The organism is Legionella pneumophila subsp. pneumophila str. Philadelphia 1, from assembly GCF_000008485.1.
In the GTDB taxonomy this organism is placed as follows: Bacteria; Pseudomonadota; Gammaproteobacteria; order Legionellales; family Legionellaceae; genus Legionella; species Legionella pneumophila.
In genome coordinates, this window is sequence record NC_002942.5 from 230,686 (window position 1) to 346,028 (window position 115,343).

Below are 115,343 nucleotides of genomic sequence, written 5' to 3' on the forward strand. Positions count from 1 at the left end.
ATGCAGGCCCCCAGCGGGTATCAACTCATTGAAGGGAAATATGTTGTCGATAGCTGGTGGGCGGTTGTTTTTAATCCTACCTTCATTCCCAGATTTATTCATATGCTGTTAGCTTCTTATGTAACGACTTGTTTTGTCATTATGGCGGTATCCGGATTTTACTTTTTAAGGAAACAATCTACTGCAATTGCTAAAAAAAGTTTATCTTTCAGTTTATGGGCATCGTTGATTTTAGTTCCTTTGCAAATAGGAGTGGGTGATGTCGTGGGTATTAATGTGCATCATTACCAACCACTAAAAACAGCTGCTATGGAAGGCATATGGGAGACTCAAAAAGGAGCGCCGCTTTTGTTGTTTGCTATCCCGTCACAGACACAGCAAAAAAATTTTTATGAAGTGGGAATACCAAAACTGGCAAGCTTGATCAATACGCATGAGTGGAACGGTGAAATGATCGGTTTGAGTTCTGTTGGCAATGAAGAGCAGCCGCGCATGGCTCCTGTGTTTTTTTCCTTTCGTATTATGGTGGGTATTGGGCTCATTATGTTATTTACGGCTATCGCTGGTTTTATCTTGCGCTTAAGAGGGACTCTTTTTGAAAATTCATGGTTTCATCGGTGGTGTATTGTAATGGCTCCACTCGGTTTTATTGCCAGTATCGCTGGATGGTTAACCGCTGAACTTGGGCGACAACCCTGGGTTGTCCATGGTCTTTTAAAGACGAGAGACTCTGTTTCTGCAATAGGGGTTGAAGAAGTTATTATTTCTTTTGTCTTGCTCATTGTTGCCTATGGAGTGGTCTTTGGATTTTATCTCTATTATCTGCTGAGGCTCATCTCTCATGGGCCTGGAATTCTTGAAGAGGATGAAGCGGAACATCATGCTTTTCAATATATGACCGATTTCCCCAAGGAGAAAAAATAATGTTACCGTTTATTTTCGCTACACTTCTTGGGTTTATCGTTTTGATGTATGTCATTTTAGATGGTTTTGATTTGGGAATTGGTATTTTATTTCCTTTCACCTCAAGTGAGAGCGAACGCGATAAAATGATGAACTCGATTGCACCTGTTTGGGATGGCAATGAAACCTGGCTGGTTTTTGGAGGAGCCATGCTTTATGGTGCATTTCCACAAGTTTACGGTTTGCTTTTGCCCATCCTTTACATGCCTATCATGCTTATGCTGATTGCATTGATATTTCGTGGCGTGAGTTTTGAGTTTCGCTTTAAGGCCAAGAGGTCAAAAACTTTGTGGAATTGGTCATTTTCAATCAGTTCGGTTGCGGCCACTTTTTTGCAAGGAGTTATTCTTGGCGCCTTTGTACAGGGGTTTTCTATTAATGAATCTTCCATGACTATCAATGATCCGGACTGGCTTACTCCTTTTAGCCTTTGTACCGGTATCGCTTTGGTGTGTGGGTATGCGCTTTTGGGATCTACCTGGATGATTATCAAAAGCACGGGAAGACTGCAGCGTAAAATGGTTCATTATGCCAGAGGCTTGTTAGTCTTGGTCAGCTTTTTTCTGCTTTTCGTTAGTATTTGGACGCCTTTGCATAGTGAGGAAGTGTTTCATCGTTGGTATAGTTTTCCAAATGTGCTACTACTGAGCCCCTTGCCCTTGATAGCCTTAATGGCTATTTACCTCGTATGGCAGAACTTAAATTCCGGCAGTGAATACAAACCGTTTATTTACAGTATCATTATATTTTTATGCTCCTATATAGGAATTGCAATCAGCGTCTACCCTTACCTGATTCCTCATCAAGTGACTCTCTGGGAGGCGGCAGCACCTGATTCGACACTTGTTTTTATCTTGATAGGTGTCGCTATTATGCTGCCAATCCTTCTTGCCTATACCCTTTATGCTTATTACCTTTTTCGGGGTAAATCATCAGAAAATTATCACTAGTTATTTTCTGGGCGTCGAATTATTTTTAAGCCATTTAGGGAAAAACATCGGGGTCACTTTTTGATACTCGATGTAAAGATTGCCTCTGGATTCAATCGAACCTTGTTCAGTCATGGGAGCTGTGATTTTTGTCATGATTAAATAAAGGGTCAATGGAGAAATAATGGCTATCCATCCATAAGGAGCGGAAAGGGCAAATAAGGTAAAGGAGCACCATACCAGCCATTCATAAAAATAATTTGGATGCCTGCAATAACGCCAAAGTTTTTGATTGCAGACTTTTCCAGGATAGTTTTTCTTAAAATCTTGCAATTGGTTGTCGGCAACTGTTTCCAAAATTAAGGCCGTTAGAAATATAATCAATGCGAGCCCATCCAATAGATTTAATGCTGTTTGAGTTTCTGAGGAAGAAAAATACCATGGAATGGAAACAAGGCAAATCAATACGCCTTGCAACTGAAAATTTAAAAAAAATCCCAAAGGTTTGGCAAGTTTCCAATCGTTGCTTAAAGCAAGATAGCGCTTGTCTATTTTTTTAAGGCGTATTCGTGTCCACCATAAATACCCTCCAAGCCTGATTCCCCAGGTAAGCAATGCCAAGACGAGCAGTAAAGAGCGCAATGAAAATTCTTGATTATTTAAATAAATAAGTCCGGCGAGTGTTAAACCAGAAGCCCATCCCACATCAACCACGGAAGGATTATTGGTGTAACGGTACCATAGCCAAATCAAGCACATATGTAAAAAGATGATGGCGATCACAAGTAAAATTATCATCTTATTCATTTCCTATGCCGGTAATTAAATAGGTATAAACTCAAAGGCAAGAATAGAGACCAGGTTAACCCTAAAGTAAGGTAAAATACAACTTCACTGCCGATAAGGGTTGCGGCTCCAAATTGTACTCCTAGCCAATAGGCAAAGATAATGGAGGGAAACATGACTAACCCCCAAAGGAAATAGTAAGTTAACCAGGAACCATACAAAACAACGAGATTAAATCCGAAACTTAGCCAGAGAGCGACCATCCAAAGCGGAGGAAAATGAGAACCAAAGAAATTGGCCTTAAAATAGATCATACCGCTATAAAGCCAGATGGCATCAGTGATCGCGCCTAACAAGGCTAGTCCCATGGAAAAATAGAGGGCACCACGCCAGGGGAGTTGATTAAGTATCTGTACAATAATCTGTAGGCCCATGATTAATACGGTAATGATTAATCCCAGCAAAGGATAGCCATAAGAGGCTAAGTAGATACAAAATATCCAGCACAGATAGTACGACAGATAATGAACTATATGCACAGGATTAATAATCATTACACTCTCTCAGGCGGCCTGCGATAGCAATGCATCCTTGACCGGCATGTAAACCAATGGCAAGGGATACAGACTCTATATACGTGGGTGGTTTATTGAATGCTTGGGTTGTCATCTCAGCGAGATGCAAAGCCAGGTTTTTGTCACCCGCATGAATAATGCAGTAATCCTCTAAAATGAGCTGAGCCTCGTCTTTCTTTTCCTGAAGGAAGTTAATTAATTTATTACGTGCTCTTGAGGCTGAAAAACACTTGCCTACCATAATGCCTTGGCCTGCTGAATCAATGGAGACTATGGGTTTTATATTAACCCACTGGGCGATTCGCCCGGATATTTTATTAACCCGACCAGAACGAATCATCGATTCGAATTGGTTCACCATAACAAAAATATAGGTGTTTTTTATCGCTTTGCCGAGTAATTTGGTTATGGTATCGATGTCATTCCCTGAGGCAATTAGTTGACCCGCATAATGCAAAAGCAATCCATGCGCCCCAGAATTCGTTTTGGTATCCAGTACGGTGATATTGGCGTATTTTTTGGTTGCAGTAAGGAAGGCGTCATAAGTGCCACTCATTTTGCTGGATATCGATAGAACAAGAACATGATCATAGTGTGAGGCAATTTTTGCCAGTTTTTCCTCTATAAGATTTGGATTCATACAAGAGGTTTTAGGATAAGTTCTGAACGAGTTAAGTTGTGTATAAAAATAATTGGCCTCGAAGCAATGTTTATCCAGTAAATGGTGCTCGTCGACATGAATATTTAAAGGAATTTGATGGATTTGATATTCATCGATTAAATCCTGAGGCAAATCGGCGCTTGAATCGGTGACCAACCCTATCTTATATTTTTTCCCAAACTGCAGTTCATGTTGCCTTTGCATGTCATCTACTTTAGGGTATTGAATAGTGTAATCCTTATATAAACTCGTGAAAATTTCACGAGGATTATTGGTATGAACATGAAATCTGGTGATGCGATCATTGCCCGTAACAGAGGCGCACTCTCCTTGTTCTTTTAAAAAATGTAATAATTTACTTTTATCAATGGAGGCGGATTTGAGTACTGCTTCTGTACAGTATCGATATTCTGTCGTGGTACATGTCAACTGGGGGTGCTCTGTGATAGATAACGGTGAGTGGGTATTTGCTGTATCTGTCGTGTGTGATTGCTGTAAAAACTGTGTAAACCCTTCTACGAAATAATAAAACCCTAGGGCACCAGCATCCACAACATTGGCTTTTTGCAAAATATTTAAAGAATTTTTAGTTTGTTCTACTTCCATGAAGAGTAAAGGTAGCAATTCCAACATGGCCTGAGCTAGCAAGGAATCGGGTTGTTTTATCTCACACACTGTAGCCCACTTTTGAATGAGTGTTATCATAGTGCCCTGTACGGGATTAGTTACGACTGCGGCAATTTCTTTACCAACTTGAACCATGATTTTGGAAAAGTCATTAAAATAGAGCTCTTCTTTGAGGGGTAAATGCTTGGCTAATAAGTTAAAGAATTGAGAAAAAATAATCCCGGAATTTCCACGTGCACCGATAATGCTCGCGTCAGCAATAGACTCTAGAGTGCCTCTTAGGTCAGCTTTTACTGATGAAAAATAGATGATTGCCATGCATGTGGAGGATAAATTATCCCCCGTGTCTCCATCGGCTACCGGAAAAACATTAATGGCGTTGAGTATTTGTTTATGGCGAATCAGCCTATGACAGCCGGCTATTATTGCAGCATGAAATGTTATACCAATTAACTTATCTAATGGCATGGGATGTCCGTATAATGAATATTGAAGTTTCCAAGCTAATCCATCATAGTAGGTATTTTTATACTAATGCAAGAAGAATGATATGGCTCGCTACCTGGTAATTGCTGCAAGCAGTGCTATCGGACAATCCGTGACAACCCTTTTAAAAAATCGTGGTGATACCGTTTTTACCACAGCACGAGATAATCATAAGATAAGCCCTGATTTTCAACTGGATGCCACTCATTTTGATGCGGTTTTAGATGTTTTTCGCCAAACAGGACCCCTTGATGGCGTAGTCAATTGTGCGGGTTCACTACTTCTGAAAAATGCTCACAGCACCAGTTTTGATGAATTTCAAGTCGTAATCAATGCGTCACTCACTACTTCTTTTGCTACCATTCGAGCTGCTGGCTTAACTATGAATCAAGGAGGCTCTGTTGTACTGATATCATCAGCCGCCGCTTTGGTAGGTTTGGCCAATCATGAAGCCATTGCGGCGGCCAAAGCAGGTATCATTGGTTTGGCTCAATCTGCTGCAGCCACTTATGCTTCAAACAATTTAAGAGTGAATGTCGTGGCTCCTGGAATGGTCAATAGCCCGCTGACCTCATCGTTATTAAGCAACCAGTTAGTTTTGAATGCATCAAAGGGAATGCATGCTTTAGGGCGAATTGGTGTTCCGGAAGATATCGCCCACGCAATTGTGTTTTTGCTTAATCCGGACAACAGCTGGATCACAGGGCAAGTGATTGCTGTTGATGGCGGGTTAAGCCGAGTTCGGCCCAAGATGAAAATTTAATGAAACTATAATTCTTATGACGACACTGTGTTTTATATTAGGCGATCAACTCAATGAAACAATCGCCTCACTTGCGGCAATTAATAAACAGAAGGACATTGTATTTTTATGTGAAGTGGCAGAAGAAACTTCTTATGTGCCTCACCACCCGAAAAAAATCGCGTTCTTATTTTCGTCAATGCGTCATTTTGCGCAACAATTGAAAAAGAAAGGTTATCGAGTCCGCTATACGACATTCGATGATCCTCGCAATCAAGGCAGTTTTGCCAAAGAATTGCTTCGTGCCATTGAAGAGGAGCAGGTGTCAGCAATAAGCCTTACTGAACCTGGAGAGTGGCGTGTTCTGAAAATATTTCATGGTTTAAAAAGCCAATTGACCATTCCTGTCACTCTACATGAAGACAATCGGTTTTTATGCAAAATTAATGAGTTCAGAAATTGGGCTAAGGAAAAAAAACAGTTACGGATGGAGTTTTTTTACCGGATGATGCGCCAAAAATATCACCTTCTGGTCGATAATAATGGGAAACCGGTTGGCGGCACATGGAATTATGATGCTCAAAATCGTAAAAATGCCAATCACATCAGTTCATTCCCCAAGCGTTTAGAGCATACCAGGGATGTGATAACTGATGAGGTTTTGGGCTTGGTTTCAGCGCGTTTTGCCAAGCACTTTGGTCAGTGCTATCCCTTTAATTTGGCAGTGACCCGCGAGCAAGCATTAGAAGAAGCCAATTATTTTATGGAACATTTTCTTTGCAATTTCGGTGCGTATCAGGATGCCATGCTCAAAGATGAAATCAGCTTATATCATTCAAAACTGTCGGTTTACCTAAATGCCGGGCTTTTGTTGCCTCTGGAATTGTGTCAAATGGCAGAGCAAGCCTATTTCTCAAAGCAAATGCCTCTCAACTCGGTAGAAGGGTTCATACGCCAAATTTTAGGATGGCGAGAATATGTGAGGGGTATTTATTGGCTTTTTATGCCGGATTACGGCGAGATGAACTATTTTAATGCATGCAGGCCGTTGCCTTCCTTTTTTTGGGGAGAGGAAACGGGAATGTTTTGTATTAAGGAAGTGGTACGTCAGACCTCGACTGAAGCCTATTCCCACCATATTCAGCGGTTGATGATAACAGGTAATTTTGCCTTGCTTGCCGGCCTGGATCCCAAACAAGTCTGTGAGTGGTATCTTGCTGTTTATGCTGATGCGTATGAATGGGTGGAGTTACCCAATACATTGGGTATGGCTCTTTATGCGGATGGCGGGCTGATGGCCAGTAAACCGTATGCCGCCAGTGGGAAATACATTCACCGCATGAGTAATTTTTGCCAATCCTGCTATTATAATCCCAATGATCTTTTGGGTGAAAAGGCATGTCCTTTTAATGCGCTCTATTGGAATTTTCTTCACCAAAATCAAGAAAAATTAAAAGATAACCCTCGCCTTCGTTATGCCTATATGAATTGGCAAAAAATGGATTTTGATAAACAAAAGAAGACTATCCATAAAGCACAGCGAATATTGGCAGACTTGGATTCTGCCAATCTCTGATGTCTTATTTGATATAACTTGCCACATAGATTGTTGCTACCGAACACCAAGAGCACAGTACTATACCCCATAGCCAATCAAGGAATGCCATACCGACAGGAAAATCCTTAAAAATAGCGAGGCAGGTAAAATCATAAATTCCATAAATAATAGCACCAAGAAGCGCACCATATAATGCGGCATAAGGTAGCGATGTTTTAGCCAGCGGTATAACAAAGACAATAATACTCAAGGCAAAAAGCAGATAAACTAATAAAGCAGACCACCATATTGGCTTTAATTGCCCCTCTGAAAGACGCAGCCACTGTTGGTATTGGTCAAAATAAAGATTTCTGGCGATGAACCCAAGCCATATCATATCTGTCACAATAAAGATAAAAAAGGCAATCGCAAAAACCTTAAGCGTCCATCCATTCATTTTATTCCCTTAATTATGATTTTTATCCTTCTGGTTTTGTATTTTACATTCAATCGGATTCAGGTAATAGAGCTTCATTTCCAAAATCTATCATTTAACAAAAAGTTAATTTTATGGCTAATCGAGATAAATGCTTCTTACTATAAAAGGATATCGGTAATTACCATACTTGAATATGGTGTTTGATATTTGTGCAATCATTCTCTTAATGAGCCCCATCTTGGGAGCAGCTATTTGGCATGCGAGAGCATGTTTGGGAGTTATTATTTTGCTTTGTACTTTGCTCTTAATTTTTTCTTAATGATCGTTTTTTATAATGCAAAGGTTATTTTTATTCAAGTTTGTAAATATGTGAGGTTCCTTATGAAATTGCTTCGGTTTCATGAATTAAAATCATTGCCAAGCATGGACGAGAAAGCATTAGAATTGTTGATAAAGGTTTTAGGCAACAAAGGCATTAGAAAACTAATAAAATCTGCCGACGGCAAGCCTATTTCACGTGAAATAATGATTCATGAGTTTGGAATAGATTGTCAAATTCTATTTATTACCACCGAGGCGTCTCTTAAGCCAATCATCGTTCCCACTGAAAACAAGATTTCAGGAGGTGGCAAATCTTATTGTGAGCAATTTAAAGTTTATGCTTTGGATGATGGAAAAACTTATTTCCTAAAATCCGTTAAGATCAATGCTGAGAGTTTGACAGAGTTTACCAATGAGACAGACACCTTAAGCAAATTGGGTCGCTTGGTAGGCACTTTTTTTAATGAACAAACTCAGGTGCATTATATTCTCACAACTTTTATAAAAGGGATTGATTTATCCCGGTATAAAAACGCGCTTCCTCTTAATATTAATCTAAAACATTTTTGGGAAGTTCTCGGTATTATGATTTCTGTATGCCATCAGGTGAAACAATTCCATGAATTAGGCTTAATTCACCGCGATCTTAAACCTGGAAATATTATGCTGGATGCGGATATGCAGTGTCATTTAGTTGATTTCGGCAGCAGTTCTTCTGATAAAGAACCTAAACCGGTATCATGGGGAACCGCAAGCTATTTAGCACCAGAACTTAATGCACAAGAGGATTTTATTGCTTTCTCTCAGGCTAGCGATCTTTTTGCTTTGGCTTATTCTCTAGATGAACTTTTTAATCCATTCAGGCAGGTTAAATTTGCGAAAGTGGATATAGGAATTAAAAATAAGCATCTTGTGCTTTTGCACGCTGAAATCGAGGCATGTATTACTGGGCTCATGTCAAATGAAACATCAGTACGAACACTTTATTTTTCTCGCATCCTGCAATTACAAAGAGTCCCTGAGAGTTTCAAATCGAGACCAGAAGCATTTACCTATATGATTATGCTGCTCACTCAATGGAAAAGCTGTTATGAAGCACCGGAAATGAACAAAGAGTTAGATGAAATCATTGCAGAAATAAAAGTGGCTTATGAAAACCATGAACAAGATGTCGTAAAGATTATAACATTGCTTGAGCAGTTATCTAAAGCGGACGGGCTGCTTAATTCTCATAAAGCCTTGCTCTCTGTTTTGATTAAATCGCTTGCTAATGTCCAGCAACAAGAGCTCGGACAAGACGACATCTTGCCGCGTCGTTTTGAATCAGACGTTGTGAGCCGCCTGATAAAAACTCCAACAGCTAAAATGATGGCAGCGATTAAACAAGTTTCAGATGCTATCGTAAAAATCCTGGAACAATATGAACATTCCCCTGCCGAATCTTTTGAGCATGCGGTTTTACAAGATTTTCTCGAACAAATGGTTCAATCGGATATTCTTTTTGGTGCCCCCAAAGAGAAAATTGAGATTTCCGATATTATAAAAATACTCAAGGCAAACAGGCCGGAAGATTTCGTACAAATTCAGCATATTTCTTTTAAATTTGCCCAAGTTGCTTTACGCGATCTTGCCTTGCATGACCTGCCAAAACATGAGCCAAAAGGCGCTTTTTTAGAAATATTGAAAAAATATCAAGCAAAATATGCGCCTGAAGAGACATCACTTTTTGAGCTCTATCATCACATGGCAGGTGTTAGAGATCACAACCCATCGAAAGTAAAAAAAGGGGAGGGATACCGCTTTAGAGCTTTCATTTGTGATGAGCTTTTTTATGGAGATGAAATTTTTACTACGGGGGATAATCGTGGCCGCGAAGGCAAGCCTAACCAAAGATTACAAACTAATCAAGTTGGTTTAATGAAGTTCGAACATTCAGCCCACACCAAAGGACTACTGACGTTAAATGGTCAATCCTGGTATGCTGATTGTAAGACCCAGCTACCAAACTACGATTCAATTCATTATCTCTCAGCCCTGAAAACGGACTGTCCTTATATTACGGGGCCTTCCGGGATGACTTCATTATTTATGAATATGATGTTTCTTCTGCTCAATCCTAAGGATCAAGATGTCATCCTCTCTTACAGCCTTGGGGTAATGACTTATGTAGTTGGTGCTGGCTACCACAGCATTAAAGAAATTCTTATTCCGATGGTCAAGTGCGTAGGTATTGTGCCTGATTATCCACAGCATAAAGGAACAGAGTGTCTTACAGCCCCGCCTTTATATAACCATTACTTTAAGGCAATAGAGGAGTTTGATAAAGAGTTTGCTGAGGTTCATGAAAAAATTTGGCAGGAATACCTTGCATATTTCCGTATGACTTATATGCCCGTTTGTATGCGTAGTCATTGCCTGCCACATCAAGTCCCCTCAATGGAGGATATAAGCTCAGAAGTAAAAGAAATGCTTGAAATTGTGTCTAAGTCTGTGAAAAATTGCTTAGAAGAACATAAAGTTAAGCGTACTGGCGATATGGGGTTGTTTCTTTCAACACCATGTGGGCAAACAAAGGCGCTTGAGGTCTTAAGTCATGTCTGTCAACAACAGGTAGGGCTAACCGCAATTTTCAGGCAGATCCAGGCGTATTTTAAAGGAACTTTTGAGACAGAAGAAGGAATAATTATAAATAGAGAAATGCAACTTAAATTTATTGCTCATTTCTTTGATGTATTGAAGGAAAGCCCAACACTGCTTTCACAATTCAATTTGACCTTAAGGATAGAAAATACGATTGGTGTGCATCAGTGCGAATTGGGAAGCTCTAAGCAAAAAGAGCTCTTCCTGGAGATTAAGAAGACGTCCATCGCAGCAAATGAAGAGCAGATGGTTGCAAATCATGAACCCAGGAAAGAAAACCGCAACGTCATCATTTTGCCATATTAACCTCAAGGAAGGCGTTCTATGTTAAGTAAAGAAAAAATTAACCCTTTTCTAAAAAATACAAAACGCCAAGGCAGCGATAACCTTGCTGCCATGGCTGATCCGACATCATTAAAAAACACGGGTGACTACCGATGTTTTAATTCAAAACCAGAGGCTTACACTTATTTTATTTTTTTATTAAATCAATGGCAGACCAATTACATTGACGACAAAAGAGAAGCGATAGCTAAAGCCATTGATTCAATAAAAATGGCTTATGAAAATCATGAGCAAGATACTTTGGTCGTTCACAAAATGTTACATGGCTTGAGTCACTTGCTTGAGCAGGAGCATGCCGATGAGTTAAATGCGTTATGCTTGGTGCCTATCAAAGACAGTCAATCTAATGAAAACAATATTCTGCCCCGGAGATTTGAATCAGAGCTGGCTTGCCGCTTGATAGAATCACCAACGAAAAGCATGATGCAAGCAATTGATCTGGTATCTCAAGCTATAATCAATTTAATCGAAGAGTATAGTAAATTAGACTCGAAATCTTCCGAACGAACTGCGCTGAATTTTTTTCTGCAAGAGTTAGAGGGTTCTGATATAGAGTTTGGGGCTTTTAAAAAAAGGCCATCTCTGGAAGAAGTTATTGCTATTTTAAAGGAAAATAATCCGAAGAATTTTATTCAAATTCAATTTATATCTTTTATGTTTGCTCGCAGTGTAATCGGACCATTTCCATTACGAAATTTGCCACCATTTAAGCCAACTGGCCTTTTTGCCCAAGTTCTGGATAAATATTTACAGGCTCACTCCGATTTGACAGAAGAAGAGGAAGGCTTTTCCTATCAGCTTATGGCAGCTAAAAATGAGGCGGAAGAATTTAGAACCTTCATCACTAAAAAATTATTTTACCAGGATGAACTTTATACCCAAGGAGAAAACAGAGGGCGTCAAGGGCCTCGTAAAACCTACTTAAAAACCAACCAGTTAGGATTGATGAAGCTGGATCATTCAGCGCATAGCGTGGGGTTAACCGTTATTCCTGAACAAATTTGGTGTGCGGATGCTCAAGCACAAGAAGCCAATCAGAATTCGATATATTACAAGACTGCACTTACAAATGATTGTCCTTATGTTACTGGCCCTTCTGGCATGACTTCTATCTATATGAACATGATGCTGCTGCTTTTAAATCCTCAAAATATCGAATTAATACAAGCTTACAGCCTTGGAATTATGGCATATATCGTCGGTGCGGGTTTTCACAGTGTCAACGAAATTCTTATTCCCCTGGTGAAATGCATTAATCTTCTGCCTAATTATCCAAGCTACGAGGGGCTTGAATATTTAACTCATCCTCCTCTTTATCATGAATACTTTAAGCAAATTGCACAATTTGATTCTGATTTTATTCAGTTAAGAGATCAAGTATGGGCATACTATCTAAATTATTTTAAATCGTGCTATATGCCCTTATGTATGAGAGATTTCTGCGAGGCTGAACAGCTTGCAAATTGCCCTGACCCTGCTCCAGAAGTAAAAATATTATGCGGTATTGTGCTTAAATCAATTAAGGACTGCATTAATTTTCATAATCTTAATAGGCATCTGGACAGCAGGTTTTTAGGTACGACTACTGCGGACATTGATGCTCTTAATCAATTGAAGGAGGCTTGCGCGAGTCAATCTTCAATTAGCGGTATTATGCGATTATTGCAAAAATATTTTTCAGGGGAAAATATTGCTCGCTCAACAGCGATGCATAAATTTGAAACTCGTTCTTATATCCGTTTTTTCCTTGATGCTTTAAAAGATAACCCGCAAATCATATCTCATATCAATGAGAAAATGAAATTGGATCCTCCATTAGTAATTAGTACAAAGGCTGAAATTTTTTCAGATGATTTTCGAATAGAGTGCTTTAATTTGCATCGAATTCTAAAAAGAGAATACCAGGTGAAAGAAGATTGTAAAAACACTAGCCAGTTAAAGTTGTAAAGGAAAGTGGTTTAAATATCCCTTAAACTTCATTATAATGAAAAATATATATCCAGGTAGGGTAATTTGTGATATGAAAAATGCAGCAATTATCAAAAATCGAATTTTCTTAAACCTAGATAAACCTGTTAAGCGCTTTTTGGCGAGTGATAAAGCAGATACTCCCATGACAGCGGAATTTTATGCCGAAAAAGATTACGAACAGCTCTTTTTAGATTTTTTATCCCAAGCTACTGGTAGTTATGATGAGCAAATCAGCTTGCTAATTGCTGAATTGGATTCAGGAGCAGATCGTGTTGCGCAAAAATTAATGTTAGCCCTTTACTCGCCATGGCAAAAGAATCTATTGCCGAAGGCAATTAAGACCATTGCGAACAAATCTGAGGAATATCCCTTGATGAGTGATTTGCTAATTAAATTTTGCCAGCAACATGTCGGCTCTGTTGATGCTGTTGATGATTTTGGCGAGACAGCCCTAGCCAAAATCTTAAAAAAAGATCAGCAAAGGAAGTCCCCTCTTTTATTTTTAGTCAAGCACGGCGCAAAACATTGCCAACTCACTTCTGCGTTACAAGATTCTCTTATTGTTAATAATTCGGATATTTACAATGTCGCGGAAGATAATACTATGGATTGGATTTCCAACTGCCCTCAACCCTAATTCTTCAGAGGGCAATATTCTGTTGGCTCAAAGATGATTGCTTAAGGACTTACGAAAAACCCAATCTCTATGTTAAAAATGTTTTTAATTCGGTCATTTAGTATATCTAAACTCCCTCATTAAAAACATTTTTTGCCTTGACCTTGGAGTTTTTCGTAAGTCCTGTACTTATCTCGCAAAGTAAGATTTAGCACGATTTCGCTATAGCCAAGTTTGTATTTGGCTTAAGGGAAAACTTGGGAACAGTTAATTGAGAAGCCATATCACGCCATTGAGATAGGCGGCAAAAAGCAACCAAATGAGATAGGGTAGCAACAATATAGCAAGGCTTTTTTTCTTATTTGTTTGGCTAAACATCAGAAGCCCAGTGAGCCCCGCCATTACAAGAATCCATAAAAAACTAAGACCAGTCCAATGCAGCACAAAAAAAAGCGGGGTCCATGCCCAATTCATCAGCATCTGTACTGAATATAAATAAAACACAGATCTCATCTCAGACTCATTTCGAGAGCACCATAAAACCCAACCCACTATTGCAAGAAGGGCATATAAAATCGACCAAACAATTGAAAATACTGGTCCAGGAGGAGTTAAACCGGATTTATTGAGCCCCTCATACCAAGAGGGAATATTCGCTTGCGTCAGCATTCCTAAAAAAAAACCAATTGCTTCAAAGGTAATGATCCAGGCAATCAGCTCTGTCCAACTTTTTTTATTCAATGGGGTCTCTCCAAATTTTAGTTAATCTCTTGTCAATCCATTCCTTTTTTTATTTGCTGATAGTAACTCAATGCCTTAGTTCTCGCTTCTTGGTGATCAATGATGGGTTTGGGATATTTTTTCCCTAAAAAAATGGAACTGGCGTCAGCATCTGTCCAGGGTTGATGAATTGACTGACTATTTAATTGGGCAAGTTCGGGGATCCATTGGCGTATGTAAACGCCATCCGGGTCAAATTTTTGGCTTTGTAAAATAGGATTGAAAATACGGAAATAAGGTGCTGCATCCGCACCGCATCCTGCTACCCATTGCCAGCTCGCGCTGTTATTCGCCAGATCCGCATCGACTAGGGTGTCTAAAAACCACTGTGCGCCCGAACGCCAATCAATCAGTAAATCTTTGGTAAGAAATGATGCGACAATCATGCGAACGCGGTTGTGCATGTATCCTGTGGCCCATAATTCTCTCATTCCAGCATCAATGATAGGATACCCAGTCATTCCCTTTTGCCAGCAAGTTAATAATTGCTCATCATTTTGCCAGGGGAATGCATCAAACTCCTTTCTAAAATTTTCGCAGTCCAGCTTGGGGAAGTGGTAGAGCAGATAGACAGAAAACTCTCTCCACCCCAGCTCTGATAAAAAATGCTCTACGGAGGCCAGATCACAGGTATGTTCCAGTTTAGCCAACTCGAGTGCTCTTAAAATCACCCAAGGACTGATTTCCCCAAAGTGCAAATGAGGTGACAATCGAGATGTCGCATTTTTAGCTGGAAAATCGCGATCCCTTTTATATCCGCTAAGGTGATGAACAATAAACTCATCCAGTTTTTTTTGTGCGCCCTCTTCTCCAGGAATCCAATATTCAGAAAATCGTGCTGCCCAATTAATTGCTGGCAATAACTTCCATTTGCCAATGTCATCACTTGCAATTTCGATTCCCCTTGGGCGTTTAGTGAGAATAAAAGGCGAGGGGATATTAAGAATTTGTCGACATTGTTTCCAGTAAGGAGTAAAAACCTTAAAAAAATCCCCATTTTTATTTTTAATTGTCCACGGTTCATGAAGTAAATTTCCATTGAAACTCTGCACTTTAATTTCTCTTTCAACCAAAGCAAGCTTAATTTTTTTATCGCGTGCAATGACCTGTGGTTCATAGCAGCGATTCCAATAGACTGATTCCACACCATACTGTGCGACTAATTCCAAAATAATCTCTTGCGGAGATCCTTTGCGGAGAACGAGGCTTAAACCCTGTTGATTTAACGATTTGCCCAAAGCAATGAGACTATAATGGAGCCACCAAGCTTGAGCTTGCCCTAAAACACTGCATTTATCATCATAAATATAAAGTGGAATTACAATTTCATGATGGGAGCATGCTTCGATGAACGCGGGATTATCGGTCAATCTTAAATCTTGACGGAACCACACAAGAGCAATAGTCATTATTTTCTTCTATTGATGGAAAAACCATAAAATAACATGCTTATGATTTTTTCTTAACTAGAGGAGTTCCTTTTAATTTCTACTAAACGCACTTTTATTTCAAAAGATAACTGATAAGTGGGAGAAGTAGTATATTGAATAGACCTACTAAAATCATAGCCAAACTGGCAATGGCGCCTTCCGTATTCCCTATTTTATGGGCCTGAGCGGTTCCTGCCGCATGGGCTCCTACTCCTAAAAGGGCACCTCTGGCAAGAGCTGAGTTAAAAGGCAAGCGCGACAGGATGAATTCACCGAGTATAGCTCCCAATATCCCTGTGACAATAACAAAAATCGCAGTCAAATCAGGTGCTGCACCAATTCCCCTTGAGATTTCTATAGCAAACGGTGTGCTGATAGAGCGAGGGAGAAGACTTAAGCGTAAATTATCATCAAGGCCAAGAAGGATTGCCAATCCCCAACTGGATGCTATGGCAGTGAAACTTCCCACAATCACGCCAATTAAAAGCACTGGCCAATGCTGGCGAATGAGGGCACGTTTTTCATAAATGGGAATGGCAAAGGCCACGGTTGCAGGACCAATTAACAAGACTAGCCATTTTGTTCCTCGGAAATAGTCCTGGTAGTTTACATGCAGTAAAAGCACTACGCTGGCAACCAGTATCGGTGTTAAAGCAAGTGGCATTAGCCACCAAAAGGGCCATCTTCTATATAGTTTTTGCGTAATAAAATACATACCTATTGTGATAAGTGACCAGAAAAATGCCTGGATCATGGATTCAGAGAGAATGCTGCTTGGCATGATGCGTCCTCCAACGGTAGCAATAATCTACAACAAGGGCAGTGACTAGCATCACCGTGATTGTGCTGAGCAGAATAATGAAGAGAATTTTAAGGCCTAAAAGACCGATAAATTCCCGGTGCTCCAGTATTGCAAGGACGCCAGGGATAAAAAAAAGTAACATATTGGCAAGGAGTAATTCAGCTCCCCGCCTTATACGATTTAATTTTAAGCAATTCGTCGCCAAAAGCAGTAAAACAATTCCCAAGCCAAGGATTCCTCCGGACAAAGGAAGCTTGACCAGTTTGAGCAATAACTCACTAGCTAACCAAAATAAGCCAACCAATACTATCTGAAAAAATGAATTTTGCTGAATTTTATTTGCCATATATGTGCTCATGGTGGATATTATTTTTTCATTTAAGTTTACACTTTTAATTAAGATGAATAAAATGAATTTATAGACTAATAACCTTTCCAATATGGAATAATTATGGAATTTAAACTGCTTCAGACTTTCATAGAGGTTGTACGGCAGGGTAGTTTTTCCAAAGCGGCTGAAAATCTCTTTACGACCCAGTCTACAGTCAGTAAAGCCATAAAACAGCTTGAAGAGGAGTTAGGTATCACTCTGATTGAGCGGTTTAAAAAGCGTAATGTACCAACAACCGCAGGTGAAATTGTTTATCAACGAGGAACAAAATTATTGGCTGATCGAGATGATCTTCTTAAAGAATTGGATGAAATCCGAGGTTTGAAACAAGGTCGACTACGTTTGGGTATTTCTCCGGTGGGTAGCAGTACTTTATTTGCCCCTCTTTTTGTTCTATACAGACAACGTTATCCAGGCATTGAAGTAGAGCTTGTTGAACATGGCAGCGATAAACTTGCAGAGTGTTTACGTGCAGGAGAGATCGATTTTGCTGGGACCCTATTACCCATTTCCGAAGAATTTGATTGCCAATTAGTACGCTCTGAACCATTGGTCGCGCTCCTGGCATCTGGACATCCATTAGCAACTAAACATTGCATTTCTCTACCAGAACTTAAAGAAATACCTTTCATCCTTTTTGGCAGTGGTTTCGCGTTACATCGAATTATATTGGACGCGTGCCGTCACGCTGGTTTCGAACCTAAGGTGGTGGCTCAAAGCAGTCAGATTGATTTTATGCTGGAGCTTGTTGCAGCAGGCCTTGGGGTTACTTTTTTGCCACGGATGATTGCCACTCAAAGGCATACGACACAAATTCGCTCTCTTTTACTTAATGGAAGTGAGTTCCAATGGAATATGGCGATGACCTGGCGTAGAAATTCTTATCTCTCTGAGGCGGCCCAAGCTTGGTTGGCTCTGGTGCGTGAAGTGCATGTTGATAATTAGTTTTAGATTGGGGGCTGCAAGAGCTCTATTTTCATATCAATCATAAGGCAGATATATTGAAAATCATTGCTGGTGTAGCCATACTTCATATCTAAACAATATGAATTAGCAAAACCGTGATGAACAACCAGCAAAAAATTAAATGCCCCATTTGTGACAAACAAAATACCTGGCGCCCTGATAACCTGTTCAGGCCTTTTTGCTCTGAACGATGCAAGTTAATAGATCTGGGAGAATGGGCCAGCGAAAGCCGAAAAATTCCCGGAAGCTCCATTGATCCTGAGTCTATAGTGACAACCAATAATAAGCAGGATAATGTGGATGAGCAGTAGGCAACAGAATCCAACGCTCAGCTTTCCAAATTGCGAACAATATTATGCGCTGACTCCTATTGCTCGCTTTCTAACTATCTGCTACTCATGAAATGTCAAGAAGTAAGTCTTTGCTTTTTGCATAACGTTCCAAATGAGTATCGATAAGGGTAACATGACCTACCTTGCGATCTGGCCGGGGGGCTTTTCCATAAGCGTGATAATGAACACCCGGGATCGATAAACAGGGCTCCAATGGCAGCAGATTGCCAATGCAATTTAATAAAAAACAAGAGCCGCTTACTTCAGTGCTTCCCAAGGGCAAATCAAAAAGAGCGCGCAGATGATTTTCGAATTGGCTAGTATGTGCTCCCTCGATAGTCCAGTGGCCAGAATTATGAACGCGTGGTGCTATCTCATTCGCAATCAATTGGTTGCCTTGATAAAAAAACTCAATGGTAAGTACACCAACATAATTCAGGGCTTCTAAAATTTTGAATGCATGAGTTTGCGCCTCCTGTTGTAAGGTGTCCTGATGAACAGGGGCTTCTGAGAAATGTAAAATGCCCTTCCTGTGATGATTTTTAATCAATGGGTAGAAACTTGTTTCACCACTCTTATTGCGAACAGCAATTAGCGAAAATTCACTTTCAAAGGAAATTAACTCTTCGAGAATGAGAGGCTGACTGCCTAACAGGCCCCAACTTTTTGAAATATCTGATTGGGCTCGCAAAACAAATTGGCCCTTGCCATCATAGCCAAACCTTCTTGTTTTTAACACGGCAGGCATTCCTATGTCCGTAATAGCCTGCATCAATTCACCTTCAGATTCAACTGGTAAAAATTCTGGAGTAGGAATATTCAGAGACCTGAAAAAATTTTTTTCATATAATCTGTCTTGCGTAATTTTCAAAGCTTGGGTTGATGGATAAAAAGGCTTTATTTGGGCAATTAATTCGGCACAAGAAAATGGTATATTTTCGGTTTCTATTGTGACGCAATCCACTTCTGACAAAAATTGTTTTAAAGCCAATTCATCATTAAAATCAGAGACTATCAGCCTGGTGAGTTGGCCAGCACAAGCATCAGGGCTGGGATCCAGGCAGACAGTGTTAATCCCTAAGGGATATGCTGCTAATGCCAACATTCTTGCAAGTTGGCCACCACCTAGAATACCAAGTTTCATGACTTTTCCTCTTTAGGGTTTGGATTGTCGAGCACTTTTTGTGTTTGTTGTTCTCTATAGTGTTTTAAGGCAGCTCGAATATCAGGATATTTATTAGCAAGAATTGCGGCTGCAAACAGTGCGGAGTTGATGGCACCTGCTTTACCTATCGATAAAGTGCCTACAGGTATCCCCGCAGGCATTTGCACAATGGATAGCAAGGAATCGACGCCGTTTAAAGTTTGTGACATGACTGGGACACCTAAAACAGGCAAAGATGTTTTGGCTGCTACCATGCCAGGGAGATGAGCCGCTCCTCCTGCACCAGCAATAATCACTTCCAAACCTCTTGCCTCAGCCTGTTCGGCATACCGGAAAAGTTTGTCCGGTGTCCTATGAGCGGAGACAATTTCTGCCTCATAGCCAATGTTTAGCGCATCCAGTGTGTGGGCGGCATGGATTAATGTTTGCCAATCACTTTGAGAACCCATAATTAGACCTATTAAAATGGGTTTCATAATGTGCCTCTCTTGTTTGAATGTTTATAACATACCATGGACTTGATTCTCGCAAACGGTTAAGGATTACAATAAGGACAATACCTTTGCTCAGCAAATTCTAGTCCATCGTCTCGCGCTTGATAAGTCTTAAATTCACATTTTAGACAATTTAAAACTTTTCGCAGGTAAAGTTCTGTTGGTGTTCCACAAGAAATGCAGGCTAAATGACCTTCAGCCGAGATTTTTCCAAACCCTGGAGTGTGGCATTGAGGGCAATGTTGCTGAATGCGGTGAACCAGTTTCACCGCAAGTTTGTTAATTACATTCATCCGAAGTGGATTCATCATCGCTCTCATATCGGTTTCAAGGCGGATAGTTGTACTGTATGTGAACGCTTTTTGAATCGTTGTTTTGAGTTGCTCAGGCTCACAGATTCCTTTTTGAATATAATTTTCTTCGCTATTTAAGGCGCGAACAATAATGCCGTGGCTTGGAAATTTTGCTTTGTTGAGAAACGCTTCATAGTCATCTGTGGCACTGATATCAATATGACTATAATTTGTCTCTGTAGATACTTCGTGCTCCGCGATAATTAAATCATTATCCAAGTCAACAAAGGCCATCAATTCGGTGTCTGCGGGACAAAAATAAAGCTGGGGATGGGGGCCGAAGCTTCCTTCACTGGATATAACATAACGGTATCCAAATTGCTTGGCCGCTGCTTTAGCTTTCAGAATTAATGTTTCATAGGCTGAGGCTTTTCTTGGTATTTCACCGGTGAAGGTGCCGAACTGATCAGTATCATAATCAGCAGGGACATGGATAAAACAGCCTAATTTCTCCTCAAAAGGAGGCTGAATCGCTTTTTCCTTTTGGTGTTTTGAGGCCAGTAAAACACGCTGATTTTGATAGTGCATAGGGGTCACCTCCAAAGTTAAATACTAAGAGAAATAATCGACTCTAGCAACAGAAACATCCGACACAAAGAGGACTCCTGAATTCTTTTGGAATAGAGTCTTCATGCCAAGTGCAATTTTGGCAATAGCTTCCTCAGGCGCCACTGCAATAAACATGACGAAAGAGGCCTTGTCGTTAAACAAAATTTTACCTTCATGAAACCCATGATGTCCTTTTCCAGAGACGTTTCGCAATAAGGTAAAACCAGAAATATTTGCCTTCTCCATCATGGTAGCGACCATATTTTCATTGTCACCAGATACGATCACTTCGATCTTTTTCATCGGATGCAAAGAGATGTTCATCTCTTTTTTTTCTGATACTTTGATTATATTCATCAGGAAACTCCTTTCACTTAATTACAGACCATGTATTGGTTTTCTCTAACTTGTAAAACAAGTGACTCCGTGGATCAATCGCTACCAAATGAACCCATTCATTAAAAAACAAGGTTTTTAAGACATCGTGTTTTTCAACTAGTTCACTGATGATTTCGCGAGGAGCATAGACTACAGTTAACAGGCGCTGTGGCTCATGAAAGGATTTCTCATCATGGCTCATGACAGATTGCAGTGGCAATCCATGCATTAAATCACTGGCATTGCCTTGCATGACTCCAATTTTTCCTGCGACATTATGAGTGATTTTACTGCCACTTCCATATGCCACGTTGTCGATTGTTGAAAACAGGTATTGAGTATTAATCCATTGGGCAACCACCATAGGCGCAGTCAAAATGGTTTCAAGCAGGGTACCGTCTTCGTCCTTGCTCCAGTCATAAGAATGCAAGAAACAACGCCCTTCCAGATCAATGTTTTTGGTCAGTTGGCGAGGTGCTACGATGAAAGCGGCATTGCGAGCAAGTCCCCATTCTGGCCTTGTTTCAGACCAATCTGCGCTTCTCCGTACAATGTCTTTCTCCGCACAATCTATGGAATTCAAATAGTTAATTCGTTCTAAATTATTATTGTGCTTAGCCATGTTTAAGTCAGCTCTAAGCTGGTCGAGGATATCTTGGTCAATGAATTGACTGACATTTGAATGATAAATTTCAACCTCATCCGTCGTCGTGTCATGTTGCGCGCCACAGAACACAGTGTCTTGAGGAATATTGATTCCATTTTCTGCCAGAGCCCTTCTCACTGTTATTTTATTGAGGATAGACGCCAGTAATTGTGCATTTTTTCCACCTTGATTACCTCCACAAGCGCCGCAATCCAGGGCTGAAGCATAAGGATTATTTTGAGTAGAGCTGCCATGACCACAGAAAATAACAAGTTTGGCAAAGTTATCAGTCAGTCCCATGAGTCTCAATGCCATTTCGGCATAGGCAATTTGTTCTTGAAGTGAGATCCCTACCTCTTTCTCTAATAAATCCAATTCAAAAACAGGCTGTGTTTGAATCGAGGGGCATATCATTTCGTTTAGGTCTTGGGTAAGGCGTCTAGCGAAAATTGGGCTACATGATTTGAGGAACATTGTAATCCCACACCAGATTCCTAATGATTCTACTAAGGCAAATGGGGTTGAAAAATTGTACTTTAATTGCTGATAGACCCGGTTCAAAATTTTTTTAAACTCTTTACCTTTCTCATGATGCTCTAGGCAATGTTCATTTGCAGCAATTGCTTTTTCATGGATATTAAATCGTGGCTTTAATAGTACTGGGCAGGAGTCTTTTATTGTTTCACCGTCATAATCTTTGATACTCACAGGTAAACCAAAGAATCCTGCAAATCCCAAAGTCTCGTAGTGTCCTAGTTTTTCTATACATCGCCGAAATGGTTCTGAGCGGACATCAATGCAAAAAACCATTTGGGCTTTAGCTCTGTTTCCTTTTATCTGAACTTTGTTTAACTCAGGCAAAAGCTTTTTTAAAAGCAATTGCCTGTAATCATCTTCTTTGTGTTTTATATTTTGAATAAGTTGTTTAGTATCCGCACTATCTTTTTCCTTTTTTTTTTCTTCCAGATTTGCTTCTGGCCATAATATGCAGGTGATTATCAGCCTCACTGCAAGAAAATCGACTAGGCTTACAGGATTTTCTTCCTTGCCATTACGATTTTTCCATTCACTTATCCACTTAATGTATCCAGCCCATCCAGGTAAGTGAGACAGAGTGGATTGGAGAAATTCCTCTTGTCTTTGGTTTAATACGCCAAGTTTATCGAGGCAAAGTCGAATAGCTTGTTCAGGCATTTCTGGCAGATTTGATAACCAGTTCTTTGTTGATTTATTGTTTTGATGCAGTGTGCTGTCAAAAGGGGCTAGCTTTAAAAAACCAAAATATAAGCCTTTATCACGATGAGGCATTTCAATCGTGCCTTGTCCAATGTCAAGAAAGCTCCCACACCATTTGATCATGTGCCAATTGACTCTTTCTAGTTTTTCATTGAATGGAGTGCCTTTTTTAGCCGTCTGGTTTTGTATCACAGCCTCTTCAAAGGACATCGATTCAAAACCATGCAAGGAATTGCAAGCAATAAATTTTTCCAGAGGCCATACAGGTGTAATTTGTTTTGTAACATTATTTACCATGGCCTGGATAATCATGACATCATTATCGACTGGGTAGTTGCATTGGGTCATTTGATTTTCATTGCTTGTGTTAGTTTTGATTAGTGTGATGTGGCTACTCATGTTGACTCCTTTTCTTAATAGTAATAAGTGTGGCGATTTGCCGTAATAGTTTTGGGGTGAGGCGTACTTGCGTTAAACATGTACATGTAAAACCAATCCCAAAGTCTGGTCTCTCTGATTTTTTTGAATAACCCCATGCTGAATAAAAGCCAAAGGGAAAAGAAGATAATCAGAGTTAAGACTTGTAAGCTGCTTAATTGGTATTGAGGAAATCCTGTTAGATTAGGTAAGAGTGACTCGATGAGATGAATACTTCCCCCATAAAAAATTCCAATTGAGAAAACTAAAGCCAAGGCTAAAATTACTTTTTTGAAATGCTTCTCATATGCAATCAAGCCCAGGGTGAGTTGTGTTCCTGTGATGAATGCAAAACCTAAAAGAAAGGTGGAGGCATGCAGAGATAAGATGGGTTTCCCTGTGATAAGGGCAAAGCCATACATTCCACTAAGTCCTCCAAAAAATGCAGTCAATAAGTTTGTCAATTTTTCAGGACGTGATTTATTTTGATATTTCTTTTGTTGGACGGCAGAGCCTGAATTGAGAAAAAGATAGGATTTAAACAAGCCGTGCCAGCATAGATGGGCGATAGCGGCAGGGAAAAGTCCTAAGCCACATTGCATCATCATAAAACCCATTTGTGCCATGGTGGAACTGGCAAGCATACTTTTGATATTCCACTGCAACAGTTTCCAGAGGGTGCCTAATAAAGCAGTCAGTGCGCCGAAAATGAATAAAATGGTCAATAAATTTTCTTGCGTTACGAACAGCGGAGCAAATTTAACAATCAGAAAGCCCCCTCCATTAACTAATCCAGCATGCATTAGAGCGGATACCGGTGTTGGAGAGTTTAATGAGCTCATTAGCCAGCGATGAAAAGGCCATATGGCTGATTGTGCCATCGCTGCTAAGATAATAAACCCAAGTGCCACGGCAATAGCAAGGGATGACTTATTGCTCACTTCGCTGGTTATTGTTTCAATTGACAGAGTATTGTTTAACGTAAAAAGAATCCAAAATGCCGTGATAAGCAACAAGCTTCCTGGTAATAGTGTTTTTAAAGTCAGTATCCCTGAGTTGTAGGCTGCTTTCCATTGTGACTTATGAATCATGAGGTTTATCAAGAGCAAGTTACTAGCTGACCAGGCAAGCCAGAACAATAAAAGATTGTCTGCTAAAGCCATCACAACAGTTGTTAAAGTTATGGCTGAAAGTTTGAAAAAATAACGTCGGTAGCACTTGTCACCATGCATATATCGTAGGGAAAAACGGTGGATAATAAAGCTGATGAATAATATTAATGTGCTTAGCAAGAGGCTTAGTGTGCTGGCATGAAATAAAAAATAACTGTTTTGGTTTACAGTATTTGCAGAAACAATTAGTGCCAAGAGACTCAATCCAAAACCAAAACCTATAACTGTGGTACCGTAATAAGTTGCTTGAATATTTCTTGTTTTTCCTAACAAGATATAGAATAGCATCGCTATCAAGGGCGATAGCATGAGTGAAATCGATAACCCATTTAAAAATTTATCCACATTAATTCTCCATTAGAAATTCTGTTATTATTGTGGAAATATATTAGATATGTTAATATAAGTAAAATTAAAAATAATTATTTAAACTATTAGAAAAACTTATGTCAATTGATACAATCACACTACAATGCTTTCTCGCCGTGGCTGAAACGCAAAGTTTTACCAAGGCGGCACAACGGGTTGGACGCACCCAATCGGCTATCAGTCAGCAAATAGCTAAATTGGAAAACCTGATTGAAAAACCTCTAATTAATCGTGGCCGGGAACTTTCTCTGACTACGGATGGTGAAATATTTTTAGGGTATGCCAAACGAATTTATGAGTTGCATCGAGAATCTTTGGATCGTTTTAAAGCGCCTGAGTTACAAGGTGAAATCCGCTTCGGATTACCAGAGGATTTTGCCAGTATTATTTTATCCGATGTTCTCGTTGAATTTTCAAGATTGCATCCACGAGTCTTATTGAATGTTGAATGTGATCTGACTCTGAATCTGATCGAGCGTTTTAATGAAGGTAAATTTGACTTAATTCTCATTAAAACGACTCAGCAACAGGTTGGTTCTGAGTCTATCTATGTTTGTACAGAACCCGTTGAGTGGATAGGGAAAAAAGAATTATTACCTCTTTTAGACAAACCGGGGCCAATTCCCTTAGTGCTTTCACCAACACCCTGCGTTTATCGAGGCAATGTGATTGATACACTGGATAAAAACCATATTGATTGGCGCCTTGTTTACAGTAGCGCAAGTTATGCGGGAAAAATGGCAGCTGTGCGCGCTGGGTTAGGGATTACTGCTATTCAGCGCAGCATGATCCCAAACTATCTGGAACGGCTCGATTACGATTTTCTCCCTATATTGAATGATGTCCATGTTTCTTTATTAAAAAAGAGTGGAAGCAATAAAGCGATTGAATCGCTGGAATTTTTTATATTGCAAAAATTAAAATATTAATAGCATTAACAAGAATCAAGGGTAAAAGGGATGTTTAGGGAATGAATGCAAAACCAATTAATTCAATTATTGATGTATTAGATCGCCAAACAATCTCATCCATCGCGATGATTAGTGTAATTATCAGCTTACTGTCATTGAGTATCCCCATTGCTGCCCAAACACTCGTGAATTTAATTGCTTTTGGCAAGCTATTGCAACCGGTGATTACGTTAAGTTTGATGGTATTGATTTTAATGATGGCTCTAGGCGCTCTCCACATATGGCAAATTGTCATTATTGAAGTAATTCAGCAAAAACTGATGGTTAAAGTTAGTTTAAGTCTGACACGACATTTCACCCACATGTCCCTTGATAATTTTTCGACACATCATGGACCGGAGTTGGTCAATCGCTTTTTTGAAATAGTCACTATCAAAAAATCACTCGCGAGTTTATTGTTGTATGGTATTAATTTGGGGTTACAACTTTTTTTTGGACTATTGCTGATTCTAATTTATCATCCTCTTTTCCTTTTGTTTGATATTTTTATCATTCTTGGCATTCTGCTGATCATTTTTATCCCCTACAAAAAAGCATTAGACAGCGCCAAAAAAGAATGTTCTGAAAAACACGTTGTAGGTGCATGGTTAGAAGAAATTTTGATTAACCGGTATCTGTTCCGTTTTAGTTTATATCATCGCTATGTGACACAACAAACGGATAAAAAATTGGTTGCTTTCTTAAAAGCAAGAAATACCCATTTTAAGCAGCTTATCAAACATCAAATTGGTTTTTACACGCTGTCTGCTTTGGCGAGTAGTCTTTTATTAGGATTGGGGGGCTATCTTGTTATTAATAATCAGTTAAGTCTTGGACAATTGGTTGCCGCAGAAATCGTTTTAGGTGCTCTGATTTACTCGTTTAGACGTTTTGGTGCCCTTTTAGAAAATTATTATGATCTGGTCGCCTCAGAAAATAAAATCGATGCAGTACTTAACCTGTCACTTGAACAGGTGAAAGAAGATGAGCACGGCGAGTTATTGACCCCAATTAATAGCATCCAGTTAGAGATGGATAGCAAGAATAAAGCATTGATAGCAGTTGATAAGCCTTTATTGGTGTTTTCGGAAAAATCTGATTTATGCCAATTGTTTGTTGAGCAACTATTTGGATTCCAAGATCCTGCCTCGCTTCATGTTCTTATTAATGAGATTCCTTGTGCGAGAAAAAACCTTATTTCTCTTCGTCGTTTTAGTTTGTTGATTGCAGAGCCCCAGTGGTTTACCGGAAGCATTTATGACAACTTAGTACTCAATCATCGCAACGTGCCTAATAAAATCATTATTGAACAATTAAAGAATGTTGGACTTGCTGATAAAATCATACAACTACCTGAAGGTCTACGCACTATTCTCTATGAATGGCAGGATGTGTTTACCTTAGTTGAGCTCACCAAATTGATGTTAGTCAGGGCTCTTCTATTACAACCTGAATTAATCGTTATTGATCGCGCTTTTGACATCCTCAATCATCAAGAAGTGAATGAGATGATGGAATTGGTATTGTCTTTAAAAAATACGCTGTTAGCGATCGTGAGCCAACGCTCCGATTTTAACTATTTAAATAATCGCCTGGTGATTTCCTCATGAAATTGCATGCTTATTCTATGATTAGTAAACTTCCCAAGCCTCAAAAAATAGCGAAAATAATTTTCATTGTTTTTATTGCCATTATTCTTTTCTTAAGTTTTACTCCGTGGCAACAGTTTGCATTAGGCAACGGAAAAGTCATCGCCTTTTCACCAACAGAGAGGCAACATACGGTTAATTCACCTGTTAGCGGGCGAATAAAGAAATGGTATGTCGACGAAGGCATGCGTGTGAAACCAGGGGATCCAATAGTCGATATTACCGATAATGATCCGGAGCTTTTGTCACGTCTTGAAGTCGAGAAAAAGGCGATTTTACTTCGTATAGAAGCAGCCAAACAAGCTATTGCTGCAGGTAAAGCCAATGTTGACAGACAAAAGAAATTGTACGAACAGGGAATTAACTCGAGAAGGCAATATGAATTGGCACAAATTGAATATGCAAAATACCAAAATGACCTTGCGCAGGCGAATATTGACAAAGTGAATGTCGATGTCCGAATTGCTCGTCAAAAAACACAAATCATTAAGGCCCATGTCGCAGGTATCATCTTTAGACGTTTGACAGGTCAGGAAAGTGTCGTTGTCAACGCAGGCGATGTATTGGCTCAAATTCTGCCTGAAACAGAGTCTCGCGCTGTTGAATTATGGGTTGACGGCAATGATATACCTTTCGTACGCCTTAATCAAAAAGCCCGTTTGCAATTTGAAGGATGGCCTGCTATTCAATTTCGCGGATGGCCAGAAATTGCAGTCGGAACATTTGGAGGTACAGTCTCCTTTATTGATCCTACAGATAATGGGTTTGGTTTATTCCGCGTAGTGATTGTTCCTAATGAGCCATGGCCTAGTGTGCGTTTTTTACGGCAAGGAGTGCGGGTGCATGGGTGGGTCCAATTGGGTCAAGTTCCTTTATGGTATGAGCTTTGGCGTCAGTATAATGGTTTCCCACCGGAAAGTGATCGCGAGAATAAAGCATCATGAGTTGTTTTCCTTCAGGCAAAAACAAATTGGTTGTCTTATGTTTGCTCTTGATGTTGTCATTCAAGTGTTTTCCAATACCAGGCAAACCTTTGCTGCTTGATGCCGTACTTAAAAGTGTTGATCGAAGTTACCCTCAGATAGTCATAGCGCGTCTTGAAATCAGAAAAGCGGAAGGTGATTATGTTAATGCATTAGGAAAATTTGACCCCTCTTTCGATGTGAATCCCCGCTTCCAGCCGGTCGGGGGGTATATTAATAATTACGCAGATAATCTTTTTAATGTGCCAACCCTCTATAATGGACTTAAATTGTTTGGAGGCTATCGTATTGGTAGAGGTGATTGGCCCATTTACTATCAAAATTACCTGACTAACTCTGGTGGTGAGTATCGTGCGGGCCTTTCTTTACCTTTGTTGAGAGACAGGCGAATTGATAAAGAGCGTACCGAGCTTTTTACAAGAGAAGAAACAATTCGCATGAAACAGCAGGATGCTGCTGCTACAAAAATTAAAATTTATCAGGAAACTATTAAAGCCTATTGGCAATGGGTTGAGGCGGGTTTTCAATTAAGAACTTTCAGGCATTTGCTAAATTTAGCGAAAGAGCGGCAAAATGCGATTATTCAACAAGCTCAACAAGGTGATTTGCCTAGACTTGCCATTGCAGAAAATTTACAACTTATCGTTCAACGTGAACAACTGGTCAATCAAGGAGAAATGTTATTGGCACAGGCTGGCATCAATCTTTCACTTTACTATCGTGACGCAAAGGGCAAACCGCAAAAACCGGATGAAAGTCAATTACCGGCAACATTTCCTGCCCAACCAATTCGAGTATCCAATAGTATTGCACAGTTACAACGGCATCCAGTGTTGCGTAAATTGGAGAATTATTCAAAAATTGTTAAATTAAAACAAAATTTAGCAAGAAATGAGCTTCTTCCTAATCTTGATGCGACAGCTTATACCTTTAAACAATATGGAACAGGCGGTTATCCTTTATTGATCCCTCAGGCTGCTATGATAGGCGTGAATTTTAAATTTCCTATTTTTCAACGTGAAGCAAGAGGAAAGCTTATCAGCACCACGAGCGAATTACAGCAAGTACAAACGGAAATGAAGTTTACCTACGAACAGTTAAATAACGAGCTGTCCAATCTCTTGGTTGCAATAAGAATATATCAGCAGCAAGTGGTTTTGCTTAATAAAGAGTTAAATCTTGCACGGCAAGTAGAGAAGGGGGAAACCAAGAGATTTTATGAAGGTGATAGCACGCTTTTTTTAGTGAATCAACGTGAACAAACAACAGCGCAAGTCAAGTTAAATTGGATTAATGCAGAAATCAATTTACAAGAGGCTACGGCTTTAGCGAGATTTTTTTCTTCCACGCAATAATAACGGATATCAATTGGAGACCCAATTGATAAATAGCTTGCTTACCCACAGGCGAGGCAAAAGATAATTATTGTATACTTGCACTCCCCCTTGGCATATGTTACATAATGTTTACTTAATGTTCATATTTTATAATGCTTGACTGAAACATTAAATCATTAATCCTAAAAGGGAGTATACAGATGTCATATTCAATAGATAATCCTGGTGGCGGGGATTGTGGATTTTATGCTCTTGCTATTGGTTTAATAAGCATCATACAAAATGAATACAAACTTCACGGAAAAAGTAAAACTTATGATCGATGGAAACAAGTCGAAAATATTTATGGCGTACGACTGCAAGACATCCTTAACATCGATTTAACAAAACTGCATTATTCACCCTACACTTATAAAAGTGAATTATTATTTCTATTGCAGATGTCTTTACGAAATATTGCCGTGATTGTGAATAAAGAAGATTTGGTCAAGAGAATAATCGAAGAAGGGCGAAGTAAAGATCAAACCAAAATCGAAGGATCAAATGCTTATTGCAAATTCATGGAATTGGTTCAACTTTATTTGTATCGAAGGGGTTCTCTGGAAAGAATAAGTCAATTCAATGAACTAGCCCTCTCCCCGGAAATCGTTCAAACAGCGCGAGATATCGCTAGAATGCTGAGACCAATCCTCAGGAATCAACCTTTTCATCAGGCACAGAAAATAGAAAATGCGTTTGTTAAGGAAGTCTTGCTAAACGATGTTCTATCAGGCAATACAATCAATTCAAATTCAATTATTTTAAAGAGCCTTGAAAAAATTAAAGAGCAGGGAAGATGGGCAACGCATGATGATTTGAAAGAAATTGCCGAGCTACTTAAAATAAACCTCAACGTTGTTGGACAACCGAATGGCAAACCTATTCCGGAATATCCTACGGTCACTCTAAAGAACCTGAGTAATACACATTGGATAACACAAGTAGAATCTCTCCAGGGACCCAGACAATACAGCACACCCAGTAAGCGAGCTTTTGGTTATGAAACTCTATCTGACAGAGCCGTTCCTTTAAAAGAAGAGCAAACTCTTGACAGGGCCTTCAGAACCGAAACTCAATCCGAGAGAACAAGACGTTACAACCAACACTTTGAAACACTGTTTGATACTTTATCACCTTACGGTTTCTTTCCGCATGTTCAAAGTAAAAGAAATGTTCACGTTTTTGGTAAAGCGCAAACGGGTTTGGAGTCTGATGAGGCTTTGGCAGCTCAATTACAAGAAGCGGAACTTAGACGAATCTTATACTGATGCGATCGCTTTATCGTAAAAAATGTTGGGAACTCAATATGCATCAGGGTACCTTGGCAGGAAGCAGGCAAGTTACCCTTGATGCATTTTACCCATAAGAAGTCATGACAGTGAACTACAAAACAGACAAGGATAATCAGGAAGCGTTTTTACTTTGTCGCTTTGCTACCTCAAGAATTGTATACTGGCAATTCTGTAACATTACCAATCATGTCATTGTCATGACGGGGTGTCGCTAAAACTTGAGACATGTAAAGTATTAAAATACTATAAGGCAAGAAGCAGATTAAATCGAAAGGGAATTTCAGTAAACCAATGCCGCCAAAAGATCCTAAATAAGAAATAATAGAAAATGATCCCATGTACATGATAAACCACACCAGAGGCGAGCCATTTCTCAAAGAAATATAGCGATGGTAAAAAAAGTAAATACCAAGCCCCATAAGCAATGCTAAGTTTAGCTTCCAAATAATAGAAAAACCACACCAGTACAACATGAGATTACATATATAAAAGGCGATATGTGACAAGAAAATACTATTTGCGAGCTTGAAGGGTCTATTCATATGGGGGTGCATTTTACGCATGGCCAAGAGACAAATCGGGCCAATTCCGTAGGATAAAATACTTGCTGATGAAAGGAATGCCACTAGTTTTTGCCATCCCGGAAAGGGTAAGAATGCAAAAGAACCAACCAAAAGATTTGCATAAAGTGTTACGTAAGGTATGTTATGGCGGTTGACCTTTAAGAAAAACTTGGGCAAATGTTGGTTTAATGCCATGCCATACAAAATACGAGATGTAGCTGCGGTATAAACTAAAGTCGTGCCAAAAGGAGAAAAAGCGGCGTCAAACAATAACAGAGTAGCAACAATGCCAAGTCCTAACAAAAGAGTTAATCCAACCAATGGACCTTCATCACCGGGGTAACTCAATGCGTGCCAACCTTGAGCCAAATACTTTTGTGGTACCGCCGCTATAAAACTGAACTGCAACATAAAATAAAGAATAAAGCCAACCAATACCGCGCCAAGTATGGCAATAGGAATATTTCGTTGTGGATTTTTAACTTCTCCTGCCAGGATTAAACCATTTTGAAACCCTGTAAAAGCAAAAGCTACCCCGCCTGCAGAAAGAGCGGTAAATATCTCTACCCAGTGTTCTTTGCTTGACAGATTAATATTAACATTAGCAAGAGAGGGTGATTGCTTTAACAGTGAGATAATAGCGATACTCGGCAAAACAAATTTAATGACGCTGGCATACTTGTTACACTCGGCTAAAAACTTAATCCCATAAGAATTCAAAATAACTACGAAAAACATAATCCCAACTGCAGCAAGATAACCATAATTGGACAGTGTGAGTGATTCGCTATGATTGTCGATTAATATTGGAAAAAAATGACTTGAATATTGCAAAATTGCTTGTATCTCAATAGGTGTCATAACAACATAAGATAACCAGGATGTCCATGCGAATAAAAAACCCACTTCTCGACCGTGTGTGTAAGTAGGATAATTAGACATACCCCCGGAAACTGGAAACATCGTTCCCAGTTCACAAAGCGGTAGGGCAATAAACAACATAAATATTGCTGCAATAACCCAGCTTATCAGAGAATTACTGCCTGCCATTTGGGCACTAATAAATGGGCTGAACAGCCAACCTGAACCAATCATTCCACCAGCTGATGCAACTAATATATTCAGGGTTGAAATATCCCGTTTTAACATCTGTTACTGTTCCATTTGTTTATCAAAACAACACTATCTGTTCGATATTGTTCAAATTTCTATAAAAGTGGGTAATGATTATATATAAAGAAATAAATCATTGTAAATCTTAATATCTAGACCACAATAACATTCTGACGATGAGCCTTAACGAGGGGCGTTTGCTATAGGATTCGTCATTGGATTTAAGAAATCCATCAATAGTTTTAGAATTAATCCAAGTGCAACCAGACTGACGCTGATAGCCGCAAGTGAGTAAGTGGGCAGCTTCAGGTGATGAGTGTGCATATCACATAAATCATCGTAGATATTGCTCATGGTTTCATAGATGCCTTTGCATTGCTCAAGAAGCTCTTGATACTCATCACCAGTTAGAACAATGTTATCGATTTGTTTCATCATATCCTGATAAAGAGCGAGCGGTGAATGTTTTCCCGAGGATAAAAAGGAGATGGCAGCAGAAAAATCATATTGATCGGCTGTTATTTGGTAGGTGGTCAAGCGATTGCTTGGTTCAATGTATTTCGAGCGGATAATATTCCCGCCATGCATAAACCCGGCAATATGTAATAAAAAATGAGCGAGAAGTATTTTGGGTGTAAATTTTTCTATGTTTTCAAGGTAATTTTCGGTTGTTTTTGTCATCTCATCCTTATGAATTTCATCAGGATTAATGTTTAGTTGTCGTAAATCATTTTCTATAGCGGTAGTACGCCATAATTGCTCAAGATAAGATAAAGCAAAAAATGCGCTGATTTCTGACTGTTCTGTTTTTGACAAATTTTGTAATTTTGTTTCTATGGCTTTAATGATCAAAAAATGCTGGATCAAGCGTGAAGCATATAAGTCTTTAGAGATCTCTGCATTTTTAAACAGATAGTCTGTCTTAAAGCGGTGATGCTCTGCTTTTTCATGTTCTTCTGTAAGTTGGCCGGGTTTTCCATTTTTATAGGTTGCACTGATTAGGGCTTTGCTAAACATTCGAGATAATTCCTTTATAGAGCATGGATACGAGTAATTATGCCTGATGGCTGCGCATTATATATTATCGTAGGCCGGGTTGCTATTAAAAATACCGGATGCTATGCAGTATAGTATCTATTGTTTTGCTCTCAAAACTCATATAAAACATGAAACACTCTATCGGACATAAGAAACACCACAACATTTAGGTCAGGAGTCGCAATCAAAATCAGGGTGATATTTCCGAGAATAAAATTACCTTATTCCTGCCTTTGTTTTTGGCTTGGTATAAAGCCTTATCAGCTGCTTCAATCACTTCAGCAGGTGATTTGGCATCGTCAGGATAGACGGATATTCCGATTGAGGCCGTTATCTGCCCAACAGGTTGTGCTCCGTATTTAACCTGTAAATTGGAAATGGCCGAACGCAAATTTTCGGCTTTCATTTTAGCGGCTTGAGCATTAATATCATAGAGCAGCAGGACAAATTCTTCTCCCCCATATCGGGCTGCAATATCACCGAGGCGAATATCATTGTTTAAAATTTGCCCCAGCTCTTTTAATACAAGATCTCCTGCGTCATGACCAAAGGTATCGTTGATCTTTTTAAAATGATCCAAATCCAGCATTAAAATGGCAAATGAGGCTTTTGTTCGTTCAGCCTGATGTAATTGTTTAAATAGAAAATCTTCCAGATAACGGCGATTGTATAATCCAGTGAGTGGATCACGGATAGATTGATAGCGTAAATTTTCTCTAAGGCGGACATTTGCCAAAGCCAAGGCGGTAAGCTCTGCGAATGCGGTTATTAGTAATTGCTGGTTTTCATCAAACTTTAGGCCAACTTCAAGGTATAACAAGCCGTAAATGTCATTTTGGGCCATTAGGGGTACACAAAGCAGAGACAACTCGGGTTGCTCGTCAAACATCATATGACTACACATCAATTCGATACGAGATGAACCTGCATAATGAATTCGACCAAGCCGGATAGCCCAACATTGCTCTGGGGTAAAAGTCAGATCGTGCGGGTGAGGATTACCCCAACTGGCTGCTTTTTCCAAATAATTTTTGGAAGGATGCATGATAAACAGGTAGCCGCTTGAAAATTGCAGTAGTCGTTGGGAGTATTTCGCCATTACCTCACTTAGCTCTTCCTGGGAGCCGCAAGCCAGCATGATGTCACTCATCTCAACCAGCAGAGTAATTTGTTCATTTTTCTCTTGCAGTTCTTTCATTCCATTAGCCAGTTTTTCATACGACTCTTGTAGTTCAGTATGTTCTTGCACCCGTTTGGTAATGTTGCGAACGCTGTGTACCACACCTTTAATTTCATTGTCGCCGTTTTGGATGAGTTTGGAGGTCATTTCATAAATAGTCTTTTCCTGTTCTGTATTCACTTCGATATTTTTGGTTTCTTCATCTCTTTGTAGAGATTCTTTCCAGGATTGCACTAATTTTTTTTTGTTTTCAGGAGCATTATTGAAAGCTTCTTCCAGAGACATATTGATGCTTATGGATTTATCAAAAAGACGTTTAAACTCACGCTGATAAGCTTCATTAAAAGTAATAAATCGCTGGTCTTTGCCAAAAGCTGCTATCATATCACTGGCACTTTCTATAATTTTCTTCAGCCGTATTTGCGTATTTTGATTCTGTAGTTCAGTTTTTCTGCGTGTTGACAATTCAATATTTGCCAGAATAAAAGCGAGCGTTAAAAACAGGATGCTTGCAATACCTCCGGATATTAAAATAAAACTACTGGTAACTGCCCAGCGAACCACACCAGTATTCCTTTCTGATAGCAACACCAATTCAACGGATTTGATTTCTTGTCCAAGACTTTTAACTTGATGTGACATGTCTTGACTTTGGTTAAGTAAATCATAACCTTCTTGTGTATCGAGTTTGCCGCTTCCCTTTAACTGTACAAGTTGGTTTAACAAATTTAATCTTTGTTTAACCAAATCAATAAAACGATGGATTCGTTTGTTTTGTTCGGGGTTGTCCCTGGTTAATTGCTCAAGTTTGTCTAAATTCAGTTGTAATGTTGATTTCATATCATCTATATCAGCCATAAGCTGAGAGCTTGAACCTCGAATCAAGTAAAATCTCTGGCGAGATTCAATTTCTACTATATCATAAAGGCATGTATCTATGGTTTGGATGACTTCATGAGTATGAGAAACCCAGTTACTGGCGAAGATTAAATTTTTGACCTGGTTATAAGAAATAATATTGATGATTAAAAGCAGAGAAAGGGCAATAATAAAGATGATATTAAGTAGAGTTCTGCTTAATCGCAAATTACTTAAAATGGAGCGGTTTCCAGTGGCGGTTTGATGCCAAGTTTTATTCATGGCATTGAATCATCCTAATTTTATGGCTTGATGCTTTGCATGGCCTTGATAAGAGTATAGTCCAAAAAACAGTTATTAACGAAATGATGGCTATCGTAACAACTGCCTTGAAGTAGAAAATCAAGGCAATTTCCAGTACTGCTTGATCAACAGATGCCGCACCCCAATTTTTGTTGAGTGGCATCAGGCCTATACGAAGAATGTTCTTTAGGTGCAAACAAATTTATTACTTTGGGATTGACTGGTTTAGACTCTGTCACAACTGCTAAATTTTCTTGAGGCTGGGAACGATGCCCTAAAGCATGCAAGACCTTTGAGGTTGTATTTGCAGCGGGCTCGATCTCTACAGCATTATTGGCATTGGATGATGTTGAGGACACAATATCTTGTTGCTTGAAAAGATATAAGTTCGTCAAAACAATAGTGGATTCAAGCACCATCAATGCGACACCCAGCACAGGATTTAGTGCAAAACCTAATGCCACAAACAACCCCGCCGCCACAAGCGTAATTATTGAGTTATAGCTTAGGCTCACGAACAGGTTTTGGAAAATATTTTGTTTGGTTTTTTGGGCTACATCAAATGCTGTTGCTATAGGAAATAATAAGCCTTGTTGTACGACTATGCCGGCATGTTGTTCGGTTATGGAGTCACCGATACTTGATTTAACAGCAATGCCTATATCGGAATAGGCAATTGCCGTAGCGTCATTAGCGGCATCACCAACCATAGCTACTTTAAAGCCTTTTTGCTTTAATTGTTGAATATAACTGGTTTTGGATACTTCCCCCTTTTTCGTGACAGCCCCCACAGTGTTCGCACAGATATTATCCTTGGGAATGCCTAATAATGCCGCATATTTTTCTGCAGTAGCTTGATCTGCCCCGGTGCAAATATGTACGGATTTTCCAAGACGTTTCAATTGTTTCACTGTAGCAATGGCATCCTCTCGCAATGGATCAATTAAGGCAATTTGACCTATCACCGTTGTCCCACGCACAATATAAACAGAACCTTTTTCAGGATTATCATAGGGTTTGTCGATAGAGGTAATTCCATTGGCGGCAAGCATGTCTTTATTCCCTATAATAAAGACCTCACCATTAATAATACCTTTCATGCCGGAATGATGACTCTTATCAATTGACGTTATTTCTAATGGTTCGGTTGAAGCCGTATCTTGCTGTTCCATGTAAGATTTAATAATTTTCGCTACTGGATGATCCGACTGGCTTTCCAGTAATGCAATAGGGCGCAAATACTTTTTATCAGTAATATGCAATGATTTCACCACCATTTTGCCCTGAGTCAGAGTGCCATTCAAATCAAAAACAACGGTATCGATGTCGGCTGCTGCTTGCAAGGCTTTACCGTTGTTAAAGTGGATGCCGTTTTCAGAGGCTTTTTTCATACCGATTTTAACTGCCATTGGGGTAATTAAACTCAAAGCGCACGGGCAGGCACTTACCAGAACAGACACGACGCATTGAATAGCCAGTGCTGGATTAAACAACGAACCGATCACAATCCCCGATAGGAGCGCTACCGCAATCAAACCAGGAATAAAATATTTCAATACCTTGTCTGCAAACATTTCGATAGGCGCTTTCTCATCATTCGCTTTATTAATGTTTTCGGCAATCAATGACAAATAAGAATTTTGATAAGTTTTGGTAACCTGCATTTCCAGAGAAGGAATATGATCTGCCAATTGCATGCCAGCTTTTACAACATCCCCAGGGTGAAATTCTTTGAGTTTGGGCGAGCCATCAATTCTTGTGGTATAAAGGAGCGCTTTTTGCGTTAAGACACCATCAACAGGAATGACCTGTCCTTTTTTAACGATAATCATGTCGTTAGGAATTAATGTCTTGACTGAAATCTCTTTATCCGGATTACCTTTTAACAGGACTAATGGTGGTACACAATCCCGGACATCCAATTTTTTATTGATTTTACCGACCAGAGTATGTTCAATTCCTTCACCTAAATGCCAAAAGCCTAAAACCAGAGGGGCTGCCTCAAACATCATGGGTAGGCCAGGGACAAAAACGCTCGCAATAGAAACAGCAAGAATAGTTAGAGTGCTAATTGAGTATAAAGTAGTGGTGTCCCATTTTTTTTCTTTCAATGCTTGCCAGGCTGATTGATAAACTGTGTGGCCCAAATACAAAGTCATCAAAGAGGTAAGTCCTGTAATGACATAGTAAGCAACCAAGGGAATATTAAAAGTCCCAATAGAAAGAACAAGTAATCCAATTCCCCAAATCAAACCTAATGCTGCTTTGATCCAATGATTTTCATGATGATGTCCATGGTGGTGCCCATGCCCATGAGAATGGTCATGTTTTGCTTTTTTTTGGTGCTTTTTAACGGGATGAAGATGTGTGTTCTTAGACTTATGAGTAGGATGGTGATGCTCTATTTTTTCAATATCCTGGAGCACTTCCACTTCCATCATGTCTATTACAGAAAGGCCCTGCTCCTTTAAAATCTGGGTCACTTTGGTTTTTATGACATGATTCTCTTTGGATGCGCTCAATAAGCTGATGCTTTTATTTGAACTAGTCAAATCGACAGCTACTCTTATTAACTCCAACTCTTTAGTTTTAGCTAAAATCTGCTCAATTGCTTCTCTGGATTCTTCCGGGTTGAGAAGTTGGGCATCTTTTGCAAGGTAGAATCGATAATTACTATACAGCATGGCTTTCCTCTATTTAAAGGGGTTCTGGTTGCTATAGAGAAAGGTTAATTTTCTGCAAATGCCTATTTTGAAACTGGGTCTGCACAATAGAGCCAGCGGTTTGTCCCTAATAAGATTTCTTCCTAAGCCAGGCGTTACAAGCACATACTGCCTTTCTCAAAAAATGTTATATTGTAACATTTAATTGTTAGATAACAAGAAAAATTAAATAATTTTTAGACAGTAAATGATTTCTATGAAATAATGATTGGCTGTTGTTTGATCATTTTTCCTTGCAACAGGGATTATGATAAAATAGTGCGCACTAACTATTCGCTTGTAAGAAGATTAATGAAACATAATTTGTTGGATAAGGCTTATAAACATTGTGTAAACCATGGCTATCGATTTACCGAGCCAAGGGAGCGTGTCCTCAAAATATTAGTCGATGAGAGAAAGCCACTCGGGGCTTATGACATACTGCAAAGATTATCTATGGAAGTGGATAACCCCAAGCCACCAACGGTCTACCGAGCTATTCAATTTTGGCATCAAGAGGGATTTATTCATTGCATTGACAGTCTGAAATCCTATGTCGCCTGTTTGCATGGGCATCATGTGGGACAAGCCCAATTTCTTATATGCAATCAGTGTGATTTTGTCAAAGAATTGGAATGTGTAGTTGATTTTACTGCGGTAACAGAAGCGGCGAATTCCATTCAATTTTCAATTATTAATTGTACTGTAGAAATCAAAGGCTTGTGTTCTGATTGCAATCTGACTAACCTGAAAAATTAATTCCCGGCAATAATTTTCCTATGAGTTGTAAAATAAAAATTTTTAAATAATGAGACTGATTTTAAGCTTTACATTTTTAGATAATGCAAAAGCCAATGTCTGGCTTTCGAAATGTTTTATTGATGATATAGGGTAATAAATGTTGGGCCTTGGAATGCAAAGCTACTCTTGAGAACAGTCTCTACTTCTTCTTTTGATTTAATGGTCTTCACCTGTGCCCCGAAAGATAAGGCAATTTGTTGAACATCAATTGGTGGATGATTCAAATCCAGGCGAAAAAAATCTTCTTCTGTGAAAGATCTATTTTGAGACATATCTGTTTTTAATACTCTGTATTCTCGATTAACAAAACAAATGAAAATGACAGGAATCTTATATTTGGCAGCTGACCATATTGAATGAATCGCATACATGCTGCCCCCATCTCCTACAAAACAAATTGAATGGTGTCTGGTCGCTAGAGAAATACCTATTGCTAATGGCATAGCCCAGCCAAGCCCACCCCCTCTTGGTGAAAAATTCACATTTAAAAAACCTAGTGTTGTTGCAATGTCCTGCACAATAGCATCTTCTGATGATCCTTCTGTTATTAAATGAACAGAGCGATTTACTTGATTCAGGAGGGTAACAATCAACGAATGCAGAGGATGTTGCTTATATTTTTTTTCCAAATTTTTAATGTTGGTGGCTGGTTTAAGCGGCACATTTAGCCCATTAATTTTTAAATGCTTGCTAATAGCAGTTAAGGTCGCCTCAAGATTGCCAAGAATTGCCAGATCGCAAGGATAGTCAAAGGCCAGATGCTCCGATGCGGCACTGATTTGTATGAATCGTATACCCTGTGGAATAGAAGATTGACCAGTATACAAATATCCTTTCACTTTTTCGCCTAAAAGTACCACAGTTTCATATTGCAGCAGCAGGTTGTGCACTTCTCCAGATTTATCTGACAATCTACCTTTGTAATTTACACTTAAGGGATTAATTACTTCACGCACATGATAGGGGGCAGCATAAATATCGGCATTTAGCCGATCGGCAATGGTATGTAAAAGGCGAATACTATTCGATGCACCTACCTCATAATCCGCTATAAATGCCAATTTTCCTTTGGGGGTATTTGTTAAAACCTCACAAATTTGCTCTATTTCAGCGTTGATGCAAGCATGTAAAAATTTTGTCTTCTTTATCGTGGTTTCTTGAGTTTCTTCTTGCCAAATGTCCATAGGGATTGATAGAAAAACCGGACCTGGCCCAGGCAAAATTGCCTGAGCATAACCACGCTGTAAAGCAACGGCCAGATCGCTGGCGGAATTCACCTCATAGGCATATTTTACTGCAGTGTGAGCTAAAGAGGTCAAGTCTCCGGACATGACTGGGCTATGAATTAAATAAGGACGTGCATGTTGGCCAGCAATTATTAGCAGGGGAATTCCTGAAGTGAATGCATTGTACATATTACAGACAGCATTCGCTAAGCCAACATAATTATGTAAATTAATAAGAGCTGGTTTCCTGGTGATCATGGCATAGCCTGCGGCTATACCTACGGTACTGGATTCTTGTAGTGTGAGAAAATAGGTGGCATTATCACACTGCTCAATCGCTTCCAGAAATTTCAATTCTGTAGTGCCGGGGTTGCCAAAAATATAATTAATTTCAAAGGTCGTTATAAATTCTTTGAGAACATCACTTCCTGTTTTTTTCACAGATAAGCATCCTTAGAAATAGTAACGCTTTCCATATTTATATTCCTAGCACAAGAGAGCTATTTGTTCAATTTCGCTCACTCATAAAAAATAGGGCAAAAATACGGTTTTTAGGAGCTAATGCTGTGGTAAATGTAGTGATGGGGTATTGCGAGCAAAAATAAATTAGATGGCAGCGATTAGATATATCCTTGCATTTTAAATCTGGCAAGAGGTGATAATTATAATCTTATTTTCCGTAATCTTCTAAAATATCCCACGGGGTAGCCCTTAATGGGCTACCGTGGAAGATAAAGAATTACAATCTTAAGAGAGTTCCTTGTTTTTCCTCAACAGTTTTTATCATTTCAGTTCGGGGCGCTTGCTTGCCAAACTCGTTTAATAGCTCATCAATAGACTGTAATCGTTGCTCGATTTTACTCATAAATGTTGTACTGTGGTTTAGATGAGTTAACAGTTTATGCAATTTCTGAGCGCTCTCTTTAGATATCCCTATGGCTTCTTCCAATTCTGACGGGTTTTTCTCAGCCAGGTTACTGATGAGTTCCTGCAAATCATACTCGTCATTATTTAAATCTTCCTTGAATTTAGCCAATTCTTTCTCTTTATTGGCAAGAGTTACCCGCTCATCTGTAGTTAAACCAACCCAATCAGTCAACCATTGTACTTTCCATCGTCCATTAGTGATTTCTTGCGCCCTTACATTTCTTGTTTTAGCCATTTGAGCTTGATGAGCTTCACATAATTCACGTAAATGGATAATTAATGCTTCACTCCTGAATTGCAACTGCACCATTGCGGGATAGGCTTTTCGCTTCTCGACAAGCAATTGGTTTAATTTTTCGAGTTCTTCTTTTTGTTTCTGTACAGCATCAGAACTTTCCAATTTATTAATCAGTGCGTCTAGTTGCTTCAAATTTTGTTGTGCTTCTTTTTCCTGGGCATCAAAAGTTTTTACTTCCATTTGATTCAGTGAAACCCTGATATTAGTTCCCATCGCCTTCACTAAAAATTGATTAATTTTTTGTAGTTCTTCCTTTAATTTATCAATATCAGACATATCAATCGGATCTTTTGACTCACCGTGTTCTTTTATCTTTTCCTGACGCAATTGTTCAATATCAGCTGACATAGCGTAGAAATTCGAAACCATCCTTTTCACGTCGGCCAGGTTTTTCGGTTTTTCTTTAACCAGTGCTGAAATTTCTTTGGTTAATTCAACCAAATAGGCGTCATATAATTTAGTATGGATTTTTTGTAGTTGCGCCTCTAATTGTGCGATATCTGAAAAATCGACTTTTTCAGAGCCAGTGTGCATGCGAATTTTTTCATTACGCAATAATTTTAATTCTTCTTGCAGGTGATTAAAACGAGAGACCACTTTTTTAACCTTGGCAAGATCAGCGAGTTCTGCTTTTTCAAGATCGGCGATCTGTTGAGGTATGCCTGCTATCAGTTTTTCATAACGCACTTTCACTTTTTCTTGATCGCTTACCAATTTAGCAGTTATAGCGCGTTGAAGTGGCTCCAGAGTTTCAGTCAAATCTTGCTTGGCACGCTGGATTTGTCCTCTCAAACCACCACTAATTGACAGCATGGTTTGCATTTCTTTTTCAGAAGGGATGTTTCTAAGTGCTTGTAATGCACCTGCAATATTTTGTTTCTCCAAAGCATTTTGGCATTGAGCCAAGGCAGGGAGAATTTGACCTTCGAGGACGGCTTTCTTTTCAACCATTTGCTTAATGGCATCCATCTGTATTTTCATTTGCCTTGCTTCAACTGAATTAAAGGCAGACCATTGGCCGTCTGAAGGGAATGCTGATAATACTTTGCCTAGAATGGTTACATTATTGTCCAAGAGGCCATTGAGGCTTTGTTCCAACACAGGCGCCACCTTTTCATTCAGAAACGTTTTATATCCTGATTCAGTGGAGAATTTGGCTTGTCTTGCTACTCTCGATTGTAAATTGAATACCCTTTCCAGGTCAGGCTCTTCCCTTGCTTGCTCAACTAATCTTTGAATTTCTTCTAATTTTGGCGTTTGCATTTTCAAAAGAGGACCAACCGCATAACCACTTTCATGCCTTGGCGTGAAATCGGGGCTTTTTACCGCAACTAAAGTAAAAATATGTCGGTCTTTGCCTTTACCTGTTTTTCCATCAAAGCTTACTTTGATTGGAACCAAGGCAACATCTTCTGGCAAATAAATGGAATATTCACTTTCTGACCCTGATACATGGGTTCCAACTTGTTTGGGGTGTAATAAACCATCAGGATCAAGTATTTCAAAGATGGTATTGGAGCCAAAGATTGTCCTGGGAACTTCAATGTTAGTGGAAGTACTGGCACAAGTTCTAGCAGAAACCTGGCTAAAGTCATTTAATTTGATTTGTTTAAAGGCTTCTGTCGATAGATCAGTAAAGAGATGTTCTGTCGTATTGGCAATTATGGTTTCAGCCTGGTTAATTAATTTATTTTTAAACTCTTCTGACAGATCCAATCCACGGAATAGCGTTTTGGGGGCCGGGGAACGTGATGTATCCATCAATGATTTGTTAGTCAATGGTGTCATTAAAGCGGTAATCAACACTTCTTTGAATGTTGAATCTTTATCCCGGTTTTGTGCAATCGCATTGACTCGAGTATGGTACCAGGCATCATTTTGCATGAGGAAAATTAAATCATGTTTTATCTGGGTAACCCCACCACCCGATCTGATTGTTTTTTCCCATGTTTCTCCCAGTTTCACCGGTTTTGCTTTGGCATCGGTTGAGTGAAATTCTGTGTTTCTCTCATGTTGCATTAAGGTATCGATATTTCTAATGTCTGTGTCGTTTAATAGCGACCCTACAATAGCCATGTCACATTTCGCCAACAAATCACGAAAGAATTTTTCTTCCAGTTTTTGACCGTTAAGGAAGACATGATCGTCATGGATACAATCAGGATTGGCCATGATTTGCTGAACAATACGTGCAGCAGCAATTTCATCCATATTGGGTTGTCTTCGCGCTTTCTCAGAACTCGATTGAAATGCTCTCTTTATCGGAGTGATTTTGGTTTGATGATGTGCCGTTTGTAATTGTCCCAAACAAAAGTCGACATCGTTTTCACACCGTGCTCTGTTTATTGAGTTCAAGCGCTGTAAATATTGATATTCTTTCAGTCCAGGCAGTCCCCCATCGAGTTTTTTACCAGCGCCAGGGAATCGCTTTTGGACCTCATCAAGTTTTAAATATTCATCAACGCGCATGTAACGTTGGTTTTCCTCGAGTTTCTTTTTTTGTGAGAAAAATTTTAATTCACCTGATTCTTCCTCGTCTTCGTCATCAGATTCTTCTCGTATTGGATTGCCATCTTGTCCAATCACATAGCGTCCTAAACCATCGACCACTAGATGAGGTTCTTTGTTTTCGCTATCAAAGCCCGCAACTGCTTCATAGGTGGCATGGAAAAATTGTCTCTGTGTCGCAAAAACAGCTTCCGTAGCTGTTGAACCTATCCAGGGTTGAAGTTGTGAAAAATAGTATTCCAGGTAAGATTCAGGGGGTTGTTTTACTCTGACCAAATCAACCATATGGCCCTGATTGACCAGGACATGCGCCGGTGAATCTGCCCATTTATGATCTTTATCTTCAATCACATCAGCATAGAATTTGACATCTTTTTCATCTTTGAATACATCAGGAATTAAAGTGGATTTATTCTCTTCGACATACTTCAAAAAAGCATCTCGGCTTTGTTCGTGGTATTTTTCATAATTCTTGGAGGATTCTTCATCGTCTCTTCCAGTGACAAAGAAGGCCTGGGCGATCATGATTTTTCTCAATTCTTCAGGCGTGACATCCGCCAGAGTACGACCATCAGCAAATGTTTTTAATGATTCACCCCTTAATTTTGCTTTTCGCGCTTCCTCAACAATGATTTCCGCATAGGCCATGGTGCGCAATGTGTGGGCAAGACCATGGTGTTGTCTGTACACCATTTGCCCACCAAAATTGACAGGTGTCGCTTCTACTGTACCGGTATAAGGTTTTCCCAAGTAATTATCATACGCGTATCTGGCTGCATTTCTCACGGTTTCATCAGTATATAAGGAAAAACCATTCCACGTGGGAACGGATACTTCTTGAGGAGCAGTAGGATTTATCGAAATTTCTTTAGGTGATGTTCCAGTTAAAACAGGCTGAAACTCATCAATACGTACATTCTTTTCAGTAGCACGTCTTAAGGCTGTGGCATCAGGTTGTATATCACCATCTGGAAATTCATTGCCAACGGCACGTAACCATTGTGTAATTTTTTCGCTTCCATCTTGTGTTAGTTCATCTCGCATTTCCTGGGTAATGGTTTGACCCAGATTTCTTAAAGAAGGGGGAATAGGTTGGGTTAATGCCGCATGAGCTCTTAAACCAACTGAGGCAACCCAATAGCCGCATAATCCCATATTTAATCCAGCATTATTAGGAATAACAGAAAGCGTAGCGCCAGGTAGTTTTTTAGCTAAAATATTTTGGTAATATTTTCCCGAGCTTTCTCCCAGCGGGTCAAAGAGAAAATATTGATTGCCTTGACCTTTAATTAACATAATCCAATGTCCCGAGTCTTGCCTTGGGCTGACCCCGGTCAATACTGGCATAAAGCCTTGCCTGTCAAGAGCACCTTTATCAATTGTAGGCTCTCCGTTGTAGATAGTACCGCTGGTAATATTTGGATGTCCCATGCGCTCAAAAATAGCATGCATCCCTTCTTGGGTTAATTCTATCCCTTCAACGTACTTAGGCATTACACAACTCCTGGATAAATACTTTAAAATTAATATTTGTGACTTAAAAATCAGCACAGTGGGTAAATATTATAGCTGTCAAACTTTAAGAGAATATTAAGAGATAAAAAAAACATCCTGCTTAAGATCTGATCCCAATGTCCTTTGGTTTTTATCATGGATGTAAAAGACAAAAATTATTTGACAGGACTTACGAAAAACCCCGAGGCCAAGGCAAAAAATGTTTTTAGTGAGGGAGTTTAGATAAATTAAATGACCGAATTAAAAACATTTTTTAACATAGAAATTGGGGTTTTTTGTAAGTCCTGTTTGAATTAGTTTTGGCAAAACGGTGTTTTGTCGGATTGAAAAAATATGAGAGCCAGATCAATGTAGTGTGCTGAATATTTTGGAAAGATAAAGACATAGGATACGGTTTATCAGTTGGCATCAGGCAATTCAAATAATTCCCCTGAACCAAACTGCTCTTTGGGAGCGTCTTTAAATTTAGGCAGTTGATCATCGCAATCCATAATACGACTGGCATACCATATGTGCCTTACTGGTTTAAATGAATCTGGGATGCTCGTATCAAAGCTAAAGTTATTTACATTAATCCCAATACTATCCTGTTGCGCGGGATCAAGTGCAATACCATAAACAAGGCTGTGACAATATGAGCAAAGAAATAACTTTGCCTTTTCTTTAATGATTTCTTCAAAATCATTATCCTCAGACAAGATCCTGAAGTCTCTAGTCAAATAAGCTGCAGTGAGGGAGTAACCTGATTTATCCTGTTTCTTTTGAGACAAAGAAGCAATTTCTCGACATTTATTGCAATGACAATATTGAGTAAAGACAGGCTCACCTGTACACATAAATTGAATTTTTCCACAAGCGCATTGCCCGTAATAAGTTGCCATTATTCTAAATGCCTTCTTCAATTGGTGGTAATCGAAAGTATATTTTAAAGAAAATCCACAAACTGAGGTTATTTTATACTTTGTAGCTATTAATTAAAACGTAAAATTCCATGATGAGCTATTAATTGGTTCTGAGGGCGGCATGTGGATATCTTTGATATTATGAATAATATCGTCTCGCTTACACCAGCGCTCTTCAGACCAATGAAGAAAATCGAAGACCTGATACCCCATATTTTTCAGCTGAGTTATGCCGATTTTTTGCAGTTTGCTTTTTTCCTCTTCAAATAGCTCTGCTACGCGTAGCACATAAAAGGGGTTTCCTGGTACTGCTTTCATCGCCATTTTATAATGCTGGTTAATGTCTGGGGCATTGATATCAAAAAAGCATTGAACATCGGCCAGGAGATAATGTGCTTTACCCAGTTGCAAGCGCAAGGCTTTGTCTTGAGTTCCTTCCAATAGAGCAATTAACTCCTCCAATGTTTTAATTAAAATCGCAATATCTTGTTGGTGTTCAATTTTATGTTTTCTGATAGACTCAAAATCAGAAGAGTAATAATTAAAAGCAATTTTTTCACGCAAAGTATCTACTCGGCGCATAAGTCCGGCTGCCAGGGCGCGCGTATGATGTTCTTGTTCTTCTTTATTGCTTGAGCGGCATTCTCTCAACAGAGTGATTGCTTTTTGGATGCTGGCAATATCACTGTCCTCTGCTTTGTTCAGGTCGATATCTGCGTCGATTAATAACAAGGCATATAAGCGTTTGTGAGCGTATAAATCTTCCAGGTATTCGTCAGCGGGATCCAGGTGGTGCGCTGCCTTTTTTTGCTCCAGGCTTTGCAGATAATATTGTTTTGCTTTTTCCCAATTTTTATTTCCTCTATATGTTTTCCCGGCTACGTAGGCTGTTTCAGCGTCACTATAAAATATCTTGGCAAGCAATTTACGCTCAGGCATTGAAAATAGGTTAGGGGAATTGTATTTCTTAAAGATATCATAAGCCTTTTCATAATTTTGCTCTTGAATTTCAATAGCAAATGCTGCATTAGGGCTAATTTCTTCAATATTGGTGTAAAATTGTGTTGCCAGGAGATATTGTTTTTTTTCAATATAATATTTCGCCATGATGGCGGCGATTGCTGTGTCTTTTTGAATTAAAGCATGACGTTCTGTTTCTGGAATCGCTAACAAAAATTTTAAAACCAGATTGGAGTCGTTCAATATGCCCAATAGATTAAATGCATTGTCATATTCCTTTTGCGCAAGATGATATTCAATGAATTTCTGGGCATCCCGCTTGGCTATTTGAGGATCGTAAGCAAGAGCCAAAGCGAGATAGCGAGGGCGCGGGTCGGTCCAAAGCAAGCGGAAAAAGAATGAAGGGACAATTGTATTTTTAGCCTTATCACAATAGTACTGAGCAGCAGCTTTGGCGTATTTGCTATGTTGCAAAAAGAACACATCTTTTGCTGAAATCCCCTTCTTATCCAGGGTGCTGATTACCTCCGCGATCAAGCTGTCATCTTGAGGGTCTAATTGCGGAATCAGTCCCCACTCGTGTGCGTGCATCCAGCTTTCACCAAAGCGATGATTTGGGTTTAGTTTCTGGTAGGAATAATCAATTCCAAGATGGGGCTCCACTTTAAAATAATTATTCACCAATTTATTTTGTAGTTGGGCTGTCGTTAAATCATCTCTGCTTTTGACAACCAGGGCAGAAATTTCAGGAGAGATTGAGTAATTTGTTATTGATGAAAAATCAGGCTGAAGAAATTGTTTTGTGTATCCATAATACGAGAGTTTGTCTAAAACGTATGAAATTTTCTCTGGCTGACAATGATTATCAAAGCCAAGCCAGCCTTTAACCGTTTGAAAGGCATACATCAACCAATGGGTAGGTTTTATCACAAATCCGTTAGTATACAGGTATTTTGCGGAAGATAACTCATGCCATAAATGGGTATACTGTATTTGATTCAATTGAAACAGAAGCACATCCGGGTAGTATTCCATAACCCCTTTAAGATGCTGAGGGATTCTCTTTAATAATTCAATATTAGTATAACGCATTTATTTTTATCTAAACTAATAGAGCAAGATGAGATGAAGCGGAGTATAGTAAACCTTAATTAAGGAATTATGAAGCGAGCTGATTTTCTCGCAATTATCTTGCTAGATGTCAGGTAGTGTGCTTTTTATGAGAATCAACAATTATGGTACCAGAAACTAATTAAACGTGTTTGTTGACAAATGCTTTAATTGATCAAACCATAGTTAACTCAGGTGAAAAATTATTGAATGAAGCGTTGCGTTTGTTCGTCAAAAAAATCGATTAAGGAGTTTTTGCGACATGGCCACACTTAAGATTAATGGTGTTGATATTTATTATGAGCTCTATGGGCAAGGTAAACCACTGGTTTTAATTGCAGGCTATTGCTGTGATCACACTTTTTGGAACGCCATGCTCCATGAGTTGGCCGAACAATTCCAGGTATTGATATTTGACAATCGCGGGATAGGGCAAACAAGAGACAATGGAGCTTCTTTTACATTAGAAGCTCAAGCGGATGACATCATGGCTTTCCTGGAGCAATTAGGTTTTAGCAACCCGTCTATTCTAGGACAATCAATGGGTGGGGCTATTGCTCAACTGCTTGCCAGAAAGTATGGTAAAAAAATCAATAAGCTGATTATTTTAAATTCGGTTGCAAAATTTAATACGAGAGCAAACCAGGCTATGGAAAGTCTTTTGAATCTGCGTAAGGAGAATATTCCATTCGATTTATTAATAGAGGCCGGAATACCATGGTTTTTTTCAAGCGAATATTTGGCTGAGCCTAAAAATATCGCTGCTTTTAAAGAGAATTTGAAAAATAATCCTTATCCGCAATCCTTACAAGATCAAGCGCGACAATTTAGAACCATACCACCATTTGATTCCCGCGGGTGGCTACATGAAATTAAAGTGCCCACACTAGTGATAGCAGCAGAGGACGATATACTGACCTTGCCTGCAGAAAGTCAACAACTGGCACAAGGGATCCCTAATGCTCAATTCATTACCATTCCAGGAGGGCATTCGAGCCCATTAGAACAAGCCATGATAGTCAATGAAGTCATACTAAAATTTTTAACCTCTTCCTAAAAAAGGTGCGGAATAAATGGAAATTTACAAAATGTACATTGATGGGAAATTTACTTTAGCCAAAAGTGGGGCTACACGTGACATTTTTGATCCGGCTAATGGGGATTTGATTGCAAAAGTGCCAGAAAGTGCTAAAGAAGATGCCATACTTGCTATCAAAGCAGCGAGAAAAGCCTTCGATGAAGGAGAGTGGAGAAAATCACTGGCGCTTGATCGAGGCAAATTGTTATTCAAGCTTGCTGATTTGATTCGAGCCAATGCTAAAATGTTGGCAGAACTGGAAACTCGAAATTGCGGAAAGCCGTTACTCGAAGCGGAGTTTGATGTCACTGATGCTGCCAATTGCTTTGAATTTTACGGTGGGCTTGCGACTAAAATTCATGGTGAAACGATGTCGGTTCCAGCGAATTCATTTAGTTACGTAGTACGTGAACCCATAGGCGTGTGTGGTCAAATCATTCCATGGAATTTTCCACTGCTTATGGCGGCCTGGAAACTTGCCCCCGCACTTGCCGCAGGCAATACCGTGGTATTAAAACCATCAGAATTGACCCCGATAACGGCACTTGAGTTATTCAAGTTGATTGATGAATGCGGATTTCCAGCGGGCGTGGTTAACCTCATTACTGGGCCGGGTATAGGAGTTGGAGAGGAGTTGGCAAGTAATGCTATGGTGGATAAGGTTGCTTTCACCGGAGGATCGGCAACAGGCAGAAAAATCATGCAGGCGGCTACTGGCAATTTGAAAAAAATCTCGTTAGAGCTTGGCGGAAAAAATCCAAATATTGTCTTTGCAGACTCTGACCTTGAAATGGCAATCGACGGTGCCCTTTTTGGTGCTTTTGCAAATCAAGGGGAAGTCTGTTCTGCGGGTTCCCGCTTGCTAGTGGAGCGCTCTATTCACAAAAAAATAGTAGAGGGAATGTTGAAAAAAATTCCAAATATCAAGCTTGGCCATGGTTTGGACGCCGGGGTAAAAATGGGGCCTTTGGTTTCAAGTGCACATCGTGAAAAAGTGGAAAGCTATGTCAAGCTTGGAATGGAAGAAGGAGCCAAATTACTTTGCGGCGGTAAACGCCCGACAGGCAATGAATTTGCAAAGGGACATTTTTTCGAGCCAACCATTTTTGATGAAGTGAAATCCACGATGCGCATTGCTCGTGAAGAAATTTTTGGTCCAGTACTCGTAGTGATACCTTTTGACACTGAAGAAGAGGCCATTCGCATTGCGAACGATACTGATTATGGTTTATCTGGGGCTGTATGGACGAAGAGCGTTACTCGGGCCCATCGAGTCACATCTCAAATCCGTGCCGGGATTCTTTGGGTGAATCATTACCATCCAACCTATAATGAAATGCCTTGGGGCGGATACAAACAAAGCGGAGCGGGTCGTGAGTTAGGTTTGTATGGCATTGAGAGTTACCTTGAGGTCAAGCAAGTGAATATTAATCTGGATGAAACACCAATTGGTTGGTACTAAACTAATGAAAAAAATTCATATCAAAACGCCAATTCCCGGACCCAAATCGCAACAGTTGATGGAATTGCGACGTCAGCATGTTGCAAGAGGGCCATTTCATGCTACTCCTATCTTTGTGAAGCAGGCGAAAGGTTCTTTTGTGGAGGATGTTGATGGAAATGTATTTTTGGACTTTTCATCAGGGTTTGGGGTGGTCAATACAGGGCACTGCCCTGATTCGGTGGTCAATGCCATCAAGCTCCAAGCCGAAAAATTTATACACACCGGCTTCAATATTATTCCTTATGAATCTTATATCAAGGTGTGTGAAAAATTAAATGATCACACCCCGGGACATTTCGAAAAAAAATCGCTCCTTTTGAATTCCGGTGCGGAAGCAGTTGAAAATGCCATTAAAATTGCTCGTGCCTATACGGGCAAACAAGCAGTGATTTGTTTTGATCATGCTTTTCATGGACGCACGTACATGGCAATGACACTCACTTCGAAAAACAAACCCTATAAGCATGGATTCGGCCCGTTTCCTTCTGAAATCCATCGTGCTCCTTTTCCTTATGAGTATCGTTGGAAGGGAGCCAATTGTGTAGAAGAATGTTTCGATGAGTTTACCGATCTTGCCAATTTCCGTGTCGGTGTTGAAAACATTGCTGCAGTCATTATAGAGCCGGTATTGGGTGAAGGTGGATTTATTCAATCCCCTGCCTTATTTTTGCAAAAACTTCGTGAGTTTTGTACGACAAACGATATCGTTTTTATTGCCGATGAAATCCAATCCGGTTTTGGCCGCACAGGAAATCTGTTTGCGATGAATACTTTGGGAGTACCCCCCGATCTCACCATATCAGCAAAAGGCCTTGGCGGTGGGGTAGTGCTTGCTGGTGTAACAGGTAAAGCTGAAATCATGGATGCGGCTATGGAAGGTGGGTTGGGTGGAACTTTTGGTGGAAATCCACTTAGTTGTGCTGCTGCTCTTGAAGTGTTCCATATTTTTGAAGAAGGAAGCCTGCTGCAAAATGTTACCCATCTTGCAAAGGCACTGCAGTCCAGACTTTCTGGATTTAAGGAAAAATACAAGGTAGTTGGTGATGTTCGTGGTTTGGGTGTCATGCAGGCAATCGAATTGGTAAAGGATAAAAACACGAAAGAACCTAATAAAGAAGCCACAGTACAATTGGCCCAATTTTGTTTAGAACATGGGTTGATTATTTTGACCTGTGGAACCTACGGGAACGTCATTCGTCTCCACATGCCACTTTCTACTGGCGTAAAAGATTTGGAACTCGGCCTTTCGATTATTGAAGAAGGATTGAAAAAATTGTCGGTATAATAGCTAGGAAGTTTGAAATGAGAAAGGTATTCTTAATACTCACTTAATTAGTTTTTGATATCATTTGCTCTAATTAATTACAGGTGAATGATATTATGTGGTATCAAAATATAATGCGCAACTTGCTTGAAAAACTTCCGGAAGCAAGTAGAAAAGATGGCGAGTTTTTTTTAGACAAGCTGTTTTTGGCTGTTAAAAGAGTAGACAATAAACCTGAAATGGAATTCTTTTTGGGCCTTATTGAGAAATCTTTTTTAAAGTTTGAAAATGAAAAATCCGGCTCAGTCACCTTGGTCAAATTCTCCAGATATATTTTGGGACTCACCTTACTCTATATTAAGTCGGGTAATGACGGTGCTATATGGAATTCAGATTTTATTCCATACCTTGGAGAAATTAAGAAATTCTTTGATGTAGAAAAAGAGGGCAAATCTTTCTATAAGTTTCTCAATCAACTGGAAGTGGACGTTTTTGTCAGTTTAAATCATCAGCTTGCTATTGACTTCAAGCATTTCACCTCCATTCTAAGAGGAAATAATGATTTGAAAACCATTCAATCTTTTACTGAAGCTTGTAAAGGATTAGGTAATGAGAGTTCGGAAGGGTTTAACCAAGTGGTGAAGGATGCAGAGGCGCACATGATAAATTTGCAGTTTGCTGATGATTTAAATTCTGATTTTAATCTTGAGGGCATTGATGAAAATCTGAGAAATACTACGTTACAGAAATCTTCTCATGCCAATTCCATGCCCATGAGTGTAAACAAAGGGCATCGACTGAGTATCTTTAAAGCACTTGCAACTTCTGGCGAGTTAAGCGACCAAACCAGTTTGTTTATCAATCAAAATAATGGACCAATATAGTGTCCCTCATCATTTTGTTTCCAGAATTCTTTAGCGAACAAAAAATCTGGTAGTCAGAGTAGAAATGGATTTCTGCCTGTAGGACAAAGACCTGTTCGCTTGATGCATAAGACCAAGGCAAAAAATATTTTCTCAATACCGTTACTTGAACTAAGTTTTCATCCTTCACTTATTAACTAACAGCATTCTTGCAAAATAAAATATTTGTCTTGATGTGCTAAATTTACCATAATAGCCCCTTTTTTAATCCAATAGTACTATGTCATCAAAATTGCTTACCATCCAATTGTTAGAAGAGCTTGTGCATGCTGCCGAATTAAATCAAGAAGGCAAAACCGCGGATTATATCCCTGAACTGGCGAATGTTAATCAGGAATTGACGGCAATTGCGGTGCAAGCTTTGGGTGAGAAAACCTTGGCTTATAGTAATAATCCACTTCATCCAGTGACTTTGCAAAGCACGGGGAAGATGATTCCTTTGATTGGTTTGCTTGAAGAGTTTGGCGCCGATCAATTATTTGAATGGGTTAAGGTGGAGCCCTCAGGTGATGATTTCGCTTCCATTACCCGCCTGGAGCAGTTTGGACCTAAACCGTCAAATCCCATGTTGAACGCTGGCGCTATTGCTTTATGCTCACGCATTCCTGGCATAGGTGAACAGCAATTTAGATGGCTAGAGCATTGGGTACAAAAATTATTTAATCAACGTCTCAGTATTAATCCTCTGGTTTTTGCCTCTGAAAAACGAACCGGTAATCGTAACCGCGCTCTTGCTTATTTACTGAAAAGCAGAAACAATCTTGGAGCTGATGTTCATGAAACCCTCGATTTGTATTTTGCGCTATGTTCCTATGAAGCCATGTTGGATCAGATGCTGTACTTACCTACTTTGTTAGCTAATAGAGGGAAAGATCCGGACACGGGTGAACAAATACTGTCTACGGAAACCTGTAAAATTACTTTAGCCATTATGGCGACTTGCGGGTTATATGATGAAACAGGTACTCACATGGTTAAAACAGGGATGCCAGCTAAAAGTGGAGTATCTGGTTATACCATCGCGGTTGTTCCCGGTAAAGCAGGTATTGTGGTATTGAGTCCAAGAGTGAATGCGAAAGGAAATAGCATACGAGGTGAAATCATGCTGGAAGGTTTATCCAAAGCAATGAATTGGCATTTCGCATTACCTTAATTTTTAAAAAAGAGCGTTATAGAATGGTGAGCCATCTCTTTGATTGAAGTGAAATAACGATGACAAATTGCTTGTCACAGCGGAGTGGAAAAACTTAATTAAATTTGGATTAAAGGATTTTACATGAAAATTGCCGTTGTTGAGCCTATAGGGATTGCGATGCAGGAAATTCGTTCTGAATTACCAGGCCACACGATTATCGAGTGTGACAGTCGTCAGTGGAGTGATGAGCAATTAATAGATTTTGTGAAGGATGCAGACATCATTGCACTGACGAATCGACGTTTATCAGCTGCAGTCATTAATTCAGCGCTGCGATTACAATTGATTGCTGTTGCATTTGCTGGAATCGACCATATTGATAGGGATGCGGTGAGTAAAAGAAATATTCCGGTAAAAAATGCAGCGGGTTATGCCAACACTGCGGTATCTGAACTGGTATTTGGTCTCATGATTTCTCTTGCACGTCATATTCCTGATAACAATCAGAGAATAAGAGAGCAAGGCATAACCAATACCGGTATTGAACTAAAAAATAAAGTGCTGGGCATTGTCGGTTATGGAGCAATCGGTGCAGAAGTTGCGCGGCTTGCTAAGGCATTTCAAATGACAACTATAATTTATGACAGGAAATCTCAAGTAACATTAGACGATTTGTTTTCCCAATCTGATTTCGTCACTTTACATGTGCCACTTACAAATGAAACCAAAGGCATGGTTAACTTAAGACTTTTATCTCAAATGAAAAAATCAGCGTATTTGATTAATTGTGCCAGAGGGCCGATTGTGGTTAACAGTGATTTAAAAAAAGCCTTGGAACAGGACATGATAGCAGGTGCCGCATTGGATGTATTTGATGTTGAACCACCATTACCTGCAAATTATAGCCTTTGGGAGGTACCTAATCTTATCGCAACACCACACATAGGATTTAATACAAGGGAGGCACTTGTGGCCAAGGGGCAATTGACTATCAGAAATATCAAAGAGTTTCTTTCGTCCCGTCTATAAAACCGTGTAAAAACATAAAGAAACATAATTTTACCTGCAATACTATGCAAAACCATGCTTGCTGTTTTTTTAAATAATTTTAATCAGGGCTTACAATAAACCCCAATCTCTTTGTTAAAAAATTTTTAATTCGGTCATTTAGTTTATCTTAACTCCCTAGTTAAAAACATTTTTTGCCTCGACCTTGGGGTTTTTCATAAGTCCTGTTAATGTTACCCTACGCAATACACTTGACCTGTTTGAGCGCCCTCAATACTCTTGCTGTAGGCGAGTGCTGCACGAGCAGCAGATACAGGTTCATAGCCTCTGAAATAGGGGCCATAGTTTTCCATGGCTTCGGTAATTACTGTGGGGCTTACACCATTGATTCGGATACCTCTTGGCATTTCCAGAGCAGCACTTTTGATAAAACCATCCAATGCGCCATTAACCATGGCAGCGGAACTTCCATAGAGAATGGGGTCACGATTTAATATTCCGCTTGTTAATGTAAATGAGCCATTATCATTGATGTATTCTAATCCAGCCAAGACTACATTAACTTGACCCATTAGTTTATTGGTCAAACCAATTTTATAATCGTCTTCTCCCATGTCTTTTAGGGCAGCAAAGTGCACTTTACCGGTAGCTAACACAATCGCATCAATAGTATTTAATTTTTTGTACATTGCATCGATTGATTGTTTACTGGTTATATCCACTTGAATATCACTGTTTTTATAGCTCGCTGAAATAATTTCATGTCTTGGGTTTAATTCAGCAACTATTGCTTTTCCAATTATCCCCGTAGCACCAATCACCACTATTTTCATAAGTCATTCCCTCTTTATCCAATAAAAAGCAAAAGTCCTACATAGAATAGTACAGTAACAACAATAAGTTCTGAAATAAAAAGTGTGTATCGGCTGTATTTGATTACTGCCTATACACAGGATTTATTGAAGAAGAGAAGTAAAATGCCTCTATTAACCACTTGCCTTGTAGCATGTAATATGGCGAGTATGGTTTTACATCAATTCAAATTATTTGCGCAAACCACAGATTGATGCCTTCCACTAGAGTAGGGTGAGCGAACATCATATCGCGCAATTTTTGATAAGGTACGCGCAACTCCATTGCTAATTGGATGACCCCTAATATTTCCCCTGCCTCCGCACAGAAAATAGAAACGCCCAAAATCAAATCGGTTTCAGCGTCAATGACTGCTTTTAAAATACCCGTTGTTTCTCCTTGGGTTTTGGCGCGAGGAATCGCAGCTGCCGGAATTGTGGCGATTTTAATTCGGCGGCCTTGGGATCTGGCTTGAGCTTCAGTAAGTCCAATGCGTGCTAATTCCGGGTCGAGAAACACTGTGTAAGGAATAAGCCTGTTTTGGGAAGAAAGCTTTTTCTGGGGGTTTTGTAAATTATGTTTCACCAGACGATAGTCATCAAGAGACAGGTGGGTAAATTGTGCCCCTCCCTTGACATCGCCCAATGCCCAAATCCCTGCCGCTGTCGTTTCGAGAAACTCATTGACTTTGATGAATCCACGCTCATCAAGTTCAACGCCAGTTTTATCCAAATGCAATCCTGCTGTATTGGCAATACGCCCTACTGCAACCAGGACAGCTGTGCCACGAATAATTTCTGATTGGCCTTGTCGATTAGCTTCGATAATCACTTCAGTTTGCTCTTGGCGAATGGCATTAATCTTTGTATCGACAGCAAATTGAATGCCTTCGTTGGATAAGGTTTGAAAAACCTGTTCAGCAATGTCCTTGTCTTCCCGGCCAAGAAATTCGCTGCTGGCTTCGATGACAGTGACTTCAGCACCAAAGCGGCGAAACATTTGTGCAAATTCCAAGCCAATATAACCGCCGCCGATGATCAATAAATGTTGGGGTACCAAATCGGTGTTCATTAAACTGTCATTGGTAAAATAATTGACTTTATCGAGCCCCGCAATGGGGGGAATGAATGGCAGAGCGCCTGTATTAATAATAATTTTATCAGCTGTGATGTGCAGCGTTTTTTGCTTGTCACGTGGTGAGGATAGGGTAACTTCAATCATTTTTGGTCCAATAAAATGACCATGTCCTAACATGAGATCCATGCCTGAGTCTAAAAACTGTTTTAAATTCGCTTCACGCATCCCTTTCACCACAGCGTCTTTACGTGCTCGAATTGCTTTAAAATCAATTGGGTGCAATGTAGTATTTAAACCATAGTCTTTTGCTTTACGGCAGTAATGTGCCACTTTTGCTGACTGCACGAGCGTTTTCGTAGGTATGCATGCCACATTGATACAGGTCCCACCGATCTGATTGTTTTCAACCATCGCGATTTTCTGGCCGCTTTTAGCCAAATCCATTGCAAGAGTCTTCCCACCTTTGCCCCCACCTAATATGATGGTATCAAACTCTAAAACCATTCCATTCTCCCGAAAATTTCAATGTTTTATCCACTTGATGATGATCCTTATTTACAATACTTGAATTAAAGAGGAAAGCTCACGCAAGGCGATAAAAAATATGGTGTAATCTATGTTTTCGCTACCCAATAACATTTCTAATAACTTTTCCCAGCGTTTTTGAATGGGGTGATTTTGTTCCAGCCAATAGTTTATCAATTTTTCAGAAGTACGTTCTTTGGTGTTAGTTGTTAAAATGGCAATAGTCAAACGTCTTTGCAGATTATCTAACTCATCACGCAAAGACAGGCGAGCCATGGTATTCCAATGCCCTTCACGTGAGTCATTGGCTATTTGGTCGCGAAACCAAACGAGATTAAATTGACTACCAACTTTAAAGTAAGTTTCTGCAGTAAGCGATAAATCAAATTCATTTTGCGTGGCTACTTCAATGATATTTAATGAAGTATAAAGAGCCCGAGTTATAGCAATTTTTTGAGCCATATCCTTTTCAATACCAATACTGACGAATTGGCTAATGAGTTTCTCAAGGTATTCTTTAGTGACACCACCCATGAGCTTGGGAATCAACAGTTCAAGTTTTTTGACTGACTTGCCATAATTTTTAATATTTTTTTCAATGCCTCCGGTCAGTCGATTATTATGCAAAAACCAGCGTGTCGCCAAGTTGAGCAATTGGCGAATGTGATGCAATAATTCATATTGGGTGGATAAGGATATTTTATCTTGAAATGAATCAATCAGATTTTGTAAGACATCCGTTTGGAAAATACAGGCTGAAATAGTGTAAGCGCAGGCAATATCAGCAATCGACATACCGGTTTCCATCAGCATGCGGTACATGAAGGTAATTCCCATGTTGTTAACCAGCTTATTGCTCAGTTGCGTCGCTATGATTTCACGAGACAAAGGGTGTTTTGGCAAGGCTTTCGCATAGGGCTTTCGTAGCGAGATGGGAAAACCTGTTTCCAAAAAAGTTGTGAAGTATGAGTCATCGGGTAAATGCGATTTTAATAATTCGTTAGCAATATGAATTTTGGTGTGTGCCATTAAAACAGCAAGCTCTGGTCTTGTCAGCCCTGCGCCAGTGCTTTTGCGTTCGAGGAGTTTTTTATCGTCAGGAAGGAATTCAACGCTTCTGTCAAGGTTAACCCACTTTTCCAATTCTTTCATGTAATCTTGATATAAGCCACTATAATGAGAAGAATGAGCTGCCGATATACTTAAAATCAAGGCTTGATTGTAGTTGTCTTGCAAAACAAGATCGGCGACTTCGTCTGTCATTCTGCTTAGCAATTGATTGCGTTTTTTTTCTGTGAGTTTCTTTTCTCTAATCTCTTTATCTAAAAGAATTTTGATATTGACTTCATGGTCAGAGCAGTTAACGCCGGCGGAATTATCAATCGCATCAGTGTTAATAAGACCGCCCTTTAATGCAAACTCGACGCGTCCAAGTTGAGTAAAACCCAGATTTCCTCCTTCTCCCACTACCTTGCAGTGTAATTCTGCGCCATTAATACGGCAGAATTCATTAGTCTTGTCGCCAACATCGGCATGTGACTCCGTGGTTGCTTTGACATAGGTTCCAATACCGCCGTTAAACAGTAAATCCACTGGTGCTTTTAACAGCGCTCGAATAAGCTCATTGGGCGTAAGGGCATTTGCATCTATAGCGAGAGCTTTTTTTACTTGCGGGCTAATGGGGATCGATTTGCTTGAGCGTTTGTAAACGCCTCCGCCTTTAGAAATAAGTTGTAAGTTGTAATCTTCCCAGGATGAAGTAGGTAAATTAAACAGGCGAAGTCTTTCTTCATAGGATTTTACAGGGTCGGGATTCGGGTCGAGAAAAATATGACGATGATCAAAAGCAGCTAACAGCCGTATATGTTTTGAATAAAGCATGCCATTGCCAAATACATCACCACTCATATCACCAATACCTACTACCGTAAAGTCTTGTTGCTGAATATTGATATCAAGTTCACGAAAATGTCTTTTGACAGATTCCCACGCACCACGTGCTGTAATACCCATTTTTTTATGATCGTACCCGGCAGAACCTCCAGAAGCAAAAGCATCACCTAGCCAAAATCCATGTTCCTTGGCAATACTATTGGCAATATCGGAAAAAGTAGCTGTTCCCTTGTCAGCAGCAACAACCAGATAAGGGTCAGGGTCGTCGTAACATATAACATTCTGTGGAGGGATTGTTTTATCATTGATTAAATTATCGGTGAGATCCAGTAAACCATTGATGAACGATTTATAACAAGAGATGACTTCCTGTTGGATTTGCTCGCGGCTGGCTGCATGAAGCGGTTTTTTCAAGACAAAACCTCCCTTGGCGCCAGAGGGAACAATGACTGCGTTTTTTACCTTCTGCGCTTTCATAAGTCCTAAAATCTCGGTTCGAAAATCTTCTGGCCGATCGGACCAGCGAATACCGCCGCGGGCTACTTTGGTACTACGTAAATGGATTCCTTCAAAACGTGTTGAGTACACAAAAATTTCATAAAGCGGTTGACCTGGAGGTAGGTCAGGAATTTCCGAGGATTTTAATTTGAAGGAAAGGTAATCTTTAGATAATCCCGCGTGATTTTTTTGAAAGTAATTAGTACGAAGAGTTGCTTTCATCAAAGACCAAAAATAACGCATGATGCGATCCTCATCCAGGCTGCTAATCGCATCAATGTTTATTTGAATTTTCTGTTCTAGTGCCAATATGTCCTTGTGAATAGCAGATTTCCTTTTAAGGCCAAATTTCAAATAAAAGAAGTGAATCAGCTCACGGGCAATGGCCGCATGCATTTCGATGGTTTTTTCAATGTAAGATTGACTGTAACGAATACCAATCTGATGGAGGTATTTTGCATAGGCTCGCAAAATAGTTATTTCTTGCCAGGAGAGCCCCGCGCATAATACCAATTTATTAAAACCATCGTTTTCACAAATACCAAGATTGATACTAATCAGTGCCTCTGCAAAAATATCTTTGACCTGAGTAATGTTGATTGAATCGGTTTGAGAATAGGTTACGTTAAAATCACTAATCCAGAATAATTGCCCGTCCCGTGTTTTGATTTTATAAGGACGTTCGGTATAAGTGCGCAGTCCCATGTTTTCAAGCATAGGCAAGATGTCGGATAGGGGGATTGGGGTTTCATACCGATAAAGTTTAATGTGCAAAGGATATTGTGAGTGAGTGTTTTCATAAAAATCGATAACCAGGGGATTTTCTTTGGAGAGTTTTTCTATCTGTAAAATGTCCTGGATTGCCTCTTCGGGAGTATGTTGTTCACTATAACTCATTGACATTGTTTCGGTGTATTTATCAATGAGCTGTTTCCCTTTTGGGGAGCCAAATTGCTGAGTTAATTGCTTTTGCAATTTATCTTTCCATGAGTTTGTCATCATTCTTAAAATTCCATGCAAGATATGTTTTTATCGTTACTCAAAAGTATAGGCCATTTCAAAGAATAAAATTAAAATTTACTAACTTATTTTACACAAAGTGAGTCATTTGTTTTCAGGAAATTATTAAGTAAACTTTAATAAAAGGTTAAGGACATAAAAGTATAATAAAGCTTCTTTCAAAAGACGAAGCACCTGTTATGTATAAAAATATACTGTTTTTTTCAAATTTTAGCCGTATGCGTTGGAACGAGTACGACGGGGATCGATATCAAAGTCTTTGGGAACATAATAAGCGAGATATTAAACACACATTTTTCGGCACGATTGCAAACGGAAAAGATTTGAGAGAAGTGCTATTCCAGCCAGTTACTGCTTCTTTTTCGATGCTAGTCGCGGGGGCATTTGCCCAATTACTGGTGCCCTATTCCATTTTCATGCTCTGTATGGGTGAGGCGGGGTTTGCGGGCAGAACATTAATTAATTATCTTGAAATAACTACTGTTGCTTTGGCAATGCCATTTATTGCTTTATTAAGTACTGTAGGCCGATGTATTGCAACGGTTAAATGCCTGGTTGAGGATCAATACAATTTGGCTGAGATGGTTGAAGACAAAGAGGTTAAGCCAAATAAAATCTATCTTGATTGTGCTGAAGTAAACTACACTTTCAGGGATGAGAACAACAATCAGTTCAGCCGCAAATATTATAAATTCCAATATAAAATGAGAGGTCTCAACGATGAGCTTTGCCAGGGAAGCTTTACTTTCAGAGATTTAGAGCGTGCTCCTGATAATGACGATTTCAATGGAAAGCTTTCCAGTCTCACACTTTATAAATACGACATCCTGGATTTGATTAAAAGAGTTCATAAAGATAAATTTGAAGAAATGGAAGACGAAAATCTAATTCGTATGTCCATTTAATTTAGATTAGTTTAAAAATCAGGATGTTTTTGTTGAAAGCTATAATGGATAGTGATTATTTTTCTCAACTACTTGTTACTTAACAGGCCGCGTTATATCGTTTATGAAGGATGTTATTGGTTCCCGCTTATATTTTTGATGTGCTGACTTAATAATCAGTTATTGAGTCGGTATTTAAAGCAAGACAAAACAGAGTGATGGACTAAATAAAATTATTAAGGGAATGAGAGCGTGCGTGTATTTTATGGCTTATTAGGTTTCATGATATTTAATTTGGTGGCTTGTGAAAAAATGGCATTACTGACTACGCCACCTAAAAAACAGCAATTATCTAATAGTCCACTGGCTGCTCGGGCAGAGCGATATTTTTGGCGAACCCTTCATGAGGGGCGATATCAGGACATTCCGCAAGCGGATTATTTGCTGATGGCAGCTTACCTCGAGAATCCATATGATTCGAAATTAGCGGCCCATCTTGGCTTTATTCATATTTGGAAAATTACTGAGCGGGAAAGAGTAAAAAATAACTCTCCCTTGCTTCCCAATGAAATTATTTTGTCTAAAAAATACTTTGCTGATGCTCTGCAACTGGATCCGGAAAACCCAATTTATCAAGGATTTTATGGCGATACCCAATTAGTAGAAGGGCAGATTTTTAAAGACAAACAAGAAGAAGTCAGAGGATATTTTACTTTACAGAAAGCGATAAGCAATTGGCCTGAGTTTAATTATTTTACTGCAGGGTACCCCATGAGTAGTTTAAGTGCTGATTCGGATCATTTTAAAAAGGGTTTGGATTGGCAATGGAAAACTTTGGATATCTGTGCTGGTGAGAAGATTAGTAGACAGAATCCTGATTTTACGCCTTATATGAAGAGAGAAACGACAATAGGCGCGCAAAGAGCCTGTTGGAATTCAGAAATTGCGCCTCATAATTTTGAAGGCTTTTTTATGAATATGGGGGATATGTTAGTTAAATCCGGAGATCCTGAAACGGGAATAAAAATATACAATAATGCCAAATTGACTAAAAATTACAATAAATGGCCGTATAAAGACATGTTGGAGAAACGTATTCTGAATGCGAAAGCCAATGTTCAACATTTTAATCAAAAATCAAATGACCCCAATCAGTCGATTATGTTTAATTCCGGATATGGATGCGTGGTTTGTCATCAACGGTAAGTACCATCTGATTATTCTATATCAGGTGGCTTATTAGATTAGTAAGAATGTGAGGTTTCAATTTAAACCCCCTGCTTGTGTTTTTGCAAAGCGGGCAGGATAAAAGCGAAGGAAAGTGTTATAGTTTTAATTTATTTCGGCAAAGAATTTAAAAAGAACATGGAAAAAATTACTATTTATCATAATCCTCGATGCTCAAAATCTAGACAAGCATTGGAAATACTGCAAAACAAAGGTTTTGAACCCATTATCATTGAATATCTTAAAACTCCTCTTGATCTGGAACAATTGAAAAGATTACGGACTCACCTAGCTCTTGAAGACTTAGTGCGCACGAATGAAAATGTTTTTAAGGAATTGGGTCTGTCTCTGGCTAATGAGGCGCAAATTTTAGAAGCTATGGTAAATGAACCTATATTAATGCAACGCCCAATTGTCACATTTAAAGGTAAGGCTGTTATCGGGCGTCCGCCTGAGAAAGTCCTGGAGCTGTTTGATTAATCTTTATTGTACGATAATATAAATTTAATCCTGATACCATGACTAATCTCACTGTCATGGTAAGGAATAAAAGCATTTGCAAAACTTCAGAGAGAATAGCTTTTTAATTGTGATGCAAATTGCCTTAACACATGCAGCCCGGATTCTTCGGCCTGGCTACACCATTTTTGTATTAAATTAAGAAGATCCTTATTGGATAGGGACGTTTTTAACCATATCTGCTGTAATAATTCGCGGTAATTATGAACCGCTTGCAAGTTGTCATGTTGCTTAAGTAATGTTTTCAATCGCAACTGATCAGCATGGGATAGCTGTTCGTTCGGTTTCTTGAATAAATGGCGAGCATTCTTTAAATCCCGATTTTTTATGCGGTATTGCATATCGCGCAGAGTAGGAAATATAACCAGCTTGTAATAATCAGATATCACTTGAAAGCGATTACCAAGTATCGCTTTTACCGAATCTACATCTATATGAGATTTATTCTTGTCAATGATCAGTTTTGGGGGTAATTTTTTTACTTTGGCAAGCTTTAAAAAAGACAAACAACGTATGTAAAACCAACCCAAATCAAATTCCCACCATTTAATGGAAAATTTGGCTGAGGAGGCGAAGGTATGATGATTATTATGCAATTCTTCACCAGCAATCAATAAACCCCAGGGAAAAACATTGGTTGAAGAATCTGACGACTCATGATTGCGATAACCCCAATAGTGCCCTATTCCATTGACCACGCCAGCAACAAGAGGTATCCACATCATTTGGATTGCCCAAAGGGTAAGTCCAGGAATTCCAAACAAGAAAAGATTAAGTGTGAGCATTAAAAATATGCCTTTGTTCGCATGGGGAGAATATAATTTGCGCTCTATCCAGTCGTTTGGAGTGCCCGAGGAGTATTTTTTAATCATGTCTTTATCTTTAGAGGCCTCTCGATATAATTCTGGAACTTGCCAAAATACTTTTTTTAAAGTAAATACCTGAGGGCTATGTGGATCCCCTTCCATGTCAGTATTGGCATGATGTTTCCGATGAATGGCTACCCATTCTGCCGTGGTCATCCCGGTCGTTAACCAAAGCCAGAAGCGGAAAAAATGGCTTACAAGAGGATGCAGAGTTAATGCGCGGTGTGTTTGATAACGATGTAAGTAAATGGTAACAGCAGTGGTGGTGATGTGAGTCAGGACAAAACCGGCCAAAAGATATCCCCATAAAGTCATATTTAAAAAACCAAACATCATTCCTCCTCTTAGGTGCCTGAAATTGTGTAATTGGCAAAACGATATGTAAGAATATCTTTATATCCACTAAGTATACACTATTTATTTTTATCTTAGTGGCATTTAAAAAGCTAATTATTTACGCGCTTTTATTAAAAGCCGTCCTGGATTTTCTGCTGATATTGCCCTTATATCCTGCTTTTGGCGGCGCAAATTTTTGAATTTTGGCTGAGACAAAATCTGAAAAGTTATGCAAAAACTCAAAATCTTTAATTTTAATGCGCTCCAGTTTTTGATTGATTAATTTTTCTATAGACAGCAGCAGCTTTATTTCTTCTGTGCTGACCAAGGATACAGCCAATCCAGAGGCGCCTGCCCGTCCTGTTCGTCCAATCCGATGAACGTAGTCCTCAGGCACATGAGGCAGGTCAAAATTCACTACACAGGCAAGTTTCTCGATGTCTATGCCACGTGCTGCGATGTCTGTTGCAATTAATGTTTGTACTTTGCCTGACTTGAAATCAGCTAAGGCTTTTATTCGTTGAGCCTGTGATTTGTTGCCATGAATAGCAACCGAATATATTTGGGATTCGGCCAGTTGCTTAACCAGTTTATTGGCTCCATGTTTGGTTCGAGAAAAAACCAAAGTTTGTCCCCAGTTATTCTTATGAAGTAAATGACTCAGAAGGGCTAACTTATGGTTTCTATCTACTGAATAAACAGTTTGTTTTATGGTTTTTACCGCGGTATTTCTCGGTGCGATATCAATTTCAACCGCTTTATTCAGTATATTTCTGGCTAAAGCGCGTACTTCAGGGGTAAAGGTTGCTGAAAAAAGCAGGTTCTGCCTTTTTAAAGGTAATAATTTGATAATTTTTTTTATATCATGAATAAACCCCATATCCAGCATTCTATCCGCCTCATCGAGTACCAGGGTGTCAATCTCATCAAATTTAACAGCACGTTGCTGATATAAATCCAATAATCTTCCCGGTGTTGCAACCAGTATCTCAAGGCCTGAGTCTAATTGTTTAATTTGGTTGTGGCTTTTTACTCCTCCGTAAATCACAGCTGAGCGCAGTGTTAGGTATTTGCCATATTGGATTATGCTCTCGTGGACCTGGATGGCTAATTCACGTGTAGGCGTTAAAATCAGTACTTTAACTCGATTAGGGCTGGTTTGAGTTTGCTGACTGGCTTTTTGCAAGATAGGCAATACAAAGCTTGCTGTTTTTCCTGTTCCTGTTTGAGCGGAACCAAGTAAATCATGCCCATTTAAAATGAGCGGGATGGCTTTTAATTGAATACTGGTAGGGGTAGTGTAGCCTAACTCACTAACCGCCCTGTTTAGCGGCTCAATCAGCGCTAATTGTTTAAAACTCATTGTTTTCCTTATTGATATCTATGGGTATTGTGGGCTCTGAGGTTAATCACTCATTATTTTGTGGGGAAAATGAGGCATTAATTTAGAGGGGAAAAATAGGAATTTTCAAAGGTTTTTTGAAAGAATTCATGCAATATTTGGAACTATTATAACAGTTATTTGCAAATATGTCTTGTTTATTTTGCTTAGGCTTGGATTGTTAATTAACAGCTAACATGCTAAGCTCCTCAGAAGATCTAATTCTACGCACAATACTCTTTTCGATCGTTTGATTTTTTACTCTTCTTGCTTTCATCCAGATCATTGTTCGTTAATCTATTCAGGAGCAATGATGAAACAGAAAAAAATATATGTTGGTAATTTACCATTTGGTACGACTGAGGAAGCATTAAGCATTCAATTTTCTCAATATGGAAAAATCGAGGAGATGTTCTTAATTAAGGATCGATTAACAGGACAAATGAAGGGATTTGGTTTTATAACGTTTTCTGCTCAGCAGGAGGCGGAGTCTGCTTTAGAGATGAATGGTCAGCCATTTGATGGACGTTCATTAAAAGTATGCATGGCACAGAAAAAAACCAATTCTGTTTCTCGTAGCCGGTGGTAAAATAGAGTATTTACTTAATTCCGATGTTATCGTATCGAGAACTCATCACTACAAATAAATTTTTAATCTACGTTGACTCAACTTTTTTAGCCCTGAGTGAGCCATTTATTTTCTTGTGTTTTATCTATCCCATATGCAAAAATAACAACCATAGTATTTGGTGATAATAGTCAGCATGAAAGCGAACGGTTTTTTTGATGAGCAATCTTCCCTTAAGAAAAGTAAAATTGGGTTGAATTTAGTATGGATGTTCTCACTTGGTCATATTTTTCTAATAACGCTCAGTAATGTTCTGGTTCAATATCCATTTGATATGATGGGATTTCACACGACCTGGGGGGCGTTCACTTATCCAGCAATTTTTATTTTAACTGATTTGACAACAAGGATAGCAACCGCTAATAAGGCGCGGAAAATTATTATGCTGAGTATGACCCCAGGATTAATATTGTCCTATCTTGTTGCGAGCTATATTGAGGCAGGCAATAATTTGAATGAGAGCGGTCTATCCGTTTTACACCTCATGCCATTACGTATCGCCCTGGCTTGTTTTATAGCCTACGTTGTTGGGCAATTGCTGGATGTGGCAGTTTTCCAACGCTATAGAAATCGGCCTGCCTGGTGGCTGGCCCCAACTCTATCGGCGGTTGCAGGCAATTTCATAGATACAGCATTATTTTTTACCATCGCGTTTTATCACTGCTCCAATCCATTTTTAAGTCAGAATTGGCCTGAAATTGCGATGGTCGATGTCTTTTTTAAAATCATGATTAGTTTAATTGCTTTTGTTCCGGTTTATGGTCTGGTTTTAAGTATTCTTGGTATAAAAACTACCAATAAATTAATGGTATAAAGGTATCTTGATACCATTTTCAAAATAAGGATTAATGATGCTGACTGGTTTAAGGTTGCTTACAAAAGACCTCAAAATTTTAAATGGCAAATACATTCAGCTAGAACCCATTACCAGCCAGCACCGTGAGGAGTTACGAAAAGCAGCAAATCATGAACAAATTTGGCAATACATGCCGCAAAAGGCAACGGGCAAGTTATTTAATTCCTGGTTTGATGATTGTCTTGAGAAAATGTCCATAAGAGACCAAACTACTTATGCAGTGCGTTGTAAAAAAGAAGGAGATCTGAAAGGAGCCACTTCATTTTACGATATTCAACCAGAAAACAAACGGCTGGCTTTAGGCTATAGTTGGTACATTCCTAAAGTATGGGGAACAACGACAAACCCGGAATCAAAATTACTCATGTTGCATCAGGCGTTTGATGCCTGGGGGATTAATCGAGTAGAACTAGGTACAGATTCTCGCAATATTCATTCCTATCGTGCTATCAAAAAGCTGGGTGCGACGGAGGAAGGTGTGTTGCGCCAACATATGATTCTTCATAATCAGGTGATAACGGATACTATTATGTTTAGTATTCTTTTCTCGGAGTGGCCGGCGGTAAAAGAGCGATTAATACAGAGATTGAACTATGCTGCAACCGATAAAGACCACTTGGCTGTCTCTATATAGTAATCCCTTGTTCTCTGGGTTACACAGCTCAACTCATGAAATAATCAGACACACAATAAATAGAATGAAAAAAGATTGGTATTTTTCTTTAATTGAGTGAATATTTGGTTCTACCTGCGAGAAAGGAGTGCTCAATGTACAACAAAATGTTTAAGCCTCTGGATACTGATCCGATTTTATATTTCAAAATGTACAGTAATTATACTGAGGGAAGGGTTGATGATTGTTGTGCATTTATTTTAATGCCCAGTGGGTTACAAAGAGATTGGGTCTGTTTGCAATCGATTCAATTTGCTTTTAATAAGTGTGGTGACGTCCTTGGGATTAACATTATTTTTTCTGGAAATGAGTCGAATATCCACAAAAAGGTTCGAGAAACGATGGAAGGGATGCTCAAGCTGAAGCTTCAATATGGAAGAGGGGAAGAGCTTTTCGTTTTTGATGAAGAAAAGAAAACATTTCATCTGGGGATACTGCCTGGTAAGGATACACAGGCGTATTTGGAGGGTATTATCGCTTTTATTCAGGATAGTTATCGCTTGCAACCGGACTTTGCCCAAAACATCAAGGCACAACTTCTTAATAAGGAATATCTGGCACAGGAATATAGTCGTTTGCGATGGAAGCCACCAGAGAAAGAATCTGTTTGTGTGCTCATGTAGGTTGTAGAAGCATTGTTTCCACTTTAAAAATAGAAAAATTTGAATTTTATGGGGATTATTGCATTCCATTAGCTTGGTTTGCGTAATACTCTCTTGACAACTACAAGATTGAAAGCTCAATATTCTTTATTTACACCAAGGTTCAGGATTTTCATTGTATAGGAAGCGATGGCTCATTTTATTGTGTGCTTTGTTGAATAATGGTTGCCTCTGGCTTGGGTCAGAATACAGGAAACCTCATGTCAACACCCCGCAAAAATGGCCGCATAAATATTCAATACAAACTGAGCAAGCTGCCTATTTACCTGATCTGCATTGGTGGAAACAGTTCAATAGCAAGGAGCTCAATGCTTCTATCCAAAAGGCATTACAAAATAATCACCAGATTCACCTCGCTATGGCAAATATTGAATCCGCACAGGGGCAATTGCAGCAAGTCCAGTTAAGTTGGTTGCCTAATCTCACAGGGCTTGCAGGTTACACCCAGTTTCCCGTTTTAGGTAATCCGGGGACTACGGCAATTGCCTATCCAGCCTACATCATTAATATTTTCCAGCAATATAAGCAACAAAAAAGCGCGCAAGCCATGCTTGAAGCCAGTATTTACGCGCAATATTCTGCCAGACTGGTTGTGATAGCCCAGACTGCAGCCAGCTTTTTTACCTTGATTGCTCAGAATGAAGCTTTGCATTTATACAATAAACTGCTTAAGGATTATCGAACCTATCTCAAACTGACTCAAAGCCAATATCGCTCAGGATTAATTTCGCTTGACAATATCACTCAAATCAAAAGTCGTATCCAGCGAATTGAGGCACAAATCAAGGTGGTTCAGCATAACATTGTGGTGACTAAAAACGCCTTGCATTTTTTATTTAATGAAAATCCTGGAGATGTCGAGATTAAAACTCTCTTTGAAAATATCGATAGTAATCAATTGGTACCAGGGAATTTACCGGCCAGCGTTCTCAGTGTGAGACCTGACATTCATGAGGCAGAAGCGTTGTTAAAAGCAGCGCATGCCGATGTGGGTGCGATAACCGCGAATCTTTTACCAGGGATTAATTTGGGCGCTTACCTGGGTGAGGGATCCAATGTGGATGGCGCCATTAAATTAGGGCAAGCCTATTTAAATGGCCCGATAATTGATTTGCCTCTATTTGCTCAGGTTGATGTGAGTAAAGCTCGATATAAGGCAATCTATATCAAATATATTACCACTATCCGTAAGGCCTTGCGCGATGTTGCTAATGACTTGTCTGCCTATTCAACTTCTAGCCAGCAATTAAATAATAATTTATCGGCTTTAAGCGATGAAAAACAGCAATGCCATTTGGCAGAAGTTCGTTATCGTCACGGAATTGATGACTATTTAAATTTAATAAAATGCCAAATCCTGTTAGACGAATTTAAGTTAGTGATAAACCAGAACAAGCTGGAAAAACTGCTATCCATAGTCACTTTATACCAGGATTTAGGAGGTGGTTCCCGTGGGCATTGATCAGCAAAAGACCGTCCGTACCTTGCGCTTATCCCTGACGTGTATTTTTCTTTTTCTAATTACCTGGTACTACCAAGTCCCAGAAAGCGCATGGACTTTAGTGACCATATGGTTTGTCATGTATGAATATTCCACCGTTGGTGGCGTACTGACAAAAAGCTTTTTGCGCTTCGCAGGCACGGCTTTGAGTGCCATTTATGGAATGATAGTTGTTTATTTTTGTGCCAACAACCCGTTGATTAACATTATGGCTTTAGTACCTGGTTTGTTTCTTTACGCCTATTTTTTCATGGGGGGAGATAAAACGTATATTGGTACCATAGGGGCTGTAACGCTTACTATTGTATTGCTGAATTATAACGACATAGATACGGCTGTATTGCGGGTATTCAATGTCATTATCGGTGTCATTGGTTCTATGTTCATGATCCGGTTTTTTTACCCCCAATATGCAAGAGATAAAGTTTTAGAGATTCAGTTGAACTTTATTACTCAACTTGCAAATCTTTTAGAAAGCTATTTGAATCCAACCCAGTCTTTGGCAGCTGTCCAGACAAAGTATTTGGATTATGAACGCAAGATGCTTGATGGTTTTACTTTATACAATCGTTATATTGGCGAAGCCAAAATAGAAACCAAGAAAGCTCCGTTTTTCATCCCCCATTCCATTGCTGCCATGCAACATTTCAGGCGTCTGTTTCGTTTGTTCAGTGTGTTTATTTATTATTTATCTACTGAGGAAATTCGATCGGATCCATGGGTATGTGATCAATTAAGTAAACTTCTGCGTAATTTACAGTCACTGCAACGAAAATTGCTGCAACAGGATGCGGGGCCCATAGGGGGAGACGTTGAGGTTGCAGAGCCAGAAGAAGAAATCGTTATAGAAACACCTAATATTGAAAATAAAATAGCAACAGAAGCTATTGTCAATAATATGCAGAAAGAAATCGCTTTGCTTGATACTGAAATTAAGGAAATAATATTAATTTACGATGTTTATGATATCAGGTTGAATGAGATGTAAAGACTCATTCCAATATCTTGGGAAGGGTTCAATAGAAATGAGGATGAAAAAGACACATGAGTGACAAACCCAAAGCTGGATTTCCTGTAATTATTTTATTATGCGTGTTTCTATTCATTCTGATTTATCATTACTCGTATTTATTTCCTTTTACAAACAATGCATTTGTTGTTGCGAATGTTCGTCCAGTTGCTGCCAATGTAAAAGGTTATATCACCAATATTTATGTTAAAAATGAACAGGAAGTAAAAAAAGGCCAACCATTATTTACCGTATTCAAAGCCCCCTATGAATTGGCCTACAGGAAAGCTGTGAGCCATGTTCAAGAGGCGAAAGCCCAATTATTGTTATTCAATAAACAAGTTGAGAAAACGAAATATCTGCTGCAAGCACAAAAAGAGCTTTATGAAAAATTCCGTTTTGATTATGAACATAATTATTCTGCCTCGCGCGATCACGCAGTTTCTAAACTGACCGTCAATACGATGTTAAAAGAAAAAAATGCGGCACTAAGCAAATTAAAAGCATTGGAAAAAGAGTTGGAGGTCAACCAGCAACAAGTCATTGTGCAAAAAAAGAAAATTGACTCTTTAATTGCGGTGATGAAGAATGCCAAAATCGATTTGGATGAAACCACAGTTTATGCCAAACAAAATGGGGCAGTTCAGGATATGTTTGTTGCATTGGGAACCCCCATCAAAACCCGAAAGCCTGTCTTTGCCATAGCGGATACCGATACCTTGTTTATCCAGGCAAATTTCAACGAAACGGATTTAAGAAGAGTACAGCCAGGGGATAAAGTTTCTATTTTCCCGCGAATGTATTTTGGATCTAAAATTTATCATGGAGTGATTCTTTCAAGAAACTGGGCTGCAAGCCGCCTGGAAACCCATCGGGCAACGCAAATACAAATTGTTCGCAATAGCGAAAGCAACTGGTTTTTATTGCCTCAGCGCCTGCCAGTACAAATTCAAATAACCGACTATGACCCGGTGCATTACCCGTTAAGTATAGGCGCTAGCGCCTATGTGTATATCCATACTCATTAAAATTATGGAAGGTGTTGAAATCAAGAGTGCAATATATTCTGTTTTTTTTCTATTTCCAGTATTAATTTTTAGCTGATAATTTGACTGTGACCATTTTTTAGACTAGCTTTAGCTTAATAAGCTGAACAAAAATTGATCAAAATGTGAATTTCATAGTTTAATGACAAGGAGGTCATATGAAAATTCCATTTGAAGGGAAATGGCGTGCGACCATTACCAAACGTGAGGCTGGTTTTAGTCAACGTGTCGTGGTTGGAAGCGCAACCAGCGGGAATGGCAGTTACAATGGTGTTGTTGGCAACAGCTTTGTTTTCGAAGACGGTTGGGTTGAACTTCAGTGGAATAACAACGCAGGTTCAGGCTGGCAGGAAAGCGCTGTCATTAGTTCTGTGGGAATGACGAGTCCGCTGGTTGTTGTAAAATTTGTTTCAGCCGATGACAATTTTCCAAATCAACGAGACGGCGATTATGATGATTTGCAAGTCCGTTTTGAACATCTTGATGCTCCTTTTGAAGTAACACAAAGACCTTACGCTCTTGATAGGGGCTCCCTTGCCATGTTTCCTGACGGCATTTTTGATGCGAGCCAGGGGATTCAATACATGGGAGTACGAATTAAAAACACCTGGTTTTTTGATTGGCAAAGTAATTTTCCGGCAACAGGAATGAAAATTGGTATTGCGCCAGTGAGTCGTTCCGCCTTGTCTGCTGCTGGTATTATGGTGATTGATAGTTGGACGCCACAGGAACAAGAAGGTTTGGGGCAAATCATGGATGGTGGCTTTGTGAGAGTTCCTGATATAAAAATTAATGAGGAAACAACAATTTACTTCAAGCTGGATGTCAGTAATGCCAATCCCTCCAAACCTGAAATCGGTTTTGTGGCACAGCGCGATGCTTATGATCCACGCTATGATGAACCAACACGAATAGTTGATAAAAAAATTTTCATCAGTCGCTCCAGTTACAATCCTGCAACCAGGGAATTGGTGACTGCGATCCCTGAAGGTACTTTGTACCTGAAACTTAATAAAATTGCCATTGATCGCAAAGGCGCTACAAAAGCAGCTCAGGAATTGAAGAAATGCCTTAAACAGCATGGAGGTGGCATAAAAGGGATGTCAAAATGGCTGCATAAGCTAAGCCGTGGTTTTTGGCAAAATAGTAAAGACAAGGAACGTTGGTGCAAGGAGCAAGGCAATGATGCATTACGTAAGCTTTTAAAACAGCTTTTAGATGGAAAGGACATTGATATTTGTCATCTTAAGGCTATTTTGGATCAATGTTGTGAACGCCCAGGCGGAGATTGCGAGTGTTGTCCTTGTGGTGATGGAGATGGCAGGCCGGGTGGTTGGGATGATGGTACCGGGGTTGATGGCTGGTGCCGAGTGAAACCTGTATTCTGGTTACCGCTGGATTTTGAATATAAGGTAGTCCCTAACCCGGCTTACATTGGCCAGTTTGGTCCTCTTGCTTTCGAGGATCCCTGGTGGAAAGTAGTTTTAATCATCTTGGCGATTATACTGGCTATCGCTTCAGTCATTTATGATTATGTTTATGCATCAGAAGATGACCAATACATTATTGGGCAGGTTGTCCGTAATGGGGATGCTCCAATCAATCTGGTTGATGCGGCAGTGAGTAATCTTAATGGCTCTCGTGGAGTGGATCTGGGACAACTGGATGCCCAGGGTAATGATATTAACAACGGCAGCCCCATTACTGTATTAGACAGTATTATTCAGCTCGATCGTACAGCAGCCGGAAGTTATTTTGGTACGCTTGACGCTGTTTTGGGTAATGTCGTCTGGAAGTCAGGGGCTACCAGTGCAACAACGAGAGGATTTATCAGTACTCTGGGAACTTCCGTCAGCATACCCTATGACGAGCATGATACGCTTTCAGATACCGTTACTTACATTAACGAAGTGGTTATCAGCGAACTTGCCGCGATTCCGCAAACACTCTCAGATCCTGGTGACTCGGGATCCGTATGGGTTGATCTGGCAACAGCGCGTCCAGTTGCTTTAAATTACGGCAGCCCAACAGACTCCAGTGATAATCGGGCTTTTGCTAATCCGATACGCTCTGTTATTGACGTGCTTAACTTACGGTTTTAATGAAAAGGAAGTAAGAAAATGAAAAGGGAATTTTTTCAAAAACTCGACAAGATTCTTGATATTGCTTCCGAACATAAGCAAATGTTGTTGCAATATCCTGATGTGGTCATGGTGGGTGTGGGACCTGAGCGTCGCAAGGGAAAAATTACAGGGGAGCCTGCGATCATTGTTACGGTACGTAAAAAGCGCTCATCCAATGAATTAAAGAAACGGGGAGAAAAGCCCTTACCTCAGACAATTAAGGGAATTCCTGTTGATGTGATTGAGCTTGGCAAAGCCGTGGAAGCTCCCGAAATTATCGCTGTTCAGGAAAAAGCAAAAAAAACAATTAGTAAAATTCGGGCAAAATGGTTACAAACACCAAATATTACAGCAATAGGATATGGCTACAAAGAGAAAGGAGGGGAAATCGATTTTAACACCATTGCCATCCAGTTTTTTGTCAAAAAAAAATTTCCTATCGCCGAGCTGCAAAACCAGCAAATAACCCCCATTCCTGAAAAAATTAATGGGGTGAGTACTGACGTTATTCAGTTATCTCCCATCCGCCCGGCTGCGGCTTCCGGTTCCAGAGGAGATCGCCATGATCCGCTCAAAGGAGGTGTTGCGATTGGAGTAGGAAGCAAGCCATTTCATTACGGCACTTATGGTGCCACAGTATTTGATAGAACCACTGGCGAACGCCTCTTTCTTAGCAATCAACATGTTCTTGATGCCTCTCCTGGAACAGACACCATACAGCCTTCGCCAGTCTTATTGGATGATTCAGTGGAAGTAGGATTTCAATTGGATTTTTGCTTGCCTATCCATTTTATCAGGCTGGATACTCCAAATACTACTGTTGGCACTGTGCTGGCTGGGGCTGCCGTAGCTGCAGCTGTTGCCGCTGCTTTAAGTGATGAAATTGATCCGACAAGGCGAGGTCAGGAAGCAACAATGCCTGCGACAGGATCTAAAACATTATTTGAAACCCAAAAAGTTAAAATGGATTATCCTGAATTGCCCATTCCAGGAACACCGTTTAAAGTAAAGACAGCTTGGGATTATGAACGCCACACCGATGCGGGTATTAAGACATTCAGTGTCAGTGAAGAAAAAAAGAATCCCCATGTTTTACGCGATAAATTATTAATTACAGACAAAAAACTTTATCATCCTGGGGATACTATTCGTATTTTTGGTTTAATCTTGCTGGAGGAATGCGCACCTGCATCTCAGACCAGGGACGATCGTCAACCCATTAGTCCCCGGGAATTGGAAGATATAACCCATTATCCTAATTTGGCTTCAAGTATCAATCTTGATCTGGTAGCCACGATGGATTCTGACATTGCCTCTTCGCCAGCGCGTCGTACGAATACAAGGGCTGCTGTCATTAACCCCAAACGGTGCCGTTGTGATCGCTATCACCCTGTCGCCATTCTGACACCAACGACGGAGGATCGTGCTTTTCCAGTTGTTTTGCGTGAACCAGTCTTTGCGCAAAAAAACCAGATTTTTCAAGATTTGCTAACCGTAGTGAAGCAACGAGATGATGAAAAGCTGCTGGAGCGGGTGTTTGTTCTGGTTCGTTATGGTTGTATATATACCGGCACATTACGGGTAAATAACATTCCAGCTGGTCCATGGAAACATTTTTTCTATGTTCAAACAGTGAACATCGCAACAAGTGATATGAAGCCGCTGCTGGCGGCGCAAATTATTGGCGGTTTACCTGTTTCCGAAAATGCTAAAGCGGACCTGGATATAGCCTGTGGCCCACTCACCTGGGAAGATGGTGAGTTTGATATTGAGTTGATATAGAGCGTGCTGCAGGGCTGATTCATATTGGCCAATAGCCATGGAATAATATGAGTTGTATTGATAAGTAATACCTTAAAATCAAATTATTTTCATAAGCTATAAAATAGTGCTATGCTTTTGCCGCCAAAATGGTACGAAGACTATTAAGTCACATTAGATACGTTTTATTTTGAAAGGAATACTCTATGTTTGGTTTTTTTAGTGATTACAAACAATACATCACTCTGAGAAATTTTGCTGTCGTTTATAACGGGCTTACAGGCTTGGCAGTATTGTATAGCTTGTGGAGTAATCCTGAGGCTGATCCCTCCGAATACGCCATTGATATCTCTATTCACGCGCTGACTGCTATCACTTTAATGTGTAAACAAGCCCCCGAATCAGTTAAAGCAGTTGCTATGGCATTAAATACTTATAGGGGATTTGATGCCTTATTCAAGGCTATCACCTCACTTCCTTCTACAATCCCAGGTATCGCCAATGCTGTTGATGTCCTTAATCACCGTTTTAATTTCAAGGAGCTTGAAAAACTTGGTAATGAGGAAACTGTAGAAACCAGATCAGCAGTTCAGCATACGATGTAAAGTCTGGATCGTCTTTTCCGGTAGAAGATGGATTTATCAGCCATTTTCTATCGGGTTCTCTTACACCAATTTCATGCTAAATAGGGTGTGTTGACAATTGGCTCCCAACGCCTACGTGCCGCGACTTGTTCGCGGCATCCATGAGCTTTAATCAGCTGCAGATTTCTTCATAAAGATCGCGCCATTCTGGATTTAACTCTTCAATTAAATTTAACTTCCACTGTCTGCACCAATTTTTGAAACGTTTCTCACGACGAGCAGCTTCTATGTACGTTTCATGCACTTCATAATAGACCAAGATATGTACATTATACCGTGCTGAAAACCCTGGAATCACTTTATTTTTGTGTTCCCAGACCCGCTTAATTCAATCAGATGTTGAGCCAACATATAGGGTGCCATTGCGCTTACTTGCCATAATATAGGCATAAAATGATTTCATTTTTCTTCCTTGTTATCGAGTTTTGGACTCGGTTCGATAATATCATTCAAATTATGTGGGTTACATAGGAAGCTAAATATATGAGCATGCCATTGCTAGCGTTGAAGCATAATTCCGTTTTAACTTATCGTACCTTGTTGCAATAGCACGAAACTGTTTAAGTCTGACAAATATATTTTCAACTAGGTGACGATATTTATATAAACCCCAATCAACTTCAGCTATTCGAAGGACCGATTTCAAATTGACCATCTCCTGGATGCCGCGAACAAGTCGCGGCACGTAGGCGTTGGGAGCCAATTGTCAACACGCCCTAGTTTATTGGCCGTAATCCAACAGAAAATTTTTCACAGCTAACCAATCAATATAAGCTTTCTTTTTATCCGAGGGATTGCGCAAAAGATAGGCAGGGTGATAGCTTACGATAAAAGGAGTATTGTCATAGTAGTGAATATGATTACGCAGCTGCTTCAGAGGAAGTGGTTTATCAAGTAAGAATTGTCCGGCGAAACGTCCTAACGCAAGGATTAAGTGTGGTTTAATGAGTTGAATTTGGCGAGTCAGGAATGAACTGCATTGAGAAATTTCCTCAAGGGCTGGATCACGATTATTAGGGGGGCGACATTTCAAAACATTGGCAATGTAGATATCATTCTCTGTCATTTCAATACTACGTATCATCTTGTTTAATAAAAGCCCAGCCTTTCCCACAAAAGGTTGTCCTTTCTGATCCTCATAAAAACCAGGCGCTTCACCAATAATCATCAGTTTTGCTTTTGGATTCCCACGAGAAAAAACAGTTTGGGTGCGTGTTTTATGAAGAGAACAACGTACACAGGATGCCACTTCATCCGCTAAAGCCGCTAAATGCTTTTCACAAGAAGGAGTGGACTCACGCATCACCCAGACTTCAATTCCCATAGTCTGTAGATAGTAATTGTTCAATACATCTGACATAAAAAACTCATGATATTAATAAAATCCGGATTATAGATTAGACTTACCTTTTGTAGCTTGGTACTTACGCACCTCCAATCTCTTTGTTAAAGACATTATTTGCCTTGGCCTTGGAGTTTTGCTTAAGTCCTATAGTTAATCTATTGTATCAGTCCTATTTTAAAGAAAGAAACTTAAAAAAACATCATATACTCACTGCCTGTAAGAAATAGAGAGTTGAGGGGGTGAAGAATATTAAACAGAGACTGGAAAGAATATGAATAGCCAAAAGGATTTGAAACAATTAGATATTAAGCAAGTGATTGCCTGGGCATTCTACGATTTTGCCAATTCTTCCTATTTTGTGGTGATATTTACGTTTGTCTTTGCAACCTATTTCACAAGTTACATTGCCCCCAATACTATCTTGGGAACCGAATTGTGGGGGTATACGATTTCAGTTTCTGCGTTACTCATTGCTCTGGTGAGTCCTATCGTTGGTGCAATAGCTGATTTTAGTGGGCATCATAAATCCTGGCTATTCGTTTTTACCTATTTGGGCGTTATTTCAACAGGTTGCTTGTGGTTTGCCTATCCTGACAGCCATTCTATTCCCTTGGTTTTAACTTGTATTTTGATTAGCAATTTTGCATTGGAAGTAGGAACTGTATTTTATAATTCCTTTTTGGCAAATTTAGCCCCGGAAAACTATCTGGGGCGGATTTCTGGCTGGGCTTGGGGTTGTGGTTATCTGGGAGGATTGCTGTGCCTGATTCTATCCTTATTTGTTTTTGTGAAAGGTGAACTTGGTGGATTATGGTTTGGGACAGAGAATTTTGCCAATATTCGTGCTGTCACTGTATTTGTGGCTTTATGGATTAGTTTGTTTAGTTTGCCTTTGTTTTTAATGGTGCAACAGAAAACAGGAGAGCATTTGACAGTGGGTACTGCGATTAGGAAAGGTCTGCAAGAATTGCGGTTAACAATAAAAAGCCTGCCTAAACAACGTGATCTGTTCTTATTTTTAATAGCCAGAATTTTTTATATCGATGGGTTGAATTCTATATTGGCACTAGGCGGTATTTATGCGGCTGGCAACTTTCACTTGAGTGTTAGCGATATTATGGTGTTTGGAATCATTTTAAATATTACTGCAGGTCTTGGCGCCGGATTATTCGCCTGGTTTGATGATTGGATTGGATCTAAAAAAACTATTCTAATTGCTTTAGCGTGCCTGACACTCACTTTTTGTTTTCTGTTAACCATCCACTCAAATGCGTTATTTTGGGTTTTTGCACCGGTGTTTGGTATTTTTGTTGGTCCTGTTCAGGCTGCCAGTCGTACTTTCTTGGCTCGTTTGGCAAAACCCGAAGAAATGACGCGAATGTATGGTTTTTACTCTTTTTCTGGTAAGGCAACCAGTTTTTTAGGACCTTTCCTGGTTAGTACAACCACTGCTTTAGCTGACAGTCAGCGTTTGGGGATGGCTGTTCTTATTCCTTTTTTTATCATCGGAGGCGGACTATTATTATTGGTTCATGAAAATGAATAAGAAAAATTCCGGTAAGGCTGATTTTCCCTGTTTTGAGGTTCAGTATGAGTTTGAAAGACAGGGGAAAAATTCGCCTCTTTGTTTTTACAAGTTATTTCTTATGATAAACTTTGTTCTAATATGAAAATTATTATATCTATATTATTTGCTTTCATTAGCGCCTCTGGGCATGCGTTCTCTTGCTATGATCCACAGACTATCATTCAAAAACCCATACAGTTTGATAAAAAACGGATTGCCTTAACCCGGGAATATCAGCTTACTCATTATGGTATTGATTCCGAGTCGATAGAAATTGAGCCTAAAATGATTGTATTGCATTGGACTTGTATACCAAGCCTCGATACTACTTTCCGCATATTTGATCCCCCCGCTTTACCCAGCAGTTCGCCAAGACGAAATGAATTGCCCGGGGATTTAAATGTATCAAGCCATTTTTTAGTCGATCGGGATGGAACTATTTATCAACTGATGCCAGAAACATGGATGGCAAGGCATGTGATTGGCTTGAATCATTACGCGATTGGTATTGAGAATATTGGCGGTGTTGATAGTAAAGACGATTTGACTGAGGAGCAAGCCAAGGCAAATGCCTTTCTTGTGTGCTATCTTAAGAACAAATACCCGCAAATAAAATACCTTATTGGTCATAATGAGTATTTGCAGTTCAAGGGAACGGCTTTGTGGTTGGAGAAGGATCCAAATTATCAAACCGATAAAACAGATCCTGGTCCAACGTTTGCTAAAAAAGTAAAACAATTAGTCCTTGCGTCATAAGTAGAAGTATAGGCGCTTATGCAGGTAATGTCCGTTGGGATTTCTGTTTAGCTGTTAATTGTTATTTTTGGATTGCCTTATAGTTTTTAAATAAAAATCGGGTTTTGGGTAGTGTTGGTATTCAAACGTTGTAAACATTCCTGCGTTTAAATGATATAAATTATGGCAATGGTTAGCCCAGATGCCAGGGTTTAGCGCATCAAACTGTACTTTCACTGTCGAATGCGGTTGGACTAACAGGGTATCGCGCATGGCTCCATCCAATGGCTGACCATCAATTTCGGTTACTTGAAAGACATGCCCATGGAAATGCATGGGGTGAGACATAGAGGATTTATTTTCATAGATCATTTCAACACGATCACCGAAATGGATTACTTTTGGCGAGACATCTGGCCAGCTTTGCTTGTTCATGGTCCAAATATAACCATTCATCTGCCCGTCAAGCACGTAGTGCAAACGAGCATTTATTTTTTTATTGGTTAAAGCATTTTTTCCTTTTAGTTTTTTTTCCAACTCATAGTAGTTGACACGTCCCGTTTTATTCGTGGTATTGGGAGATAGTATCGGGGTAGGTGTGTTATCTGTTTTTAGAATTAGACCGGTTTGTTTGTTTGTTCCTTCTGCCATGGCTTTAATAGGGAATGCTCCGCCTGCAGAAGGAATCTCAACAAGCAAATCCATACGATTACCAACGCCAATAGGAAAAGAACTATCTACAATCGGCTCAATGTTTTCACCATCAACAGCAATCAAAGTGGCTGATAGTTTCCCGGTATCAATTTTAAAATTGGTGGAGGAAGACGCATTGATGATTCGTAACCTCACTTTTTTTAAGGGTTGAACTGAAATTACATCAGGTGCTGCGAATGTTTTTTTGTTGGCGAGAAATGCATCATAGGTCACGTCATTCAAATCGTTACCGGAATCCATTGCCTTCATGTCCATTTTAGCGGTTCTTAACTGATCAAATATTAACTGGGGATCCTTGTAAGTAAAATCCTCTAAAAACAGAATGACTTCTTGTAAGTCTTTATGCGGGTCATCCTTGTCATAAATAATCAAAGGGGCAGAAAGTTGCTTTTGCTCTTGAAATTTTTGATGCGAGTGCATCCAATAGGTTCCGGCTTGCAATAATCTGTAGTTAAATAATTTATTTTGCCCTGGTTGAATCAGGATTTGACTCACGTCAGGTACTCCATCCTGATCGCTTGGGACAATTAATCCATGCCAATGAAGAGTTATTGGTGACGCACTTTTATTTTCAACTAAAACATGAAACATATCTCCTTTATTGGCAAAGTAACCTTTGTTGTCCTTTGTGCCGTCCGGGTGGGTAAAGGTGAGTTTAAATTCCTTTGTTTTTTTTCCTTTACCATCGACCTGGAATTCCTCTTCACTGACGGTTATGACCGTCGGTTTAAGTTTGCTATCTGTTGCATAAGAGAAATTAAAAAGGGTTATCATGATAGTTATTGCCATGATAAAAACGAATATTTTACCCAAAGTGCGCACTGTAATTTTATTAATTAGAATTTTTTGCCAACGGGCTTTGTCCAGAGGAGTTATTGAATAAAAATCTGTTGTATTGGTCATTTTTATGATCTGTCCATGTCCATGATATTTATAATCTTTTTATCAGTTAATAGCACAGTAAGCAAATCTCTGATTTATAGGTTATCAGAATTAGTTTTAAGCATGAGGTATGCGATTGCAAATAATTCTTGTTTGTATTATTGTTCTCATTTAATTAAATGACGCTGTATTTTCAAGTTGAAATAATTCATAAAGGACAAGTGACTTGATGTTTTTACAAGGAAAATAATGAAAAGGATTTTTTTAATATCGATAATTGGGATAGTTTTGAATTCTGCGTACGCTTTTGAGCATCTTGGAGAATGTGGGGCTCATACCTGGCATGAAGTGACATCCAAATCAGGTTCCTGGAAAATCACTTTGAAAATGATCAGTCAGAATGGCCAGTTTGTTGATCCTTCGTGTGCAGAAATTATTGAAACAGGATTGGCTCAGAATAACCCTTTGAGTTATGGCCTTAAATTCAGCAAAGACGCTGATTTTAATCTGGCGTATACTTTAACGGCTGTGAGTGAAGAACAGGGTTTTCAATCAAAAGCCTGTGTGTTTGTTATCACTGCTAATGGGCCTGCGCAACCGGATATTCAGGCGCTTAGCTATCATGGGGCTGAATGCTTATGGCGGGTAGTTAAAGGAGTAGGGGAAAATTTTAGTGTCGGTTAGCTCTATGAAGTAGCCTAAAACCACTTCTTTTTTCTGAAAATTAAAAACAGTAGCAGAGCACACAGCACGATTAATCCAAGTGCCCAAAAGTAGCCATATTTCCAACCTAATTCCGGCATCCAGTAGAAATTCATCCCATAAATTCCGGTAATTAAACTTAAAGGTAAGAATATGGCTGCGAAGGCAGTTAATACTCTCATAGTCTCATTCATGTTTTGCATCAACTGATTGTCGATTTGTCCTAATAAGCCATTTAATATATCGCGAAGAGAGTCTATTTCATTGACAATAAGATGGCAGTGATTCGATAAATTATATAAGGAGTTTCGACACTGCTCTGAGATGACTAAAATATTTCGGCTAGTGAGACGCATTAATATTTCTCTTATTGCTATGGTATAACGCTTAATTTTCATTACACCATGTTTTAATTCCAAAACTTGCGAATAGGTATTTTTATTGGTGGTACGAGCTTGCGCGTCCAATTGATCGGCCAATTCTTCATAAGCTAAATGAATCTTGGCATAATCATTAATTACTCCTTCCAGAAGCAAAAATAACAAAAAACAAGATGTTTTGGCATAGGGTAAGGATTTTGGGCAGCTTTTTAACAGGTCAAACAAAACTGAAGAAAGTGTTTTAGAAGCTGTAAAGCAATAATTTGGTGTGAGATGAATAATCAAATTGCCAAAATCAGCATCATAATTGTCATTCAACTTCATTGAGCACAAGCCTTGAATTTGCAAAGTGAGCGCTTCATCGATCTCTATGGTTGTGGATCTATTGTCTTTTTCTCCACACAATTGAATCACTTCTTCAGGTAATCGTAATTTTTCTCGCAATTTTTTAAAGATGTTTTTCTGGTTTAAATCGCTATGTATCCAATAAATTTTATCTTTATCCTGGTAATCGATGTTTAAATCCTCAATCGCAATTTTTTGCATACTATGATTTTTTAAATCAAATTCAACAGCGATTGAATCAAACGAATGCATTTCAATGCTCATCCTTATTCGATTAATTTCCTCATATAGTTTAAGAATAGGAGACTTAAATGATATTGACAAACTATTTTTAAATAGTCCGGGTTTTCCAATAGACTGTGAGTGTATCGTGGAGAGTTAATCTCCAGTTTGGCTTTCGTCTTGTTTATATAATTCAGACTCTGCTTTGGGCAAGGAAAAGTGAATTTAAGCCTAAATGAGTATAAAATCAAAATCCATTAATATAGGTTATTTTTGAGTGCTTAATGAATCAAGATATGGAAAAAATTGAAAAGATGTATCAACTGATTATGGAAATAAATAAGTTGAAGCTTGTTTTCCGTAATACCGTAACTAATCCTCAACGGAATGAAAGCACAGCGGAGCATTCCTGGTCAGCCTCTATGATAACCCTTATTCTCATGAATCAATTAAAAAGAGAATTTACAGAGGTCGATGAATTAAAAACTATCAAATTGGTTCTTATCCATGATGTCGTTGAAATTTATGCTGGAGATGTTCTGGCTTTTGATTTAGCGGCAAGGAAGGATAAGGAAAAAGTTGAATTAGAAGCGCTTGAAAAACTAAGTGCTGTCTATCCTTCATTTGGGATAGAATTGGATAGTTTATGGCATGAGTTTGAGGAAAGAAAAAGTCTTGAGGCAAAAATAGCCAAAGCAGCCGATGCGATTTGTCCAATTTTCCAACGTCTCCAGGCAAAACAATCTTATATCCCTTTTAATATTTCAATGGCTCAACTTGAGAAAACAAAATACCCTTATTTTCAATTTAGTAAAACGTTCAGTAACTTGTTTGAAAAATTAAAAGCGGATTTACTCAAAGAGCAACTTATTTTTTTATAGCGCCATTTGCATTTGCATTTGCTTTCAACACATCCTGCCCGATGTCATGTTAAAGCTCCTTCAAGACAGATTAAAAGTTGGTGAATCAAAACGAATCCTCTATACTTTTAAAAACTCTTATTATCAAGAAGATAAGCATTATGTATGATGATCTATGGAAGCCTTATGCGTCTATTCAACTACCCTCTTTAAAATTGGGCGGCATTGTTTTAAATGGTCAGTTACTCTCTGAAACGCCTATTCACTTAGTGTTAAAGGCTTTCAATCGGCATGGTTTAATTGCGGGAGCAACCGGAACAGGTAAAACGAAAACCATGCAGGTATTGGCAGAGCAATTATCTCTAAATGGAGTACCCAGTTTAGTGATGGACATTAAGGGGGATATTTCTGGTTTGGCTATGCCAGGTCAAACTTCTACTAAACTAGTGGAGAGAGGCCAGCAGTTACATATCGATTTTACTCCCCGAGGTTTCCCGGTAGAGCTATTGACGCTTACTCCACAAGACCTCGGGGTTCCATTACGTGCGAGAATTGATGATTTTGGTCCCCTGCTTTTTTCGCTGATGCTGGATCTGAACGACACTCAAGCAGGAGTTGTCACTGTATTATTTGAGTATGCCAAGGCGAATCAACTGAATTTGGTTAATTTGGATGATTTTAAATCTTTGCTCCAATTTGCTCAAACGGATAGAGGCAACCAGCTGATTGCCGCCCAATATGGCGGAGTCGCTTCCACATCCATTGGGACTATTGTCCGTAAAATCATCGAGCTCGAGTCTCAGGGTGGGAAACAGTTTTTTGGTGAACCTTCCTTTGTCATTCAGGATTTGCTGAGAACGGATGCAAATGGTCATGGTGTTATCTCGATATTAAGATTATTAAACATGCAAGACAAGCCGAAGTTATTTTCCAGTTTTATGCTGAAATTGCTGTCTGATGTTTATCGCCAAATGCCGGAATTAGGTGATCCGGACAAACCACGGTTGGTTCTCTTTATCGATGAGGCGCATTTAATTTTTAATTATTCCAGCAAAGCATTACTTAATTTAATAGAAACAATAGTTAAGCTAATCCGATCTAAAGGAATTGGGTTGATATTTTGCACTCAAACGCCTAACGATATCCCTGAGGCTGTTTTAAGCCAATTGGGGTTAAAAATCCAACACTCATTACGTGCTTTTACTGCAAAAGATCGAAAAGCCTTAAAGTTGGTATCGCAGAATTTTCCAGTATCCAGTTATTATAATACTGAGCAACTACTCACTACTTTAAGTATAGGGGAAGCTTTAGTGAGTGCCTTGGATGCCAAGGGTCAACCGACACCTTTAGTCCAAGCGATGATTAGAGCTCCCGAATCGCGTATGGGGACTTTAAGCAATGAGGAATTAAAAGTTTTAGTGAATCAATCTCCTCTTTTTGCTAAATATTATCAAATGATAGATGTGCCCTCTGCGAAAGAGAAATTGTCTGAACTAATCTCTGAGCAACAAGTTGCAAAACAACAGACCAGTCAGAAAGAAAACGATTCCTCCGTGTTGAATAATTTAAGTAAAAACACCTTATTCCGACAAGTGGTACGTCAAGTTTTTAGGGAACTCACCAGAGCGATTTTGTCTTTATTTAAGATTAAAAGGAACTAGATGTGGGTTACCTTCCATTAAATTGTTTAATTTATACCACGCATAGTCAAAGTAAATGCAATTCAATTGACAAGGATATACATGATAAACATCACAGGAACCTACACTGATCAATATCAATTGGCTATGGCTCAAGTGTGTTTTTTAAAAGGGCAGCATGAGCGCATAGCGACATTCGATTATTTTTTTCGTGCTCTTCCTTTTAAAGGAGGCTATGCGATTTTTGCGGGTTTGGAGGATTTACTGGATGTTCTCGAACAACTTCGCTTTGAACAACAAGATATAGAGTTTTTACAACATCAGAATATGCATCCTGACTTTATTCGCTATTTGCAGCAGTTTAAGTTCAATGGTACGGTGTATACGTCGCTCGAGGGAGATGTTGTATTTCCTACGCGGCCAGTGGTTATTATCGAAGCCAATTTGATTGAAGCACAAATCATAGAAACGTTATTATTAAATATTATTAATTTTCAGACACTTATTGCGACAAAAGCCAGACGCATCAGGCAGGTTGCGGGAGAACGGATTTTAATTGATTTTGGACTAAGGAGAGCACAGGGTGCTGGAGGGTATTTTGCAAGCCGTGCAGCCATAGTCGGTGGCTTTGATTCGACAAGCAATGTCAGAGCAGGGCGTGATTATTCAATTCCTGTATCGGGTACTATGGCTCATTCCTTTATCCAAAGTTACGATAGCGAGATACAAGCTTTTTCTGATTATGCTGAAGCTTGGCCGGAGAATTGCATCTTGTTAGTAGATACTTATAATACGTTGCAAAGTGGTATTCCTAATGCAATCAAAATAGCTAAGGAAATGGAGAAGAGAGGACATAGACTCAAAGGCATTCGCCTGGATAGTGGCGATTTGGCATGGTTAGCCAAGAGGGCTCGCCACATGTTAGACGAGGCCGGTTTAAACTATGTGGCTATTACCGCTTCCAATCAACTCGATGAATATGTCATCAAGAATTTGTTAGAGCAGGATGCGCCTATTGATGCTTTTGGTGTGGGGACCAATCTCGCGATTGGTGCCCCGGATGCGGCTCTTGATGGGGTTTATAAATTAGCGTTTATAAATGGTCAACCTAGGATTAAATTATCGGATACCCCTGCAAAGATCACTATTCCTTATCAAAAGCAAGTCTACAGGGTGTTCGAAAGAGATGGGACATATCGAGGTGCGGATGTTGTCTGTCTCAAAACGGAAAAAAAAATTGATATGATGCATCATCCTTTTGAAATTCTAAAATCGCTTTCGATAAAGCACTATAAAAAAGAAGCATTACTGCATAAAGTGATGGAAAACGGCAAACGGTTACTACCTAAAAAATCACTTGGAGAAATAGCCAGGTTTAGCCAGCAATGTTTTGATCGATTGCCTTTGGAATACAAGCGTTTTATTAATCCTCATATCTATAAAGTGGGTTTAAGTACCGAGCTTAAAATGAAGAGAGATCAACTGATAGCTGAACACTCAAGATAATTTTATGAAGACTTTAATCATCCTCGATGTTCAAAATGATTTCATGCCAGGCGGCTCACTGGGGGTACCGAATGGTGATGCGATTGTTCCCGTTATTAACAGCATTTTGCATTGTTTTGATCTGATTGTTGCTTCACAGGATTGGCATCCCTCTAATCATATCAGTTTCGCCTCCAATCATACTGGCAGGAAACCTTTTGAAAAAATCAAGCTGGGGAATTTAGAACAAACTTTATGGCCAGATCATTGTGTTCAGGGTAGTGTTGGAGCGCAATTTCATCCGAAATTAAATACTAATTCTATTGAAGCTATTTTTCGAAAAGGAACTGACCCCAATATAGATAGCTACAGTGGTTTTTATGATAATCTGCATAAAAAAACTACAGGGCTTGCCGGTTATCTGCGCGAAAAAGGCGCTAGAGAACTTTATTTTTGTGGTTTGTGCGCTGATATTTGTGTTTATTTTACAATTAAGGATGCTCTCAGTCAGGGATTTGATTGCTATTTGGTTGAGGATGCAACTCAAGCGCTTGTGAAAGATGATTTCATAAAAATAAAAAAAGAATTGATAAAACAAGGCTCTCACATAATTAACAGTTCAAATTTGCTTAATAATTTACAATAAGAAGGTCTGATTTTTTAAATTTGCAGCTTTGAGCTCACCAATTGATGATGGAACTCGCTGTCGAAGGAACCCCGTCGTATTTTTAAGACCCGCTACCATAAGGTTTCGTAATGATTTCAAGAAGGTGGCCATTGGGATCATTAAAATATAATCCTCGACCCCCATCATTATAATTCATTTGACCTAATCGGGTTTGTCCCGGATCAGCCCAATAATCCATTTTACGTTCGCAAATTCGTTTAAAAATATCATCAAATTCAGTTTCTGTTACTAAAAAGGCATAATGTTGGGGGGTAATTTCTTTATCTGTTTTACAGAAATCAAGGCTCACATGGTTGCTCATTTCAACGACCATAAATGGGCCATATGGAATTGCTTCAGGCAACCCCAAAATTTCTGTAAGGAAGTGAGCTGATTTGTCCCGATCTTTTACCCATACGATAGTATGATTCAATTGTATACTCATCATGATTCCTTGTTCCTGTCGATAGAAGAAATTATTTCATTACTTTTTATGAAAGAAAAGAATAGCCACATCATGAAAATGCATAGAATGATGTAGATGGCTGGTAATAAATATTGTGACATTGGAAGTAAGCTTAATCCCAAAATAACCACTGTAACCAATCCCATATTGATGAAGTTCATAACCGCGGAGCCATGGGCTTTATCGGAGGTATGGCTCATGGCAAATGTCGAAGCATTTGCAAAAATAAAAGATAGTCCCAAATAGATGAATATCATGGGAAAAAATAGCTTGATAAGCGCTGAATGATGGGTTAACGCGGCCATCATCATTGCCAGTGCGGCAAACCCTGAGATTAAAATGCCTAATTGGATTCCCGCGCGTTGCGAGTATTTTTTTGCAAATTGAGCAGACCAGATTGAGCCGAGGGTCAGACCCAAGGAAGGTAAAATATTGGCAGCGCCATACTCTGCTGTACTCATTCCTAGCAAATTGATGGCAATAAATGGTGCCGTTGCTGCGAAAATGTAGACAAAGCAGGATGCGCCACCCATTAATGCTCCACCAGAGATTAATGGCTTGTTTTTAAATTGACTTACATATCCCTGGAGCAGATGTTTCATTTGAAACGCTTCGAGTTGAAGATTTTTTTGTGTTTCGGGAAGTTGCCTGACCATGGCAAGCAGAATAGCACCATAAACAGTTCCTGCATAAAAGCAACTTTCCCAGCCGTAATGGGAGTTTAAAATGCCGCCAAGTGCAACACTCAAACCGGGTGCTATCGCAAAAGCCAGCATCAGATAGGAGGTTTTTTGCGCGGCTAATTGAGGCTCATAGCATTCATTAACCAAAGTAAAAGTCATCTTCAGTCCTACACCGGATCCTAAGGCTAATAGAAATCGTCCTAAAACAAGCAACGGGTACATGGAAATCATTCCGGCCAATACACATAGAAGACTGCTGATAATTTGCAAGCCAATACCTATATAAAGTGTTTTTTTCCTTCCATAGCGATTCGCTGTAGGGCCATAAACAAGTTGCCCTATGGCATAACCAACCAAAAAACAGGTAATTGTCTGCTGTGCGGCATGTTCTGTGATCCTGAAAAATGCAGTAATGCTGGGCAATGCCGGTGTAAATAGGACAGCATTCACGGAAGCAAAAGAAATTAACAATAATAAAGTCATGAAAGAAAGTTTGGTTTTTGGATACATGATGAGAATAGTTTTAACGATTAACAGTTAAGATCAGTATAATTATTGACAAAATAATTAACAATATCATAATTAATTAACTTTTATTAACTATATTGCAATAATAAAATCGAAATCATGGGTAAATTTGATCAAATCACTTACTTTATTGCTGTTGTTGAAGAGCATGGTTTTGCAGCAGCCGCAAGAAAATTTGGCGTATCTACAGCCGCTGTTAGCAGGCAGATTGCACGTCTTGAAGCCGAGCTAAAAGCAGAGCTGTTGGTGAGAACAACTAGAAAATTATCATTAACTGACATCGGGGCTCGCTATTATCAGCAATGCAAAAAGACTCTTTTGGAGTTGAATGAGGCAGAAATAGCGATTGCTAATAGTCGGAATGAAGCGGTGGGCATATTAAATGTTACTAGCAGCCGTTATTTTGCTATGAGATTTCTTCTCCCTTATTTACCAGAATTCATGGAGTTAAATCCAAAATTGCAGATTAAAATTGAATTGGCGGAAAGATTTCCTGATTTAGCTCAGGAAAACGTTGATGTGCTTTTTGGTGTTTCTATGGAGGGTCCCCCTGAACTGGTGCGCAAGCGAGTTTCTACAACACGGTATGTGCTTTGCGCATCGCCGGATTATCTGGCAAAAAATGGTATTCCCAAAACACCTTCCGAACTTGGGAAGCACCGTTATATCACTCACAGCATGCGAAATCCTGATAATTTGGTTACATTTAAAGACAATGAGCAGATTTATGTTGAACCTGTGTTATGGCTCAATGATAGTCGTGCTTTGTGTGAGTGCGCCTTACTTGGGATGGGAATTATCAAATTACATGAATACATAGTGACTGAAGCATTGCAAGATGGGCGCCTCATTGAGGTTTTGCCTGAATTCCAAGAGTCCAGTTTATCGGTGTACCTTTATTATCAGGCAAGCCGATATTTACAGCCTAAGATACGAAGATTTATTGATTTTTTTACAAAATAACAATAAAAGCAAGTATTTTGTTTCATTCTAGCAAGTCTGAGTTCAAAGCAAAAAAGTTCGGGGGCACGTGCTTTTTTTAGAGAGAGATGTCAGGTTATGCAAGGCCTCATTGTGTCGCAAATTAGGGGTATCTGTTAATAAATGCTTCAGGTTGCTTTGTTAGAATAGCAGCAGTCAGAAACATTATTAACTAGAGAATCTTGAAATGTTTTTTAAACTTGAAAATATAATCCCATACTTTGCACAGCAATTTTAGAAAAATATGGTAATAACCCTAAAGTTCTAATTTTCTGATTGTATAAGTGTAATAAAACATGATAAAATGTGCACAATTTTTACTATTTGTTTGCATATATATTAACCCTATAGGATTGCAATAGATAGTGCCACTTTGATTTAATTAATTTTTAGAAGTTAATATGCATAAAAAATACAACTACTACAGTCTTGAAAAAGAAAAAAAAACATTCTGGCAACATATACTGGATATTCTGAAGGCCCCATTTAGGCTACCTGGTTGGGTCGTTTCTTTTTTCTTGGCACGAAATATTACTCATGTGGCATTAAATCCTAATAATATTCCGCAACAACGTTTAATACATCTTACTAAAACAAGCAATCGTCCAGAGGATGATATTGTTGTCATTAATTTCAAAAAACGGCCTCCTCACAAATGGTTTAATGACACGCTGATTAAAATAGCCAATACCATTGCGGCTCTTCCTTTTGTAACACCAAGATTACGTACAAGATTACATTACGATAATGAGAATGATATCAATCATGTGAACAAGTTGCTTGCCGAGATCGATGCGCTTGTTCAGGGCAAATCAAAACAAAAGTATTGCAAAGGCAGGGCATTCGATTGGTCAAAAATTCATCTAAAGGGATTGGAGTTCCTGGACCCTAAAATGAGAGGGTATGTTTATGAACAACTGCATGAAAAATATGGTTATGTCTCATATACAACAAAACGCAAACCTAATATTGAATTTTTCACCTTAAAAACTCCTGATGGATCTGAATTGGATTCAGTGCAAGTTACAGGTGAAGACGAAGAAAAAAAACCAATGGGGGAGCGCAAGTTTATTATTACCTGTATTGCGCGGGATCAAAATTTCATCAATTGGATAAAGGATTTAAACTATACGGCAAAAAATCTGGGCGCTACGGCCATCAGCTTCAACTACAGAGGCGTGGATTACAGTCGCGGTCTTGTCTGGACAGAAAATAATCTTGTCGACGATATTCTGGCTCAGGTGCAAAGGCTAATTAGCCTTGGTGCCGACCCTAAGAACATCTGCCTTGATGGTATGTGTATAGGTGGGGCGGTAGCAACAATTGCTGCAGCAAAACTTCATGAGAAGGGCATGAAAGTCAAGTTGAATAATGAACGCTCTTTTACTTCTCTTTCTTCTCTAGTATTTGGTTTTATTGTACCTGAATTGCAAACAGCAAATTGGTGGAGCCCTTTGACTTATGGTCGCTTCCTACTGGCCGGTGTAGTTTATGCTTTACTCACGCCTTTAATTTGGCTGGCAGGATGGCCAGTTGATGTGACCAAAGCCTGGAATAGAATACCTGCTCAGGATAAAATGTATTCTGTTGTGCGGGATAAAGACAATGGCTTGTACGATGGAGTAATTCACGATCACTTCTGTTCCATTGCGTCGTTGGTTGATTCTCAAATTAATTCTATTTTATATAAATTATCCACTGATCAGCCGCTTACTGAGGAAGAAAAACAAATTTTGTGTGATGATCAGTTTTCTCACCATTTTAAACCAAGTCAAAGTGTTTTAAAAAATCCAAAATACAAAGGCCCGCATTTTATTTCCCGACAAGATTTGGTAGCTGAGCTTGGTCATCGAGAGGAATATACCAATCATGATTATTTCCTTGACCGCTTGCGGGAAAAATTTCAATTGGATCGCGCAACACGGCCAGTGGCTTTGGCTGAAGATGGGGAAAAGGATATAGATGGGATTTCATCGCAACTATCTAATAATAAAGAGCGTCCCTTAATTATTGCCAGCAGTGGAGGAACAGGGCATATCTCTGCCACGCATGGCATCATTAATGATTTACAGAGTAAAACAGATAATGTTGTCATTACGCAGCATCATGCGGAACTCTACAAAAACAAGCCCTTCTCAATTACATCTGTTCTGATTCGTATTGGTGTTTGGTTTACCTCTCTTCCTATCCTGGAAGACATACTGAAAGGAGTTATGAGGTTTATCGGATATCCCGTTTTACCGAGCTCCTCCATCTTTTGGGATCAAATGTCTAAAATACAGCAGAGTGAAACTAAAAAAGAAAATGGAATTGAAACCGGCAGAACCCGTCCTTATGTGGACATGCTGTTGGATATATACCCGGAGGGATATGAATACACGGCATTCAATAACGCGACTCACTTGACTTCCAGTATTGAAGACATTCAAACGATGATAAGCTTCAAGGGGCATGTTGAAGAGGATAACAGGAATATAGTCTATCAAAATATATTACAACGCCTTATGCATGCGGCGAAACAGAATACTCCTTACACAAGATTAATTTCCACACAGGCGCTTTCTTTGGGAGCTATTTGCGATGCCGTTAAATACTACAATACGGTATTTTTGCCTGTATACAATGCTGAAAGAGGGACTTCCTATCAGCCTATTGCCATTGATCAGTATATGACCGATTTGCCTTCACTGGGTTGTATTCATTTTATGAATAATTTGGAGGAGCTCACATCAGAGCAAAGGCAATTGATGGAGATACATGCAGTAAATATGAGTGAACCATTTAAAGAGGCGCATTTTGGCAAAGAACAAGGCTTTAAAGCGGTTCATAATATTGACCCACGCAATAACCCTATGATTCGCAATGCCTTTAAAGACCCTTCATTGACAAAATACCTGGATAAGACCCAGTCATTTGATTTGCACTTTAATGTTTATAAAAAGGAAAAGCAAAATGCACTGCCAGTACTGAATGGTAAAGAAAAAATTACAATCAAACCGCATGCTAAAATTGCTTCCATCATGATAGGCTCTCTGGCGGCAAATGCTTCAGCTGATTATGCGAAGTATTTATTGAATCAGGGGTATGAGCATATTTTTCTTTTCGGCGGGCTTAATGATTCCATTGCCGCACGTATCGATCAAATCATCAATTCTTACCCTGCCCCCACGCGTGATGAGATACGTAAGAAAATTATTCTCCTGGGGAATCAATCTGATGTTGAAATGGCACCAATAATGACCAGAAGTAACTGTGTGGTTATCCGTGGAGGTGGTTTAAGTGTCATGGAACAAATGGCCATGCCCATTATGGATGATAAAATTGTATTATTACATCATGAAGATAATGAAGAGGGCCCTTTAACATCTGGTCTCAGTTGGGAAGATGGGAATTCCGATAAATTAATCGAGTATCTGTCTGAAAAAGGGGCTTACGCTAAAAAAACATCGCCTGGTCTGTGTTCTGGTCATCTTCATGAGGCAGAAAAGAGTTTCGAAAAGAAATATCATGGGCAACTGAAGTCGACAGAAACCAAGAAAAAAGTAGATTTAACCATTCCTCAACAAGAGACGTATTCTCTGAAAAAAGAGTGGGATAGAAAAACTGGATATACTGAATCTGGACATATACTATCCCATCAGCATAGATTTTTTAACACGATACCTGAAGTAAGAGAGCCATTCTGTTCTAAGGAAGATTTACATCATAATGAGCTTTCCAGTCAAAGTTTGGTTAGTGTCAGTGCTGGTTGAGGAAATATGCCTTTAATCATCGAAGCTCGTTTGATTCAGGTCAGTACTAGTTTGTGATTGCAATAAGTACTGATTGATGCAATTCCAAAAAGCGAGATTGTTTGTTAATAACACATGTCGAATTTTTTATGTTATTTTAGTATAACCCAATTACTTTTTGATAAATAAAAGTCGTTTGTTGTCATTAATTGCATGTTTTAATAATAGAGAAATCAATATGCCTAAAATTTTAGATAGCCATGCATATCGCGAGATGGAAAATGAGCTCAATACTCTTTTCGAGCAAATTTATAAGCATGGTAAAAATGACAGAACCGCGATTACATTACAAGCTCAGCAATTTTTAGATAATTTGAGTGAATCCATAAGGGATCATTCCCGCTTATTGCTTACCAAAATTGCCAGAGAAGAACTCATTTATTTTAAGGAAAAGAAACCTGGGGATTCGCGAGAGAAATTTCAAAATATCGATAAGATGAGTGATTACTTTAACAATTTATCTGCATTGATTAATTTCTCGGTGATGCAGCAAGAAGATCCTACTCTGCGGGCTTTTTATTATGATATGTATATTCAACTAATGAATTTTTGCTATCTTAAAGGGGATTTGTTTGGAGCGGGTGCAATTTATACAGGTTTAATAGCCAATAACCTCCCTAACTCTATTGATTGGAAGCAATTGAGTTCCGAGAGTCGCTTGATTTTTAAAGATTGTGAAGAAAAATTTAAGCGATTATTTAATCTCTCAACGACATACAATGCGCACACTGATTTAAAAAGACAATTCAAAACTGCTTTGATACCCGCATTACCGTCACTTCTCACGGTTCAGATATATACTAAGGACTCTTACGATAACTCGGTCAGCGATTTTGAAAGAATTCAGGATAAGTTACGTCAGTTGGATATAGAACATAATCGGTTTCTTAATCAATTACAAAATGACCGTTCAACCTGGTCTAAAGCTTATTATGATTATATGAGTAATGTTTATCTCCCGCAAAGCATATTCGAATACACTACTCTCTTAAGAGAGTATGAAGAACTTGTTACAACGCATGGTGGCCCTATTGCGAAGCAGTTTCATAAGGATAAGAATTCAGAACCTCTGGTAAATTTTGTTGAATCGACGCTATCAGAAAATCAATCAGTTCTCAAAGTATCTCCTTTTCAAAATGAAAGAATTGTTGAAATGCTTTCCGAGATTGACGTGGTAAAAAGTGAGTGCTCAAGCCCAGCTGTGTTTGATGACCTCTCCTGGAAGTTGAGAGAAATGAATTGTACTTTGGTAAAAGCCAAATCTATTGGTGATTATACTTCCAAAATTTTTGCAAATCTTGATACTCCATACATGGAAGAGAATACGGATGAAGACCCGAAACCAGTGCTTGTAGAAGAGCTGCAAACGGATGATGTGTACCAACTTCACCATAGTGGTATGAAATTGATGCGTGAGCTCGAACAGGCTATAGAAGATCATAAACCAAAGGTTATTTATCATTGTTCAGGTGAGGCAAACTATGGTTTCTTTAAGGAAGCCAGAAGGAGGGGGAGACATTTGAGTCGAGAACCAATGGATATCGAAGTCATGGATATGGATGTGATGGATTATGATGAGAATGATTTACGTGACCAAACCGTTATGATTACCGTGTAATTTGTCTTGCATCTATAATTGCAATCCATCGGATAGCTCTTATAGATGCCAATGCGATTTTTATCTTATTTTGTCCTATTTCCTTGCAGAAGTTTTTCTATTTCTTCTGAGGGTATAGGCTTACTCATTAAAAAGCCCTGAATGTCATTACATCGCCTTTTCTTGAGAAATTTGAGTTGGTTTTGCGTTTCGACTCCTTCGGCGATGATATTAAAATTCATGCTTTGTGCGATAGCAATAATCGCATCAATGATCGCTTCATCTCCTGGCGATTTTGAAATATTCTGAATGAATGATTGGTCGATTTTAAGACTATCGACAGCGACCTGTTTTAATAAATTCAGGCTGGAATTTCCTGTGCCAAAATCATCCAAAATAATCAACACACCCAGTGATTTCAACTTTTTGATCGTTCTTTGTATTTCTTTATCAATAATCACATTTTCAGTAATTTCCAGCTCCAAACAATGGGGTTTAACTGAATATTCTTTTAAAAGATCCTCCACCATTGCAGGGAAATCTCGTTGTCTTAACTGTTTACTTGCTACATTACAAGCGACACGAATTTCAGGCAGCCCCATTGTGCGCCAGGTACCAATTTGTTTACAGGTTTCCCGCAAAACCCACTCCCCTATCGGTACGATAAGCCCTGAACTTTCGGCAGTAGGAATAAAATCCAAGGGTAAAATAATACCTTTTTGCGGGTGATTCCACCGGATTAATGCTTCCATGGAACGAATCTCATGAGTATTAACTGTAAATTGAGGCTGGTAGAGGAGGAAAAACTCATGATGGATAATCGCTTTTTGCAAGTCTAATTCCAGCTGAAATTGCTGGTTTGTTTTTTTGTTGAGTTTCTCTGTATAAAATGAGAATTGGTTACCGCCGCGAAATTTTGCCTGATACATCGCCATATCCGCATTACTGAGTAAAGTGTTTACTGTTTTGCCATCCGTTGGATAAACGCTTATACCGATGCTGACATGAATATTGATGTCTCTTTCCGCGATATGAAATGGTTTTTGAAAGGATTTGAGGATTTTTTGAGCTACTCCGGCAATTTGCTCTTCAGAATTAAACGATTGAAAAAGCATTACAAACTCATCCCCACCAAGTCTGGCGAGAGTATCTTCTTTTCGCACCAAAGATCGTAATCGTTTAGCAACGGCACACAGTAATTGATCGCCTGCTTCATGGCTCAAGCTGTCATTGATCATTTTAAAGCGGTCCAAGTCAAAAAATAATATGGCAAATTTCATTTTATGGCGGGCATAGCTACTGATAGCATGTTCAATACGATCAATTAATAACAAGCGATTGGGTAAATTGGTTAATGCGTCATGAGTAGCCTGATACTCCAGTTTTTCCTTTAATCGCGTTTGTTCAGTGATGTCTCTGAAGCTCCATACACGGCCTACTGTTTGCGGACCAACGCGATGCGGTTTGGAACAGCATTCAACTACTTTACCATTTCTAAAATGATAAATTTGTATACTGGAATCATCGATGTGAATAGAAAATTCTTTAACATGTTGGGCATGCTGTTCTGAATTGAGTAATTGCGTTGACATATACTGAATGAGTTGGGATTCACTGGTTTTTTTCATGATGGATTCGGGGATATTCCACAATTTGACGAATTGAGAGTTGTAATCAACGATTTTCCCTTGTAAATCAACAACCAGAATGCCATCCGAAGAGGACTCAATCGTTGCCCGTAATAATGAGAAGGATTGTTGTAAAGATTCGGTTCGTTCTTCGACCAATTGATTTAAAAATTCAGTGTGTTTTTGAGTTTCTCTGGCAAGTACCCATTTTTGTGTCAAAGCACTTGCCAGCTGTCTTACTGCAATCACATCAAAGGGCTTTTTTAGCACCAATAAATTATCACTTAAACCCAAGGTATTTACTGTGCTTTCCCATGAGTAGTCGGAATAGGCACTGCATATAACAATTTGTATTTGCGGGTCAATGGCCCAAATGCGTTTGATGGTTTCTATCCCATCTATCCCCGGGGGCATTCTTATGTCAACAAAAGCGAGTGGGTATGGCCGGCCTTCTTCAAGTGAGCGTTTCACTTTTTCTATGCCTTCAATGCCTTGAGTCGCTACATCGATTTCAAATTCAGGCAAAGAAATCCCAAGTTGTTCTGTCTCATCATCAAACAGCTCGGCATCAAATTTATTTAATAATACAGAGTTCTTGCTGACATTTAAGATTTTCATAAAATCCTGATGGATTGCCGGGTTGTCATCAATGACCAGAATGCGAAAAGATTCAGTACTCATTTCTACCTCGTACTCAAGGTTTTGGGATTGATGGGCAAATCTAATACAAATTGAGCTCCTTTGCCATTGCCATTACTTTCAGCATAAAGTGTACCACCCAGATCCCGTGCATAAATTGCAGAACAGTGCAGTCCAAAGCCGTGACCATTTTTCTTGGTTGTAAATCCAAAAGAAAAAATTCGATCCAGGTTATCTTTTTGAATTCCAATTCCATTATCATTTATTTTAATCATAATATGATTTTTTTCAGTTCTCCCAATGGAAATAACAACTTTCCTGGAATCATTCGCTTCGTGTAATAAAACAGAATCTTTTGCATTAGCGAGTAAATTAGTAAGAATTTGAAATAACTTGGATTTATCAGTGATAAACTCATTGATATCCGGTTCAATCTCAATACGGACATCAATTTGATGTTTGTCCAATATGACTGATTTTACCGCATTAAGAATCACATCATGGATTGAAATTTTCTCTGTTAAATTCGATAAGCCGCTCAATGATTGCTGCATGGCTATGATTTCTTTAATATGATTAATGTTAGTTTCCAGACTGTTGGATTCCTTCATGTTTTCTTCATATTCTTCATGCAGGGTTTTCGATAACGCGTCCAAATAGGGAAGAATTAACTTACCCTTTGGATTCTGTAACAAGTATTCGCTTAATTGATTGATGTTTTCGTCAAGCATGGTTTTTATAGCGGACAGTTTTTTATAATGAATTTTGGATATATTCTTTTTCAGAATAATGGCAGAAACATTGACGCTGTTTAATATATTGCCCACATTATGAAGTATCGAGGTGGCTACTTCCGACATCCCGGCAAGTCGAGCTGTTGAAACCAGTTTATTATTCAGTTCATGAACTTGCTCTTCAATAATTTTCCTTTTGGAGATATCCATCAAAACCCCGGAAATTTCGTTTTTATGAGGATTGGCTCTTGCTATCGTTCGGTACCATTTGTAATCATTGTCTCCGTTTCTTACTCTAAGCTCATAATCATAATCTTCTTTTTCTTTGAGGGCCTTTTCGACCACATTTTTTAACCCTGCTTTATCATTAGGATGCACAAGATCTAAAAATGAAGAATAGTTTAGTGCCACATTACTAGGCGGCAAACCCAGAATTTTAAATAGTCCTTTGGACCATGTTGCGGTATCTGTGTCAGCGTCATAATGCCAATACCCAATTTGCGCTATATCCTGGGCGTATTCGAGTTTTGCATTGATATCCCTCATTTCTTTAGAAGAAATATCAATAGAGCGCTCTAATAAATATCGGTCTTGATCGTTTTCGTAGTATGTTTTATTGATATGTGCAATAAATTGAGTCCAACTCTCCAGATTTTGTGGTAATCCATCAGCAGTAAAACCAAATTTTTTTAACTGTCGCTGCAACAACCGATGCATTTCTGTCATTATTACTGAATTCCTTTTTGGTTTATGGACTCTCTAACAGGGTCGTAATGGTCATGGTTTGATTATGCAATTCGCAGGTACCTGTTGCCAGAGGTGATAATTCACCGTAAGAGTAGAAGCCAATTTGTATCGATTTGGGAGGCAGTGATTGTAATGTTGTTTCGGTCTCTTCCTCCGTAAGTTCACCTAATACCAATCTTCTGCCGACACAACTAATATCGATTGCCAAAACAGGTTGTGTATTCAAGTTTCCATTTTTAAAAAGTCTATCATTAGCGTTTTCTCCGGCTTCATTGGCGCTGACAATCAGGCGGTCAAAATTGGCACGCATTAATTGGGCATAGTATCCTTGAGGTAAATCGCCAGCAAAAATGAGGGATTGCTCTTCTTCATTGACTCCCAGAATAGTGCGCACAATGTGCTGAGAATCTGGTGCGGATGGGTTACGGATAGCAAGAGGGTAAAGCAAGCCTGCCGCTGGTAATTCAGAAGCTCTGTCACCAAGATAGGTTTTATAGAGTTTTAGCGCGGGCTGGTTGTCCAGTTCATAGAGAATATTTGCTTTAGACCGTGTAATGACTCTTTCTGGTCCAAAAATATCCCAACCTCCTCTTGAACCATGTCCTACATGGATTTGATCACCGTAAAACCCTACTGCCCCAATGCAATGGTCTACAATTTTTCCATCATAAATAATCCAGGTATTTTTAAAATCCGCACCATCTCCTGCTAGACCCCCTGTAATAATAACCCCTTTGCCAGCATGCTGGTTTAATCCTTTAATTAATTCGGAACCGTTGACATTTAAGCCATCGGACAAAACAAATATGCTTTGGGGATTTTGCTTTTGATGCAATGATTTTGATAAATGAACTCCTGCCTCATAAGACTCTTCAGTGCTTTTAACCTCTGTTTTTGCCAATTGAAGTTTCGTTGACTCAAATTGAACTACTGCAACCGAAATGCTGTTATCAAAAATATTAGGCCCAAAAATTTCTCCTGCAGTGGAGCATCCTATGATTTTTGATTTTTTATAGGCTTGAGCCAATTCTTCAATTGGTTTGCTGTTTGCCCTAAAGATGGGGCTGGCAAAAACTAAAATTAAGGTATTTTCGGAGTCGAGTTCAGGAAATGTTGGGATACTCCATCCCTGGTTTTGAATGTATTGAAATGATTCAATTTTCATCATATTGCTGTGACTTGGATTTATCTTATGATTAATTATAGTATATGTTCAAAAGGATCAATGAAGTGGAGGTTCTGTCTATTGCAATATTAGTGATAAAAATCTGTTATATGAACCCGAATGTTTTTTGTGATAAAGCCAATTATTTTCATAAAAGATTCATTCCTGTTAATTATCGCGATTTTGCCATTTTTTAAAGTTGCTTAGCAGGTCATTAATCAAGCGGTCACTGATTCTTTTTTTCAGATAAAAAGCATGAAATGAGATTGTTAGTTCAAGGTCTTTTATTTTTAAGATTTTTAATTTTTCTGACAGTAAACTATCAGGCAGATAGCTCCAGCCTAAACCGTACTCTACTAGAGATTTTATGGCATCGATAGTACTCATTTCAAAACCCAGGATTAGTACCAGTTGATTTTTTTCAAATAGGGTATCAAGCTTGTCACGCAATGCTGCTCCTTTCTCAGTTAAGATGGCCGGGTACTCTGAAAGTTCTGAGAGTGAAAGCTCGGATGTTCTATGGGCAAGCTCATGATTTGCTGCTACAACCAAATTCAGTTTTTCCTCCCAGAGCAAACAATTGCCCAATAATTTTTCAGATACTTCCCGTGCCGGGCAGATTACCAGATCAACCGTGCCGTGGTTCAGAATATACTCGACTTCCTTTTCACTAATGGTTTTCAGATGCGCTTGAATGGTCGGATGGGTTTCCTTTAAGTATTTAAAAAAGCCTGGCAATACGTAGTGAGACACATACACGGAAGCCCCTATGATGATGCTTTGCGTGAATTGTTGCGAGTTTTTCAGGGTGTGAACCATATTTTGATGTGCGGAAAGCATTTGCCTGGCATAAGGAATAAGCTGCTTGGCTGTTTCGGTAAAAATTAATTTGGAACCCTCGCTAATTATCAAACGTACATTTAACTCGTCCTCTATTTTTCGAATGCGTTTGCTCATAGCTGATTGAGTGACATGCAATTTTTTAGCTGCCAAGGTGAGAGAATGGTATTCGACGACGGCGAGAAAGGATTTGATGTCTCTAATATCCATAGAATGCTTGCCTTTTTATAAGAAGTATAGCATAGCGGCACTAAGCGCTTTCTAAACAAGGACGGCAGATGAGTATAATGTTCTAAGCAGGGGGCGAGGGATCATGCGGCATTTTAAACGAGGGATACAGGCAGAGAGGAGCAGTGAATTGAAAACAGACAATCATTCTGTTGATTGCCAAAATTTATGTGACACCGGGTTAAAAATTTAGGAGAAATAATCTACTTTAAAAAAAACTGTATGATCAAAAAGGCCAGGGTTAATAAAATGGAAATCATCGGGAAAACAATAGGGAATGAAATGGCGTTTGTTGGTTTCTTTTTTGTCAGTTTGATTTTAATTAGCGAGGCATGAATGATGATAAAAATACACAATATGATACTGCTGGTTAATTTAGCCAGGGTTGTAATAGGGAGGGCATAGGCAAAGAGTAAAATAATAAGAGACACCAGTAAGGTCGAGTTGACTGGTGTTTGCGTTTTGGAATAAACAAAGGAGAATATTTGAGGGGCATTTTGTTGATTAGCCATACCATAAATAAGTCGCGAAGCCATAATAATTTGCACCAGAATTCCATTGGTAATAGAAATTAGTGCAATGATTGAAAACAACAAGGGGGATTGTCCCTGAAGCTTAATAATTTCAATAAGGGGCATGTCCGTTTTGACTAAAGCATTGGATGGTATGGTCGAAACGATAACCCAGGCGACTGCAACATATAAAATGGTTGCGGATATTAAAGCAAGAAAAATAGCTTTTGGAAGAGTTTTTTCAGGATTTATTGTTTCTTCTGCTGTATTAACCATATCTTCAAAACCAATAAAAGCATAAAAAGCAATAAAAGCTCCAATAAGCACCCCATCAAAAGAATGAGGAAGAGAGAAGGATTGGATGTCGATAGAAGCGAATGAATAACGACCGTAATAAATAATCATCAATAATCCACCCACTTCCATGAGCGTCATGTACAGGATAAGAGTCGCTGATTCACGAATACCCCAAACAGCAACTCCCGCTAAAATGACAGTTAATATAGTGATGATGAGAGAAGGTGGTAAGGGTAAAAACAATTGAAAATATTTGACAAAACCATGGGATAGGGTGGCTGCCGAGATCACACCTGTTAAAACCACAATCCAACCTATTAAGCCAGATAGCCATTTTTGATGGAATGCCCTCCGCACGTAAAGAGCAGAGCCTGCACTAAGCGGTAACCTGGAGCTTAATTCTGCATAAGAAATGGCAGTAAAAAGAGCGATGATGGAGGCGATTAAGAAGGATAGAGGGGTAAATTGTGCCGCTTCTTTTGCGACCTCACCAACAAGGGCATAAATTCCCGCGCCCAATATAGTTCCAAGCCCATAAAAGGCCAGCAGTGTTAATGATAAAGTCCGTTTTAAGTGCATCGCCCCCCCATTTTATCTGGAGATCTATAGTCGTAGAACAAGTCTTCTTTTTTGTTTGCTTACTTTTTTATTTTTCGCCGGTTACTAAATAGATAGTGAAATTAAATTGATATTCACCATTATATTTGGCTTGGCATTCATTATCGTAATATTGAACCATAGCTTCGTTGATTTTTTGTATCTCTTCATTCGGCAATTGTCCTTGATAAAAAGCAATTCCATTGACGAATTTCCTGAAAACATCCAGGGAAGGGAGGGTAATGGATTGTCGGCATAGCTTTACTTTTAGCTCCTGACAGCTTAACGACTCCAGTTTTTTTTCCAGATTCTTTAAGTGAGAATAATCTACGGGAGGGATAAAATCATGCAAGGATGCAAATTGCCCTGATTTTTTTAAAGCATAATAACTCATGATAAACGGATCGTCTCCTGCTGGAAAAAGAGTAAGGAATTTTCCCCCAGGTTTCAATGCGTTAACGATATTTAAAAATGCTTTTTGAATATTGGCACAAGCCCATTGCAAACACCAAAAAGAGACGACATAGTCAAATTGTAAGTGGAAGTCCATTGTGAGTACATCGGCTTTCTGGACTGAAAAGTTAGGATATTCCTTACTCACGTCTTGGGCTAAATGTAACATATTCTCGGAAGCGTCTATACCTAATACAGAGCCTTGAGGCACTTTCATAAGAATGTTTTTTGTAAAAGCACCGTTACCGCAGCCGATATCCAATACTTTGTCGGCGGGCTTCATGTTTAGGTAGGGTAAATATTCTTCAGCCACAGTCGCTTGAATGTAAGATCCAATGGCATAGTCATTGGCGGGCCACTCACGTCTTGACATACTTATTCCTTTCTTTTGAGATGGTTATTTATTCCATAATTGTTCAGGTCATCATTGTTCATCATACATCATGGACAGTCCCTAAAACAGATCATGAATTCTTTTATGAATAGTATTTTTATTGAGATGAATGACTTAAATCAAGTATAGTGAGCGCTGTAAAAAAATCAGGATGTTTTTACTTCAAACTATGAAAAGGAGTCAGGTATGTTCAGCCAGAGTCAGCAAAAAATTGTTTGTGTGCTTTATGATGATCCTAAGGGGGGATTTCCTCCAAACTATGCAAGAGAATCCATTCCAGAATTGAAACAATATCCTGATGGTCAAAGTTTACCTAATCCTGATTCGATTGATTTTATTCCAGGTGAAATGCTAGGTTCTGTGAGTGGTGAATTGGGACTAAGACAATTTCTTGAAAGCAATGGGCATCAATTGGTAGTAACCTCTGATAAGGATGGCTCTGATTCAGTATTTGCCAGGGAGCTAAAAGAAGCCACTGTCGTCATTTCCCAACCTTTTTGGCCCGCTTATTTAACTCGTGATCGTATTGAAAGTGCACCTAAGCTTAAGCTCGCTATCACCGCAGGTATCGGCTCGGATCATGTCGATTTGCAAGCGGCCATGGAACATAATATCACCGTTTGTGAGGTCACTTATTGTAACAGCATCAGTGTTGCTGAGCATACCGTGATGATGATTTTAGCCTTGGTGCGGGATTTTATTCCACAATACAATACGGTAATTGATGGCGGGTGGAATATTGCGGATTGCGTCAGTCGCTCTTATGATTTGGAAGGCATGCAAGTGGGATGTGTTGCTGCAGGCCGAATTGGATTAGCTGTTTTAAGACGCTTAAAACCGTTTGCTGTAAAACTGCATTATACCGACAGGCATAGACTACCAGTACAGTTGGAGCAGGAACTGAATTTGACTTATCACCCCTCTGTTGAATCCATGGTGAAAGTTTGTGATGTGGTATCGATTCATTGCCCATTGCATCCGGAAACAGAATACCTTTTTGATGAGCGATTAATAAAACAGATGAAACGAGGCTCTTATTTAATTAATACCGCCCGTGGAAGAATATGCGATCAGCATGCTGTAGCGGATGCTCTGGAATCTGGGCATTTGGCTGGTTATGCCGGAGACGTTTGGTTCCCACAACCCCCAGCCAAAAACCATCCTTGGCGATCGATGCCAAATCACGCCATGACACCACATACATCAGGAACTACCCTGTCTGCGCAAGCGCGATATGCGGCGGGAGTCAGAGAAATATTAGAGTGTTGGTTAGGGAACAAACCAATTAGGGAGGAATATCTGATCGTGTCTCAAGGCCATTTAGCCGGGGTTGGTTCTCATTCTTATAGTGCGGGTAATACTACTTCGGGAACTGAGCAAGCAGCAGAATTGGTTTGATTCCCCGTCGCTTATGCTGTCTTATGTCTTTCTGTTTTCATTCAAAGTAGCCGCTGCCTTTAAAGACAGCGGCAGTTCAGGGAAAAGGGGCAAACAGTGGATGATTTAAAATTTAAATAAATTCTTTGGAAGGTCTGGTTTTAAACCAACATCGTCTTGGCCAAATGAAAAGAAACCTGGATTGTAGACAGGGTGTGTTTGCTCAAAATGCTCTAGAAAGTCGTCTGCGGCTCCTTCGTTATCCCAAGTGTTATGGCTTGAGTCTGTATATACTGTTTCTGTAGGTTGATTGGATGTTTCTTGTCTAGGTTGAGGTACTTCTTGTTCCTGATTCTCATATTTTCTTCTTTTTGTATTGGTATGAATTTCTCTCTCCGAAACGATTGATAGATCAAAATAATCTCTGTGATCAAGTAGCGAATGAATACAGTTTGCCATGTCTTTTTCAGATGATGGGTCACGCTCTATAGTGCCTCCTTCCCGCACTGTATGGGTAAAACATTGACCTTCCTGATTGATTGAAAAATAATTGACAAGTCGGCCGAATCTCTCAAAAACGTAGCCTATTTCCAGTTGTTGATTACCCTTTGATAAGGGAAAGGCCAAGTTCAACCAGGGATCCATTAAAAACTGTTCATTGACTATTAGTATAAAATGATTATTAAAGGTCGCTAATCGAAGGGAGTGAATTAAGCTTTCTGGTTTTTGTGCCTGGTGTAACAGAAGTGCAAAAACAAAAAAAGCTTTTTCCTGGCAATTACCAAAACCAGAGCCTCTGCTATACAGAGCAATCTTCAGAATTTTATTTAGCCAGGTCAAATCAGTTCTTTCCAGAGTTTCATCAGCGAAAATTTGAGTTAGCTTAACCAGTGAAGCATCGTCTTCATTATCGGTAGGTAAATCACAGGAACTGATGTTTTGTGCCAATTGATTGCCAAGCAGAATCAGCTCCCAGAGTTTTTTTTCTTCAGCATTGAGATGGAATTTATCATTAACTGTCCGGACTTTTGCTTTAACTTCCTGAACTTGAGAATGAGTAAGGGCGGCATACTGATTCGGCTTTTTTGTTTTTTCAGAAGATTTGCAGTGAAGTTCTCTTTTTTTGGAGCGTCTTTCTTGTTGCTGATTAAGTGCTTTTTCTTTCATTTTTTGAAAATCACCTAAAAGGCTGTCCATAAATAATTCCTGTCTATTTTGATCAGTCGCTTTGGCACAGGATTTTGTGAACATGTTACACTCTCTTTATAATAGTTAATTACGATATGACAAGTTGAACCTCTGATGATAATGAGCTGGACTGCTGTAAAAACAGAGCCTGGTTCACTGAGACTGCTATTTTATAAGTTAATTATTAAGATAACATTAATTTTTGCATTTAAATTGGCCTGATGGGGTGTATTTTTGTCAAATTGTAAGCGATTTTTGATTTAAAAAAGGTATAATAGATGACAAAATAAAAACCACCTGTGGTTATCATTGGAATATTGATGAGCAAAGAACGAATTAAGAAAACAGCACTGGAGATTGTCAAATACATTCATGGCAACATAAAAGCGTGTAATATCCCCAATCAAAAAAAAGAAAATAAGTTTTTTGCGCCTTTGGTTTATCTCTGTCAAACAGAATGCGATAAGATTTTGAGTAACACCAAAATCAGTTTGTTGGAGCGTCTTTTAAAATGCGCAAAAATTATCGGTGATCTGCAATCAGGAAATTGTATGCAGCAAACCTTTTTAGCATTTCAACGTTTATTGATGCGATTGATTGAGGATAAGCTATCTAATTTTTCCACTTGCATTCCAATTTCTGTTATGACCATTTCCAACCATGCCTTTTTAATCATTGATAACGATATCGTGTGTGATCCCTGGTTAAATTTTGTGGGAGATTTGAAAGATTATTGTTTTGCAAACATGAAAAGGAAAGAGTATTTTGGAATACGTTCCGACTGGACTTGTTTTACCAATTCAGAGGTCTATGATGAAGACTCTACTGAATTTACAATCCAATTTGTAAATGCTTTAGGGGTAGGGATATCGGGTTTCAGTGAAATTAAGTTGGCAAATCAATTGATGCAATCATCGAGTATGGCTTCTGATCTTGGAGAGGATCCTGTGATTTCTATCCCCAAAGAGTTTCATCGAATTTGATGGAGCGCTCATCTTGATTGTAATGAACTCTATTGCTGTTGTTTTTGTTCAAGTTCTGGTTCGATTTAACGGTAAATATATTGTACTTGATAATGATGGGGGAGAGGATGAATTTTTTAAACAATAAAATTGTAATGATAACCGGCGCGTCCAGCGGCATTGGACAGGCTTGCGCCCGACTTTTTGCTGCACAAGGAGCACGACTCATCCTGGCGGCACGGCGAGTTGAACGTTTACATGAATTATCCAGTGGGTTAAAACATCATAATAATCAAGAACATTATATTCTTCCTCTGGATGTCTGTAAGAAAGATTTGGTGAGACAACAAATCGAATCTTTGCCCGGTCAGTGGAACTCTATTGATGTGTTAATCAATAATGCGGGTTTGGCTCTGGATACCTTGCCTTTGCATCAAGGAATATTGGAGCATTGGGACACCATGATAGATACCAATATTAAAGGATTGCTTTATATTAGTCGGCTAATTCTCCCAGGGATGTTAGAGAGGAATAGTGGGCACGTCATTAATATCGGTTCCATAGCAGGTCATGAGTGTTATCCTAATGGAAATGTTTACTCGGCCACCAAGCATGCTGTTCATGCGATATCAAAGTCCATGCGATTGGATATGTTAGGAAGTGCAGTTCGAGTGACTGAAATTGCACCAGGTGCTGTTGAGACAGAGTTTAGCGAGGTTCGCTGGAAAGACAAACAGCGAGCTATCGATTTCTATAAGGATTTTCAACCGCTTATGGCCGAAGATGTTGCTGATGCTGCTTTGTATTGCGCTACAAGACCTCTGCATGTCGATATTGAGCAAATGATTATTATGCCAACAGTTCAGGCTTCTGCAAATCATTTGTCAAGGAAAGGCAGATAATCATCAGGTGAATAATTGTGCAAAAATTTGCCAAAAATGGGGCTGTTAGTCTATTATTTAAAATATAGGTGATGACTGATCCTGGCTGAACCAGTAAGTAGTGCCAGATTAGGAGGTCGTTTTGGAGGGTGGTGTGTAAGCCTACAAAGGGTAGGAAACCTGAAGCTCTACATAAATCTCCACAGTGTCTTTCAGTTGCGGCTCAGAAACCGGGAAGTCGTTGCCTGTACTTAAACTCTTTTCTATTCTTTGTATAAACTAATTTTTTCTTATCAAAGAATGAATTAAGTCGAACAGATCATAGACAAACCCACAATCGCTTTGTTAAAAATGTTTTTAATTCGGTCATTTGTTTTAATTAAGCTCGCTCATTAAAATATTTTTTAATGCCCCTTATGGTTTTGAGTAAATCCAGTTAAAGTCAATCCCGATATCCTCTGTTTAAAATAAAGAGCAATTTGAGCAATTAATAATATTATCTTATAATTAAAGAACAACTATTTTGCCAGGAAGCAATTATGAACAAGTTAATTGTTGCGGTCACTGCTGGTGCATCATTATTGCTGCTAACTGGATGTGCGGTTGATGGTGTGGCTATTGATGATGTTTCTTACGAATCAGGTTATAGCAATGACTACGTTTATTCGGTTGGCTATTATAGCAATCGCCCCTATTGGGGTAACAACTACTATTCGTCACCTTCTTTTGTAGGCCCTTATGGATATTGGGGTGGAGATTACGATTTCTAATTTCCAGAGAAGACAAGCCTCCAAACCAAATGAAGGCTATTTCTGTTGATAATTACTCTTTAGCGCGAGACACATATTCGCCTTTGCGCGTGTCTACCTTAATCAGTTCGCCAGTTTGAACAAACAATGGTACACGAACCACGGCACCTGTTTCCAATGTGGCTGGCTTTCCGCCTCCGCCAGAAGTGTCTCCTTTTAATCCAGGATCTGTTTCGGTGATTGCCAAAATGACAAAATTGGGTGGAGTCACCTGTATAGGTTCATTGTTCCATAGAGTAACTACACAAACGTCCTGTTCCTTTAACCATTGTGCTGCATCGGCTAATACGTTTTCAGTCACGGCATATTGTTCAAACGTATCTGGAACCATAAAATGCCAATGCTCCCCATCATTGTATAGATACTGCATTTCTACGTCAGCCACATCAGCAGATGGTAAGGTGTCCCCAGATTTAAAGGTACGTTCCACAACGCGCCCGGTTTTTAGATTGCGAATTTTAATACGGGTAAATGCTTGACCTTTTCCAGGTTTTACAAATTCACAGTCAAGAATGCTGCACGGAGCATCATCAACCATTACTTTTAAGCCGTTTTTAAATTCATTTGTGCTATAGACTGCCATTTCTGCTCCATAGTTGAGATTTTGCTGTATTTTCGCTAAAGTTCGCACAGTTTATCAAGTCTGTAACTTTAATGCGAGATACCTCTTTGAGTTGGCAAAAAATTTTGGCGCAAGGATTTACTTCAACGACTGATTTATTAGATTTCCTGGAATTGCCGAGATCTGAAGGAAACCTATTCGCGGAAAAACAATTCCCAAGCCGTATTCCTTTAGGTTTTGCTAAGCGAATGCAAAAAGGGAATCCCAAAGATCCCTTGCTTTTACAGGTTCTTGCAAAAGAAGATGAGCTTAGCGAAGCAGATGATTATGTTATCGATCCCTTAAGTGAGAGTAATACCCTGATTAAAGGTTTGTTGCATAAATATCACGGGCGCGTTTTGTTAACTTTAACCGGTGTTTGCGCTGTGAATTGTCGTTATTGCTTTAGAAGACATTTTCCTTATCAAGCGAATAATCCGGGCCGCCGGGGATGGAAAGAGGTGTGTGCCTACATCGCAAATGATTCCAGTATTACTGAAGTTATTTTAAGTGGTGGCGATCCATTGCTCGCCGCCAATTTGGTTTTGGAAGAATTACTCCAATCTTTGGAAGAAATTTCTCATATACATACTTTAAGAATTCATACAAGAATTCCTATTGTTTTACCGGAGCGTATTGACAAAGGATTACTTGATTTATTAACAAATACGCGATTTAAGAAAGTGATTGTTGTTCATTGTAATCATCCGCAAGAGTTGGATGAGAGTGTATTGCGGGCGTGCTCTGATTTGAAGAAAGCAGCATGTTATTTACTGAATCAATCTGTTTTATTAGCCGGGATTAATGATGATGCAGGGATTTTATCCAAGTTAAGTCATGCTCTTTTTGATTACGGGATTATGCCTTACTACTTGCATTTGCTCGATAAAGTAAAGGGTTCGGCACATTTCGATATGCCGCTTCTCAGGGCTCAGTCAATTTATCATCAATTACAATCCCTTGTGCCAGGATATTTATTGCCTCGCCTGGCACGAGAAGAGCCGGGAAGATCCAGTAAAACCTTGCTGATTTAAAGAGCTTGATATGTTCTGTCTATTTATGGTTTTATTCAATAGCCATGTTTCCACTGTTATTTTTCTGACTAAATCGATTTGTCCTCTTCCTCATAAAGTGCAATCAGCTTTTCCTGAGCACAGCCGCCGTTTTGCATGAGGTGCTTGTAAGTCCCGTCACTTTGCATTTCCCAAACATTGTTATTATCTTTAAGATAGTTTTTAATGATTTCGTTTTTTATTCTTTTTTTACATCCCTCATCATAAATGGGGAACATGATTTCAATACGATTGTATAAGTTTCTTTCCATCAGATCGGCACTGGAGCAAAAATAGTGTTCTTCTTCGTTGATGCGAAAATAAAACACTCTGTGATGTTCGAGGAATCTGCCAATAAAAGATAAGACTCTGATGTTCTCAGACACACCAGGCAATCCTGGTTTTAAACAACATACACCACGTACAAGAAGATTAATTTTAACGCCTGCTTGTGATGCCTTGTATAATGCTTGAATCATCACTTTATCAGTTAATCCATTCACTTTCAGGATGATTTCAGTATCAATGCCTCCCGTAGCAGCAGTACTGCATTGTTCGATGAATTGTAAAAGAGTTTTTTGTAAGGTAAATGGTGAATGGCTCAAGGCTTTTAACTTAACAACCTTTCCAAGACCGGTTAATTGTTGAAAAATGAGCTGGGCGTCAGAAGTAATAGTGGGTTCACTGGTTAATAATCCCAAATCAGTGTATCTCTTGGCTGTTTGTTCATGATAGTTTCCTGTGCTTAAGTGCACATATCGTTTTAATTTACCATGCGTTCTTCGAACGACCAGCGTCATTTTCGCGTGAGTTTTATAGCCTACTACTCCGTAGAGTACCAGGATCCCCGCAGCATGGAGTTTGTTAGCCAATTTTAAGTTGGATTCCTCGTCAAAACGGGCTCTTAGCTCAATGACAGCGGTTACTTCTTTCCCTGAATGGGCGGCGTTAACCAGCGCATCGACCATCACTGATTCAGAGTGGGTTCTGTAAAGCGTTTGATTAATTGCCAGTACATTAGGGTCTGAAGCAGCTTGCCTGACAAAATCAATGACTAAATCAAATGCTTGATAGGGATGATGCAATAAAATGTCTTGTTCGTCGAGAATATTAAATAAATTACGTTGTGATTTGGAGAACTTGGGATACTGTGGGGTAAAAGCGGGATAATTCAGATCAGGTCTATCGATGCTGTTAATAGCACTCATATATCGTTGTAAATTAACAGGGCCATCACAATAATAGGTGTCTTCATGCCGCAAATGATATTTCTGCAGTAGAAAGTCAACAATTTTTTCAGGGCATTTGTTTTCAATTTCCAATCTTACGACATGGCCATAATGACGGGAAAATATCTCTCTTTGCACCGCTTTAGCCAAATCGTCAATTTCTTCTTCTCTTAAAAATAAATCGCTATTTCGCGTCAACCGAAATGAATAGCATCCGCTGATTTCCATACCTGGAAATAAACTATTAATATGCGTTTTAATAATGGAAGATAAATAAACAAAGTAATGGGCATCTCCACAAAGCTCGGAAGGCAGATGTATCATGCGTGGAATCGAGCGAGGAGCATGTACGACGGCGTAATTGATATTTCGATCAAAAGCATCTTTCCCACTCAATGAAATGATAAAATTTAAACTTTTATTGATAAGCCTTGGAAGAGGATGGGCCAAATCGAGAGCAATAGGGCTTATAACAGGTAGAATTTCATGTTTAAAGTAATGCTTTGCCCATAAATGAATGTCATCAGTCCATTGATCTGTCTCAAGAAAATGGATATTTTCTTTGCGCAATGCCGGAAGTAATTGTTTGTTAAAAATATTGTAAAGCTGATCGATTAAAGCATGAGCCTTATGGCTTATTTGGCTGAATGCTTCATCAGCCCGTAATCCATCTATGGTTAGCTTGCCTGACGACATGGCAATTTTTTCTTTCAACCCGGCCACCCGAATTTCAAAAAATTCATCAAGATTACTGCTGCAGATACTGAGAAATCTCATTCTTTCCAATAAGGGTACGCGTTCATCATTAGCAAGCATGAGTACTCTCTGATTAAACGCAATAGCAGAAAATTCTCTATTAATATAATAATCTGGGTTATCCAGAGTAGTATCCATGAGGAACTCCAGGTATTTTCATTTCATGTTCACAGGCAATTTAGTCACCATGCAAAGCCCTTACATCTGGAGGGATTTTTTGCCATGGGTAACCTTTTACCGCTTTGGAATAACCAATTTGATATAACTGATTCATTCTTTGAGTATCAAACAATTCCTCCGAGTTCGAATCAAACTCATTTGGAACATTGGCCAAATTAAAATCAACTCCCTCTATAAGCGCACAAAGATAGATAAAAATAACATCGGCAGCCCCCTGGG

General features: G+C 39.2%; 92 protein-coding genes and 1 pseudogene (2 of these 93 only partly in view). 49 read left to right on the forward strand and 44 right to left on the reverse strand.

Going from position 1 to position 115,343, the window contains the following annotated elements:
* Both LPG_RS01005 and cydB read left to right on the forward strand, forming a co-directional pair.
* Positions 1 to 924 carry the 3' portion of a cytochrome ubiquinol oxidase subunit I gene (locus tag LPG_RS01005; protein WP_010945960.1) on the forward strand. 447 nt of this gene lie to the left of the window's left edge, so the window shows 924 of its 1,371 coding nt (coding positions 448-1,371); its start codon lies off the left edge, out of view; the stop codon is at positions 922 to 924.
* On the forward strand, positions 924 to 1,913 hold the full coding sequence (gene cydB / locus LPG_RS01010; RefSeq protein WP_010945961.1) for a cytochrome d ubiquinol oxidase subunit II: 990 nt from the start codon (positions 924 to 926) through the stop codon (positions 1,911 to 1,913). Before LPG_RS01005 ends, cydB begins: the two co-directional genes overlap by 1 nt.
* Here the strand turns inward: cydB and LPG_RS01015 are convergent, their stop codons facing one another.
* From LPG_RS01015 to LPG_RS01025, 3 genes are read right to left on the reverse strand one after another with little or no spacing between them, the layout of a single operon-like run.
* A complete protein-coding gene (locus tag LPG_RS01015; protein ID WP_010945962.1) occupies positions 1,914 to 2,699 on the reverse strand; it encodes a DUF1295 domain-containing protein in 786 nt (261 codons plus the stop codon). It lies immediately after the preceding gene.
* Positions 2,696 to 3,232, reverse strand: coding sequence for a DUF2878 domain-containing protein (locus tag LPG_RS01020; protein ID WP_010945963.1), 537 nt, complete (start codon positions 3,230 to 3,232; stop codon positions 2,696 to 2,698). Before LPG_RS01020 ends, LPG_RS01015 begins: the two co-directional genes overlap by 4 nt.
* Positions 3,222 to 5,009: a DAK2 domain-containing protein gene (locus tag LPG_RS01025; protein WP_010945964.1), complete on the reverse strand. Its 1,788-nt coding sequence runs from the start codon at positions 5,007 to 5,009 to the stop codon at positions 3,222 to 3,224. Before LPG_RS01025 ends, LPG_RS01020 begins: the two co-directional genes overlap by 11 nt.
* Positions 5,010 to 5,091: 82 nt before the next feature.
* Here LPG_RS01025 and LPG_RS01030 point away from each other — a divergent pair, with 82 nt between their 5' ends.
* Positions 5,092 to 5,790: an SDR family NAD(P)-dependent oxidoreductase gene (locus LPG_RS01030; protein ID WP_010945965.1), complete on the forward strand. Its 699-nt coding sequence runs from the start codon at positions 5,092 to 5,094 to the stop codon at positions 5,788 to 5,790.
* Positions 5,791 to 5,806: 16 nt separating this feature from the next.
* On the forward strand, positions 5,807 to 7,345 hold the full coding sequence (locus LPG_RS01035) for a cryptochrome/photolyase family protein (protein ID WP_010945966.1): 1,539 nt from the start codon (positions 5,807 to 5,809) through the stop codon (positions 7,343 to 7,345).
* A 4-nt stretch (positions 7,346 to 7,349) separates the two neighbouring features.
* Here the strand turns inward: LPG_RS01035 and LPG_RS01040 are convergent, their stop codons facing one another.
* Positions 7,350 to 7,763 (reverse strand): DUF2177 family protein, encoded by a 414-nt coding sequence (locus tag LPG_RS01040; RefSeq protein ID WP_010945967.1) that lies wholly within the window; start codon positions 7,761 to 7,763, stop codon positions 7,350 to 7,352.
* Between the two features lie 363 nt (positions 7,764 to 8,126).
* Between LPG_RS01040 and legK4 the strand changes: the two genes are divergently transcribed.
* The 3 genes from legK4 to ravG are packed head-to-tail and all read left to right on the forward strand — an operon-like array spanning position 8,127 to position 13,659.
* Complete coding sequence (gene legK4 / locus LPG_RS01045) at positions 8,127 to 11,012, forward strand: Dot/Icm T4SS effector kinase LegK4 (protein ID WP_015444913.1); 2,886 nt, start codon at positions 8,127 to 8,129, stop codon at positions 11,010 to 11,012.
* A gap of 18 nt (positions 11,013 to 11,030) precedes the next feature.
* Positions 11,031 to 12,998 carry a hypothetical protein gene (locus LPG_RS01050; RefSeq protein WP_010945970.1) on the forward strand — a complete coding sequence of 656 codons (1,968 nt, stop codon included), beginning with the start codon at positions 11,031 to 11,033 and terminating at the stop codon, positions 12,996 to 12,998.
* A gap of 37 nt (positions 12,999 to 13,035) precedes the next feature.
* A complete protein-coding gene (gene ravG / locus LPG_RS01055) occupies positions 13,036 to 13,659 on the forward strand; it encodes a Dot/Icm T4SS effector RavG (protein ID WP_010945971.1) in 624 nt (207 codons plus the stop codon).
* Between the two features lie 246 nt (positions 13,660 to 13,905).
* Here ravG and LPG_RS01060 read toward each other — a convergent pair whose 3' ends face one another.
* From LPG_RS01060 to LPG_RS01075, 4 genes are all read right to left on the reverse strand, one after another.
* Positions 13,906 to 14,379, reverse strand: a complete 474-nt coding sequence (locus LPG_RS01060; protein ID WP_014326606.1) for a TspO/MBR family protein — start codon at positions 14,377 to 14,379, stop codon at positions 13,906 to 13,908.
* 32 nt (positions 14,380 to 14,411) lie between these two features.
* On the reverse strand, positions 14,412 to 15,827 hold the full coding sequence (locus LPG_RS01065; protein WP_010945973.1) for a cryptochrome/photolyase family protein: 1,416 nt from the start codon (positions 15,825 to 15,827) through the stop codon (positions 14,412 to 14,414).
* A 94-nt stretch (positions 15,828 to 15,921) separates the two neighbouring features.
* Positions 15,922 to 16,629 carry an LrgB family protein gene (locus LPG_RS01070; RefSeq protein ID WP_010945974.1) on the reverse strand — a complete coding sequence of 236 codons (708 nt, stop codon included), beginning with the start codon at positions 16,627 to 16,629 and terminating at the stop codon, positions 15,922 to 15,924.
* A complete protein-coding gene (locus LPG_RS01075; RefSeq protein WP_014843191.1) occupies positions 16,607 to 16,996 on the reverse strand; it encodes a CidA/LrgA family protein in 390 nt (129 codons plus the stop codon). Before LPG_RS01075 ends, LPG_RS01070 begins: the two co-directional genes overlap by 23 nt.
* 105 nt (positions 16,997 to 17,101) lie before the next feature.
* Between LPG_RS01075 and LPG_RS01080 the strand changes: the two genes are divergently transcribed.
* Positions 17,102 to 17,986 carry a LysR family transcriptional regulator gene (locus tag LPG_RS01080; RefSeq protein ID WP_010945976.1) on the forward strand — a complete coding sequence of 295 codons (885 nt, stop codon included), beginning with the start codon at positions 17,102 to 17,104 and terminating at the stop codon, positions 17,984 to 17,986.
* Positions 17,987 to 18,105: 119 nt separating this feature from the next.
* Positions 18,106 to 18,318 (forward strand): DNA gyrase inhibitor YacG, encoded by a 213-nt coding sequence (locus tag LPG_RS01085; protein ID WP_010945977.1) that lies wholly within the window; start codon positions 18,106 to 18,108, stop codon positions 18,316 to 18,318.
* Positions 18,319 to 18,403: 85 nt separating this feature from the next.
* On the opposite strand, the gene LPG_RS01090 is transcribed toward LPG_RS01085, so the two are convergent.
* The 6 genes from LPG_RS01090 to LPG_RS01115 are packed head-to-tail and all read right to left on the reverse strand — an operon-like array spanning position 18,404 to position 25,094.
* Positions 18,404 to 19,483, reverse strand: a complete 1,080-nt coding sequence (locus LPG_RS01090) for a 5-(carboxyamino)imidazole ribonucleotide synthase (RefSeq protein WP_010945978.1) — start codon at positions 19,481 to 19,483, stop codon at positions 18,404 to 18,406.
* Positions 19,480 to 19,980: a 5-(carboxyamino)imidazole ribonucleotide mutase gene (gene purE, locus LPG_RS01095; protein WP_010945979.1), complete on the reverse strand. Its 501-nt coding sequence runs from the start codon at positions 19,978 to 19,980 to the stop codon at positions 19,480 to 19,482. Before purE ends, LPG_RS01090 begins: the two co-directional genes overlap by 4 nt.
* A 59-nt stretch (positions 19,981 to 20,039) precedes the next feature.
* Positions 20,040 to 20,879, reverse strand: a complete 840-nt coding sequence (locus LPG_RS01100) for a DUF6671 family protein (protein WP_015444911.1) — start codon at positions 20,877 to 20,879, stop codon at positions 20,040 to 20,042.
* 24 nt (positions 20,880 to 20,903) lie between these two features.
* The gene (locus LPG_RS01105; RefSeq protein WP_010945981.1) at positions 20,904 to 21,257 is read right to left on the reverse strand and encodes a P-II family nitrogen regulator; all 354 of its coding nucleotides are present in this window, start codon (positions 21,255 to 21,257) and stop codon (positions 20,904 to 20,906) included.
* Between the two features lie 13 nt (positions 21,258 to 21,270).
* Complete coding sequence (locus tag LPG_RS01110) at positions 21,271 to 23,559, reverse strand: DUF2309 domain-containing protein (RefSeq protein WP_010945982.1); 2,289 nt, start codon at positions 23,557 to 23,559, stop codon at positions 21,271 to 21,273.
* A gap of 14 nt (positions 23,560 to 23,573) precedes the next feature.
* Positions 23,574 to 25,094, reverse strand: coding sequence for a proton-conducting transporter membrane subunit (locus LPG_RS01115; RefSeq protein WP_010945983.1), 1,521 nt, complete (start codon positions 25,092 to 25,094; stop codon positions 23,574 to 23,576).
* Positions 25,095 to 25,195: 101 nt separating this feature from the next.
* Here LPG_RS01115 and LPG_RS01120 point away from each other — a divergent pair, with 101 nt between their 5' ends.
* The 5 genes from LPG_RS01120 (at position 25,196) to ceg7 (ending at position 31,344) form a co-directional block, all read left to right on the forward strand.
* Positions 25,196 to 26,047, forward strand: a complete 852-nt coding sequence (locus LPG_RS01120) for a LysR substrate-binding domain-containing protein (RefSeq protein WP_010945984.1) — start codon at positions 25,196 to 25,198, stop codon at positions 26,045 to 26,047.
* 41 nt (positions 26,048 to 26,088) lie between these two features.
* Entirely contained in the window at positions 26,089 to 27,678 is a 1,590-nt protein-coding gene (locus LPG_RS01125; RefSeq protein ID WP_010945985.1) for an ABC transporter transmembrane domain-containing protein, read from the forward strand.
* Positions 27,675 to 28,661 carry an efflux RND transporter periplasmic adaptor subunit gene (locus LPG_RS01130; protein ID WP_010945986.1) on the forward strand — a complete coding sequence of 329 codons (987 nt, stop codon included), beginning with the start codon at positions 27,675 to 27,677 and terminating at the stop codon, positions 28,659 to 28,661. The genes LPG_RS01125 and LPG_RS01130 overlap by 4 nt, the downstream gene beginning before the upstream one ends.
* Complete coding sequence (locus tag LPG_RS01135) at positions 28,658 to 30,055, forward strand: TolC family protein (RefSeq protein WP_010945987.1); 1,398 nt, start codon at positions 28,658 to 28,660, stop codon at positions 30,053 to 30,055. Before LPG_RS01130 ends, LPG_RS01135 begins: the two co-directional genes overlap by 4 nt.
* A 182-nt stretch (positions 30,056 to 30,237) precedes the next feature.
* A complete protein-coding gene (gene ceg7, locus LPG_RS01140) occupies positions 30,238 to 31,344 on the forward strand; it encodes a Dot/Icm T4SS effector Ceg7 (protein ID WP_010945988.1) in 1,107 nt (368 codons plus the stop codon).
* A 170-nt stretch (positions 31,345 to 31,514) separates the two neighbouring features.
* Here ceg7 and LPG_RS01145 read toward each other — a convergent pair whose 3' ends face one another.
* From LPG_RS01145 to LPG_RS01160, 4 genes are all read right to left on the reverse strand, one after another.
* Entirely contained in the window at positions 31,515 to 33,080 is a 1,566-nt protein-coding gene (locus LPG_RS01145) for an APC family permease (RefSeq protein ID WP_010945989.1), read from the reverse strand.
* 147 nt (positions 33,081 to 33,227) lie between these two features.
* A complete protein-coding gene (locus LPG_RS01150; RefSeq protein ID WP_010945990.1) occupies positions 33,228 to 34,061 on the reverse strand; it encodes a biliverdin-producing heme oxygenase in 834 nt (277 codons plus the stop codon).
* A gap of 211 nt (positions 34,062 to 34,272) precedes the next feature.
* Positions 34,273 to 36,402 (reverse strand): sensor domain-containing diguanylate cyclase, encoded by a 2,130-nt coding sequence (locus LPG_RS01155; RefSeq protein ID WP_010945991.1) that lies wholly within the window; start codon positions 36,400 to 36,402, stop codon positions 34,273 to 34,275.
* A 146-nt stretch (positions 36,403 to 36,548) separates the two neighbouring features.
* Positions 36,549 to 39,107 (reverse strand): heavy metal translocating P-type ATPase, encoded by a 2,559-nt coding sequence (locus tag LPG_RS01160; protein WP_010945992.1) that lies wholly within the window; start codon positions 39,105 to 39,107, stop codon positions 36,549 to 36,551.
* A 330-nt stretch (positions 39,108 to 39,437) separates the two neighbouring features.
* On the opposite strand from LPG_RS01160, the gene LPG_RS01165 reads away from it, so the two are divergent.
* A complete protein-coding gene (locus LPG_RS01165) occupies positions 39,438 to 39,884 on the forward strand; it encodes a Fur family transcriptional regulator (protein WP_025862461.1) in 447 nt (148 codons plus the stop codon).
* A 116-nt stretch (positions 39,885 to 40,000) separates the two neighbouring features.
* Here the strand turns inward: LPG_RS01165 and LPG_RS01170 are convergent, their stop codons facing one another.
* The 4 genes from LPG_RS01170 to LPG_RS01185 form a co-directional block, all read right to left on the reverse strand.
* Positions 40,001 to 41,593, reverse strand: coding sequence for a thiamine pyrophosphate-binding protein (locus LPG_RS01170; protein WP_010945994.1), 1,593 nt, complete (start codon positions 41,591 to 41,593; stop codon positions 40,001 to 40,003).
* A 298-nt stretch (positions 41,594 to 41,891) separates the two neighbouring features.
* A complete protein-coding gene (sidE, locus tag LPG_RS01175) occupies positions 41,892 to 46,379 on the reverse strand; it encodes a T4SS effector NAD-dependent ubiquitin ligase SidE (protein ID WP_015444908.1) in 4,488 nt (1,495 codons plus the stop codon).
* A gap of 419 nt (positions 46,380 to 46,798) precedes the next feature.
* Positions 46,799 to 47,281 (reverse strand): GFA family protein, encoded by a 483-nt coding sequence (locus LPG_RS01180; protein WP_015444907.1) that lies wholly within the window; start codon positions 47,279 to 47,281, stop codon positions 46,799 to 46,801.
* Between the two features lie 93 nt (positions 47,282 to 47,374).
* Complete coding sequence (locus LPG_RS01185; RefSeq protein ID WP_010945997.1) at positions 47,375 to 49,354, reverse strand: tetratricopeptide repeat protein; 1,980 nt, start codon at positions 49,352 to 49,354, stop codon at positions 47,375 to 47,377.
* A gap of 280 nt (positions 49,355 to 49,634) precedes the next feature.
* On the opposite strand from LPG_RS01185, the gene LPG_RS01190 reads away from it, so the two are divergent.
* From LPG_RS01190 to LPG_RS01215, 6 genes are all read left to right on the forward strand, one after another.
* A complete protein-coding gene (locus LPG_RS01190) occupies positions 49,635 to 50,429 on the forward strand; it encodes an alpha/beta fold hydrolase (RefSeq protein ID WP_010945998.1) in 795 nt (264 codons plus the stop codon).
* A gap of 16 nt (positions 50,430 to 50,445) precedes the next feature.
* Complete coding sequence (locus tag LPG_RS01195; protein ID WP_010945999.1) at positions 50,446 to 51,912, forward strand: aldehyde dehydrogenase family protein; 1,467 nt, start codon at positions 50,446 to 50,448, stop codon at positions 51,910 to 51,912.
* Between the two features lie 4 nt (positions 51,913 to 51,916).
* Positions 51,917 to 53,239, forward strand: coding sequence for a 4-aminobutyrate--2-oxoglutarate transaminase (gene gabT / locus LPG_RS01200; RefSeq protein ID WP_015444906.1), 1,323 nt, complete (start codon positions 51,917 to 51,919; stop codon positions 53,237 to 53,239).
* Positions 53,240 to 53,322: 83 nt separating this feature from the next.
* Positions 53,323 to 54,102 (forward strand): Dot/Icm T4SS effector Ceg8, encoded by a 780-nt coding sequence (gene ceg8 / locus LPG_RS01205; protein ID WP_010946001.1) that lies wholly within the window; start codon positions 53,323 to 53,325, stop codon positions 54,100 to 54,102.
* A 259-nt stretch (positions 54,103 to 54,361) separates the two neighbouring features.
* A complete protein-coding gene (gene glsA / locus LPG_RS01210) occupies positions 54,362 to 55,294 on the forward strand; it encodes a glutaminase A (protein WP_010946002.1) in 933 nt (310 codons plus the stop codon).
* Between the two features lie 123 nt (positions 55,295 to 55,417).
* Positions 55,418 to 56,305, forward strand: coding sequence for a D-3-phosphoglycerate dehydrogenase (locus LPG_RS01215; protein WP_010946003.1), 888 nt, complete (start codon positions 55,418 to 55,420; stop codon positions 56,303 to 56,305).
* Between the two features lie 212 nt (positions 56,306 to 56,517).
* On the opposite strand, the gene LPG_RS01220 is transcribed toward LPG_RS01215, so the two are convergent.
* From LPG_RS01220 to LPG_RS01230, 3 genes are all read right to left on the reverse strand, one after another.
* Positions 56,518 to 57,117 (reverse strand): short chain dehydrogenase, encoded by a 600-nt coding sequence (locus tag LPG_RS01220; protein ID WP_010946004.1) that lies wholly within the window; start codon positions 57,115 to 57,117, stop codon positions 56,518 to 56,520.
* A gap of 205 nt (positions 57,118 to 57,322) precedes the next feature.
* Positions 57,323 to 58,717 carry a mercuric reductase gene (locus LPG_RS01225; RefSeq protein ID WP_010946005.1) on the reverse strand — a complete coding sequence of 465 codons (1,395 nt, stop codon included), beginning with the start codon at positions 58,715 to 58,717 and terminating at the stop codon, positions 57,323 to 57,325.
* A 51-nt stretch (positions 58,718 to 58,768) separates the two neighbouring features.
* The gene (locus LPG_RS01230; protein WP_015444904.1) at positions 58,769 to 62,131 is read right to left on the reverse strand and encodes an NAD-glutamate dehydrogenase; all 3,363 of its coding nucleotides are present in this window, start codon (positions 62,129 to 62,131) and stop codon (positions 58,769 to 58,771) included.
* A gap of 197 nt (positions 62,132 to 62,328) precedes the next feature.
* Between LPG_RS01230 and ceg9 the strand changes: the two genes are divergently transcribed.
* From ceg9 to arsC, 3 genes are all read left to right on the forward strand, one after another.
* Positions 62,329 to 63,054: a Dot/Icm T4SS effector Ceg9 gene (gene ceg9 / locus LPG_RS01235; protein ID WP_010946007.1), complete on the forward strand. Its 726-nt coding sequence runs from the start codon at positions 62,329 to 62,331 to the stop codon at positions 63,052 to 63,054.
* A 231-nt stretch (positions 63,055 to 63,285) separates the two neighbouring features.
* Positions 63,286 to 64,239 carry a hypothetical protein gene (locus tag LPG_RS01240; RefSeq protein ID WP_010946008.1) on the forward strand — a complete coding sequence of 318 codons (954 nt, stop codon included), beginning with the start codon at positions 63,286 to 63,288 and terminating at the stop codon, positions 64,237 to 64,239.
* Positions 64,240 to 64,398: 159 nt separating this feature from the next.
* Positions 64,399 to 64,740, forward strand: a complete 342-nt coding sequence (arsC, locus tag LPG_RS01245; RefSeq protein ID WP_010946009.1) for an arsenate reductase (glutaredoxin) — start codon at positions 64,399 to 64,401, stop codon at positions 64,738 to 64,740.
* An 86-nt stretch (positions 64,741 to 64,826) separates the two neighbouring features.
* On the opposite strand, the gene LPG_RS01250 is transcribed toward arsC, so the two are convergent.
* Together LPG_RS01250 and LPG_RS01255 are read right to left on the reverse strand one after the other, a co-directional pair.
* Entirely contained in the window at positions 64,827 to 65,981 is a 1,155-nt protein-coding gene (locus tag LPG_RS01250) for a DesA family fatty acid desaturase (protein WP_010946010.1), read from the reverse strand.
* Positions 65,982 to 66,099: 118 nt separating this feature from the next.
* A complete protein-coding gene (locus LPG_RS01255; RefSeq protein WP_010946011.1) occupies positions 66,100 to 67,344 on the reverse strand; it encodes a DEAD/DEAH box helicase in 1,245 nt (414 codons plus the stop codon).
* 331 nt (positions 67,345 to 67,675) lie between these two features.
* Here LPG_RS01255 and LPG_RS01260 point away from each other — a divergent pair, with 331 nt between their 5' ends.
* From LPG_RS01260 to LPG_RS01305, 10 genes are all read left to right on the forward strand, one after another.
* Positions 67,676 to 67,951 carry an RNA recognition motif domain-containing protein gene (locus tag LPG_RS01260; protein WP_011945494.1) on the forward strand — a complete coding sequence of 92 codons (276 nt, stop codon included), beginning with the start codon at positions 67,676 to 67,678 and terminating at the stop codon, positions 67,949 to 67,951.
* A 175-nt stretch (positions 67,952 to 68,126) separates the two neighbouring features.
* Complete coding sequence (locus tag LPG_RS01265) at positions 68,127 to 68,804, forward strand: 7-cyano-7-deazaguanine/7-aminomethyl-7-deazaguanine transporter (RefSeq protein WP_015444901.1); 678 nt, start codon at positions 68,127 to 68,129, stop codon at positions 68,802 to 68,804.
* A gap of 37 nt (positions 68,805 to 68,841) precedes the next feature.
* A complete protein-coding gene (locus LPG_RS01270; protein ID WP_015444900.1) occupies positions 68,842 to 69,480 on the forward strand; it encodes a GNAT family N-acetyltransferase in 639 nt (212 codons plus the stop codon).
* Between the two features lie 134 nt (positions 69,481 to 69,614).
* Complete coding sequence (locus LPG_RS01275) at positions 69,615 to 70,142, forward strand: hypothetical protein (protein ID WP_015444899.1); 528 nt, start codon at positions 69,615 to 69,617, stop codon at positions 70,140 to 70,142.
* A 154-nt stretch (positions 70,143 to 70,296) separates the two neighbouring features.
* Complete coding sequence (locus LPG_RS01280) at positions 70,297 to 71,643, forward strand: efflux transporter outer membrane subunit (protein WP_010946016.1); 1,347 nt, start codon at positions 70,297 to 70,299, stop codon at positions 71,641 to 71,643.
* Positions 71,633 to 72,670: an FUSC family protein gene (locus LPG_RS01285; RefSeq protein WP_015444897.1), complete on the forward strand. Its 1,038-nt coding sequence runs from the start codon at positions 71,633 to 71,635 to the stop codon at positions 72,668 to 72,670. Before LPG_RS01280 ends, LPG_RS01285 begins: the two co-directional genes overlap by 11 nt.
* 56 nt (positions 72,671 to 72,726) lie before the next feature.
* A complete protein-coding gene (locus LPG_RS01290; protein ID WP_010946018.1) occupies positions 72,727 to 73,719 on the forward strand; it encodes an Lpg0257 family Dot/Icm type IV secretion system effector in 993 nt (330 codons plus the stop codon).
* A 176-nt stretch (positions 73,720 to 73,895) separates the two neighbouring features.
* Entirely contained in the window at positions 73,896 to 75,839 is a 1,944-nt protein-coding gene (locus tag LPG_RS01295) for a hypothetical protein (RefSeq protein ID WP_010946019.1), read from the forward strand.
* An 18-nt stretch (positions 75,840 to 75,857) separates the two neighbouring features.
* Positions 75,858 to 77,642 carry a hypothetical protein gene (locus LPG_RS01300; RefSeq protein ID WP_010946020.1) on the forward strand — a complete coding sequence of 595 codons (1,785 nt, stop codon included), beginning with the start codon at positions 75,858 to 75,860 and terminating at the stop codon, positions 77,640 to 77,642.
* A gap of 185 nt (positions 77,643 to 77,827) precedes the next feature.
* Complete coding sequence (locus LPG_RS01305; protein ID WP_010946021.1) at positions 77,828 to 78,226, forward strand: lpg0260 family Dot/Icm T4SS effector; 399 nt, start codon at positions 77,828 to 77,830, stop codon at positions 78,224 to 78,226.
* A gap of 151 nt (positions 78,227 to 78,377) precedes the next feature.
* On the opposite strand, the pseudogene LPG_RS01310 reads toward LPG_RS01305, so the two are convergent.
* The 3 genes and pseudogenes from LPG_RS01310 to LPG_RS01320 all read right to left on the reverse strand — a co-directional run bounded on the left by LPG_RS01310 (position 78,378) and on the right by LPG_RS01320 (position 79,625).
* Positions 78,378 to 78,668, reverse strand: a pseudogene (locus tag LPG_RS01310) (GIY-YIG nuclease family protein).
* A 72-nt stretch (positions 78,669 to 78,740) separates the two neighbouring features.
* Positions 78,741 to 78,920, reverse strand: a complete 180-nt coding sequence (locus LPG_RS01315; RefSeq protein ID WP_010946022.1) for an IS5 family transposase — start codon at positions 78,918 to 78,920, stop codon at positions 78,741 to 78,743.
* A 66-nt stretch (positions 78,921 to 78,986) separates the two neighbouring features.
* Positions 78,987 to 79,625, reverse strand: a complete 639-nt coding sequence (locus LPG_RS01320) for a uracil-DNA glycosylase (protein ID WP_010946023.1) — start codon at positions 79,623 to 79,625, stop codon at positions 78,987 to 78,989.
* A gap of 256 nt (positions 79,626 to 79,881) precedes the next feature.
* Here LPG_RS01320 and LPG_RS01325 point away from each other — a divergent pair, with 256 nt between their 5' ends.
* A complete protein-coding gene (locus LPG_RS01325) occupies positions 79,882 to 81,156 on the forward strand; it encodes an MFS transporter (RefSeq protein ID WP_010946024.1) in 1,275 nt (424 codons plus the stop codon).
* A gap of 120 nt (positions 81,157 to 81,276) precedes the next feature.
* A complete protein-coding gene (locus LPG_RS01330; RefSeq protein ID WP_016356718.1) occupies positions 81,277 to 81,933 on the forward strand; it encodes a peptidoglycan recognition protein family protein in 657 nt (218 codons plus the stop codon).
* Positions 81,934 to 81,987: 54 nt separating this feature from the next.
* Here the strand turns inward: LPG_RS01330 and LPG_RS01335 are convergent, their stop codons facing one another.
* Entirely contained in the window at positions 81,988 to 83,529 is a 1,542-nt protein-coding gene (locus tag LPG_RS01335) for a multicopper oxidase family protein (protein ID WP_010946026.1), read from the reverse strand.
* Between the two features lie 228 nt (positions 83,530 to 83,757).
* On the opposite strand from LPG_RS01335, the gene LPG_RS01340 reads away from it, so the two are divergent.
* A complete protein-coding gene (locus LPG_RS01340; RefSeq protein WP_010946027.1) occupies positions 83,758 to 84,192 on the forward strand; it encodes a hypothetical protein in 435 nt (144 codons plus the stop codon).
* A 14-nt stretch (positions 84,193 to 84,206) separates the two neighbouring features.
* Here the strand turns inward: LPG_RS01340 and LPG_RS01345 are convergent, their stop codons facing one another.
* On the reverse strand, positions 84,207 to 85,187 hold the full coding sequence (locus LPG_RS01345) for a magnesium transporter CorA family protein (RefSeq protein ID WP_015444896.1): 981 nt from the start codon (positions 85,185 to 85,187) through the stop codon (positions 84,207 to 84,209).
* Positions 85,188 to 85,441: 254 nt separating this feature from the next.
* On the opposite strand from LPG_RS01345, the gene LPG_RS01350 reads away from it, so the two are divergent.
* From LPG_RS01350 to pncA, 4 genes are all read left to right on the forward strand, one after another.
* The gene (locus tag LPG_RS01350; protein WP_010946029.1) at positions 85,442 to 86,038 is read left to right on the forward strand and encodes an HD domain-containing protein; all 597 of its coding nucleotides are present in this window, start codon (positions 85,442 to 85,444) and stop codon (positions 86,036 to 86,038) included.
* A gap of 140 nt (positions 86,039 to 86,178) precedes the next feature.
* The gene (locus tag LPG_RS01355; protein ID WP_015444895.1) at positions 86,179 to 87,678 is read left to right on the forward strand and encodes a helicase HerA-like domain-containing protein; all 1,500 of its coding nucleotides are present in this window, start codon (positions 86,179 to 86,181) and stop codon (positions 87,676 to 87,678) included.
* A gap of 81 nt (positions 87,679 to 87,759) precedes the next feature.
* Positions 87,760 to 89,163 (forward strand): nicotinate phosphoribosyltransferase, encoded by a 1,404-nt coding sequence (locus LPG_RS01360; protein WP_015444894.1) that lies wholly within the window; start codon positions 87,760 to 87,762, stop codon positions 89,161 to 89,163.
* A 4-nt stretch (positions 89,164 to 89,167) separates the two neighbouring features.
* Complete coding sequence (gene pncA / locus LPG_RS01365; RefSeq protein WP_015444893.1) at positions 89,168 to 89,788, forward strand: bifunctional nicotinamidase/pyrazinamidase; 621 nt, start codon at positions 89,168 to 89,170, stop codon at positions 89,786 to 89,788.
* A gap of 82 nt (positions 89,789 to 89,870) precedes the next feature.
* Here the strand turns inward: pncA and LPG_RS01370 are convergent, their stop codons facing one another.
* Together LPG_RS01370 and LPG_RS01375 are read right to left on the reverse strand one after the other, a co-directional pair.
* The gene (locus LPG_RS01370) at positions 89,871 to 90,254 is read right to left on the reverse strand and encodes a VOC family protein (protein ID WP_010946033.1); all 384 of its coding nucleotides are present in this window, start codon (positions 90,252 to 90,254) and stop codon (positions 89,871 to 89,873) included.
* On the reverse strand, positions 90,254 to 91,468 hold the full coding sequence (locus LPG_RS01375) for an MFS transporter (protein WP_016356721.1): 1,215 nt from the start codon (positions 91,466 to 91,468) through the stop codon (positions 90,254 to 90,256). The genes LPG_RS01370 and LPG_RS01375 overlap by 1 nt, the downstream gene beginning before the upstream one ends.
* A 117-nt stretch (positions 91,469 to 91,585) precedes the next feature.
* On the opposite strand from LPG_RS01375, the gene LPG_RS01380 reads away from it, so the two are divergent.
* From LPG_RS01380 to legG2, 3 genes are all read left to right on the forward strand, one after another.
* The gene (locus LPG_RS01380) at positions 91,586 to 92,449 is read left to right on the forward strand and encodes a LysR family transcriptional regulator (protein ID WP_010946035.1); all 864 of its coding nucleotides are present in this window, start codon (positions 91,586 to 91,588) and stop codon (positions 92,447 to 92,449) included.
* Positions 92,450 to 92,868: 419 nt separating this feature from the next.
* Positions 92,869 to 96,219: a Dot/Icm T4SS effector SdbA gene (gene sdbA, locus LPG_RS01385; RefSeq protein WP_010946036.1), complete on the forward strand. Its 3,351-nt coding sequence runs from the start codon at positions 92,869 to 92,871 to the stop codon at positions 96,217 to 96,219.
* 157 nt (positions 96,220 to 96,376) lie between these two features.
* A complete protein-coding gene (legG2, locus tag LPG_RS01390; protein WP_010946037.1) occupies positions 96,377 to 97,876 on the forward strand; it encodes a Dot/Icm T4SS effector LegG2 in 1,500 nt (499 codons plus the stop codon).
* Between the two features lie 65 nt (positions 97,877 to 97,941).
* Here legG2 and narR read toward each other — a convergent pair whose 3' ends face one another.
* From narR to LPG_RS01420, 6 genes are all read right to left on the reverse strand, one after another.
* Entirely contained in the window at positions 97,942 to 100,164 is a 2,223-nt protein-coding gene (gene narR, locus LPG_RS01395) for a NosP-associated response regulator NarR (protein ID WP_010946038.1), read from the reverse strand.
* A gap of 2 nt (positions 100,165 to 100,166) precedes the next feature.
* Positions 100,167 to 101,582, reverse strand: a complete 1,416-nt coding sequence (nahK, locus tag LPG_RS01400; RefSeq protein WP_010946039.1) for a NosP-associated histidine kinase NahK — start codon at positions 101,580 to 101,582, stop codon at positions 100,167 to 100,169.
* Positions 101,583 to 101,604: 22 nt separating this feature from the next.
* On the reverse strand, positions 101,605 to 102,768 hold the full coding sequence (nosP, locus tag LPG_RS01405) for a nitric oxide-sensing protein NosP (protein ID WP_015444889.1): 1,164 nt from the start codon (positions 102,766 to 102,768) through the stop codon (positions 101,605 to 101,607).
* A 168-nt stretch (positions 102,769 to 102,936) separates the two neighbouring features.
* Positions 102,937 to 103,818 (reverse strand): LysR family transcriptional regulator, encoded by an 882-nt coding sequence (locus tag LPG_RS01410; RefSeq protein WP_010946041.1) that lies wholly within the window; start codon positions 103,816 to 103,818, stop codon positions 102,937 to 102,939.
* A gap of 221 nt (positions 103,819 to 104,039) precedes the next feature.
* Entirely contained in the window at positions 104,040 to 105,224 is a 1,185-nt protein-coding gene (locus LPG_RS01415; RefSeq protein ID WP_010946042.1) for an APC family permease, read from the reverse strand.
* Positions 105,225 to 105,291: 67 nt separating this feature from the next.
* Positions 105,292 to 106,068: a class I SAM-dependent methyltransferase gene (locus LPG_RS01420; RefSeq protein ID WP_010946043.1), complete on the reverse strand. Its 777-nt coding sequence runs from the start codon at positions 106,066 to 106,068 to the stop codon at positions 105,292 to 105,294.
* A gap of 207 nt (positions 106,069 to 106,275) precedes the next feature.
* On the opposite strand from LPG_RS01420, the gene LPG_RS01425 reads away from it, so the two are divergent.
* A complete protein-coding gene (locus LPG_RS01425) occupies positions 106,276 to 107,487 on the forward strand; it encodes an NAD-dependent formate dehydrogenase (protein WP_010946044.1) in 1,212 nt (403 codons plus the stop codon).
* Positions 107,488 to 107,592: 105 nt separating this feature from the next.
* Here LPG_RS01425 and ceg10 read toward each other — a convergent pair whose 3' ends face one another.
* A complete protein-coding gene (gene ceg10 / locus LPG_RS01430; protein ID WP_010946045.1) occupies positions 107,593 to 108,717 on the reverse strand; it encodes a Dot/Icm T4SS effector Ceg10 in 1,125 nt (374 codons plus the stop codon).
* Between the two features lie 236 nt (positions 108,718 to 108,953).
* On the opposite strand from ceg10, the gene lem2 reads away from it, so the two are divergent.
* From lem2 to LPG_RS01445, 3 genes are all read left to right on the forward strand, one after another.
* Positions 108,954 to 109,637, forward strand: a complete 684-nt coding sequence (gene lem2, locus LPG_RS01435) for a Dot/Icm T4SS effector Lem2 (RefSeq protein WP_010946046.1) — start codon at positions 108,954 to 108,956, stop codon at positions 109,635 to 109,637.
* Positions 109,638 to 109,744: 107 nt separating this feature from the next.
* Positions 109,745 to 110,518 (forward strand): SDR family NAD(P)-dependent oxidoreductase, encoded by a 774-nt coding sequence (locus LPG_RS01440; RefSeq protein WP_015444884.1) that lies wholly within the window; start codon positions 109,745 to 109,747, stop codon positions 110,516 to 110,518.
* 518 nt (positions 110,519 to 111,036) lie between these two features.
* Entirely contained in the window at positions 111,037 to 111,267 is a 231-nt protein-coding gene (locus LPG_RS01445; RefSeq protein ID WP_011214602.1) for a hypothetical protein, read from the forward strand.
* Positions 111,268 to 111,319: 52 nt separating this feature from the next.
* Here the strand turns inward: LPG_RS01445 and efp are convergent, their stop codons facing one another.
* Positions 111,320 to 111,889: an elongation factor P gene (gene efp / locus LPG_RS01450; RefSeq protein WP_015444882.1), complete on the reverse strand. Its 570-nt coding sequence runs from the start codon at positions 111,887 to 111,889 to the stop codon at positions 111,320 to 111,322.
* Positions 111,890 to 111,960: 71 nt separating this feature from the next.
* On the opposite strand from efp, the gene epmB reads away from it, so the two are divergent.
* Complete coding sequence (gene epmB, locus LPG_RS01455) at positions 111,961 to 112,941, forward strand: EF-P beta-lysylation protein EpmB (protein WP_010946049.1); 981 nt, start codon at positions 111,961 to 111,963, stop codon at positions 112,939 to 112,941.
* 68 nt (positions 112,942 to 113,009) lie between these two features.
* On the opposite strand, the gene ppk1 is transcribed toward epmB, so the two are convergent.
* Together ppk1 and LPG_RS01465 are read right to left on the reverse strand one after the other, a co-directional pair.
* Positions 113,010 to 115,082, reverse strand: coding sequence for a polyphosphate kinase 1 (gene ppk1, locus LPG_RS01460; RefSeq protein ID WP_015444881.1), 2,073 nt, complete (start codon positions 115,080 to 115,082; stop codon positions 113,010 to 113,012).
* A 40-nt stretch (positions 115,083 to 115,122) separates the two neighbouring features.
* Positions 115,123 to 115,343 carry the 3' end of a patatin-like phospholipase family protein gene (locus tag LPG_RS01465; protein WP_010946051.1) on the reverse strand. Its footprint extends 985 nt past the window's final position, so 221 of the gene's 1,206 nt are visible here — the last part of the coding sequence; the start codon falls outside the window, past its right edge; it ends in the stop codon at positions 115,123 to 115,125.

Bases quoted from the DNA above. Each gene is read 5' to 3' on its own strand.
- cydB (WP_010945961.1), top strand. From the start codon at position 924: ATGTTACCGTTTATTTTCGCTACACTTCTTGGGTTTATCGTTTTGATG.
- LPG_RS01015 (WP_010945962.1), bottom strand. From the start codon at position 2,699: ATGAATAAGATGATAATTTTACTTGTGATCGCCATCATCTTTTTACAT.
- LPG_RS01020 (WP_010945963.1), bottom strand. From the start codon at position 3,232: ATGATTATTAATCCTGTGCATATAGTTCATTATCTGTCGTACTATCTG.
- LPG_RS01025 (WP_010945964.1), bottom strand. From the start codon at position 5,009: ATGCCATTAGATAAGTTAATTGGTATAACATTTCATGCTGCAATAATA.
- LPG_RS01030 (WP_010945965.1), top strand. From the start codon at position 5,092: ATGGCTCGCTACCTGGTAATTGCTGCAAGCAGTGCTATCGGACAATCC.
- LPG_RS01035 (WP_010945966.1), top strand. From the start codon at position 5,807: ATGACGACACTGTGTTTTATATTAGGCGATCAACTCAATGAAACAATC.
- LPG_RS01040 (WP_010945967.1), bottom strand. From the start codon at position 7,763: ATGAATGGATGGACGCTTAAGGTTTTTGCGATTGCCTTTTTTATCTTT.
- legK4 (WP_015444913.1), top strand. From the start codon at position 8,127: ATGAAATTGCTTCGGTTTCATGAATTAAAATCATTGCCAAGCATGGAC.
- LPG_RS01050 (WP_010945970.1), top strand. From the start codon at position 11,031: ATGTTAAGTAAAGAAAAAATTAACCCTTTTCTAAAAAATACAAAACGC.
- ravG (WP_010945971.1), top strand. From the start codon at position 13,036: ATGAAAAATATATATCCAGGTAGGGTAATTTGTGATATGAAAAATGCA.
- LPG_RS01065 (WP_010945973.1), bottom strand. From the start codon at position 15,827: ATGACTATTGCTCTTGTGTGGTTCCGTCAAGATTTAAGATTGACCGAT.
- LPG_RS01070 (WP_010945974.1), bottom strand. From the start codon at position 16,629: ATGCCAAGCAGCATTCTCTCTGAATCCATGATCCAGGCATTTTTCTGG.
- LPG_RS01075 (WP_014843191.1), bottom strand. From the start codon at position 16,996: ATGGCAAATAAAATTCAGCAAAATTCATTTTTTCAGATAGTATTGGTT.
- LPG_RS01080 (WP_010945976.1), top strand. From the start codon at position 17,102: ATGGAATTTAAACTGCTTCAGACTTTCATAGAGGTTGTACGGCAGGGT.
- LPG_RS01085 (WP_010945977.1), top strand. From the start codon at position 18,106: ATGAACAACCAGCAAAAAATTAAATGCCCCATTTGTGACAAACAAAAT.
- LPG_RS01090 (WP_010945978.1), bottom strand. From the start codon at position 19,483: ATGAAACTTGGTATTCTAGGTGGTGGCCAACTTGCAAGAATGTTGGCA.
- purE (WP_010945979.1), bottom strand. From the start codon at position 19,980: ATGAAACCCATTTTAATAGGTCTAATTATGGGTTCTCAAAGTGATTGG.
- LPG_RS01100 (WP_015444911.1), bottom strand. From the start codon at position 20,879: ATGCACTATCAAAATCAGCGTGTTTTACTGGCCTCAAAACACCAAAAG.
- LPG_RS01105 (WP_010945981.1), bottom strand. From the start codon at position 21,257: ATGAATATAATCAAAGTATCAGAAAAAAAAGAGATGAACATCTCTTTG.
- LPG_RS01110 (WP_010945982.1), bottom strand. From the start codon at position 23,559: ATGAGTAGCCACATCACACTAATCAAAACTAACACAAGCAATGAAAAT.
- LPG_RS01120 (WP_010945984.1), top strand. From the start codon at position 25,196: ATGTCAATTGATACAATCACACTACAATGCTTTCTCGCCGTGGCTGAA.
- LPG_RS01125 (WP_010945985.1), top strand. From the start codon at position 26,089: ATGAATGCAAAACCAATTAATTCAATTATTGATGTATTAGATCGCCAA.
- LPG_RS01130 (WP_010945986.1), top strand. From the start codon at position 27,675: ATGAAATTGCATGCTTATTCTATGATTAGTAAACTTCCCAAGCCTCAA.
- LPG_RS01135 (WP_010945987.1), top strand. From the start codon at position 28,658: ATGAGTTGTTTTCCTTCAGGCAAAAACAAATTGGTTGTCTTATGTTTG.
- ceg7 (WP_010945988.1), top strand. From the start codon at position 30,238: ATGTCATATTCAATAGATAATCCTGGTGGCGGGGATTGTGGATTTTAT.
- LPG_RS01145 (WP_010945989.1), bottom strand. From the start codon at position 33,080: ATGTTAAAACGGGATATTTCAACCCTGAATATATTAGTTGCATCAGCT.
- LPG_RS01150 (WP_010945990.1), bottom strand. From the start codon at position 34,061: ATGTTTAGCAAAGCCCTAATCAGTGCAACCTATAAAAATGGAAAACCC.
- LPG_RS01155 (WP_010945991.1), bottom strand. From the start codon at position 36,402: ATGAATAAAACTTGGCATCAAACCGCCACTGGAAACCGCTCCATTTTA.
- LPG_RS01160 (WP_010945992.1), bottom strand. From the start codon at position 39,107: ATGCTGTATAGTAATTATCGATTCTACCTTGCAAAAGATGCCCAACTT.
- LPG_RS01165 (WP_025862461.1), top strand. From the start codon at position 39,438: ATGAAACATAATTTGTTGGATAAGGCTTATAAACATTGTGTAAACCAT.
- sidE (WP_015444908.1), bottom strand. From the start codon at position 46,379: ATGCCTAAGTACGTTGAAGGGATAGAATTAACCCAAGAAGGGATGCAT.
- LPG_RS01180 (WP_015444907.1), bottom strand. From the start codon at position 47,281: ATGGCAACTTATTACGGGCAATGCGCTTGTGGAAAAATTCAATTTATG.
- LPG_RS01185 (WP_010945997.1), bottom strand. From the start codon at position 49,354: ATGCGTTATACTAATATTGAATTATTAAAGAGAATCCCTCAGCATCTT.
- LPG_RS01190 (WP_010945998.1), top strand. From the start codon at position 49,635: ATGGCCACACTTAAGATTAATGGTGTTGATATTTATTATGAGCTCTAT.
- LPG_RS01195 (WP_010945999.1), top strand. From the start codon at position 50,446: ATGGAAATTTACAAAATGTACATTGATGGGAAATTTACTTTAGCCAAA.
- gabT (WP_015444906.1), top strand. From the start codon at position 51,917: ATGAAAAAAATTCATATCAAAACGCCAATTCCCGGACCCAAATCGCAA.
- glsA (WP_010946002.1), top strand. From the start codon at position 54,362: ATGTCATCAAAATTGCTTACCATCCAATTGTTAGAAGAGCTTGTGCAT.
- LPG_RS01215 (WP_010946003.1), top strand. From the start codon at position 55,418: ATGAAAATTGCCGTTGTTGAGCCTATAGGGATTGCGATGCAGGAAATT.
- LPG_RS01220 (WP_010946004.1), bottom strand. From the start codon at position 57,117: ATGAAAATAGTGGTGATTGGTGCTACGGGGATAATTGGAAAAGCAATA.
- LPG_RS01225 (WP_010946005.1), bottom strand. From the start codon at position 58,717: ATGGTTTTAGAGTTTGATACCATCATATTAGGTGGGGGCAAAGGTGGG.
- LPG_RS01230 (WP_015444904.1), bottom strand. From the start codon at position 62,131: ATGATGACAAACTCATGGAAAGATAAATTGCAAAAGCAATTAACTCAG.
- ceg9 (WP_010946007.1), top strand. From the start codon at position 62,329: ATGTATAAAAATATACTGTTTTTTTCAAATTTTAGCCGTATGCGTTGG.
- arsC (WP_010946009.1), top strand. From the start codon at position 64,399: ATGGAAAAAATTACTATTTATCATAATCCTCGATGCTCAAAATCTAGA.
- LPG_RS01250 (WP_010946010.1), bottom strand. From the start codon at position 65,981: ATGATGTTTGGTTTTTTAAATATGACTTTATGGGGATATCTTTTGGCC.
- LPG_RS01255 (WP_010946011.1), bottom strand. From the start codon at position 67,344: ATGAGTTTTAAACAATTAGCGCTGATTGAGCCGCTAAACAGGGCGGTT.
- LPG_RS01260 (WP_011945494.1), top strand. From the start codon at position 67,676: ATGAAACAGAAAAAAATATATGTTGGTAATTTACCATTTGGTACGACT.
- LPG_RS01265 (WP_015444901.1), top strand. From the start codon at position 68,127: ATGAAAGCGAACGGTTTTTTTGATGAGCAATCTTCCCTTAAGAAAAGT.
- LPG_RS01270 (WP_015444900.1), top strand. From the start codon at position 68,842: ATGCTGACTGGTTTAAGGTTGCTTACAAAAGACCTCAAAATTTTAAAT.
- LPG_RS01275 (WP_015444899.1), top strand. From the start codon at position 69,615: ATGTACAACAAAATGTTTAAGCCTCTGGATACTGATCCGATTTTATAT.
- LPG_RS01290 (WP_010946018.1), top strand. From the start codon at position 72,727: ATGAGTGACAAACCCAAAGCTGGATTTCCTGTAATTATTTTATTATGC.
- LPG_RS01295 (WP_010946019.1), top strand. From the start codon at position 73,896: ATGAAAATTCCATTTGAAGGGAAATGGCGTGCGACCATTACCAAACGT.
- LPG_RS01300 (WP_010946020.1), top strand. From the start codon at position 75,858: ATGAAAAGGGAATTTTTTCAAAAACTCGACAAGATTCTTGATATTGCT.
- LPG_RS01305 (WP_010946021.1), top strand. From the start codon at position 77,828: ATGTTTGGTTTTTTTAGTGATTACAAACAATACATCACTCTGAGAAAT.
- LPG_RS01315 (WP_010946022.1), bottom strand. From the start codon at position 78,920: ATGGTCAATTTGAAATCGGTCCTTCGAATAGCTGAAGTTGATTGGGGT.
- LPG_RS01320 (WP_010946023.1), bottom strand. From the start codon at position 79,625: ATGTCAGATGTATTGAACAATTACTATCTACAGACTATGGGAATTGAA.
- LPG_RS01325 (WP_010946024.1), top strand. From the start codon at position 79,882: ATGAATAGCCAAAAGGATTTGAAACAATTAGATATTAAGCAAGTGATT.
- LPG_RS01330 (WP_016356718.1), top strand. From the start codon at position 81,277: ATGAAAATTATTATATCTATATTATTTGCTTTCATTAGCGCCTCTGGG.
- LPG_RS01335 (WP_010946026.1), bottom strand. From the start codon at position 83,529: ATGACCAATACAACAGATTTTTATTCAATAACTCCTCTGGACAAAGCC.
- LPG_RS01340 (WP_010946027.1), top strand. From the start codon at position 83,758: ATGAAAAGGATTTTTTTAATATCGATAATTGGGATAGTTTTGAATTCT.
- LPG_RS01345 (WP_015444896.1), bottom strand. From the start codon at position 85,187: ATGCATTCGTTTGATTCAATCGCTGTTGAATTTGATTTAAAAAATCAT.
- LPG_RS01350 (WP_010946029.1), top strand. From the start codon at position 85,442: ATGAATCAAGATATGGAAAAAATTGAAAAGATGTATCAACTGATTATG.
- LPG_RS01355 (WP_015444895.1), top strand. From the start codon at position 86,179: ATGTATGATGATCTATGGAAGCCTTATGCGTCTATTCAACTACCCTCT.
- LPG_RS01360 (WP_015444894.1), top strand. From the start codon at position 87,760: ATGATAAACATCACAGGAACCTACACTGATCAATATCAATTGGCTATG.
- pncA (WP_015444893.1), top strand. From the start codon at position 89,168: ATGAAGACTTTAATCATCCTCGATGTTCAAAATGATTTCATGCCAGGC.
- LPG_RS01370 (WP_010946033.1), bottom strand. From the start codon at position 90,254: ATGAGTATACAATTGAATCATACTATCGTATGGGTAAAAGATCGGGAC.
- LPG_RS01375 (WP_016356721.1), bottom strand. From the start codon at position 91,468: ATGTATCCAAAAACCAAACTTTCTTTCATGACTTTATTATTGTTAATT.
- LPG_RS01380 (WP_010946035.1), top strand. From the start codon at position 91,586: ATGGGTAAATTTGATCAAATCACTTACTTTATTGCTGTTGTTGAAGAG.
- sdbA (WP_010946036.1), top strand. From the start codon at position 92,869: ATGCATAAAAAATACAACTACTACAGTCTTGAAAAAGAAAAAAAAACA.
- narR (WP_010946038.1), bottom strand. From the start codon at position 100,164: ATGAGTACTGAATCTTTTCGCATTCTGGTCATTGATGACAACCCGGCA.
- nahK (WP_010946039.1), bottom strand. From the start codon at position 101,582: ATGACAGAAATGCATCGGTTGTTGCAGCGACAGTTAAAAAAATTTGGT.
- nosP (WP_015444889.1), bottom strand. From the start codon at position 102,768: ATGAAAATTGAATCATTTCAATACATTCAAAACCAGGGATGGAGTATC.
- LPG_RS01410 (WP_010946041.1), bottom strand. From the start codon at position 103,818: ATGGATATTAGAGACATCAAATCCTTTCTCGCCGTCGTCGAATACCAT.
- LPG_RS01415 (WP_010946042.1), bottom strand. From the start codon at position 105,224: ATGCACTTAAAACGGACTTTATCATTAACACTGCTGGCCTTTTATGGG.
- LPG_RS01420 (WP_010946043.1), bottom strand. From the start codon at position 106,068: ATGTCAAGACGTGAGTGGCCCGCCAATGACTATGCCATTGGATCTTAC.
- LPG_RS01425 (WP_010946044.1), top strand. From the start codon at position 106,276: ATGTTCAGCCAGAGTCAGCAAAAAATTGTTTGTGTGCTTTATGATGAT.
- ceg10 (WP_010946045.1), bottom strand. From the start codon at position 108,717: ATGTTCACAAAATCCTGTGCCAAAGCGACTGATCAAAATAGACAGGAA.
- LPG_RS01440 (WP_015444884.1), top strand. From the start codon at position 109,745: ATGAATTTTTTAAACAATAAAATTGTAATGATAACCGGCGCGTCCAGC.
- LPG_RS01445 (WP_011214602.1), top strand. From the start codon at position 111,037: ATGAACAAGTTAATTGTTGCGGTCACTGCTGGTGCATCATTATTGCTG.
- efp (WP_015444882.1), bottom strand. From the start codon at position 111,889: ATGGCAGTCTATAGCACAAATGAATTTAAAAACGGCTTAAAAGTAATG.
- epmB (WP_010946049.1), top strand. From the start codon at position 111,961: ATGCGAGATACCTCTTTGAGTTGGCAAAAAATTTTGGCGCAAGGATTT.
- ppk1 (WP_015444881.1), bottom strand. From the start codon at position 115,082: ATGGATACTACTCTGGATAACCCAGATTATTATATTAATAGAGAATTT.